The sequence below is a fragment of the Asticcacaulis sp. P2_B1 genome (genome assembly GCF_056404915.1).
This window is the reverse complement of record NZ_JBFUDD010000010.1, coordinates 1-114,791: the sequence shown is the minus strand read 5'-3', so window position 1 is coordinate 114,791 and position 114,791 is coordinate 1. Positions and strand designations below refer to the sequence as shown.

103 protein-coding genes, 2 tRNA genes and 1 pseudogene (1 of these 106 running past the window's edge) are annotated in these 114,791 nt (G+C 60.8%); 62 read left to right on the top strand and 44 right to left on the bottom strand.

The window, feature by feature from the left end; genetic code table 11:
• Positions 1-640, top strand: the 3' portion of a protein-coding gene (gene aqpZ, locus AC1DX3_RS18405) for an aquaporin Z (RefSeq protein ID WP_476990788.1). The gene continues 50 nt to the left of window position 1, outside the view; 640 of the gene's 690 nt are visible here — the last part of the coding sequence; its start codon lies beyond the left edge, outside the window; it ends in the stop codon at positions 638-640.
• Positions 641-756: 116 nt separating this feature from the next.
• Positions 757-831: transfer RNA gene (locus AC1DX3_RS18400), tRNA-Val, on the top strand.
• Here AC1DX3_RS18400 and AC1DX3_RS18395 read toward each other — a convergent pair.
• From AC1DX3_RS18395 to AC1DX3_RS18385, 3 genes are read right to left on the bottom strand one after another with little or no spacing between them, the layout of a single operon-like run.
• Positions 810-1,118 (bottom strand): hypothetical protein, encoded by a 309-nt coding sequence (locus AC1DX3_RS18395; RefSeq protein WP_476990787.1) that lies wholly within the window; start codon positions 1,116-1,118, stop codon positions 810-812. The genes AC1DX3_RS18400 and AC1DX3_RS18395 overlap by 22 nt on opposite strands.
• A complete protein-coding gene (locus AC1DX3_RS18390) occupies positions 1,115-1,300 on the bottom strand; it encodes a hypothetical protein (protein WP_476990786.1) in 186 nt (61 codons plus the stop codon). Before AC1DX3_RS18390 ends, AC1DX3_RS18395 begins: the two co-directional genes overlap by 4 nt.
• Complete coding sequence (locus AC1DX3_RS18385; protein ID WP_476990785.1) at positions 1,297-1,719, bottom strand: NlpC/P60 family protein; 423 nt, start codon at positions 1,717-1,719, stop codon at positions 1,297-1,299. Before AC1DX3_RS18385 ends, AC1DX3_RS18390 begins: the two co-directional genes overlap by 4 nt.
• A gap of 247 nt (positions 1,720-1,966) precedes the next feature.
• Here AC1DX3_RS18385 and AC1DX3_RS18380 point away from each other — a divergent pair, with 247 nt between their 5' ends.
• Positions 1,967-4,216, top strand: coding sequence for a TonB-dependent receptor (locus tag AC1DX3_RS18380; RefSeq protein ID WP_476990784.1), 2,250 nt, complete (start codon positions 1,967-1,969; stop codon positions 4,214-4,216).
• A gap of 82 nt (positions 4,217-4,298) precedes the next feature.
• Here the strand turns inward: AC1DX3_RS18380 and AC1DX3_RS18375 are convergent, their stop codons facing one another.
• Complete coding sequence (locus AC1DX3_RS18375) at positions 4,299-5,225, bottom strand: alpha/beta hydrolase family protein (RefSeq protein WP_476990783.1); 927 nt, start codon at positions 5,223-5,225, stop codon at positions 4,299-4,301.
• Positions 5,226-5,366: 141 nt separating this feature from the next.
• On the opposite strand from AC1DX3_RS18375, the gene AC1DX3_RS18370 reads away from it, so the two are divergent.
• Positions 5,367-5,990 carry a glutathione S-transferase family protein gene (locus AC1DX3_RS18370; RefSeq protein WP_476990782.1) on the top strand — a complete coding sequence of 208 codons (624 nt, stop codon included), beginning with the start codon at positions 5,367-5,369 and terminating at the stop codon, positions 5,988-5,990.
• A 24-nt stretch (positions 5,991-6,014) separates the two neighbouring features.
• Here AC1DX3_RS18370 and egtB read toward each other — a convergent pair.
• Positions 6,015-8,102, bottom strand: a pseudogene (egtB, locus tag AC1DX3_RS18365) (ergothioneine biosynthesis protein EgtB); the annotation flags it as partial.
• Between the two features lie 8 nt (positions 8,103-8,110).
• Positions 8,111-8,632 carry a DUF427 domain-containing protein gene (locus AC1DX3_RS18360; protein ID WP_476990781.1) on the bottom strand — a complete coding sequence of 174 codons (522 nt, stop codon included), beginning with the start codon at positions 8,630-8,632 and terminating at the stop codon, positions 8,111-8,113.
• 165 nt (positions 8,633-8,797) lie between these two features.
• On the opposite strand from AC1DX3_RS18360, the gene AC1DX3_RS18355 reads away from it, so the two are divergent.
• The 3 genes from AC1DX3_RS18355 (at position 8,798) to AC1DX3_RS18345 (ending at position 11,934) form a co-directional block, all read left to right on the top strand.
• On the top strand, positions 8,798-10,150 hold the full coding sequence (locus AC1DX3_RS18355; RefSeq protein WP_476990780.1) for an FAD-containing oxidoreductase: 1,353 nt from the start codon (positions 8,798-8,800) through the stop codon (positions 10,148-10,150).
• Positions 10,147-11,541, top strand: a complete 1,395-nt coding sequence (locus AC1DX3_RS18350) for an MFS transporter (protein WP_476990779.1) — start codon at positions 10,147-10,149, stop codon at positions 11,539-11,541. The genes AC1DX3_RS18355 and AC1DX3_RS18350 overlap by 4 nt, the downstream gene beginning before the upstream one ends.
• Positions 11,542-11,637: 96 nt before the next feature.
• Entirely contained in the window at positions 11,638-11,934 is a 297-nt protein-coding gene (locus AC1DX3_RS18345) for a hypothetical protein (protein ID WP_476990778.1), read from the top strand.
• A gap of 401 nt (positions 11,935-12,335) precedes the next feature.
• Here AC1DX3_RS18345 and AC1DX3_RS18340 read toward each other — a convergent pair whose 3' ends face one another.
• Positions 12,336-12,794, bottom strand: a complete 459-nt coding sequence (locus AC1DX3_RS18340) for a hypothetical protein (protein WP_476990777.1) — start codon at positions 12,792-12,794, stop codon at positions 12,336-12,338.
• An 84-nt stretch (positions 12,795-12,878) separates the two neighbouring features.
• Positions 12,879-15,776 (bottom strand): beta-galactosidase GalA, encoded by a 2,898-nt coding sequence (gene galA, locus AC1DX3_RS18335; RefSeq protein WP_476990776.1) that lies wholly within the window; start codon positions 15,774-15,776, stop codon positions 12,879-12,881.
• 151 nt (positions 15,777-15,927) lie between these two features.
• Between galA and dusA the strand changes: the two genes are divergently transcribed.
• The gene (gene dusA, locus AC1DX3_RS18330; RefSeq protein WP_476990775.1) at positions 15,928-16,986 is read left to right on the top strand and encodes a tRNA dihydrouridine(20/20a) synthase DusA; all 1,059 of its coding nucleotides are present in this window, start codon (positions 15,928-15,930) and stop codon (positions 16,984-16,986) included.
• Here dusA and AC1DX3_RS18325 read toward each other — a convergent pair.
• Positions 16,970-17,494 (bottom strand): TIGR02281 family clan AA aspartic protease, encoded by a 525-nt coding sequence (locus AC1DX3_RS18325; RefSeq protein ID WP_476990774.1) that lies wholly within the window; start codon positions 17,492-17,494, stop codon positions 16,970-16,972. The two genes, dusA and AC1DX3_RS18325, sit on opposite strands and share 17 nt — an antisense overlap.
• Before the next feature lie 334 nt (positions 17,495-17,828).
• On the opposite strand from AC1DX3_RS18325, the gene AC1DX3_RS18320 reads away from it, so the two are divergent.
• Positions 17,829-17,963 carry a hypothetical protein gene (locus AC1DX3_RS18320; protein WP_476990773.1) on the top strand — a complete coding sequence of 45 codons (135 nt, stop codon included), beginning with the start codon at positions 17,829-17,831 and terminating at the stop codon, positions 17,961-17,963.
• A gap of 113 nt (positions 17,964-18,076) precedes the next feature.
• Here the strand turns inward: AC1DX3_RS18320 and AC1DX3_RS18315 are convergent, their stop codons facing one another.
• From AC1DX3_RS18315 to AC1DX3_RS18300, 4 genes are all read right to left on the bottom strand, one after another.
• Complete coding sequence (locus AC1DX3_RS18315; protein ID WP_476990772.1) at positions 18,077-18,451, bottom strand: hypothetical protein; 375 nt, start codon at positions 18,449-18,451, stop codon at positions 18,077-18,079.
• Between the two features lie 240 nt (positions 18,452-18,691).
• Positions 18,692-19,078, bottom strand: coding sequence for a hypothetical protein (locus AC1DX3_RS18310; RefSeq protein ID WP_476990771.1), 387 nt, complete (start codon positions 19,076-19,078; stop codon positions 18,692-18,694).
• A 255-nt stretch (positions 19,079-19,333) separates the two neighbouring features.
• The gene (locus AC1DX3_RS18305) at positions 19,334-21,058 is read right to left on the bottom strand and encodes a methyl-accepting chemotaxis protein (protein ID WP_476990770.1); all 1,725 of its coding nucleotides are present in this window, start codon (positions 21,056-21,058) and stop codon (positions 19,334-19,336) included.
• Between the two features lie 253 nt (positions 21,059-21,311).
• Positions 21,312-22,484, bottom strand: a complete 1,173-nt coding sequence (locus tag AC1DX3_RS18300; protein WP_476990769.1) for a cell wall hydrolase — start codon at positions 22,482-22,484, stop codon at positions 21,312-21,314.
• 654 nt (positions 22,485-23,138) lie between these two features.
• On the opposite strand from AC1DX3_RS18300, the gene uvrB reads away from it, so the two are divergent.
• The 3 genes from uvrB (at position 23,139) to AC1DX3_RS18285 (ending at position 27,639) form a co-directional block, all read left to right on the top strand.
• Positions 23,139-25,298, top strand: a complete 2,160-nt coding sequence (gene uvrB, locus AC1DX3_RS18295; RefSeq protein ID WP_476990768.1) for an excinuclease ABC subunit UvrB — start codon at positions 23,139-23,141, stop codon at positions 25,296-25,298.
• A 98-nt stretch (positions 25,299-25,396) separates the two neighbouring features.
• Positions 25,397-27,064, top strand: coding sequence for an energy-dependent translational throttle protein EttA (ettA, locus tag AC1DX3_RS18290; protein ID WP_476990767.1), 1,668 nt, complete (start codon positions 25,397-25,399; stop codon positions 27,062-27,064).
• 47 nt (positions 27,065-27,111) lie between these two features.
• A complete protein-coding gene (locus tag AC1DX3_RS18285) occupies positions 27,112-27,639 on the top strand; it encodes a hypothetical protein (protein WP_476990766.1) in 528 nt (175 codons plus the stop codon).
• A 124-nt stretch (positions 27,640-27,763) separates the two neighbouring features.
• On the opposite strand, the gene AC1DX3_RS18280 is transcribed toward AC1DX3_RS18285, so the two are convergent.
• Complete coding sequence (locus tag AC1DX3_RS18280) at positions 27,764-28,084, bottom strand: hypothetical protein (RefSeq protein ID WP_476990765.1); 321 nt, start codon at positions 28,082-28,084, stop codon at positions 27,764-27,766.
• Positions 28,085-28,303: 219 nt separating this feature from the next.
• Here AC1DX3_RS18280 and AC1DX3_RS18275 point away from each other — a divergent pair, with 219 nt between their 5' ends.
• From AC1DX3_RS18275 to AC1DX3_RS18240, 8 genes are all read left to right on the top strand, one after another.
• Positions 28,304-28,990 (top strand): TMEM175 family protein, encoded by a 687-nt coding sequence (locus tag AC1DX3_RS18275; protein WP_476990764.1) that lies wholly within the window; start codon positions 28,304-28,306, stop codon positions 28,988-28,990.
• Positions 28,991-29,093: 103 nt separating this feature from the next.
• The gene (locus AC1DX3_RS18270) at positions 29,094-31,604 is read left to right on the top strand and encodes a cation-translocating P-type ATPase (RefSeq protein ID WP_476990763.1); all 2,511 of its coding nucleotides are present in this window, start codon (positions 29,094-29,096) and stop codon (positions 31,602-31,604) included.
• Positions 31,589-32,896 (top strand): MgtC/SapB family protein, encoded by a 1,308-nt coding sequence (locus tag AC1DX3_RS18265; protein WP_476990762.1) that lies wholly within the window; start codon positions 31,589-31,591, stop codon positions 32,894-32,896. Before AC1DX3_RS18270 ends, AC1DX3_RS18265 begins: the two co-directional genes overlap by 16 nt.
• 71 nt (positions 32,897-32,967) lie before the next feature.
• Positions 32,968-33,318 carry a DMT family protein gene (locus AC1DX3_RS18260; protein ID WP_476990761.1) on the top strand — a complete coding sequence of 117 codons (351 nt, stop codon included), beginning with the start codon at positions 32,968-32,970 and terminating at the stop codon, positions 33,316-33,318.
• Positions 33,319-33,455: 137 nt separating this feature from the next.
• Positions 33,456-33,797, top strand: a complete 342-nt coding sequence (locus tag AC1DX3_RS18255) for a PadR family transcriptional regulator (protein WP_476990760.1) — start codon at positions 33,456-33,458, stop codon at positions 33,795-33,797.
• Between the two features lie 4 nt (positions 33,798-33,801).
• Positions 33,802-34,365 carry a DUF1700 domain-containing protein gene (locus AC1DX3_RS18250; RefSeq protein WP_476990759.1) on the top strand — a complete coding sequence of 188 codons (564 nt, stop codon included), beginning with the start codon at positions 33,802-33,804 and terminating at the stop codon, positions 34,363-34,365.
• A gap of 10 nt (positions 34,366-34,375) precedes the next feature.
• Positions 34,376-35,176 carry a GIN domain-containing protein gene (locus AC1DX3_RS18245; protein ID WP_476990758.1) on the top strand — a complete coding sequence of 267 codons (801 nt, stop codon included), beginning with the start codon at positions 34,376-34,378 and terminating at the stop codon, positions 35,174-35,176.
• A 162-nt stretch (positions 35,177-35,338) separates the two neighbouring features.
• Positions 35,339-36,454 carry an acyltransferase family protein gene (locus AC1DX3_RS18240; protein ID WP_476990757.1) on the top strand — a complete coding sequence of 372 codons (1,116 nt, stop codon included), beginning with the start codon at positions 35,339-35,341 and terminating at the stop codon, positions 36,452-36,454.
• Positions 36,455-36,651: 197 nt separating this feature from the next.
• On the opposite strand, the gene AC1DX3_RS18235 is transcribed toward AC1DX3_RS18240, so the two are convergent.
• Positions 36,652-38,304, bottom strand: a complete 1,653-nt coding sequence (locus AC1DX3_RS18235; protein ID WP_476990756.1) for an Asp23/Gls24 family envelope stress response protein — start codon at positions 38,302-38,304, stop codon at positions 36,652-36,654.
• Positions 38,305-38,490: 186 nt separating this feature from the next.
• On the opposite strand from AC1DX3_RS18235, the gene ruvC reads away from it, so the two are divergent.
• From ruvC to ruvB, 3 genes are all read left to right on the top strand, one after another.
• A complete protein-coding gene (gene ruvC / locus AC1DX3_RS18230; protein ID WP_476990755.1) occupies positions 38,491-39,021 on the top strand; it encodes a crossover junction endodeoxyribonuclease RuvC in 531 nt (176 codons plus the stop codon).
• Positions 39,018-39,635 (top strand): Holliday junction branch migration protein RuvA, encoded by a 618-nt coding sequence (gene ruvA / locus AC1DX3_RS18225; RefSeq protein ID WP_476990754.1) that lies wholly within the window; start codon positions 39,018-39,020, stop codon positions 39,633-39,635. The genes ruvC and ruvA overlap by 4 nt, the downstream gene beginning before the upstream one ends.
• Before the next feature lie 117 nt (positions 39,636-39,752).
• Positions 39,753-40,787, top strand: a complete 1,035-nt coding sequence (ruvB, locus tag AC1DX3_RS18220; protein WP_476990753.1) for a Holliday junction branch migration DNA helicase RuvB — start codon at positions 39,753-39,755, stop codon at positions 40,785-40,787.
• Here ruvB and AC1DX3_RS18215 read toward each other — a convergent pair.
• The 4 genes from AC1DX3_RS18215 to AC1DX3_RS18200 all read right to left on the bottom strand — a co-directional run bounded on the left by AC1DX3_RS18215 (position 40,784) and on the right by AC1DX3_RS18200 (position 43,211).
• Complete coding sequence (locus tag AC1DX3_RS18215) at positions 40,784-41,254, bottom strand: DoxX family protein (protein ID WP_476990752.1); 471 nt, start codon at positions 41,252-41,254, stop codon at positions 40,784-40,786. The two genes, ruvB and AC1DX3_RS18215, sit on opposite strands and share 4 nt — an antisense overlap.
• A complete protein-coding gene (locus tag AC1DX3_RS18210) occupies positions 41,251-42,003 on the bottom strand; it encodes an HvfC/BufC family peptide modification chaperone (protein ID WP_476990751.1) in 753 nt (250 codons plus the stop codon). Before AC1DX3_RS18210 ends, AC1DX3_RS18215 begins: the two co-directional genes overlap by 4 nt.
• Positions 41,993-42,808 (bottom strand): MNIO family bufferin maturase, encoded by an 816-nt coding sequence (gene bufB / locus AC1DX3_RS18205; protein ID WP_476990750.1) that lies wholly within the window; start codon positions 42,806-42,808, stop codon positions 41,993-41,995. The genes AC1DX3_RS18210 and bufB overlap by 11 nt, the downstream gene beginning before the upstream one ends.
• Before the next feature lie 139 nt (positions 42,809-42,947).
• A complete protein-coding gene (locus AC1DX3_RS18200; protein WP_476990749.1) occupies positions 42,948-43,211 on the bottom strand; it encodes a BufA1 family periplasmic bufferin-type metallophore in 264 nt (87 codons plus the stop codon).
• A gap of 200 nt (positions 43,212-43,411) precedes the next feature.
• Here AC1DX3_RS18200 and AC1DX3_RS18195 point away from each other — a divergent pair, with 200 nt between their 5' ends.
• Positions 43,412-43,954: a sigma-70 family RNA polymerase sigma factor gene (locus tag AC1DX3_RS18195; RefSeq protein ID WP_476990748.1), complete on the top strand. Its 543-nt coding sequence runs from the start codon at positions 43,412-43,414 to the stop codon at positions 43,952-43,954.
• Positions 43,947-44,603, top strand: coding sequence for an NrsF family protein (locus AC1DX3_RS18190; RefSeq protein WP_476990747.1), 657 nt, complete (start codon positions 43,947-43,949; stop codon positions 44,601-44,603). The genes AC1DX3_RS18195 and AC1DX3_RS18190 overlap by 8 nt, the downstream gene beginning before the upstream one ends.
• Position 44,604: 1 nt before the next feature.
• Here AC1DX3_RS18190 and AC1DX3_RS18185 read toward each other — a convergent pair whose 3' ends face one another.
• From AC1DX3_RS18185 to AC1DX3_RS18165, 5 genes are all read right to left on the bottom strand, one after another.
• Positions 44,605-45,837, bottom strand: coding sequence for an ROK family transcriptional regulator (locus tag AC1DX3_RS18185; RefSeq protein WP_476990746.1), 1,233 nt, complete (start codon positions 45,835-45,837; stop codon positions 44,605-44,607).
• A 253-nt stretch (positions 45,838-46,090) separates the two neighbouring features.
• Positions 46,091-47,050 (bottom strand): hypothetical protein, encoded by a 960-nt coding sequence (locus AC1DX3_RS18180; RefSeq protein ID WP_476990745.1) that lies wholly within the window; start codon positions 47,048-47,050, stop codon positions 46,091-46,093.
• Between the two features lie 91 nt (positions 47,051-47,141).
• Positions 47,142-48,077 carry an alpha-E domain-containing protein gene (locus tag AC1DX3_RS18175; protein ID WP_476990744.1) on the bottom strand — a complete coding sequence of 312 codons (936 nt, stop codon included), beginning with the start codon at positions 48,075-48,077 and terminating at the stop codon, positions 47,142-47,144.
• Between the two features lie 178 nt (positions 48,078-48,255).
• Complete coding sequence (locus AC1DX3_RS18170) at positions 48,256-49,695, bottom strand: circularly permuted type 2 ATP-grasp protein (protein WP_476990743.1); 1,440 nt, start codon at positions 49,693-49,695, stop codon at positions 48,256-48,258.
• A 74-nt stretch (positions 49,696-49,769) separates the two neighbouring features.
• Positions 49,770-51,680 carry a class II glutamine amidotransferase gene (locus AC1DX3_RS18165; protein WP_476990742.1) on the bottom strand — a complete coding sequence of 637 codons (1,911 nt, stop codon included), beginning with the start codon at positions 51,678-51,680 and terminating at the stop codon, positions 49,770-49,772.
• Between the two features lie 154 nt (positions 51,681-51,834).
• Between AC1DX3_RS18165 and AC1DX3_RS18160 the strand changes: the two genes are divergently transcribed.
• From AC1DX3_RS18160 to AC1DX3_RS18120, 9 genes are all read left to right on the top strand, one after another.
• Positions 51,835-55,131: a transglutaminase family protein gene (locus AC1DX3_RS18160; protein ID WP_476990741.1), complete on the top strand. Its 3,297-nt coding sequence runs from the start codon at positions 51,835-51,837 to the stop codon at positions 55,129-55,131.
• Positions 55,132-55,225: 94 nt separating this feature from the next.
• The gene (locus AC1DX3_RS18155; RefSeq protein ID WP_476990740.1) at positions 55,226-56,383 is read left to right on the top strand and encodes a tetratricopeptide repeat protein; all 1,158 of its coding nucleotides are present in this window, start codon (positions 55,226-55,228) and stop codon (positions 56,381-56,383) included.
• A gap of 355 nt (positions 56,384-56,738) precedes the next feature.
• Positions 56,739-58,328, top strand: coding sequence for a S10 family peptidase (locus tag AC1DX3_RS18150; protein ID WP_476990739.1), 1,590 nt, complete (start codon positions 56,739-56,741; stop codon positions 58,326-58,328).
• A gap of 200 nt (positions 58,329-58,528) precedes the next feature.
• Entirely contained in the window at positions 58,529-60,484 is a 1,956-nt protein-coding gene (locus tag AC1DX3_RS18145) for a DUF2075 domain-containing protein (protein WP_476990738.1), read from the top strand.
• Between the two features lie 84 nt (positions 60,485-60,568).
• The gene (locus tag AC1DX3_RS18140; RefSeq protein WP_476990737.1) at positions 60,569-60,877 is read left to right on the top strand and encodes a hypothetical protein; all 309 of its coding nucleotides are present in this window, start codon (positions 60,569-60,571) and stop codon (positions 60,875-60,877) included.
• Positions 60,878-61,217: 340 nt separating this feature from the next.
• Positions 61,218-61,919, top strand: coding sequence for a response regulator transcription factor CtrA (ctrA, locus tag AC1DX3_RS18135; protein WP_476990736.1), 702 nt, complete (start codon positions 61,218-61,220; stop codon positions 61,917-61,919).
• A gap of 196 nt (positions 61,920-62,115) precedes the next feature.
• On the top strand, positions 62,116-62,637 hold the full coding sequence (locus tag AC1DX3_RS18130; protein WP_476990735.1) for an arsenate reductase/protein-tyrosine-phosphatase family protein: 522 nt from the start codon (positions 62,116-62,118) through the stop codon (positions 62,635-62,637).
• A gap of 387 nt (positions 62,638-63,024) precedes the next feature.
• Positions 63,025-63,393 carry an ArsR/SmtB family transcription factor gene (locus AC1DX3_RS18125; protein WP_476990734.1) on the top strand — a complete coding sequence of 123 codons (369 nt, stop codon included), beginning with the start codon at positions 63,025-63,027 and terminating at the stop codon, positions 63,391-63,393.
• Between the two features lie 210 nt (positions 63,394-63,603).
• Complete coding sequence (locus AC1DX3_RS18120) at positions 63,604-64,266, top strand: DUF4142 domain-containing protein (RefSeq protein WP_476990733.1); 663 nt, start codon at positions 63,604-63,606, stop codon at positions 64,264-64,266.
• Positions 64,267-64,362: 96 nt separating this feature from the next.
• On the opposite strand, the gene AC1DX3_RS18115 is transcribed toward AC1DX3_RS18120, so the two are convergent.
• Positions 64,363-65,343 (bottom strand): aldo/keto reductase, encoded by a 981-nt coding sequence (locus tag AC1DX3_RS18115; protein WP_476990732.1) that lies wholly within the window; start codon positions 65,341-65,343, stop codon positions 64,363-64,365.
• Positions 65,344-65,432: 89 nt separating this feature from the next.
• A complete protein-coding gene (locus AC1DX3_RS18110) occupies positions 65,433-65,915 on the bottom strand; it encodes a lipocalin-like domain-containing protein (RefSeq protein WP_476990731.1) in 483 nt (160 codons plus the stop codon).
• Positions 65,916-66,012: 97 nt separating this feature from the next.
• On the opposite strand from AC1DX3_RS18110, the gene AC1DX3_RS18105 reads away from it, so the two are divergent.
• A complete protein-coding gene (locus AC1DX3_RS18105; RefSeq protein ID WP_476990730.1) occupies positions 66,013-66,870 on the top strand; it encodes a LysR substrate-binding domain-containing protein in 858 nt (285 codons plus the stop codon).
• On the opposite strand, the gene AC1DX3_RS18100 is transcribed toward AC1DX3_RS18105, so the two are convergent.
• The 7 genes from AC1DX3_RS18100 to chpT form a co-directional block, all read right to left on the bottom strand.
• Positions 66,854-68,161: an MGH1-like glycoside hydrolase domain-containing protein gene (locus AC1DX3_RS18100; RefSeq protein WP_476990729.1), complete on the bottom strand. Its 1,308-nt coding sequence runs from the start codon at positions 68,159-68,161 to the stop codon at positions 66,854-66,856. The two genes, AC1DX3_RS18105 and AC1DX3_RS18100, sit on opposite strands and share 17 nt — an antisense overlap.
• 140 nt (positions 68,162-68,301) lie before the next feature.
• Positions 68,302-69,147: a CheR family methyltransferase gene (locus tag AC1DX3_RS18095; protein ID WP_476990728.1), complete on the bottom strand. Its 846-nt coding sequence runs from the start codon at positions 69,145-69,147 to the stop codon at positions 68,302-68,304.
• Positions 69,144-70,418 carry a protein-glutamate methylesterase/protein-glutamine glutaminase gene (locus AC1DX3_RS18090; protein ID WP_476990727.1) on the bottom strand — a complete coding sequence of 425 codons (1,275 nt, stop codon included), beginning with the start codon at positions 70,416-70,418 and terminating at the stop codon, positions 69,144-69,146. The genes AC1DX3_RS18095 and AC1DX3_RS18090 overlap by 4 nt, the downstream gene beginning before the upstream one ends.
• A 93-nt stretch (positions 70,419-70,511) precedes the next feature.
• The gene (locus AC1DX3_RS18085) at positions 70,512-70,877 is read right to left on the bottom strand and encodes a response regulator (RefSeq protein ID WP_476990726.1); all 366 of its coding nucleotides are present in this window, start codon (positions 70,875-70,877) and stop codon (positions 70,512-70,514) included.
• Positions 70,878-70,905: 28 nt separating this feature from the next.
• A complete protein-coding gene (locus AC1DX3_RS18080; protein WP_476990725.1) occupies positions 70,906-71,349 on the bottom strand; it encodes a chemotaxis protein CheW in 444 nt (147 codons plus the stop codon).
• Positions 71,346-73,763: a chemotaxis protein CheA gene (locus AC1DX3_RS18075; RefSeq protein ID WP_476990724.1), complete on the bottom strand. Its 2,418-nt coding sequence runs from the start codon at positions 73,761-73,763 to the stop codon at positions 71,346-71,348. Before AC1DX3_RS18075 ends, AC1DX3_RS18080 begins: the two co-directional genes overlap by 4 nt.
• 328 nt (positions 73,764-74,091) lie before the next feature.
• Positions 74,092-74,799, bottom strand: a complete 708-nt coding sequence (gene chpT, locus AC1DX3_RS18070) for a histidine phosphotransferase ChpT (RefSeq protein ID WP_476990723.1) — start codon at positions 74,797-74,799, stop codon at positions 74,092-74,094.
• Between the two features lie 210 nt (positions 74,800-75,009).
• On the opposite strand from chpT, the gene cysK reads away from it, so the two are divergent.
• The 5 genes from cysK to AC1DX3_RS18045 all read left to right on the top strand — a co-directional run bounded on the left by cysK (position 75,010) and on the right by AC1DX3_RS18045 (position 81,737).
• On the top strand, positions 75,010-76,002 hold the full coding sequence (gene cysK / locus AC1DX3_RS18065) for a cysteine synthase A (protein WP_476990722.1): 993 nt from the start codon (positions 75,010-75,012) through the stop codon (positions 76,000-76,002).
• A 187-nt stretch (positions 76,003-76,189) separates the two neighbouring features.
• The gene (locus AC1DX3_RS18060) at positions 76,190-77,524 is read left to right on the top strand and encodes a DUF2336 domain-containing protein (RefSeq protein ID WP_476990721.1); all 1,335 of its coding nucleotides are present in this window, start codon (positions 76,190-76,192) and stop codon (positions 77,522-77,524) included.
• Positions 77,525-77,726: 202 nt separating this feature from the next.
• On the top strand, positions 77,727-78,158 hold the full coding sequence (locus AC1DX3_RS18055; protein WP_476990720.1) for a Ros/MucR family transcriptional regulator: 432 nt from the start codon (positions 77,727-77,729) through the stop codon (positions 78,156-78,158).
• A gap of 387 nt (positions 78,159-78,545) precedes the next feature.
• Positions 78,546-79,052: a motility/cell cycle regulatory protein MopJ gene (gene mopJ, locus AC1DX3_RS18050; RefSeq protein ID WP_476990719.1), complete on the top strand. Its 507-nt coding sequence runs from the start codon at positions 78,546-78,548 to the stop codon at positions 79,050-79,052.
• 183 nt (positions 79,053-79,235) lie between these two features.
• The gene (locus AC1DX3_RS18045; RefSeq protein WP_476990718.1) at positions 79,236-81,737 is read left to right on the top strand and encodes a glycoside hydrolase family 9 protein; all 2,502 of its coding nucleotides are present in this window, start codon (positions 79,236-79,238) and stop codon (positions 81,735-81,737) included.
• Positions 81,738-81,743: 6 nt separating this feature from the next.
• Here the strand turns inward: AC1DX3_RS18045 and AC1DX3_RS18040 are convergent, their stop codons facing one another.
• Both AC1DX3_RS18040 and AC1DX3_RS18035 read right to left on the bottom strand, forming a co-directional pair.
• A complete protein-coding gene (locus AC1DX3_RS18040) occupies positions 81,744-82,157 on the bottom strand; it encodes a SufE family protein (protein ID WP_476990717.1) in 414 nt (137 codons plus the stop codon).
• 18 nt (positions 82,158-82,175) lie between these two features.
• On the bottom strand, positions 82,176-83,003 hold the full coding sequence (locus AC1DX3_RS18035) for a sensor histidine kinase (protein ID WP_476990716.1): 828 nt from the start codon (positions 83,001-83,003) through the stop codon (positions 82,176-82,178).
• A 273-nt stretch (positions 83,004-83,276) separates the two neighbouring features.
• Between AC1DX3_RS18035 and AC1DX3_RS18030 the strand changes: the two genes are divergently transcribed.
• Complete coding sequence (locus AC1DX3_RS18030) at positions 83,277-85,061, top strand: sensor histidine kinase (protein ID WP_476990715.1); 1,785 nt, start codon at positions 83,277-83,279, stop codon at positions 85,059-85,061.
• Between the two features lie 83 nt (positions 85,062-85,144).
• On the opposite strand, the gene AC1DX3_RS18025 is transcribed toward AC1DX3_RS18030, so the two are convergent.
• Positions 85,145-86,104 carry a hypothetical protein gene (locus AC1DX3_RS18025; RefSeq protein WP_476990714.1) on the bottom strand — a complete coding sequence of 320 codons (960 nt, stop codon included), beginning with the start codon at positions 86,102-86,104 and terminating at the stop codon, positions 85,145-85,147.
• Positions 86,105-86,187: 83 nt separating this feature from the next.
• On the opposite strand from AC1DX3_RS18025, the gene AC1DX3_RS18020 reads away from it, so the two are divergent.
• The 5 genes from AC1DX3_RS18020 to trhA all read left to right on the top strand — a co-directional run bounded on the left by AC1DX3_RS18020 (position 86,188) and on the right by trhA (position 90,688).
• Positions 86,188-86,517 (top strand): DUF1491 family protein, encoded by a 330-nt coding sequence (locus AC1DX3_RS18020; protein ID WP_476990713.1) that lies wholly within the window; start codon positions 86,188-86,190, stop codon positions 86,515-86,517.
• A 120-nt stretch (positions 86,518-86,637) separates the two neighbouring features.
• Complete coding sequence (locus AC1DX3_RS18015) at positions 86,638-88,125, top strand: catalase (RefSeq protein ID WP_476990712.1); 1,488 nt, start codon at positions 86,638-86,640, stop codon at positions 88,123-88,125.
• 146 nt (positions 88,126-88,271) lie between these two features.
• Entirely contained in the window at positions 88,272-88,640 is a 369-nt protein-coding gene (locus AC1DX3_RS18010; RefSeq protein WP_476990711.1) for a hypothetical protein, read from the top strand.
• Positions 88,641-88,916: 276 nt separating this feature from the next.
• Positions 88,917-89,927: a cation diffusion facilitator family transporter gene (locus AC1DX3_RS18005; RefSeq protein WP_476990710.1), complete on the top strand. Its 1,011-nt coding sequence runs from the start codon at positions 88,917-88,919 to the stop codon at positions 89,925-89,927.
• Positions 89,928-90,007: 80 nt separating this feature from the next.
• Positions 90,008-90,688, top strand: coding sequence for a PAQR family membrane homeostasis protein TrhA (trhA, locus tag AC1DX3_RS18000; RefSeq protein WP_476990709.1), 681 nt, complete (start codon positions 90,008-90,010; stop codon positions 90,686-90,688).
• A 4-nt stretch (positions 90,689-90,692) separates the two neighbouring features.
• Here the strand turns inward: trhA and AC1DX3_RS17995 are convergent, their stop codons facing one another.
• Entirely contained in the window at positions 90,693-91,559 is an 867-nt protein-coding gene (locus AC1DX3_RS17995; RefSeq protein WP_476990708.1) for a LysR substrate-binding domain-containing protein, read from the bottom strand.
• Positions 91,560-91,633: 74 nt separating this feature from the next.
• On the opposite strand from AC1DX3_RS17995, the gene AC1DX3_RS17990 reads away from it, so the two are divergent.
• From AC1DX3_RS17990 to AC1DX3_RS17975, 4 genes are all read left to right on the top strand, one after another.
• On the top strand, positions 91,634-92,977 hold the full coding sequence (locus AC1DX3_RS17990) for a pyridoxal phosphate-dependent decarboxylase family protein (RefSeq protein ID WP_476990707.1): 1,344 nt from the start codon (positions 91,634-91,636) through the stop codon (positions 92,975-92,977).
• A 31-nt stretch (positions 92,978-93,008) separates the two neighbouring features.
• A complete protein-coding gene (locus AC1DX3_RS17985; protein ID WP_476990706.1) occupies positions 93,009-94,613 on the top strand; it encodes a peptide chain release factor 3 in 1,605 nt (534 codons plus the stop codon).
• A 279-nt stretch (positions 94,614-94,892) separates the two neighbouring features.
• Positions 94,893-94,980, top strand: a tRNA-Ser gene (locus AC1DX3_RS17980).
• A gap of 4 nt (positions 94,981-94,984) precedes the next feature.
• Complete coding sequence (locus AC1DX3_RS17975) at positions 94,985-95,554, top strand: RNA ligase 1 family protein (RefSeq protein WP_476990705.1); 570 nt, start codon at positions 94,985-94,987, stop codon at positions 95,552-95,554.
• Positions 95,555-95,645: 91 nt separating this feature from the next.
• Here AC1DX3_RS17975 and AC1DX3_RS17970 read toward each other — a convergent pair whose 3' ends face one another.
• Positions 95,646-95,954, bottom strand: a complete 309-nt coding sequence (locus AC1DX3_RS17970) for a DUF8200 family protein (RefSeq protein WP_476990704.1) — start codon at positions 95,952-95,954, stop codon at positions 95,646-95,648.
• 79 nt (positions 95,955-96,033) lie between these two features.
• Here AC1DX3_RS17970 and AC1DX3_RS17965 point away from each other — a divergent pair, with 79 nt between their 5' ends.
• The 4 genes from AC1DX3_RS17965 to AC1DX3_RS17950 all read left to right on the top strand — a co-directional run bounded on the left by AC1DX3_RS17965 (position 96,034) and on the right by AC1DX3_RS17950 (position 100,278).
• Positions 96,034-96,657, top strand: coding sequence for a TetR/AcrR family transcriptional regulator (locus AC1DX3_RS17965; RefSeq protein ID WP_476990703.1), 624 nt, complete (start codon positions 96,034-96,036; stop codon positions 96,655-96,657).
• A gap of 44 nt (positions 96,658-96,701) precedes the next feature.
• Positions 96,702-97,559, top strand: a complete 858-nt coding sequence (locus AC1DX3_RS17960) for an aldo/keto reductase (protein WP_476990702.1) — start codon at positions 96,702-96,704, stop codon at positions 97,557-97,559.
• Between the two features lie 73 nt (positions 97,560-97,632).
• Entirely contained in the window at positions 97,633-98,298 is a 666-nt protein-coding gene (locus AC1DX3_RS17955) for a DsbA family oxidoreductase (RefSeq protein ID WP_476990701.1), read from the top strand.
• Between the two features lie 102 nt (positions 98,299-98,400).
• A complete protein-coding gene (locus AC1DX3_RS17950) occupies positions 98,401-100,278 on the top strand; it encodes an ABCB family ABC transporter ATP-binding protein/permease (RefSeq protein WP_476990700.1) in 1,878 nt (625 codons plus the stop codon).
• Positions 100,279-100,381: 103 nt separating this feature from the next.
• Here the strand turns inward: AC1DX3_RS17950 and AC1DX3_RS17945 are convergent, their stop codons facing one another.
• From AC1DX3_RS17945 to AC1DX3_RS17930, 4 genes are all read right to left on the bottom strand, one after another.
• Positions 100,382-100,588: a hypothetical protein gene (locus tag AC1DX3_RS17945; protein ID WP_476990699.1), complete on the bottom strand. Its 207-nt coding sequence runs from the start codon at positions 100,586-100,588 to the stop codon at positions 100,382-100,384.
• Positions 100,589-100,693: 105 nt separating this feature from the next.
• Entirely contained in the window at positions 100,694-101,482 is a 789-nt protein-coding gene (locus AC1DX3_RS17940; protein ID WP_476990698.1) for a 3-hydroxybutyrate dehydrogenase, read from the bottom strand.
• A gap of 133 nt (positions 101,483-101,615) precedes the next feature.
• Entirely contained in the window at positions 101,616-101,966 is a 351-nt protein-coding gene (locus AC1DX3_RS17935; protein WP_476990697.1) for a phasin, read from the bottom strand.
• Positions 101,967-102,094: 128 nt separating this feature from the next.
• Positions 102,095-102,517: a Tat pathway signal protein gene (locus tag AC1DX3_RS17930; RefSeq protein ID WP_476990696.1), complete on the bottom strand. Its 423-nt coding sequence runs from the start codon at positions 102,515-102,517 to the stop codon at positions 102,095-102,097.
• 156 nt (positions 102,518-102,673) lie between these two features.
• On the opposite strand from AC1DX3_RS17930, the gene AC1DX3_RS17925 reads away from it, so the two are divergent.
• From AC1DX3_RS17925 to AC1DX3_RS17915, 3 genes are all read left to right on the top strand, one after another.
• A complete protein-coding gene (locus tag AC1DX3_RS17925) occupies positions 102,674-103,588 on the top strand; it encodes a response regulator (RefSeq protein ID WP_476990695.1) in 915 nt (304 codons plus the stop codon).
• Positions 103,589-103,599: 11 nt separating this feature from the next.
• Positions 103,600-104,748 carry a hypothetical protein gene (locus AC1DX3_RS17920; protein ID WP_476990694.1) on the top strand — a complete coding sequence of 383 codons (1,149 nt, stop codon included), beginning with the start codon at positions 103,600-103,602 and terminating at the stop codon, positions 104,746-104,748.
• A gap of 86 nt (positions 104,749-104,834) precedes the next feature.
• Positions 104,835-106,010, top strand: coding sequence for a hypothetical protein (locus tag AC1DX3_RS17915; protein ID WP_476990693.1), 1,176 nt, complete (start codon positions 104,835-104,837; stop codon positions 106,008-106,010).
• A gap of 34 nt (positions 106,011-106,044) precedes the next feature.
• On the opposite strand, the gene AC1DX3_RS17910 is transcribed toward AC1DX3_RS17915, so the two are convergent.
• A complete protein-coding gene (locus tag AC1DX3_RS17910; RefSeq protein WP_476990692.1) occupies positions 106,045-108,141 on the bottom strand; it encodes a prolyl oligopeptidase family serine peptidase in 2,097 nt (698 codons plus the stop codon).
• 365 nt (positions 108,142-108,506) lie between these two features.
• On the opposite strand from AC1DX3_RS17910, the gene AC1DX3_RS17905 reads away from it, so the two are divergent.
• From AC1DX3_RS17905 to AC1DX3_RS17885, 5 genes are all read left to right on the top strand, one after another.
• Entirely contained in the window at positions 108,507-109,097 is a 591-nt protein-coding gene (locus AC1DX3_RS17905; protein WP_476990691.1) for a hypothetical protein, read from the top strand.
• Between the two features lie 38 nt (positions 109,098-109,135).
• The gene (locus AC1DX3_RS17900) at positions 109,136-109,735 is read left to right on the top strand and encodes a hypothetical protein (RefSeq protein ID WP_476990690.1); all 600 of its coding nucleotides are present in this window, start codon (positions 109,136-109,138) and stop codon (positions 109,733-109,735) included.
• Positions 109,736-109,739: 4 nt separating this feature from the next.
• Positions 109,740-110,054 carry a winged helix-turn-helix domain-containing protein gene (locus AC1DX3_RS17895; protein WP_476990689.1) on the top strand — a complete coding sequence of 105 codons (315 nt, stop codon included), beginning with the start codon at positions 109,740-109,742 and terminating at the stop codon, positions 110,052-110,054.
• A gap of 155 nt (positions 110,055-110,209) precedes the next feature.
• Positions 110,210-111,097, top strand: coding sequence for a phenylalanine 4-monooxygenase (gene phhA / locus AC1DX3_RS17890; RefSeq protein WP_476990688.1), 888 nt, complete (start codon positions 110,210-110,212; stop codon positions 111,095-111,097).
• A gap of 48 nt (positions 111,098-111,145) precedes the next feature.
• Positions 111,146-111,958, top strand: a complete 813-nt coding sequence (locus AC1DX3_RS17885; protein WP_476990687.1) for a sugar phosphate isomerase/epimerase family protein — start codon at positions 111,146-111,148, stop codon at positions 111,956-111,958.
• A 220-nt stretch (positions 111,959-112,178) separates the two neighbouring features.
• Here AC1DX3_RS17885 and AC1DX3_RS17880 read toward each other — a convergent pair.
• The coding region (locus AC1DX3_RS17880; RefSeq protein WP_476990686.1) for a TonB-dependent receptor domain-containing protein at positions 112,179-114,791 on the bottom strand (2,613 nt) is incomplete at its 5' end.

Here is a 114,791-nt window from a genome sequence, read left to right as displayed (position 1 = left end):
CGGCTGTGGCGCGGCGGTATTCGCCGGCGATCAATCGGGTATGCTGCCGCTCGGCATCGCCTTCGCTTTCGGCCTGGCTATTGTCGCCATGGCCTACGGCATTGGCCCGGTGTCGGGCTGTCATGTCAATCCGGCAGTGTCGCTGGGGGCGCTGATCGCCGGCCGTATGGAACTGAAGGACTTCGTCACCTATGTCATCGCCCAGGTCATTGGCGCCATCCTGGGCGCGGCGGTCCTTTATGCCATCCTCTCGGGCAAGCTCGGCGGCTATGACGTCCATACAGCAGGCCTCGGGCAAAATGGCTGGGGCGAGGGCTATCAGGGCGGGTACGGTCTGGTGTCGGCCTTCGTCTTCGAAGTCGTCGCCACCTTCATCTTCCTGGTCGTCATCCTGGGTTCGACGCACAAGCTGGCGCCGGCCGGGTTCGCCGGCCTCGCCATCGGCCTGACCCTGACCGTCATCCATATCGTCGGCATCCGCATCACCGGCGTTTCGGTCAATCCGGCGCGTAGCCTGGCGCCCGCCCTGTTCGTCGGCGGCCAGGCCCTGGCCCAGCTCTGGCTGTTTATCGTGGCGCCCTTTATCGGCGCAGCGGCGGCGGGCACGCTGTTCCGCCTGGGCATACTGGAAGGCAAGTGAGCTTCGATGCCGGGCCGTCGCGGCGGCAAGCACCTGCAATTTTCCAAGAAAAGTTGTTGCCGGTGCTTGCTAAGCCGCGATGGCTTGGCTATACACCCGCTCTCTTCGGCACAGATGGGCGCTTAGCTCAGCGGGAGAGCACTACCTTGACATGGTAGGGGTCACAGGTTCAATCCCTGTAGCGCCCACCATCTGTGCCAGAAAAAGAGCGTCCGGTCCCGCCGGGCGCTCTTTTTTTGCCCGTATGGCAGGCCGCTATCCGCGCCTCCATCAAGGCGAACATCTGATTGAGGCAGGCCTTGGCCAAGGCACGCCTGCCGTCTCCCGCATAGGTCTTGGCGCGGCGTTCCAGCCCTTGCATCACCTTCACACAAGCCTCGCCATCCAGCGTTTTCAGCCCGAATCCGGTCGCTTCGACGACCTCGCCGTCGACGACGCCGAAACGTTGGGTGCCAGGAAAGGGAAGTATGACGGTCACGACGGCCTCCGGATAGCATCGCGGACCAGGTTCATGGCGCGGGCGCGGCTGAGAAAATAGCCATGGCGGTCGATCGCGTCCCGCCGGGCCTCGAGACTGGCCGCCCGGGCAGCGGCGTGACGATAAAAGGCGGCGTTGCGCAGATGGGCAATAGCCGACGGATCGGTCAGGCCCGGCCTCATGCCGTTGCCATGCGATAGGCGCCGGTGACATAGGGCCGCCAGCCGCGCAGCCAGCAGGTCGCGGTGGCATGGCCGAACCAGGGTCCGAAAACCTGGGCACAAGGATCGTCGACACCTTCGCCGCGGGTCAGGATGGCGACATGATGCGGGTTTTGCGGCCACGGCATGCAAAAGGTCACCAGATCGCCCGGCCGGGCGTCCGGCGGATCGATGACGTCGAACGGCAGCCGCCCGCCATCCCGCATCCAGTTTTCCGGCACATCGGCGCCGCTCAGCATGTTGATCAACGCCACGCAGTCGAAACATTTTCCGCGATCCGGCGCTGCCACATAGGGATGACGGTCGAAGCGTTTGGCTGTGGCCACGATCGCCGGACCGCGGGCCACAGGGTCGGTTTGAAAGCGGGTATGGGCGTTCATGGCGTTTCTCCGGAGCACGAAAACACCATATTACGAACAGTCGTAATTATCAAGTTTAATTATGAAAAAACATAATTCATCGATATTTCGTCAAATTTGCAACAGCCGATCCATATCGCCGCCATATGCTTGTCGCCATGTCACAAATCTGACATTCAATCCCCCAGGCGTTGAGTCTCCGATGACGGGAGACCTGCCCATCGGGGAAGTTGCGTTAGGGAATTGTCCGCTCAAAAAGGAATTCCGCATGGCTTCATATCGACTTACCCGGGCCCGCAAGACGCTTGTTCTGCTGGCGGGCGCTTCCACCCTCGCATGTGCCTGCGCCGGCGCCGCGTTCGCTGCCGACGAGACCGTTGCCTCACCGCCGCCCGACACGTCAACGACTGAAGTCATCATCACCGCCACCCGCCGCGCCGAACGCAACCGCGACGTCCCGGTGTCGGATTCGACCATTTCCGGCCAGAAACTCGATATCCTCAACTCCTCCGGTCAAGACATCCGCTTCCTGTCGGCGCGCGTGCCGGGCTTGCTGATCGAATCGAGTTTCGGCCGCACCTATCCGCGCTTCTATATTCGCGGTCTCGGCAATACCGATTTCGACGTTAATGCCGCCCAGCCGGTCTCGGTCGTCTATGACGATGTCGCCCTGGAAAACCCGATGCTGAAGTCGTTTCCGGTTTTCGACCTGGCCAATGTCGAAGTCCTGCGCGGTCCTCAGGGCACCTTGTTCGGCCGTAATACGCCGTCGGGTGTCGTCAAGCTCGATTCGGCCAAACCATCTGATACCTTCGGCGGTTACGGCAGCGTATCGTGGGGCACGTTCAACACCGTCAATGCCGAAGCGGCCATTACCGGCCCGATCGGCGACGGCTTCGCCTTCCGTCTGTCGGCGCTCAATCAACGCCGAGACGACTGGGTGACCAATACCAACACCACCGGCCTCGCCAAGCACAAGCTGGAAGGCTATGATGACAAGGCTGTGCGCTTCCAGTTGTCTTACACCCACGACAAGTTCGGTGCCTTGTTTAACATCCACGGCCGCACCCTTGACGGCACGCCGCGCGTCTTCCGCGCCGGCCTGTTCAAGACCGGTTCCAACGACTTTTCCGACGGCTTCGACATCGAGAAGGTCGCGCTGGATGGCGTGACCTCGCAATCCCTGTCCGAAAGCGGCGCCAGCGTCCGTCTCAACTACGATTTCGACTTCGGCACCCTCTATTCGACGACGGCCTATGAGCACGCCAAGGTCGAAAGCTCCGGCGACATCGACGGCGGCGACGTCTATACCTTCCCGCCGACCGGCCTGAACCAGGCCCTGTTCTTCAGCAGCACCGGCGGCACGACGACGCCCAACGAATTCAGCCAGGAACTGCGCTTCGAAACCAAGGCCTACAACAATATCCGCGGGCAATTCGGCCTCTACTATTTCAAGCAGACCCTCGACTATGCGGAACGCGACTTCACCCCGGCCGGTGTTGTCGATGCCGAGCTGTTCCATCACAATCACGCGACTAATTTCGGCGCCTTTGCTTCCGGCGAATGGAAGCCGACCGACGCCCTGACCATCCGCGGCGGCCTACGCTATTCTTCCGATAAAAAGACCGACAAGGTGAACGGCACGCCGGTCGCGACCTCGATCGTCCTCCCGGCGCAGTTGTCGGTGAAGGGCAGCAATATCTCGGGCGATCTTAGCGCCACCTATGTCGTGACGCCGAACCTCAACTGGTATGCGCGCTACGCCACCGGCTATCTTGGGCCCGCCATCCAGGACCGCGTCAATTTCGTCTTCGACAAGTCGGGCTTGAGCTCGGCCAAGGCCCAGACCACGGCGTCGATCGAAACCGGCGTCAAAGGCGCCTATTTCGCGCACAAACTGGCCTTCGACGCGGATGTCTACTCCTATACGACGCGCAACATGCAACTGACCGCGGTCGGCGGTACAGCCAATTCGGCCCACCTGATCAACGCCAAGAAGGCGATCGGTTATGGCGCAGAATTCGACCTGACCGCCCATCCGGTTCAGCCTCTGCTGATCACCGTCGGCGGCAGCTACAACTTCACCGAAATCAAGGATCCGACCATCGCCGTCGGACCTTGCGGCGCGCTGTGCACCATGATCGACGCGCTCGACAGCGACGGCAATGCCATTATCAACGGCAATCCCTTGCCCCAGGCGCCGAAATGGGTCGGCAACTTCACCGCCAAATACAGCTGGCCGCTGGCCAATGGCAGTCAGATCTATGTCTATACCGACTGGGCCTATCGCTCGAAGATCGACTATTTCCTCTACCAGGCCAAGGAGTTCATCGGCAAGCCCGAGACCATCGGTGGCCTGCGCGTCGGCTATCAGACGCCGAACGGCCTGGAAGTCGCGGTCTTCGTGCGCAACATTACCAACGAGATCCGTGCCGAAAGCGCCATCGACTTCAACAACCTGACAGGCATGGTCAACGATCCGCGCACCTACGGCATCGCTATCCGCAAGGCGTTCTGATCATTGTGAACAACCCTACGAAAAAGCGGTCCGGAGTCTCTCCGGGCCGCTTTTTCGTGGCCGTGCCCTACAGCAAGAATCTTCACCGCAAATAGGTGCTGAACCAGTCCAAGATTGCGGCGTCGCGCCGGTCGGCGGCGTTGTGCAACATGTGGTCGCCACCGGGTACCACGATCAATTTATGCGGCCGGCCGAGCGCCGACAAACGCGCATCCAGCGCTATCGCCTCCGCTACAGGTACACGCTTGTCGGCGTCACCCTGCAGGATCAGGAGCGGGGCATGCAAGTCTTCCGCCCAGGCGATCGCCGAGCGGTCGCGATAGGAGTCGGGACGACCGGACGGCGTGCCGCCGACCAGATTCGATATCTTGTGTTGTGTCGGCAGGTCGAGCTTCGACCAGGCGTCGCCGAGATCGGCCGGGCCGCTGACCACGACCGCGGCTTTCAGCGCCAGGCCACTGTGCATGGCGACATAGGTTTCCAGTCCGCCGCGGGAAAAACCCAGCATGGCGACACGTTCGGGATCGGCCATTTTTAGCCGCCGCGCGATGGGCAGGAGGTTGGCGATGTCGTCGACATCGGCGCCGCCGTATTCGTCCTTGTCACGATAGTCGCTGGCCAGGATGACGACCTGCCCGCGCTCGGCCAGGGACGCCAGATAGGTCAGAACCGGCCCACCGATGCGGTCGCCCTTGCCGGCGCCGCCATGGGCGAACAGAACCACGGGCATTGGCCCGGCCGCGCCGGCGGGTATGACGGCGTAGCCGGTAACGGCGAACCGGTCGGTGCGGTAAGACAACCGATAGAGGTCGGCCTCGGTCCCAGCCGGCTTGGCCAGGGCCGTCACGGCGATGATGGCGCCGTCTTCCCGGGTGTCGGTATCCACCGTCAGGGGCAGGTGGCTTTGGTCCGGACTCACGGCGGGATCGCCATGGGCATGGCATGCCGATAACGGCGCAATACCCGCTGCCAGGGCACACACCATTGCGATAGTTTTCGTCCGGATCATGACAGGGCTTCCGATAATAAGCCTGTTGGCATCGCATCGCTGCGACATGAGGTCAATAAAAGCTTGATCACATCGGGCGGGAGCGTTTACGCCGTCACAGCGGTAATATGAAGCAGACCCACCAAGAAGGCAGGCAAGCCGATGTTGCGGATATTGGGTAAATCATCCTCGATCAATGTGCGCAAGGTCTTGTGGACCTGCGCCGAACTAGCGATCGACGCCGCCCGGGAGGACTGGGGTTCCGGCTTTCGCGCCACGGACACACCGGAATTCCTCGCTCTCAATCCGAACGCCATGGTACCGGTCCTGATCGACGGCGATTTCGTATTGTGGGAATCCCATGCCATCATACGATACCTGTGCGCGGCCTACGGCGGCGGCGCACTCTATACGGCGGCGCCGCGGGATCGAGCGCGAATCGATCAATGGATGGACTGGCAGGCCACCGAGTTGAACACGGCGTGGCGTTATGCCTTCATGGCCCTGGTGCGCCAATCGCCGGCGCACCAGGACGCCGCTCAGATGGCCGTCGGTTGCGACGGCTGGAACCGGCATATGGCGATCGTCGACCGGCAACTTTCCGCAACCGGCGGCTACATAGCTGGCAGCGACTTTTCCCTGGCCGATATTTCGGTTGGCCTGTCGGTGCACCGCTGGCTGATGACGCCGATGACCCGTCCGAACCTTCCGGCCGTGCTCGCCTATTATGATCGCCTGAGCGAGCGTCCCGGGTTCATGCGTTTCGGGCGCAACGGCGTGCCCTAAATCGGCTTGGCAGCCCGGTCGCGCTTAGGCCGTCAGGCTGAAAATGCCGAATTCAGGCGCGGGGCTGATCCATTGCGCGTCGATGCGCCAGCCGGACTCCGCCGTCAGCCGGCCAAGCGACGCTAGGGTGAACTTGTGCGAATTTTCGGTATGGAAACGCTCGCCCGCCTTGAGGGCGAAGGCGTGGCCGGCGGCCTTGACGATCTGATCGCTCTTCGACACCAGGTGCATTTCCATGCGCTCATGGTCGGAATTCCAAACGGCCAGGTGATCGAAGGCATTGACGTCGAAATTGCCGCCCAGCTCGCGGTTGATGCGGACCAGCAGGTTCTTGTTGAAGCGCGCCGTCACGCCCGCGGCATCGTCATAGGCGGCCACCAGGGTCGCCTCGTCCTTGACCATGTCGGCGCCCAGGATCAGCCGCGCCCCGGCGCCCAGCATTTTCCGCACGGTGCGCAGGAAGGCCGTCGCCTCGGTGTGAGTGAAATTGCCGATGGTTGAGCCCGGGAAGAAGCCGACCAAAGGCCGGCCCCTCAGGGTGGTCGGTAGCTCGACCTCGGCGCTGAAATCGCCGACAACCGGCGTCACCGACAGCTTGGGATAGGCGGCCTTCAGGCGCAAGGTGGCGTGACGCAGGGCGTCCTCGCTGATGTCGATCGGCACATAAGCCGCGATCTGCGGGGCGGCATCGAGCAGGAGGCGCGTCTTGTCGCTGGCGCCACTCCCGAATTCGACCAGGACCGCGTCGGCCGGAATATCGCCGGTCAGGTCGGCCGCGATCCGCGTCAGAAGCGCGGTTTCGGTCCGCGTCGGGTAATATTCCGGCAGCCGGCATATGTCTTCGAACAGGTCGGACCCGGCGCCATCGTAGAAATATTTCGGCGACAGGGTCTTTTGCCGCGCCGACAGGCCCTTGACAACATCGGCGGCGAAGGCGGGGTCCGAGCCGTCGATCTCATGGCGGCCGGCGGCGATGTCACGCGCCAGGCGAACGCCGGACCTCATCCAGCGCTGGTCCGGTTTGAAGAAGTTGCGGTAGGTCGGGCGCGTATGGCCGGGCGGCGTGAAACTGGCGCCGCCGCGCAGCACCATCTGGCCGCTCATGAACTTGCCGTTATATTCACCGACCGCGCCGGCGCCGGGGTGAAATCCGGGATAGGGCAGGTAGGCGCTGTTGGTCCACTGCCAGGCGACATTATCGACCTGATCAAGCACGCCGTCATGGGCGGCGGCTTCCCACTCGGCTTCCGTCGCCAGTCGCGCCCCAGCCCAGCGGGCAAAGGCATCGGCCTCGTAGAAACTGACATGGGTGACCGGCGCGTCGGCAACAACGGAGTTCAGCCCGCGCAGGCTCATTTCCCGCCATGTGTCGCCATCTCTCTCCCAATAGGAGGGGGCGTCCCAACCCTGGGCCTGGACCTGGGCCCAGCCGTCCGATAGCCACAGGTCCGGCCGGCTGTAACCGTCGTCGGCCATAAAGGCCAGCCATTCGCCATTGGTCACCAGGCGGTCGCTGATTTCGAACGGTTGCAACCATGTGCGATGGCGTGGACTTTCATTGTCGAAGGCAAAGCCTTCACCCATATGCCCGGTCTCGACCAGGCCGCCGGGACGCAGCAGGAAGCGCCCCGTTCTGCCGCCACTATCGGCCGGCAAGGCCTCGTCATAGGCGGGTTTGAGCGGGCTTTGCGCCAGCAAATGCAGGACATCCATCAGAATCAATTCCTGATGTTGCTCTTCGTGGGCAATGCCGAGCCGGACCAGATCTTCGGTTTCTAGCGCCAGACCTCCGTCGAGCAGGCGTTCCATATGGCTGTCGACATGGGCGCGATAGGCCAGGACGGCATCAAGCGACGGGCGAGTCAGCAGGCCGCGCTGTGCCCGCGGCTGACGCGGCCCCAGGGCTTCATAATAGGAGTTGAACAGATAGGCGAAGCTGGGATCGAAGACGGTATAGCCGTCGCGGCCGCTCAACAAAAAGGTTTCGAAAAACCACGTGGTGTGGGCCAGGTGCCATTTGACCGGGCTGGCGTCGGGCATGGACTGGACGACCATGTCTTCCTGGCTCAACGAAGCGATCAGACTCTCGGTGTGCCGACGCATTGCCTTGTAACTACAGACTAATGTCCAGGGCTTGTCGGGGGTCCAGGTGTCGGAGTTAACGCCCGTTTTCGGGTAGTGAACGCTGTCCATGACTTTTGCCTTCCCTTTAAGGACGCCATTCCGGCAGGAAAATCGTAAAGTTTAAATGTGAGACGCCTACAGAACGTCGATGGAATCGACGCGATTGGGTAAAAGGCCAGGTAATCCTTGATGGCCGCCATACTGTCATAAGGCGCTTCGTAGGACCAGACGGCATTGACCGAGCGACCGCCGCCGATCGGTATGGAGTAGTAGGAACAGTCGCCCTTATAGGGGCAGTAGGTGACATTGTCGGTGCGCGTAAGCAAGGACGTGTCAGCATGCTGACGCGGGACATAAAGAACCGCGGGGTATGAGGCTTCCTGCAGGGACAGGGCTTCGGTGGTGTCGACAACGGTCTTGCCACCGGCCTTGACGACGACCCGGCCGGTTACCGGCGTGATCGCAATAGGATGGTCGGGGCCTGGACTCTTGACAGGCTTGTCGGTCATGACGGTCATGGCGTGCACTCCTCGGCTGCGGATGGACATTAGATGGGACGCCGATCGGGACGTGCCACCCACAATACCGTCACTGCTGACAGAATCTGGTTCATCCGCGCATCCCCGGCTGTATTTTTATGCCGGCGGGCGTAAAGCTGCGGAACCACGCAAGGGAGCCAAATCATGCAAACCTTTGACGCCATTATTGTCGGAGCCGGGCAGGCGGGACCGCCCCTGGCCGAGCGCCTGACCCAGGCCGGCCAGTCGGTCTGCATCATCGAACGTCACCTGTTCGGCGGCACCTGCGTCAATACCGGCTGCATGCCGACCAAGGCCCTGGTGGCTAGCGCCTATGCCGCTCATCTGGCGCGGCGTGGCAGCGATTTCGGTGTTGTCACCGGCGATATCTCCGTCGACATGAAGACGGTCGCCAAGCGTTCACACACCGTCACCCTGAACGCCCGGTCGGGCATCGAAAAGTGGCTGCAAAGCCTTAACAATTGCACCATCATGACCGGCCACGCGCGCTTCGACAGCGCCCATGTCCTGACGATCAACGGCGAGCAGATCACGGCGCCGAAGATTTTCCTCAATGTCGGCGGCCGGGCGTCGATCCCCGACATGCCGGGTATCGCGGACGTGCCTTATCTGACCAATAACAGCATGGTCATGCTCGATCGCCTGCCCGAACATCTTGTCATTATCGGCGGCAGCTATATCGCGCTCGAATTCGCCCAGATGTACCGCCGCTTCGGCGCCCGGGTTACCGTCATCGAGAAGGGCGAGAAGCTGATCGCCCGCGAAGACGTGGATATCTGTGATGCCGTGCGCGACATCCTCGAAGCCGAGGGCGTTGTGGTCCACACCGGCGTGGCCGATATCCGCCTGACGAGGCACGAGCAAGGCGTCAAGGTCACAATCGGCGATGAGGACATCATCGGCTCGGACCTTCTGGTCGCCACCGGCCGCAAGCCCAATACCGATGATCTCGGCCTGGACGCCGCGGGAGTAGAGCTCGATGCCCGCGGCTATGTCAAGGTCGGCGACGACCTTCAGACCAACGTGCCGGGTATCTGGGCCATGGGCGACTGCAACGGCCGCGGCGCCTTTACCCACACGGCCTTCAACGATTTCGAGATCATTGCCGCCAATCTGCTCGACGGCGACCACCGCAAGGTCAGCGACCGGATCCTCGGCTATGCGCTTTATATCGATCCGCCGCTCGGCCGCGTCGGCATGGGTGAAGCTGAAGCCAGGAAGGCGGGCCACAAGGTCCTGGTCAGCAAACGCCCGATGACGCGTGTCGGCCGCGCCGTCGAAAAAGGCGAGACGCAGGGCTTTATCAAGATCGTCGCCGATGCCAAAACACACAAGATCCTGGGCGCTGCCATCCTCGGCACCGGCGGCGACGAAGCCATTCACGGCGTGCTCGACATGATGAATGCCGGCGTCACTTACGATGTGCTGCAATGGGCGGTGCCGATCCATCCGACGGTTTCGGAACTGTTGCCGACGGTTCTGAAAGGCCTGAAATGACGGCTAAGACGCCCCACGCGCCATGGATATTGACAGCTACTATCCTGGCCTCCAGCCTGTCCTTTATCGACGGTTCGGTGGTCAATGTCGGCCTGCCGGCGATCGGCGCCGATCTCAAAGCCTCAACCGCCGACCTGCAGTGGCTGATCAATGCCTATCTGTTGCCCTTGGGGTCACTCCTTCTGCTCGGCGGAGCGGCCGGCGACCGCTATGGCCGCCGGCTTTTGCTGGTTGTCGGCACAGGCCTGTTCGCGGTGGCGTCTTTGGGCTGCGCGTGTGCGCCGAACCTAGTGTGGCTACTGGCGTCACGGGCTCTGCAAGGCGTCGGCGCGGCCATTCTCTTACCCAACAGCCTGGCGATTTTGGGCGCCTCGTTCAGCGGCGAGGCCAAGGGCCGGGCGGTCGGCATATGGGCCGCGGCGGGCGCCGTCATGGGCGCCATAGGCCCAGTGCTCGGCGGCTGGCTGATCGACACGATCGGCTGGCGCTCTATCTTCCTGATCAACCTGCCGCCGGCCCTTGGGGCCATTGCCCTGGCCGTGGTCTTCATCAAGGACGTCGCTGCCAAGCCGGATGCCCCGCCGCTCGATTGGCTGGGCGGCGTGCTGGCGACGGCGGGCCTCGGCGCCATCACCTGGGGGCTGACTCTCGGCACGGGACCGGGCGGCTGGACCACCACGGCGATTATTGCGGTGGTCATGGGGGCCATGTTGAGCGCCGCTTTCCTGTGGGTTGAACACCGGCGCGGTGACAAGGCGATGATGCCGCTGGCCATGTTCGGCTCGCGCACCTTTGCCGGCCTGACCCTGCTGACCCTTTTGCTCTATGGCGCGCTTGGCGCCCTGATGGTGCTGGTGCCCTATGTCTTGATCACGGCCGCCGGCTATTCCGGCACCGGCGCCGGTGCGGCCCTGTTGCCGTTTGCCGTCATCCTGGCTTTGGCATCGCCGCTCATGGGCGGTATCGCCGAAAAGATAGGGCCGCGCCTGCCGCTGACGATTGGTCCTTTGATCGTCGCCGGCGGCTTCGCCCTGCTACTCAGGATCGATGGCCACGCCACTTACTGGACCGAGGTTTTTCCCGGCATCTTCGTCCTGGCCACTGGCATGGCGGTGGCCGTGGCGCCCCTGACCACGGCCGTCCTGTCCTCGGTCGACGACAGCCATACCGGCTCGGCCTCAGGTCTCAACAGCGCCGTGGCCCGCACCGCCGGCATGATCGCCACCGCGCTTTTGGGGGGCGTGCTGGGCACCGCCGGGCAAGAGCTGATCGCCGGCTTTCATGGGGCACTCATTCTGTGTGCCATCGCCTGTGTTGCCGCTTCGGCCAGCGCCTTTTTCCTGATCTCGAAAACGTCCGCCGGCAACGCCGGTAAAATTAAACAGGGTTAATCCAACGGCAAATTTTGTTAACCATCTGATTCAAATAGATAATTTACAACTCTTACGTTAGAGTCTATACTCGTTGCGGAAGATAGGAGAGCGGAAATGCAGAATATTCGTGAACGTATCGATCATGCGGTCGAAGTTTTCCGTCAGACCGGCCGGCATGACATCATGATAGGCCTTACGCACGCCGATTGGGATAAGCTTTGCGCTATCCTGATCAAGGTGGCGAATTCGACCCACGAAGATCCACTTCTGACCAAGAACAGCTATCGCGGCGTGCCGATTATCGGTTTGCACGACGGCGAGAAGAGCTTTGTCGGGCATGACCACGCCAGCGGACATGAACGCCGGTTCCCCCTTGACGCGCTCCAGCCGCTGGAATTAGAGCCCGCCTGAGGCAGCGGTTCACAGCCTTTTCGGCACACGCCCTGGCGCTGCCCAAAGATCTGTGTCCAGCACCAAACGGTCGGGAATTAAAAATATTATCTCTCTCTATATATATATCAATAGAGTAGCTCTATTTTAGCACAATATCCCCCCATGCTGGCTAAACGCATTCTAGGAAGCTGATAAAAACATGTCAGGCTTGCCCTGCTATGTCAGTAAGAAAGTACGATAAATAGTAAAATTATTTCATGTATCGCAATCTGCGCGGTATAATATTATTTTCCGACCACGCACTCCATAGATCGAAAATCTCAATCTTTTCTCTGCCAACCCATTTTACAGTCCCCTCGGCCACTCTATATCTCCTATCGGTGGGAACCCAAACCGGGCGATCAAAATGAACCAAGCGGTCAAATGACGCTGATGGCGCCTTCGTCGGCGCGGGGCGGTCCAAGCTTTCCAAGACCGGCCAGGAAACCGCCACGGTCGGCCGACAGGACCCATCCCACGGCTTCGTGGTAATCGCTGAAAAAGCAGATCGTCTCGTTCGGAAACTGCGGGGAAATCTCCGGCAGCCGGAGTTTCTCGAAGGCATGCCGGGGCAGGACCGCAACGTGCGAATGATAGCTTATGCCGGCGGTCCATTCCGCCCATCGCCGGGCCAGTTCAGCCAAATGGACGTCTTCCAGATAGCCTTCGTACCGGCGGAAGTCGTTGACACGGTTATAGGTCCAGGGCGCGGTCAAATGGCTGTAAGCATTGATCAACAGATCGACAAGCACGGCGCCGGGAATGTCGCCGATAGGTCTGACGATGATGATCCTGTCATCATCGTTCACTATGAAATTGAACCGGTACCGAATGGCCATATCGCTATCCCCAGGCCTTCAGCCTACCTCCAAATAGTTTGAAAATTACTACTCAGCTTTCGGCCGCATTCGCCCGCGCACGCCCTAATCGATATCCAACCTGACAGCCGCACTTTTCAGCCCGCCGGTCGTGGCGGTTACGGTCGCGACGCCCGTCTCACCGGTCGATTGGACGATAAGCTGAGCCCAGCCATTGAAGGCGCTGCGCTGCCACGGTTCCGCCGGCGTGGTGACCCGCAGCGTTCCCCACTTGGTCATGCCGACCGAGCGGTCAAACATACCCTGGACGCCGCCTTGCGGTGTCGGCAGGACATAGGTCACGCTGTTGTCGTCCTTTATCAGGGCCGGATCCAGTTCGACAACCAGGGCGCCATCGATCACCTTGGGGGAGACCAGCTCGCCGTTGATATAGACCTTTTGCGTGGCATCCAGCGCTTCGACAAACAGAGCGACCTTATCGCCCCCCTTTGTGGCCGGTCGCGCAAACTGGCCGCGCAGAACCAGTCCCTTGGTCACTGGCGGCTGGGCTTCCGGCGGCAACCACTGAGAAGGATCGCGCCAAGCCGAGGTATCCACAGACACGCCCGTCGCGGCGCCGCCGTCGAGACTGTCGATCGCCAATGTCCGCCAGCCGGAAACGGACGAAAACGCATAGCGTTCGGCCGGCTTGTCGGCTTCATGTGAGGCTGGATCGCCGTTACCGACGCCGATAATGCGGACCGGGCCGCTGGTTTCGAAATGGACCAGGTTATCGGCCGTCGGCACAATCCGGCCGGCCTTGTCGACGATATTGACCCAGATGACCGATATATCGCTGCCATTGGCCCGCAACGCCTTGGTGTCCGGCACAAGCTGTACGGCGGCCGCATCACCCGTGGTCACGACCTCGGTCGACACCACCAATTTTCCGTCGCGATAGGCCTTGGCGCTCAGCTTGCCCGCCTTATAGGGTACGCTCCAGGCCAGATGGGAGTCCTTGACCATGGCCTGCCGGCCCAGCGACTTTCCGTTGAGGAACAACTCGACGGCATCGCCATTGCTATAGACGCGGACATCGATCGCCTGGCCTTCGCGTCCCTGCCAATTCCAATGCGGCAGGATGTGGACCATGGGTTCCGTCATCCACACGGACTTGAGATAATAGGCCGTGTCCTTGAGCACGCCTGTCGTATCAAGCATACCGAACTGTGACGAAATCGCCGGCCAGCCGAACGGTGTCGTCTCGCCGCGGTAATCGAAACCGGTCCATACGAACATGCCTGACATCCACGGCCGCGCCTGCACCCGGCGCCAGCCTTCCTCGATGCTCAGGCTGTTGCCGGGCCGCCCCTGGCGATCATAGGCGTTCAGGTGCGAATGGGCGGTGTCGTCGAAGTAGATACCGCGCGTCGTCAGGGTCGAACCCTCCTCGGTCATGATGGCCGGCTTTTCGGGATGGGCGGCGTGAAAGGCGTCGACATCGTGCTGGGCGCCGTAATTGAAGCCGATGACATCCGCGCCAAGCGACACCCCGCCGCCCGAGCCGCTGGCCGCAAGTGTCGTGCGCCGTGTCGGATCCAGGCGTTTGACATGGTCCTGCATTTCGATCGCCAGATGGGTGCCCAGATCGCTCCATTCCAGGGCCCATTCCTCGTTGCCGACGGACCAGATCATGACGCTGGGGTGATTGCGGTCACGGCGGATCATCCTGTCCAGCTGGCCCTCGATCTCCGGCGTCGTGCCCATCGTACGGTTCTCGTCAATGACCAGCATGCCCAGCCGGTCGGCCTCGTCCAGCAGTTCCGGCGTCGCCGGATGGTGGGAAACGCGGTAAGCATTGACGCCGAACGACTTCAACTGTTCCAGACGCCAGGTTTGCAGCCCGTCGGGCAGGGCGACGCCGACGCCGGCATGATCCTGGTGGTTATTGGTGCCTTGCAGCTTTACGTTCTTGCCGTTGAGAAAGAAGCCCTTGTCGGGATCGAAAACGACGGTGCGGATGCCGAAAGGCGTGTCATAGCTGTCGACGACATGATCCCCACGCACAATCGTCGTTCGCAGCCGGTACAGGTTGGGCGTTTCCAGGGACCATAGCTGCGCCTGGTCCACCGTTAGAGCTGAGCTGACATCAGCGGTCGTCTTGGCGCCGGCCGTCAGGCTTGCCGACTCGGCGGTCGCGACCTGGCGGCCATCGGGACCGAACAGTTCCTGCCGGAGCGAAAAGGTCTCGTCGCTCTTGGCGTCGTTCTGCACCTCGACATCGATATCGACTGTTGCGTTGTCGCCATCGACGGTCGACCGCACGAAGGTACCCCACTGGGCGACGTGCAGGGTATCCGTCTTGGTCAGCCAGACATGGCGGTAAATGCCCGCGCCCTCATAAAACCAGCCTTCCTCCACGGTGGCGTCAGCGCGCACCACGATGACATTGCGGCCACCATAATTGACGTAATCGGTAATGTCGTAGCGGAACCCGCTATAGCCGCTGGGTTCGGTGCCCATATAATGGCCGTTCACCCAAACGACGCTGTCGCGATAGACGCCGTCGAACTCCAGCGAAATCCGCCGCCCCTTGTCCGAAGCCGGGATGTCGATCACCTTGCGGTACCAGCCGACACTATTCTCCGGAAAAGCCTGGCCGATGGCTTTCGACCCGTGATTGGTGTTGCCCTTTGCATCGAAAGGCAGTTCGACCGCCCAGTCATGCGGCAGGTCGAGCTTGCGCCACGCGCTGTCGTCAAAATTCACATCGGCCGGTCCGTCGCCATAACCCGCCTTGGCAAAGAAGAAGGGACGCTGTCCGTATTGAAAGTCCTGCTTGGGGTCTTTGGCGTTGCCGAAGGCGAAACGCCAGTCCTTGTCGATATTGATGCGATCGCGCACGCTTGCCGCCTGAACCTGGGAAGCCGGCTCCGCGGCGCCAGTGCCAGATACCGGGACAACGACCGGGGCCATCAATATCAGGGCGAGCATGACCATCCCCGCGCGCAGACCTAAACCCATCGGTATCTCCCATTTGTCTATTTGCCCAATAAGTATGACAAATGGATCGACTGTTCAATATTATCTTGAACTCAGGCGGCCGGGGTCGGTGCGAATCCTTGACGGTCTTCGAAGCCTTGCCTCATCAACGGCCTTGCGGCATAAGGCGGCCATGACCGATACCCTGGCAAAACCTGCTTATGACAAGGCGTTCCGCTTTTCCGTAGCGCCGATGATGGACTGGACCGACCGCCACTGCCGGGCGTTCCATCGTACCCTGACGCGCCGTGCGCTGCTCTATACCGAGATGGTGACGACCAAGGCCGTCATCCACGGCGATCGCGAGCGCCTGCTGGGCTACAGCGACGTCGAACACCCCGTCGCCCTGCAATTAGGCGGTTCGGAGCCGAATGAACTGGCGGCCTGCGCCAAGATTGCGGAAGAGTTCGGCTATGACGAGGTCAATCTCAACTGTGGTTGCCCGTCGGACCGCGTCCAGTCCGGCGCCTTCGGCGCCTGTCTGATGCGCGACCCGCAATTGGTGGCCGATGGCATGCAAGCGATGATCGAAGCGACCCGCCTGCCGGCGACGGTCAAATGCCGCATAGGTGTCGACGATCAGGATCCGCGCGACAGTCTGTTTACTCTGGTTGAGGCCTGTCAGAAGGCCGGCATCACAACCTTCGCCGTCCATGCCCGAAAGGCGTGGCTGAAAGGCCTGTCGCCCAAAGAAAACCGCGATGTGCCACCACTGGATTATGAGCTGGTCTATGAATTAAAGCGTGCCCATCCGGAGCTGACCATTGCCATCAATGGCGGCATTGGCTCGCTGGACGAGGCGAGGGCGCACCTCGCCCATGTCGATGGCGTTATGTTGGGCCGCGTCGCCTATCATGAGCCGGCGATCCTGGGCCGGGTCGACGGCCTGTTTTTCGGTGAAGGCGCTGATGTCGGCCCGTTCGAAGCCTTGGAGGCCTACCGGCCCTATATGGCGGCGCAACTGGCGGCGGGAAGGCCCCTGTCGCACATGACGCGGCATATGCTGGGTGTCATGCACGGTCTGCCGGGCGCCCGGGCTTTCCGGCGCATCATGACGGTGGACAGTATTGCTCTTGGGGCAGGGCTGGAGGTCATGGATCGCGCGATAGACGCCGTGCGCGACACCATCGAGGCGGCGCGCCTGCGCGGTATCGCCCATGCCGCAGAATTGGCGGCTACGGATGCAGGATAAGGCTCGACGGGGTCGCTTCGAAGCGGCTGAGCCGGCCGAGATAGCTCATCCCCAGCAGCGACGTGGTCAGCCCGTCCTTGACCACCAATGCCTCGACATTGTGGATCGTACTGGTGCCGACGCCGACCGAGCTTAAGGTGACGCCGGCGGCGTAGGACGGCCCGTTGGCGGTAATGACCTTATGGTCGAAGGTAAGGCCTTGCGCGTCGAAACCGAGACGCTGAGCGTCGGCCGGGGTCAAAACCACGACCGTGGCGCCTGTATCGACCAGGAAACGCACAGCCTTCTGATTGACGACGGCATTGGCCCAGAAGTGGCCGTCGCCGGCCTTGGGGATGGCGGTGACATGGCTGTCCTGGTGGATGTCATTGCTGTCGGGGGACAGGGTCGCGCTGGCGGCGATCGCCGGCTGGGCCGGGGCGTCATGCGTGTCGAGCGCCAGAACGCCCATGCCGGTCAGAACGGCGCAGAAGACGGCGCTGCCTAAAACAATGACGGACTTCAACATGCGGCTACTCCGGCGACCTGACGCGTCTCGAGCTCGTTTTGAGCCTTGATCGAGCATATCCGAAGAGGGTTGATGGCCGATGAATCGCCGAAAAATGCTTCTGTCGTGCAAAAATGATATTGAAATCATTTCTTAATCAAAATTAATATCAATAAAAACATATGATTATAAATTTTTGCCAAAATAATATGCTCCGTATTCGGATTAGTTCTTGCGTCTGGGGAATTTTGTGGCACACTAAATATCGACGCGACGACGACTGAGAGGGTGAAAACCCCTGCGAGACGCGACGCGTCTTCTGGTCCACAGCATTGGAAAAGGAGGCGCAAGCACTATGCAAGACCAAGACAAGAAATCCCACGCCATGACATCCTTCGCGTTGTTCGGCGGTTTGTTCGGCAGCCCCCGTTCGCAAGAACAGCGCGCGGTCAGCCGGCCCCAGGACTACAAGCCGGTTAACCGTAAGTAGGAACGGTCTCTCGTTTGTCATCAACAGACGAAAAAGCCCCTCGTGAGTGATCACGAGGGGCTTTTTTACGCTGTTACCCTGAGGTTACAAGGGTTTGAAGCTTGCCGGTTGAATTAGTTCGACGCCAGCTTGACGCCGGCCTTGGCTTCGGCGGCGGCCATGTTGGGGCTCGACTTGGTCACCTTGACGGTTGCGCCGGAGCCATCGGCACCGAACTTCGCCGAGATTTCGACCCAGTACAGGCCGTCAGCAGCCAGGAAGTTGTACTTGTAGTCGACCGCATAACCGCCGGCGCGGAATTCGCAGCTTTCGACATTGACCATTTGCTTGCCGGTGACGGCAACGACCTTGGACACGGCATCCTTGCCGACGCCCGCGGCCAGCATGCCGGCTGTGGATTCCTGGTCGTCCGAGCAGGGGGAGGCGAAGGCCGGAGCCGCGCACATGGCGGCGATGGCGATGGCCGAAACGATAAGGGTATTTTTCATCTGGTTCTCTCCTTGAGGTTCTTCAGGGTGAGGTCAGACTAATATAAATTGAAAAATATTCGGTAAATCCGCTCTTAAACAGTTACTTAAGCTTGCTTAACGGCTTTTGCGGAAAATCGTTACAGGTCAAGGCTACAAACCTTAACGCCACGGAACGACGGCGGCAGTGGCCAAAAAAAATGCGGAAAGGTTTGCACCTTTCCGCATTTTGTCTGCGTTTTTCCGAGACTTATTCGGCTGTTAGTTCGAGGCCAGCTTGATGCCCGACTTGGCCGAAGCGGCGGCCAGGTTGGGGCTGAGCGAGCCGAACTTCAGATCCGCCACCTTGCCGCCGGCCACCTTGGCCGTGCCGGTGACCCAATAGAGGCCGTCCGTGCCGATGACGTTGAACTTGAACTCGGCAACCATGTTCCCGCCGGCGGTGTCGCAAGTTTCCAGGTTGATCATCTGCTTGCTTTGAGTGGCCACGACCGGGGCGATCTTGGCGCTGGCGGCGGCGGCGATCGCCTTGCCGACTACGTTTTCCTGGTCTTCGTCACATTCCGCCAGGGCGGCCGAAGCGAAAACGGTGGCCGAGAGGGCGAGGGCGCTGGCGACAAACCAGGCGCGGGTTGCGGGTTTCTGCATTTTGCAAACTTTCCTATAAAGGTGACACAAATTGAGTTGATGGACCGGCGCGGGGGAGCGCATTGCTATGGGTCGCCCCTTTTTTACCGGCGAATCCTTACCGATCGCTGAATCATGCTGCATTGCGGCAAAATTGTTTCGTCTCTGACAATTAAGAGCGGCGGCGCCTGGAGCGCGCGCCAAAAAAAGGCGGCGGCATCAAAAGATACCGCCGCTTCATTTTCAGGACCCTGCAGGGCCGTGCAGGGAGGAGGCTTAGGCCGCCGTCAGTTCCGACAGGAAGCGACGGATGTTTTCGCTCATGGCTTCGGTGCGTTGCGTCAGCTGGTTGGCGGCGCCCAGCATTTCCGTCGAAGCCTTTTCGGTGTCGGCGGCGGAAGCGGAAAGCTGCGAGACCGACGACGATGCCATCGAGGTACCGTCTGAAGCTTCGTTGACGTTGCGGGCGATTTCGTTGGTGGCGTCGCCCTGTTGATGGACGCTGTCGGCGATGGACGAAGCGATTTCGTTCATATGCTTGATCGTTTCGCCGATGCCGCGGATGGCGTTGACGCCGTTGGCGGCCGCGCCTTGGATATCCTTGATGCGTTCGCGGATTTCGTCGGTAGCCTTGGCCGTTTGCTGGGCCAGCGACTTGACTTCCGAGGCGACAACCGCGAAGCCCTTGCCGGCTTCACCCGCACGGGCGGATTCGATCGTGGCGTTCAGCGCCAGCAGGTTGGTTTGCTGGGCGATGGCGTTGATGAGGTCGACGACTTCGCCGATCTGGTCGGCGGCGCGGCTGAGCTCGGCCATCGAGGCATTGGTGCGATCGGCTTCCGAAACGGCTTCGGCGGCGATTTCGACCGAGCGGACGGCCTGGTCGCCGATGACGCCGATCGAGGCCGACAGTTCAGTGGTCGCCGAGGCGACGTTCTGGACGTTGTCGGCCGAGTTGCGGATCGACGACACGGCGGATTGCGAGCGGCGCTCGTTTTCCTGGGCGATCGTCAAAAGCGTGCGGCCGTTGGCATCGAGATCCGAAGCGGCGGAACCGAGTGCGTCGAGCATGTCCTGGGCTTCGTGGCGGAAGCGTTCGGCAAGGGCCGACATCTGACGGGCGCGTTCTTCGCGGGTCTTGTTGGTGGCGGCTTCCATGTCGGACAGGCGCTGCTTTTCTTCGGCGTTCGACTTGAAGACATTCAGACTGTCGACGACCGACTTCAGCTCGTCGCGACGGGCCAGGGCGGAGATATCGACATTGAGGTTGCCGTTGGCCAGTTCTTCGGTCGTCTTGGCGATGCGGTTAATACCGGTCACCGTGGCGCGCGAGAACAGGAAGGCGATACCGCCCGAGATACAGGCCATCAGGATGGCGAAACCGGTCAGCATGGTGACGCCGGTCGCCTGGGCGGCCTTGGCGTCGGTCGCTGCCTGCTTGGCCGAGGCGACGCTGCCGGCGATGACCTTGTCCGACAGGTCGGACATCTTGGCGTAGCCGTCGTCGAATTGCGACATCATAGGACCAACCGAAGCGAAGTCGACATCCATAACGGAGCCGGCGAACTCGACGGCTTCCTTATAGGTCTTGGCTTCCTTGGCGAGGTCACCGAGCAGCTTTTTCTGAGTCGGGTCTGTCGCCTTGTCGGCATCGGCCTTGACGCGGGTGGCGATCTTGCCGAGATCCTCGGCAACACCGTTAACCTTGGCCGACGCGTTGGCGGTCGGATCGGTGGCCTTTTCAGTCAGGGCGCGGAACAGGTTGCCGTTGGCGTCCTTGATCGAGGCCTTGATGTCGCCGAATTCGACGGCTTCAGGCAGCGCAATATTGTTGATGCGGTCGATGGTGCGTGCCTGACCCTGCATGATGTAGATCGCGCCGAAGGTCAGCACGGCCATCAGGGCTGTGGCGACGGCGGCCGGCGCCATGAATTTAAAGGTGAACGGCCAGTTGGATATTTTGAATCCGCCGGCGGAACTGTTGGAACTCGTTTTCGTCATTTTGGCCCCTGACAAACGTGAAAGGTTGGGTGTTGGTGAGGGCTTGCCGACCATGGGACGCAAAACGACTCATGGTTAAGACAGGCTTTCGGGCCAAAGTGTCAGATTAAGGTTGTTGAAATCCTAACAGAAAAGGAAAAGACGTCCGTTACGGGCATCTGGAGTTTATGCGCCCCAAAAAGGCATAAAAAAACGCCCGCCAACTTTATGAGAAAGGTTGACCGGGCGTTTTTCTGGTGGAGGTCTCTTGAGCTTAGGGCTTGACGAGGGCCGGCGCGTCGTTCGATGCCAGCGAGGTCTTGGTCGGCGCGGGCGCCTGTACCGTATTTTGCTCGGAATTTTGAGGCGGTAGGCTGACCTCGGCAATGATGTCCCGGGCCGACTTGCCAGTGACCTGAGCCGCAACCGTCACCGGCTTGGGCAGGGCCTGGGCACGCGACACTGCGTTCAGCATTTGCGTGGTGGCGGTGTCGGCGTCGGGCGCCGTGGTGTCGCCGTCGACAGCCGGCGTATCGGCCTGGATCTGGGTTGCACCCGGCATGCTGTCGGACGGCATGACGCCATCGGCGCCGCCGATGCGCGAACCGCGTCCGCGGAACTGATAGAAGATATGCGAACCGACCTGGGTGACGCGATCCATGGTGCCGGACCAGCCGGGTTTGACGCCAGTGGTGTGGAAGCTGGTCGCTGTACCCACCGAACTCATCACATAACCGCCGAGTGCAGCATCCGCCACCGATTTGGCGCGACGCCAGGCCCAGGTTTCGAGGGGGCCGTTCATGGCGCCGTTACAGACGAAGCTGAACTGGCACGACACGCGTTGCGTGGCGCCCTGATAGACGACACCGCAAATGGTCTTGGGGTATGCGGGATGGCGGACGCGGTTCAGGATGACCTGGGCGACGGCACGCATGCCGTCTGTGCCTTCACCGCGTGCTTCATAATAGATGGCCTGGGTGAGGCAATCGGAATCGTTTTGGCTGTGGGCTTTGAAGACCATGGCCGCGGCGGCGCGGATCGGGTGATCGGCGATGACCTGGGCGGCGCTGCTGGTGATGTCGAGGCCGGCGCGTACGATCTGCGCCGGCTCCAGACCGCGCATCGAGCGAATATCGTCCGCCGTGCGCATGGCCGACAGGCTTTGCGCCATCATCATGTTCTGGCTGCCGCCGTCGCCATTGACGCCGGCATAGTTGGAAAAGCGCATGGCGATATCCATCGCCGTGGGGCTGACGACGTGGCCGGCGTCCGCGGCTTCAAGCATGCGGACGGACGACTCGTCGATCTTGCCGTCCTTGCTGACGGAAGCCAGTTGCATCAGGCGGCCGGCGACGTGCCGGGCGCTGTTGTCGTGCGCCAGACGGCCGCCGAGATAGGCGGAGCCGACTGAGGCGCCGATAAGGATACCAATAGAACTTGCCGCCATCAGTGCACGCATTTTGTAGCGTGCTGTTGTTGCTAAACCCAAGGGTTTCGAGTCCTCTGTGACAAGGGCGGTGCGTGCCCTCCTTAGGTGCGCCAGGTCGCGACAAATCTCTTCATCAAAACCGGCGACAGGTGCCGACAAGCCACTTCCGGGCTCATCAAGCGAGGCGTTCTCTAAGGGCCAAATGTGGCGTAAATGTGTTAAATAGTGATTAACAGCCCGTTAGCGATAGTTGTTCACCCGTCGGAAAGGAGGATTAACAAGCAGATAACGTCCTATACAGACAGTTGATCATATTTATATTGACAGGAAAAAGTGAGTATTCGATACATAGATTATACATGGGGCCGAGCCTTTATTATTTCCCTCTTCTTTATAGTCAAAAATTTATTCAGATAAGCTTAACTTAACAAAACCTTAAGTGAGCAGTTTGCGAAAGTTTTTACCGGCCTTCCGTGCACGGCAAGCCGGAGGCCCGAATTAACCGGCTGGATTCAAAAGGCAAATTTTTACATACCGCCGGGTCCGCTGACAAGATTTGGTGTTGCAGTGCGTCAGAATCACCCGCGATCACAAAAAGGTGCCGGCCGTCGCGCGATCAAAGTTTTTTTATGCCGCCCTTTCAATTTTTCCACCCGAGCTTATGTTGTGTTCATGACCCGTTCCCCGCAAAATCCTGGCTTTTCCGACAATTCCGGCGCGTTTGTGGCCGATTTTGTCCTGACCCAGGCTCCCTGGGTGCCGCACAAGCCGCAGCGCCCGGACAAGTCCGAGGGCGGCAAGCGCTTCCGCCTCGCCGCGCCTTATGAGCCCGCCGGGGATCAGCCGACGGCGATTGCCGACCTGCTGGAAGGCATAGCCGCCCGCGAACACGACCAGGTCCTGCTCGGCGTCACCGGCTCGGGCAAGACCTTCACCATGGCCAAGATCATCGAGCAGACCCAGCGTCCGGCCCTGATCCTGGCTCACAACAAGACCCTGGCCGCCCAACTCTATTCCGAGTTCAAGGCCTTCTTCCCCGACAATGCGGTGGAATATTTCGTCTCCTACTACGACTATTACCAACCCGAAGCCTATGTCCCGCGTACCGACACCTTTATCGAGAAGGATTCGTCGATTAACGAACAGATCGATCGTATGCGCCACTCGGCGACGCGGGCGATCCTCGAACGCGACGACGTCATCATCGTCGCCTCGGTGTCATGTATCTACGGTATCGGCTCGGTCGAAACCTACACGGCCATGACGCTTGAGCTGAAGGTCGGCGATACCATCGACGAAGCGCAACTGCGTAACGACCTGGTCGCCTTGCAATATAAGCGCAACGACCAGGCCTTTGAGCGCGGCATGTTCCGCCGCCGTGGCGATGTCATCGAAATCTACCCCGCCCACTATGAAGACAGAGCGTGGCGCATCAATATGTTCGGCGATGAGATCGAGTCGATCCAGGAATTCGATCCCCTGACCGGCAAGAAGATCGTGGATCTGCGCGACATCAAGGTCTATGCCGCCAGCCACTATGTCACGCCGCGGCCGACCTTGCGCCAGGCCGTCGATCGCATCAAGATCGAGCTCAAGCAGCGCCTCGAACAGCTCCATAGCGAAGGCAAGCTGCTCGAAGCCCAGCGCCTCGAGCAGCGCACCACCTTCGACATCGAGATGATGGAGGCGACAGGAGCCTGCGCAGGTATTGAAAACTATTCGCGCTACCTGACCGGCCGCGGCCCGGGCGAGCCGCCGCCGACCTTCTTCGAATACCTGCCGGAAAATGCGCTGCTCTTCGTCGACGAAAGCCACGTCTCGGTGCCGCAGATCGGCGGCATGTACCGCGGCGACTTCGCGCGCAAATCGGTCCTGGCCGAATACGGCTTCCGCTTGCCGTCTTGCATGGACAATCGCCCGCTCAAGTTCGAAGAGTGGGACGCCATGCGGCCCCAATCGGTCTATGTCTCCGCCACGCCCGGCAAGTGGGAGATGGAACGCACCGCCGGCGTCTTTGCCGAACAGGTCATCCGCCCGACCGGCCTGATCGACCCGCCGGTCGAGATCCGCCCGGTCCACAAGGACGGGTTCAACCAGGTCGACGACGTCATCGCCGAGGTCCGCGAGGTCGCCAAGCACGGCTATCGCTCGCTCGTCACCGTCCTGACCAAGAAGATGGCCGAAAACCTCACCGACTATATGCATGAGCAGGGTATCCGCGTCCGCTATATGCATAGTGACGTCGAAACGCTGGAACGTATCGAAATCATCCGCGACCTGCGCCTTGGAGCCTTCGACGTGCTGATCGGCATCAACCTGCTGCGCGAAGGCCTCGACATACCGGAATGCGGCTTTGTCGCCATCCTCGATGCCGACAAGGAAGGTTTCCTGCGTTCGGAAACCTCGCTGATTCAGACCATTGGCCGGGCGGCACGCAATATCGACGGCCGTGTTATCCTTTATGCCGATCGCATGACGGGATCGATGGAACGCGCCATCAGCGAGACCAACCGCCGCCGCGAAAAACAACTCGCCTATAATGTCGAACATAATATCACACCGGAATCCGTCAAACGCGGCATCAGCGACATTCTCGACTCACCGTTTGAAAAGAGCGGTCGCATCGACATCCCGATGGGCGTGGCGGAAAAGGACACCAAGCCATTCCTCGGGTCCAACTTCCAGGCGACCCTGCGCGATCTCGAGGCCCGCATGCGCGAGGCGGCCAGCAATCTCGAATTCGAAACCGCGGCGCGCATGCGCGACGAGATCAAGCGACTGAAAATGCTCGATCTCGAATTTGCCAAGGACATGATGGACGGCAACGGTTGACGGCAGCGCTCGCATTAAAATCTTGAGGTTTTACGCCTGAGACGCTAAACGGGCGGCCACTCCGTACAACCCAGTTTTCGAAAAGGGTGCCGTCTCCCATGGCGCAACAATATATTTTCCAAATGCAGGGCCTCAGCAAGGCCTATCCCGGCGGCAAGAAGGTCTTCGAAAACATCTGGCTGAGCTTCTATTCCGACGCCAAGATCGGTGTTGTCGGCGTCAACGGTTCGGGTAAGTCGACCCTGCTCAAGATCATGGCTGGCATCGACAAGGAATTCTCCGGCGAAGCCAAGGCCGCCGACGGCACCAAGATGGGTTATCTCGAACAGGAACCCCACCTCGACGACAATCTCAATGTCTGGGAAAACGTCATCGCCTGGTGCGACGAAAAGAAGACCTTCGACCGCTTCAACAAGGTCGCCGAGTTGATGGGCGAAGAATATACCGACGAGCTCATGGATGAGATGAACGCTCTCCAGGAAAAGATCGACGCCGGCGACCTGTGGGATATCGACTCGCGCATCGAAATGGCCATGGACGCCCTGCGTTGCCCGCCCAACGATTCCGGTGTCACCAAGCTGTCCGGCGGTGAAAAGCGCCGCGTCGCCCTGGCCCGCCTGCTGCTCAGCAAGCCCGACATGCTGCTGCTGGATGAGCCGACCAACCACCTCGACGCCGAATCCGTCGCCTGGCTGCAGCACCACCTGGAAAACTTCCCCGGCTGCGTCATCCTCGTCACCCACGATCGTTATTTCCTCGATCAAGTGACCAAGTGGACGCTCGAACTCGACCGCGGCAAGGGCGTTCCCTACGAAGGCAACTATTCCGGCTGGCTTGAACAAAAGACCAAGCGCGTCGTCCAGGAGCAATCGGAATCCGAAGCCCGCCAACGCGCCCTCACCAAGGAACTGGAATGGGTACGTTCCGGCGCCAAGGCCCGCCAGGCCAAGTCGAAGGCCCGTCTCGCCGCCTATGACGATATGGTGCGCGAACAGGAAAATTCGCGCCAGGCGCAGAACTTCGCCACTATCCAGATCCCGCCCGGGCCGCGCCTCGGCAATCTGGTGCTCGAAGTCACCGGCCTGGAAAAGGAATATGGCGACAAGCTCCTGTTCAAGGACCTGTCGTTCAAACTGCCGCCCAACGGTATCGTCGGTGTCATCGGCCCGAACGGCGCCGGTAAATCGACCCTGTTCAAGCTGATCACCGGCGTCGAACAGCCCGATGCCGGGACGCTTCGCCTCGGCGAGACGGTGAAACTGGCCTATGTCGACCAGTCGCGCGACGATCTCGACCCCAGCCATACCGTGTGGCAGGCGATTTCCGGCGGCACCGACGTCATGCTGGTCGGCAAGCGCGAAATCAATTCGCGCGCCTATGTCGGCGGCTTCAACTTCAAGGGCGGCGATCAGCAGAAGAAGGTCGGCCTGTTGTCCGGCGGTGAGCGCAACCGCGTCCACCTCGCCAAAACCCTGGCGTCCGGCGGCAATGTCATCCTGCTCGACGAACCGACCAACGACCTCGACATCGAAACCTTGCAGGCGTTGGAAGAGGCTCTGGAAGATTTCGCAGGCTGCGCCGTGGTCATCTCCCACGACCGTTGGTTCCTCGACCGCCTGGCCACCCACATCCTGGCCTTCGAAGGCGACAGCCATGTCGAATGGTTCGAAGGTAACTTCGAAATGTACGAAGAGGACAAGAAGCGCCGCCTCGGCACAGATTCACTGATCCCCCACCGGATCAAGTTCCAGAAATTTAGCCGCTAAAATCAAAGCGTCGGTCGCAAGACCGGCGCTTTTTTCATGGAGCCGTCATGAGCCTGTTTATTGTCGATATCGAAGCCGACGGTCCGGCGCCCGGATTGTTCTCCATGGTCTCGCTTGGCTGCGTCCGCGTCGATCGTACGCTCGCCACGACTTTCAAGGCGACCTTCGCCCCGATCTCGCATCGCTGGGTTCCGGAAGCTCTGGCCATCTCGCAAATTACGCGCGAAGAGCATCTAACCTATCCGGATCCCGCCATCGGCATGAACGCCTTCCGCGCTTTTCTGAAGGAAAGCTCTAAGAGCCGGCCAATCTTCGTTTCCGATAATCCGGCCTTCGACTGGTCGTTCGCCAACTACTATTTCCATGCCTATGGCGCCGATAACCCATTCGGTTTTTCCGCCCGCCGCATCGGCGACTTCCATGCGGGTCTGAAACGCGACTTCGGTGCCGCCTCGCAATGGAAAAGCCTGCGCCGGACCGCCCATACCCACGATCCGGTCGACGACGCCATCGGCAATGCCGAGGCTTTGATCGCCTTTGCCGATGAATATGGTGTCAAATTGCCGGGCATCTGATCCTCCTGCCCGGTGATCAGGAAAATCGCGATCTCGGCCGGGGCGCAGCGATCAAAACCTGGCTGCCACGCAAAAAAGCGCCGATCTGACGACCGGCGCTTTCTTCTTCATCGCGGTTTATAGTTTATTGCGGCGTAGTGCTATCGGCCGGAGCCGGTGTAGCGGCCGGTTGCTCGGCCGGCGTCGTAGTCGTGGTGGTCGTGGTGGAATTATCCGGAGTCACGGCCTGAGTGGTCGGCGCCGGGGCTGGCGTGGGAGCGGGAACCTGCTGAATGCGATCAACCGTACGGTCGACCGTGGTCGTATTGGTGGCTGTGCTCATCGGTGCGTAGTTCATGAAGTAAACGGCGCCGATAACGATGGCGGCGAGGACGACGAGCGCCAGGATGATAATCGCCGTGTTGTTGCTGCGCTCAGGAACGGGGTCGGTGGTATAGGTAACCATGGTGGAGTTCTCCGGTAAATGTGATCGACCACCGGAGCATAGGCATGCGGCTGCAAGGTTGCGCCATGGAAGGCGGGCCCTGACATAAGGTACTCGTCAGGCGATACGGTTACCGGATCGGCACATGCGAGTCGGTAATAGTCATTGCATCCTTATGCCGCGAATTGACAAACGCCAGGCCGTCTGTAGCATCCCCGCGATCATCCAGGGGAGAGCAGCATGTCGCATCACGAAAGCCAGGCACGCGGGCCCGACGCTCGCATGGTTGACCGCATGCTATTCTTTTCCGATGCGGTCTTCGCCATCGTCCTGACCATCATGGTGCTGGAACTGCACGCGCCGATCGTTCCGAAAGGCATAGAGGGGCCGGAATCGGCCAGGCTTCTGTGGGAAGGTTTGACCAGCGAGGAGACACTTCGCACCCTGTTCGCCTATCTGATCAGCTTTATGCTGGTGGGGCTGTGGTGGTCGATCCATATGCGCGTGACGCGATTGCTGCATCAATTCGATTGGCCGACCGCCATTGCCAACCTGTTCTTCCTGCTCACCGTCACATTGGTGCCCTTCGCCGCCTCGGTCCTGGGGGTAGGTCCCAGCAATGCTGTCGGCTGGGAAATCTACTGGGGCGTCAGCGCCCTGGCGTCCTTCGGCATGACGGTGCTGATGTTCATTGCGTCGCGCGATGGCGGCAGGCTGCTGGGCGGGATGACCGGGCGCGAACGGCTGGCGCGGCTGGTACAATCAATCGGGCCGGGCATCGGTTTCAGTATCGGTGTGTGGCTGGCGGCCATAGGTGAGGTGGGCTTGTCGCGCATGTGCTGGCTGGCCATCCTGCCCTTCATGCTCCTGGCCCGGGTGATCCACAAGACGGCGAAGAAAGATGTGGCGGCGGAAGAGGCGCCATAAGCGGCATCCGGCAATTGATCCTTGTCAAGCGCAGGCTGGCCACGGCCGTGCATAGTCCTGTGCCTTCCCGGCGATGTCCCGGCTGGGAACGCGATTGGATGCCATGCCCCAAAACGAGTCACGAACTTCCAAAGGCCTGAGTGCGGCCGAAGCCCAAAGACGGCTTGAAACGGAGGGTTTCAACGAGCTCCCGGCACCGAACCGGCGCTCGCCGTTACGCATCATTCTTGAGGTGCTGCGCGAACCCATGCTGGCCCTGCTGCTGATCGGCGGCGTCATCTACCTGTTGATCGGCGACCTCAAGGACGCCCTTGTCCTGATTGCCTTTGCCGCCCTGTCGGTGGTCATTACCGCGGTGCAGGAGACGCGTACCGAAAAGGTGCTGGAAGCCTTGCGCGACCTGACCGGTCCGCGCGCCTTGGTCGTCCGTGACGGGGCCCGTATCCGCATCGCCGGGCGCGACGTTGCACGCGGCGATCTGATCGTTCTGGAAGAAGGCGATCGCGTGCCGGCCGATGCGACCCTGCTGCAGGCTCACGACCTGCAGATCGATGAATCCCTGCTGACTGGCGAATCCGTGCCGGTGCGGAAATCCCTGGCCCAGGACGCGGCGGACAGCCGAGCGGTCTTTTCCGGCACCCTGGTCGTGCGCGGTACGGGCACGTCCGAGGTTGCGGCAACCGGCGTCCGGAGCCGGATCGGTCAGATCGGTCATTCGCTGAACAGCCTGACGACCGAAGTCCCGCGGTTGCAGACCCAGACCCGCCAACTCGTGCTGATGTTTGCCACAGTGGGGGCGGTCGTCTGCATGATCGTTGTGCTTTTGTATGGTCTCCTGCGCGGCGGCTGGTTGCAGGCCGTCCTCGCGGGTATCGCGCTCGGCATGTCCATGCTGCCGGAAGAGTTTCCGGTCGTCCTGGCGGTTTTCATGGCCATGGGCGCCTGGCGGATATCGCGCGCCCGGGTGCTGACGCGCCGGGCCTCGGCGATCGAAACCCTGGGCTCCGCGACGGTCCTGTGCACCGACAAGACCGGCACCCTGACCGAAAACAGGATGTCCCTGGCGGAATTCCGGACAAGCGACGGTGCGGTGCGGCTCGCCGGCGAAGCCTTGCCGCAAGCCTTTCTCGATCTGGCGGAGGTCGGGCGCCTGGCCTCCGAACCCAATCCTTTCGATCCCATGGAGAAAGCCTTCCACGCGTTCAAGGGGATGGGCGATCCGCACGCCGCAACGCGCAAATTGGTGAAATCCTACGGTCTGCGGCCCGATTTCCTCGCCATGTCGCAGGTGTGGCAGTCGGCGGGCGGCGAGCTGGTCGTGGCCGCCAAGGGGGCGCCAGAAGCCATTGCCAATCTTTGCCGTCTCGATCCGGAAGCGATGGCCGGCCTGAAAGCTTCGGTCGAGGCCATGGCCGCCCAGGGCCTGAGGGTGCTCGGCATAGCCCGCGCCTCTCACACGGGGCCTGACTTTCCCAAGTCGCAGCGCGACTTCACTTTCGACTATCTCGGTCTGGTCGGTCTGGCCGATCCCTTGCGCGCCAGCGTGCCGGCGGCGATCCAAGAATGTCGGGCCGCGGGCATTCGCGTCATCATGATCACCGGCGACTATCCGGTGACCGCCCAGGCCATAGCGCGTCAAGCCGGCCTGTTTGCCGGCGGCGCGTGCGAAAACATTGTCGGCGGCGACGAGTTGGCCGCGATGAGCGATCCGGTCCTCGCCGAAAAACTCAAGACGGTTACCGTCTTCGCCCGCATTCAACCGGCGCAGAAACTGCGTCTGGTCGAGGCCTTGAAGGCCAATGGCGAGATTGTCGCCATGACCGGTGATGGCGTCAATGACGCGCCATCGCTGAAGGCGGCCCATATCGGTATCGCCATGGGCGGCCGCGGTACCGACGTGGCGCGCGAAGCCGCCGCCCTGGTCCTGCTCGACGACGATTTCGGCGCTATCGTCACCGCCATAAGGTTAGGCCGGCGCATCTACGACAATCTGCGCAAGGCCATGGCCTTCATCTTTGCCGTCCACGTTCCGATCGCCGGCCTGGCCTTGCTGCCGCTGGTCTTCGGCCTGCCGATCCTGTTCGGGCCGATGCATATCGCCTTCCTCGAAATGATCATCGATCCCGTATGCTCCCTGGTCTTTGAAGCCGAGAGCGAAGAGGACAATGTCATGCGCCGGCCGCCGCGGGCACCGGACGAGCCGCTGTTTTCGCGTCAGCTCATCGTCTGGAGCGTGCTGCAAGGGCTGTTCGTCTTTGCCGTCGTCGCCCTCATCTTCGTCCTGGCCCTGCATTCGGGCATGGCCGAAAACGAAGTCCGCGCCCTGGCCTTCGTCTCGCTGGTCATGGCCTTCGCGGCTCTGATCCTGGTCAACCGCTCGTACAGCGCTTCCCTGTTGACGGCCTTCCGGCGACCGAGCCCCGCGCTTGTCTATGTCCTGTCGGCCGTCGCCGTCATGCTGGCCGTCACCCTGGTGTGGCCGGTCGCCAGCCGCCTGTTCCATTTCGGTCCCTTGCACGGGGACGATCTCCTGTTAAGCTTGGGCGCCGGCGTCCTGACCCTGGTTATCCTGGAAACGGTCAAGCCGCTGTGGCGCAAATGGCTGAGGGAGTAATGGAAGTCTTCTTCGCTGCTTTTGAACCGCTGAGCGGCGTCCTGCTGGCCCTGGCGCTCGGCCTGCTGATCGGCGTTGAGCGCGGCTGGTCGCATCGCGATGACGCCAAAGGTACGCGCGTGGCGGGGATCCGCACCTTCGGCCTTCTCGGGCTTGCCGGCGGTCTGGCCGCGCAGGTGGGGCGCGCGGTGTCGCCCTGGCTAACTGTCCTGATCGTCGCCGGCGCCGCTATCGCCGTGCTGATCGGCTATCTGCGCGAATCGAAAAAGGCGGATCGCCTGAGCGCCACGACCACCATCGTCGCCATGATTACCCTCGGCATCGGCTTGTTGGCGGCCGCCGGTCAGGGCGTCCTCGCCTCGGTCGCCGCCGCCCTCACCACGCTCGTCCTGGCGTCGCGGCGCCAGCTCCACGGCCTGATCGGGCAGATGAGCGAAGGCGAGGTTCAGGCAGTGGCCCGCTTTGCCCTCATATCGCTCGCCATCCTGCCGCTTTTGCCCGACCATGCCTATGGGCCCTACGAAGCATGGAACCCGCGCCAGCTGTGGATGGTCGTCGTACTGGTGTCCGGCATCTCCCTTGCCGGCTATATCGCGACGCGTTGGCTTGGTCCTTCGCGTGGAACGATCGCCACGGCCGCAGCAGGCGCTGTCGTATCCTCGACAGCGGTGACGGCGTCCTTGGCCAACCGCCTGCGCAAGGGCGAGGAGTCCGAACCCATCCTGATCGCAGGGATTGCGGTGGCGACGGCCGTCATGGTCATGCGCGTCCTGATCCTGGTCGCCATCCTGGCGCACTTCGCTCTGCCGTCCCTGGCTATCCTGGTCGCACCGGCCGCCGTCTTCAATCTGGCTTACACCGGCTGGCTGCTGTGGCGCGCCAAGGGGGCGACAGTGCCGGCCGGAGCAATGGCCGTACGCAATCCGTTCGATATCGTACCGGCACTGCTGCTGGCCGGCCTGGTCATGATCCTGTCGGTCATTGCCCGCTGGATGCTGCATCAATTCGGCGATGGCGGCCTGGCCACCGCCCTGGCGATTTCGGGCATGGTTGACGTCGATTCCGCCATCATCACCATGAGCGGCCTGCCGCCAGGTACGGTGGCAGGCGATGTGGCAGGGGTGATCCTGGCGGCGCCGGTATTGCTCAACAACCTGGTCAAGGCGTGCATTGCCATCGGTATCGGCGGTCGCACCGCCGGTTGGCGGGCCGCAGTGCCGCTGCTGTTGACGGTCGTTATCGGCCTGCTCGGCCTGCCCTTTATCGATTGGGAGATATTCCAGAAGTTATGAGGTTGCGGGTGTCTTGCTTGCCGGCCAGTCTCCTTCTATGACGCGGCCATGTCTCCATCCGGAAGCCCGCCATGCTGAAAATACCGCCCGCGTTTTTGACCGTCGGCCTGCTTGTCTGCTCGAACCTGTTCATGACCCTGGCCTGGTACGGCCATCTTAAATTCAAGATGGAGAAGCTGTGGGTCGTTATTCTCGTCAGCTGGGGTATCGCCTTTTTCGAATATTGCTTCCAGGTGCCGGCCAACCGCATCGGCTATGGCACGTTCTCCGCGGCGCAGTTGAAGACCATCCAAGAGGTGATTACGCTTTTGGTCTTTGTCGTTTTCTCAGCGGTGTATCTGGGCGAGCCGCTGAAATGGCAGACGGCGGTCGGGTTTACGTTGATCGCCTGCGGGGCCGGCTTCGTCTTCTACAAGCCGTAGATATGGCGTGCGGTCTGGCAATAACGTGCTACCGCGTTTTCGAACCTTACTACTATTTAATGATATATACCTTGCATGGATAGGTAGCTTGCCATAATCTCTCCCTACGGCCCAATCGAGCCGTGAGGACCCGCAAAATGCCTGAAACCATTGATATCCAACTGAAAAAAGGCGTGCTCAGCCTGTGTGTGCTGGCGGTTCTCGCTCGCCACGAAAGCTATGCCTATGAGATCGCCAGCAACCTGTCCACCGCGATCGGCATGGGGGAGGGCACCATCTATCCCCTGATGCGCCGCATGCAGGGCGATGGCCTGGTCGCCACCTATCTGGTCGAATCCTCGACCGGCCCGTCGCGTAAATATTACAAGCTGACCCCCGCCGGCCAGGCGGCCCTGGCCGCGCAACGCAGCGAATGGCAGGGTTTCGCCCGCGCTGTCGATGCCCTTCTCGAACCCATTCCTACACCTCAAGAGGCCTGATCCCATGACTCGCACCGAATTTCTCGACAGGCTGAAAAAGGGCCTCAGCGGCGTGCCCGCCGCCACCGCCCAGGACTGGCTCGACGACTATGCCGCCTATTTCGATGACGCCGCCGCCGCCGGCCGCAGCGATGTCGACGTCGCCAATGCACTCGGCGATCCCGACCGCCTGGCTCGCGAATTGAAGGCCGAGGCCGGCGTCAAGAGCTGGGATACCGCCAAGACGCCGTCTTCGGCCGTCGGCGCCATCATCGGCATTTTGGGCCTCGGCGCGCTCGACATCCTGGTCCTGCTGCCGATCCTCGGCACCATAGGCGGGGTCCTGGTCGGTGTCTTTACCGGCGCGATCGGCGCCTTTATCGGCGGCGGTGTCGCCTTCGCGGCCGGTCCCTTTATGGGCCTGCCCGGCGGCATTGCCGCCGCCATGCTGGGCGGTTTCGGCATTATGGCCGGCGCGGCCGCTGTCGCTGCCGTAACGCTTGCCCTGACCATCTGGCTGGTCAACGGCCTGGTTTGGTTTGCCCGCCTGCACTATCGCGTGGTCAAGCCCGCGCTCGACAACGCTTAAGGACACGTCCATGATCCGCAAACTGTTTCTTTTCGCCGGCGTCTCCTTCGTCATTTCGATAGGCTGTATTGCCGCCTCAGCCGCCCTGATCAGCCAGGACGTCAATACCCACGGCTGGAATATGAGCGTCCTCGAAGACGGCGACCATGTTCGCTTCAAGAAGGGCGATTTCGCCAAGGCCGATCTGCCGGTGACCAAGACCCTGGCCTGGACCGGCGGCGACAGCCTCTCGGTCGATGTCCCGGCCGACGTCGTCTATACCCAAGGGCCGACCGCCGGCATTACGCTCACCGGCCCGCAAGCCCTGCTTGATCGCCTGCAGTTCAACGACGGCAAGCTGACCTATACCGACGGTCCGGAACGCCAGCACATCGTCACCCTGCATTGGGGCCAGGACGGTTTCGACGCCCGCGACAGCGATGACAATCTTAAGATCGTCGTCACGGCGCCGAACGTCAAAACCTTCGCCCTGGCCGGCAATGGCGATCTCAGCCTGCATGGTTACGATCAGAAGAGCTTGGATGTCACCTTGTCCGGCAATGGCTCGATCAATGCCACCGGCCACACCGACGCCCTGAAGCTGACCATCTCCGGCGATGGTGACGCTGATCTCGAAGGCCTGGCCATCAAGGATGCCGACATCACCATTAACGGCTCAGGCGACGCTACCCTGGCGGCCACCGGCAAGGCCCAGGTGAATATTGCCGGCAGCGGCGATGTCGACCTGACCATCAAGCCCACCAGCCTGGTCAGCCATATCAGCGGCTCAGGTTCGGTTAATCAAGACGGTGACGACGACGACAACGACTAAACCGGGGTATCGAAACCTGGACCCGAAACCTCCCGTGCGAAAGCATGGGAGGTTTTTTTGTACCGGCACGGCGCGCGAATAGGTATTCACGCGGCGTGAAATCGTATTCTTGCCGATAGTCTGTTCACCCGTGATAGCCCTGCGACAAAACAGGGGGTTATCGTGAACCAGGTCAAATATATCGACTCATTGACACCGTTGCGCGGTCTGGCGGCCTTATGGGTTATGGTCTTCCATATCGACGTCAGTCTTTTCTATCGCGATATGGGCGCGCTCGTCTCGCGCGACGCCACCGGCATTATTTCCCACGGCTATCTCTGGGTCGATTTCTTCTTCCTGCTCAGCGGCTTCATCATGGCCCACGTCTTCGGCGACCGCCTGACGTCGGGCGGCAAGGTCGTCGACTATCTGTGGGCGCGGCTGGCGCGGATCTATCCGCTGCACCTATTCTGTCTCGCCCTGGTCGTCATCATCGCCGTGACCTATCCGCTGTTCGTTCCCGGTGTGAAGGACGGTAGCTGGGAGACCTTCATGGCGTGGCGAGCCATCCCGTCCAATTTGTTGCTGACCCACGCCATGAACCAGCACGTCTATCTGTCATGGGATATCGTCTCGTGGTCGATCGGGGCGGAATGGTGGACCTATGTCGCGACCTTTTTGCTGATCATCGGCCTGCGCAAGGCTCCGGCCTGGCTGAGCATCCTCGCCATGCTGATCGGCTTCGGTTTGCTGGCGGGGCTGGTCTACGGCCTGAAAGACCACAATCTCGACATCACCTATAATTGGGGCTTCTTTCGCTGCCTGTTCGAGTTCGTTATCGGTCTGGGCGTTTATCGCATCTATCGCGAAAACTGGCTGACCTGGACGCGGCATGATGTGGTCGCGCTGGCGCTGCTGGCCGGGGTGGCGGCGGTTTTCCACTTCAAGCTTAACGACCTGATGGTCGTGCCGTTGTTCTGTCTGCTGATCCTGGCCGTCAGCCGCAATGCCGGACTGTTCCATCGCCTGCTGCAAACCGGCCCGCTGCAATATCTCGGGCGGATTTCCTATTCGCTGTACCTGGTCCACGGTGTGGTGTTCAGCGCCCTGTGGTTCCTGCTGCCCTGGGTCAAGGCGACCTATGGCGTGTTCAACACCTGGGAACGTCTGGCCTATGCCGCCGTTTTCACCGTGCTGGTCATCGGGCTGTCGTCCCTGACCTACCGCTTCGTCGAGCGCCCGGCGCGCTTGTGGCTGCTGTCCCTGCGCCGATCGACGGCCGACGGGCGGCACGTTTAGAAGAGAAGGGGATCCACAGATTACGCAGATTTCGCAGATTTTTTAGAGCACACGCGTTCACTCCGGCGTAGGTGGCAAATCCGCCCGATCGCGAAGCGATCTTTAAGCGTCGGTCCAACGACCGGTGCTTGCCAAATGCGCACAGAAAAATCTGCGAAATCTGTGTAATCTGTGGACCGACTTCTTGCCTAATGACGTCAGCCGCCAAAACGGCCGGCGTCCTTCATGGCATTGTCGGCCATGGCGCGCAGGCCGGGGTGGTCAGGCTTCATCGCCGACAGATCGGCGAACACCTGATGCGCCTTTTTGTACAGCGGTCCGGCCAAGTCATAGGCGCCCTGCATTTCCCGGGCCTGAGCGAGGCGTGCGACCGTGATGCCATAGGCCGAGCGGGCCGCGACATCGTCGGGTTTGAGATACGCCGTCGTTTCATTGAGGCGGCTCAGTTCCTCGAAGGCGTCGCCGGCGGCCTTGGCGTCACCGGCCTTCATCTTCAGGTCGGCATAGGGCGCCAGCAGTTCGGCGCGGATGGCTGGATCGCTGATAACGGCCAGGGCGCGAGCCAGGACGGCCGGCTGTTTGACCGTGTCGCCGGCCATTTGGTAACGCCGGGCGAGATAGAGGTGGATATTGGCATCGGCCGGGTCGAGCGCTGAGACCTTTTCATAGGCCGCCATGGCCTTGGCGTCATCGCGGCCCATGGCCAGGGCGCCCGAGATGCGCCATAGCTCGGCGGCCAGGGCAGGCTTTCCGGCTTCCACCAGAGAATCGGCCTGACTTTGCAGGGCATTGGCGCCGGCATTGAGGTCGCCGTGCGCAATCAGGTGGAAGGCGCGGGCGCTTTCCGGCGTCTTGTCGTAATAGAGGTGCGCCATACGCACGCTGAGCTCGTCGGCAGCGATCGATCGCGTCGAATCCGGCCATACCGACAAGGCGACGGCGACGGCTTGGCGGATCTCGTTGGCGTCATCGACCTGCGGCGTCTCGACAACCAGAGTTTCGGCAACAGGCGCCGCGACCGGTTCGGTCACAACTTCATGTACCGGTTCCGGCGCTGTTTCGATAAACTTCATGGCCGAGCTGATGACCGCGCTCATATCGCTCTGCGGCGCCGGACGCGGCGCGGCAGAGGTGTCGGCCAGCAGGGCGGCTTCGACCGGATCGTGGCTGGGAATGGTAATGTCGGGGCGGATCGGGATCACCTGCGCGCCGGCATTGATGTGCAGGCCGTGGGTGTCGGCCAGGACATCCGTTGATTGGAAGGGAGAGGGCGCGGACGGCGCGGACACGGATTGCGAGACCACGGGATTCTGACTCAGAAAACTGTCCGAGGCGTTGTCGTGGAAAATCGCCGGCTCAAGCGACTGGACCTCAGGCTCCGCGAAGAGGGGATGGGTCTCCTCAGTGTGAGCGGCGGGAATTTCCACTTTTTGCGCTTCGAACTTCAGGCTGCCGCGCGGATCGGGACGGGCGACGGTTTCGCTGGCCGGAACATTGAGATGGCTGTCGTCCTGAGCAAACGCGACCGCGGGCGATACCGGGGCCGGCGCGGCGCGCTTGGCGACCTTGACCGGCTTGGGTTGAGGCGAGCCCGAAAAAACGCGCAACAGGGTGCCGACGATACCGATAAAGGCAATAACCAGGGCGACGGCGAAGATGCCGCCCCACATTTTTTCGGCCCGGACCCAATTGATCCAGTCTTCGACATGGGGGTCGATAACCGGAGCAGTGCCCATGACAGCGGCCACCGCGCACAGGATAAGTGCCAGAACAATAAGGACAATAAAGACAATCGGCCCGCGCTTCGGCGCCTGGCCGTAGCCCTCCAAGGTCGAATTGGTACTGCTCATGGCCTACCCCCAAACGCATTCTTCATAAAAGCTTAACCCCGCAATGACCTCTATGGCAATCTTAACTTATTCAGACTGTGCCAAAAGTACGAAATGACGTGTCTTTTGCGGCAGTTATGCAACTTTCTCGCCATGCCCCTTTCCGGCTCTTGCATGGCCTCCTGATCGCGTCTAAAACTTGAACATATGAAGAACATGATTCGTATCCTCGGGCTCGATCCCGGCCTGCGGCGGCTCGGTTGGGGGCTGATCGACGCCGAAGGGGCGCGGCTGAGCTGGGTCGCCCACGGCGTCATCGAACCTCTTGTCGACCAGGAGCTGTCGGTCAGATTGCTCAATCTTTTCGATGGCTTGACCGAGGTGATCGCCCAATGGTCGCCCAATGAAGCCGCCATCGAAGAGACCTTCGTGAACATGAATCCGTCCTCGACCTTGAAACTCGGCCATGCCCGCGCCGCCGCCATGCTGGCCCCGGCCAAGGCAGGGCTTCTGGTGGCCGAATATGCTGCGCTCGATATCAAAAAATCGGTGGTCGGCGCCGGCCGCGCCGACAAGGATCAGATCCTGTTCATGGTCAAACGCCTGTTGCCCATGGCTGGAAAAGCCGAGGGTGGCCTTAAGGCGGATGCCGCCGATGCCCTGGCCTGTGCCATCACCCATGCCCACAAGCGCAAGATGGCCAGCTTGACCCGAGCCATTCAGCGAGGCGCGGCATGATCGGCAGGTTAAGAGGCGCGCTGCTCGAAATCGGCGACGAAGAGGTCATCGTTGAATGCGGTGGCGTCGGTTATGTCGTGCGCTGCGGCGTGCGCACTCTTGCCGCCTTGCCGTCGCTCGACAGCGAAGTCATTCTGCATATCGAAAGCGCCACTCGCGAAGACGGCACGCGCCTCTACGGCTTCCTGACCAAGGACGAGCGCAAGGCCTATGTCGTCTTGCAAGGCGTCCAGGGCGTCGGTCCCAAGGCAGCCCTGTCCGTGCTCGATATCCTGACCCCGCACGAACTGGCCCAGGCCGTGGCTCACGAGGACAAGGCCAGCGTCGGGCGCGCCAATGGCGTCGGACCGAAATTGGCCCAGCGCATCGTCATCGAGCTAAAGGGCAAGGCCTTGTCCGACGCGGTGTTCGAGGTCGGTGTTTCAGCCGGCGCCTACAAGGGACCGGCGCCCGCCGCACCGAGCTTGACCGGCGAGAGCGTCGCCGCCCTGATCGGGCTCGGCATACCGGAACAGTCGGCGCGCTTGGCGGTCGATACGGCAATAAAGACGCTCGGCCCCGACGCCGAGCTGCCGGCCATGATCCGCGCCTCGTTGAAGGCCCTGGGACGCTAACATGACAAAAACTCCGCGCAAAGCGCGTCAACATTGCCAGCGCCCGACGGGGCGCCGCGCACGTTTGCGCGCCCCATCGGAGCGGTGTGCGCAGCACACCAAGCGTGAGATATAATAATGGCCAGGCTTATTTCCGGCGAGTCCGAGGACAATTACGATGAACGTGCCCAGGATCGCGCCATGCGGCCGCAGAGTTTCGACGATTTCGTCGGTCAGGCGCCGCTGAAGGCTAATCTGAAAGTCTTCGTCCAGGCGGCGTCGAAACGCTCGGAAGCGCTCGATCACGTGTTGTTTTATGGCCCGCCGGGTCTCGGCAAGACGACGCTGGCGCAGATCGTGGCCCGCGAATTGGGTGTCGGTTTTCGCGCCACGTCGGGACCCGTTCTTGCCAAGGCCGGCGATCTGGCGGCCATCCTGTCGAACCTCGAACCCAATGATGTCCTGTTTATCGACGAAATCCATCGGCTGAACCCGGTGGTCGAGGAAATCCTCTACCCGGCCATGGAAGACTATGTGCTGGATCTGATCATCGGCGATGGTCCGGCGGCGCGCACTGTGCGCATCGACCTGGCGCCCTTTACCCTGGTCGGCGCCACGACGCGTGCGGGTTTGCTGTCGACGCCGTTGCGCGATCGCTTCGGTATCCCATTGCGGCTGGAATTCTATACGCCCGACGAGTTGGTGCGCGTGGTGTTAGGGGCGGCACGCAAGATGGGCGCGACCTTAAGCGAGGACGGCGCCATGGAGATCGCGTCGCGATCGCGCGGCACGCCGCGGGTCGCCGGCCGGTTACTCAGGCGGGTGCGCGACTTCGCTCATGCCGACGGCACGGACGTTATCGACAAGCGCGCGGCGGCCAAGGCTTTGGCGCGGCTGGAGGTCGATTCCGTCGGCTTGGATCACTCCGACCGGCGCTATCTGCGCGCCCTGATCGAGAACTATGGCGGCGGGCCGGTGGGCCTGGAAACCCTGTCGGCCGCGATCGCCGAAGCCCGTGACGCCGTCGAGGATATGATCGAGCCCTATCTGTTGCAACAGGGCTTTATCCAGCGCACCCAGCGCGGCCGCACCGCCTGCGCACGGGCCTATCTGCATCTTGGCCTGACACCGCCGGCACAACCGACCAGTACGCCGGACCTGTTCGAGGGTTAGCTCTTCTTCGCCAGCCAGTAATCGGCGCCGAAAAAACCCGATCCATTGGCGATGATAGCGCCGGACAGCAGCATGATGAAATAGTTCTCGGCCGTCCCGGGATATACGAACAGCTCGATGACTAGGGTCATGCAGAACAGGCCGAGCGCGGCAAAGCGGCTGAACAGGCCGGCGACGAGCAGGACGGGCAGGCTGAGTTCGGCGGTGGCCGACAGCAAGGCGGCCAGCTCCGGCGGCAGGATGGGCACGTGGTATTCGTCCTGAAACAGGGCGATAGTTGTTGCCCAGCTCTTGATCTTGGTCAGGCCGGAGAAAAAGAAAAACTGCGCCAGGTATAGCCGGATCGCCAGCAGTGACAGGCCCTTCAGCCAACCGAGCTTTGCCAGGCGCGTTTCGAACCTGCCATAGGCGCGGATCAGCAGCCTGAGGGGATTGGTGGCGGGGAGTGTTTCGATGGCGGGGGTCATTGTGGCGTTTCCATTGTGGTTTGGCATGAGATGAGCAGGCCGTTCTGAACCAGCTTGGCCAGGAGGGTCTGCAGGACAGTCATGTCGTCTTCCGTCGGCGCTAGGGCGTCCAGACTAACGAACAGGGACCGGGTTTGGCTAAGCAGGTCGAGAAAGCGGACTTCGATAGCGACCAAGCTGAGCCAGATGACTTCATCGGCTTGGGTGCGGCCGATTAATAGATGGCAGGTCAACGGGCGCACGATCAGCGGTTCAGCAGACCGGGTGTAAAGGCTTCTGACGTCGCAGGCGGTGGTCAGGATCCGGGCCGACGGGTGCAGGGTCGCACCGCTATTCGGATCGAGCAGGGATTCGAAACCACAGGCTTCGGCATCTTCGGCATTGTAGGCGCGGTGGATGGCGAATTCGAAACGCGCCAGATCGGGCAGCCAGGCCAGATCGCCCAGTTGCGGATGGTCCGCCAGGAAATCGCCAAAGGTGGCGCCGTAGAAATTGCGGTCGCTGCAGCTCAAGGGGTAAGCGCGAACATAGTCGCGGGCGAAGGCCTTGAAGGCATTCTCCCCCAGCATCTCCGCCGTCTTTTCATGGACGGCGAGCAGAACGTCGATCAGGCCGTGCAGATGGTTGGCGCGGTAGACGGACATGGCCGCCGAAGTGTCGGCGGGATCGGCTGTGGTGATGCGGACGAGGAAATCGTGCTGAAAGGCGGCGAGATCGCCTGTGTCAAAGCGCCCATTTTTAAAGCACATAGGCGGCCTCGCGATAGCGATCGGCGGTGGCGGCTTCGGCCAGCAGCACGTCAAGCGCCGGGATGTCACTGTCCCATTCGATCAGGGTTGCTTGGTCGCCGAAACGGCCGAGCGCCTCTTCGTACAATGCCCAGACTTCGGCGCAGACGCGGGCGCCGTGGGTATCGATGAGCAGGTCGCCGGAGGCAGCGTGGCCGGCCAGGTGATATTGTCGCACGCTGCCCTTGGCGCGCAGGCCTTTGAAATAGGCGAGCGGATCACGGCCGAGATTGTGGGCGCTGACATAGATGTTGTTGATGTCCAAAAGGACGCCGCAGCCGGTCATTTCGGCCAGGCGCGACAGGAATTCGGGCTCGTCATAGTCGCAGCCGTCGAAAGCAAGATAGCTGGACGGGTTTTCGATCAGGATCGGCCGGCCGATCGCATCCTGGAATTGTTCGATATGACGGGCGGTCGTGGCCAGCGCTTCAGCGGTGAAGGGCAGGGGCAGGAGATCCGGCACCCCGGTGTGGCCGAATGCGCTCCAGCTCAGATGTTCGGAGACGTGGAAAGGCTCGAAACGATCAACCAGGGCGGCGATCTGGCGCAAATGGTCTTGGTCCAGGCCATCGGCGCGGCCAAGCGACAGGCCGACGCCGTGAAACGATAGGGGATAGGTGGCGCGCAGGTTTTCGAGCTGCTTCAACTTGGCGCCGCCGCCGAAATAGTTCTCGGTGTGGACTTCGAGAAAGCCGAGCGCCGGCCGGTTCGCCAGAACTTCGGCAATATGGGGCGCGCGCAGGCCGATGCCTGTGGACGTGATCATGATGATACCGGATAAAAGGGGAAAGGGACGTCCTGGTGTGGTACTCCCGTAGGCGCGGGAAACAAGACGCCCCTTCCGTCAGCGACGACACGCGTCGCGCCATGTCCCTCCTGCGGGGGAAGGAAGGACAAGAGCTTAATTAGCTGACGACCTTGCCGCCGACGATCTTGGCGCAGGTGCCGGTCGGGACGTACAGCCACTCGCTGGCATCGCCGTCCTTGGCCGCCTGGCCGGCGCAGGTGTGAACGCCGTTGTGGCAGTCGTTCTGATGTGCCTTGGCGATGCCGGCGCACTTTTCAAAGCCGTCCTTGGCGGAGGCGGTATTGGCGACGAGCGCGGCGCCGCCGACAAGGGCAGCCAGGGCGGCGGTGACTTGCAGGACGCGGACGGTGGACTTGTTCATGGGGAATCCTCAGAGTGTGTTGTCGTGGTGCGCCTCATTGCGTCACCTGATAGGCAATACGGCGGTCTGTCGCCGCGGGTTACAGCTATGCCAAATTATTTGTGATTTTTTGCCGGGCATGTCTTAATGGCAGCAACGATTCAGGTCCGATCAAGCCCAAGATCTTCGGCCAAGCCTTCCAGGATGTAACCTTTCGCGCCATGGCGACGTATAATTCAGATGACTGGCAGACCTGGATGCGTGCCGCCCAAAATGGCGATGTGCAAGCCTATCGCACCCTGCTCGGTGCGTTGCGGCCGTGGCTTGTTTCCTATTTCAGACGCCGGCTGCGCGGCAGCGATGGCGAAGATCTTGTACAAATGACCCTGTTGAGTTTACACGAAAAGCGCCACACCTACGATCCGGCTTCGCCCTTCATGCCATGGATCAGCGCGGTGGCGCGCCATAAGTTGATCGATTATGTCCGCAAAACCGGCCGTCACGTCCATGTCGAGCTCAATGAGGACCTGGGTCTGGAAGACGGGCTTGAGCCGGAACTGGCCGCGCGAGATGTGGCCGTCCTGTTGAGCCAATTACCCAAGGATCAGGCGCAGGTCATCCGTCTGCACAAGCTGAACGAACTGAGCGTCGAGGAAACCGCCGCGGCGACCGGCAAGAGCACATCTTCGGTCAAGGTCATCGTTCACCGCGGACTGAAGAAGCTCCAGGCCCTCGTCGGCGTGAAAGGAGCTGTCGATGAGTGACGCGCTTCTCGACGACCTGAGCAAGGATTTGAAGCCGGTCAAGCCATTGCGCATGTGGCCGTTGTGGATTGGCGCCGGCATCGGTCTGGTCCTGGCCGGCCTCTATATCTGGTTCATCTATCATCCACGTGCAGAACTCCATAATCTGGTCATGCATGGAACCTGGCCGGCCAGCCCGGTGGCGATCGCCAAGCCTTTGCTGTTTTTGGCCCTGGGTGTCAGTGGCCTGTGGGCGGTGTCGGGCCTGGCGCGGCCGCAAGGGCGGATGAAGCTGCGTTATCTGCTGCCGGTTTTGGTGCTCGGCGGCATTACGTTCGGCAATCTGATTTCCGAGATCATGGTCTTCGGTTGGGAAGATATCGGCAATCGCCTGAACGGTGGTGTGACGGTGTGTTTCACGACGATCCTGTGCGGTGGCATGGCCGGACTGATCGTGTTGTGGCGATTGTGGTTGCGCAAGACGGCGACGTCGCATCCCGTGACACTGGGTGCCATGAGCGGGCTTACGACGGCGTCGCTGATGGCGGCGGCCTATGCCCTGCACTGTAACATGGACGCGCCGGTCTACATCGTCGCAGTCTATGGGCTGGCGGTGGCTGTATTTACCGGTTTCGCGGCGCTTGTGGGCGGCAAGCTGCTGAAGTGGTAGCCTAATTCGTTTTCATCAAGGCTTCGCGGATCGGCAGGAAGCGATCGTTGAACGGCAGGATTCCCGCCCCCCGCGCCGCCGCATCGACGGCCAGGTCGGCGCGTTTAACCAGGGCAATCTTCTTGATGCGGTCGCCGAACGGTTCCATCTTCTTGTTCAGCCGGGTGCACAACTGCTCGATAAACGCCGCCGGCAACCGGCCGCCGATGAAATGGGCTTCCGGATTGATGGCGCAACTCATGACCAGGAACGGTTCGAACAGGTGATCGGCGGCACGGTCGAGCCAGGCGTCGACACGCGCCAGACCGGCTTCGCTCAACGATTCCAGGTCCTCGGGCGTCGATACTTCAAAGCCTGCCTTACGCAGGTAATCATAGAGCGCATATAGCGACACCATGTCTTCAAGGGTCTGGGCCTGGCCGCTTTCGTCCTTGACCGGCAAGAAGCCGATTTCACCGGACCGGCCGTCGGCGCCGCGGTAATAGTGGCCGTCGATGACCAGCCCGCCGCCCAGGCCGGCGCTGATGATGGTATAGATAAAACTGCGATTTTGCAGGCCGTGGCCGAATTGCATTTCACCGATCGAGGCCGCGGCTGCGTCGTTTTCGACATAGACCGGCACGGGCAGTACCTCGGCAAACAAGCTGGCGACATCGATATGCGACCAGATTGTGTAGGCTTCCGGGCGGTTGGCGACCGGCACACGGCCGAGGTCGTCGGGGATGGCGATGCCGATGCCGCACAGGCGTTCGAGGTTGATCGTCTTGTCGGCGACGATCTTGTCGACCTGCGCCTTGAAAAAGGCGACGACATCTTCGGGCATGGCAAAGTGAATTTCGCGGCAGACCCGGGCACGGACATTGCCGATGAAGTCGAGCGCGACGATGGCGATGTGGTCGCGGTCGATGTTCAGCCCAATGGAAAAGGCGCCATCGGGGTTGACGACCAGCTTGGTCGCCGGTTGGCCGCGGCCGCCCAATTGTCGGCCGGCCTTCAGGATCATGCCTTCATTGAGCAGGCGCTTGGTAATATTGGCGATCGCCGGCGCCGTCAGCCCGGTCAGGTCGGCGATGTCGGCACGGGTGATGGGAGAGCCAGCGGCGCGCACAGCCTGCAAGGTGACGCGTTGATTATGGTCGCCGGCGCGCTCGAGATTGGTCCCGGACAGCGAGTCACCGAGCGCATGTACGCGGGGTTCCGACCGGGTTCCGGTCATACGTTCATCAGCAGCCATTCATACCCCTCCGGGGTCAGTCGTCAGCGTCGGCCCGTCGTACGCCACGCGGGCTTTTATTATCGTTGAATCAGTCCGGTCTCCCTCCGGCCTGCGTCGACCCCGTTTATGCTAAGCCATTGGCATGTTCAAGGTGCGCCGTTTCAACGCTGAACATATAGGACTGAATTCTATAAAATGTAACAAGTATTATGATAGGCGCCTTGCCGGACTTCAAGACGTCGGTCCGACGCGACGTGTTATCCGGATCACCTTATTCTGAAACTAGAGCTTCGCTCAAACCGTAGGTTTCGGTGGTGATCTGGCTTTGGCCCATGGTTGATACGCCGGCCTTGACGGTGCAGTCGGCCTTTTTGACCAGGCCGGTTTGCGTATCGGCGAGGTAGTGGCATGACGTGCTTTTCTCGATCGTCATCTGCGCCACCATGGCCCGGATGGTGCCGTCGTCGGTGACCCCGCCGGCCTTGAGCACGGCGGGCATGGCCGATTGCAGATAGTCGTGCAGCGAGGCGGCTTCCGGCGCACTATTATAGTCGAGCTCGGCTTCGTGGGCCGCATCGTCCCAACGCGTCAGGGTCAGGGTGGTGACGAACTTCAAGGTGCCGCCGCCCAGCGGTGCGGCCTGTTCGCTGTTGGTGGTGATGGGTTGGTTGAGCGTCAGGCCGGTATTGTGCGGAATGGCGAGAAAGACGTCTTCCTTCATGAAGGCGCCGGCGGCAGTCTGGGCGTCGAACAGGCCATAGATGCCGTTGAAGACGGTTTCGCTTTGCGGCCCCAATGCGGTGCTCAGCGCGGCGGAGGCCTTCGCCTTGACCTGATCCCAGTTTTTGATCTCGAGCGGCGACAAGGAGCCGTCGGCGGCGAAAGACACCTCGCCGATCGTCGCGGCCTTGGCGATAACGGTGCTGAGGCGATCCTGGTCGGACTGCGGGGCGGCTTCGGCGCCGCCGACCGTGATGGCAAAGGCGGTTTGCTTCTTGACGACATCATAGCCGCTCATGGTGGGCTCAACCGTGTTGAGATAGGTGCTGGTCACTGTGCTCGACTGGACGACGCCGTTCTTGTCGACCGATGTGGTCTTGCGGAACGCCTGGCTCATCTGCGCGCCGTCGGGCAGGTTGAGGATGAGCTCGTGATAGTCGGCGGCATGCGGGTCGGCTTGGACGGTTGTGGCGGCGAGGGCAAGAATTGCCGTCAGTGCGAGGGCGCGCATGATCGTCTCCGGTTTGCAGCTTTGTCGGCCGTTGGCGAACCGGTGTCAAAGAGGTTTTGCCGGCTTACGGAATTTGTAACCCGCGGCGAAGTCAAACCTTGAAAAACGACTCATAGATCGCATCGTCGACCAGGTTGAGATTGGCCTGGAAGATATCGATGAACTCATGCAGGCCCGCCGAGATGATATGGCTGGCGTCCGAGCCGTGAATCGACTTGCATAGGGTCGCCATTTCTTTCGACGCCAGGTCCGGCCGGTCGACATCCACGGTGATCGACTTCAATGCCGCCGCGGCGTCTTCGAGGCAGAACACGACACTACGCGGGAAGGCCTTCGAAAACAGCAGGAACTGGGTCACATCCTTGTAATTGATGGTGTGAAACTGCTGGCGGTACATTTCCAGCGCATTGACCGATTTGAGCACGGCGCCCCATTGCACGGCGTCGTACGCCGAATCGAGTTCGTCGCCGCGCGGCAGCAAGAGGAAATATTTGACGTCGAGCAGGCGCGCCGTCTTGTCGGCGCGTTCCAGCATCTGGCCGAGATGGGCGAACTGCCAGCCCTGGTAGCGGCTCATCGTGTTGTGCATCAGGCCGGTAAACAGATGGCCCGACTGGCGGACTTCCTTGTAATAGTCCTGGAGATCGGCGACCGAGCGCTTGCGGCTCTGGCTGAGCGTCAGGTGATAGAGTTCGTTGATCTTTTCCCACATTTCAACGGGAATGACTTCACGCACTGTACGGGCGTTTTCGCGGGCGCGGAAGATACATTGCAGAATCGAATTGGGGTTGGACGGGTCGAAGGTCATGAATTTGACCACGGCGCGTTCGTCGGCAACCTTGTAGCGCTTGGTGAATTGCTCGTCGTCGCCGGAGGTAGCGACCAGTGGGTACCATTGCGCCGAATACTGATCCAGCGACAGGTCGAGCATCAGATGGGTATTGACGTCGATAAAGCGTGCGACGCAATCGGCGCGTTCGAGGTAACGGGCCATCCAGTAGATGGAGTTGGCGACACGGCTCAGCATGGGGAAGCACCGCAGATTGCGTTGTAATTAGGCCCCCTCTCCCCTTTCAAGGGGAGAGGGTTGGGGTGAGGGGTAAAAGCCGCGATAAGAAGACCCCTCACCCGGCGCGTTGCGCCACCTTCTCCCCTTGAAAGGGGAGAAGGGGAAGACGTTTGACAATGCTCCGGACTCTGCGAACTCACGCTTCGTCCTCCAGCACCCAGGTATCCTTCGAGCCGCCACCCTGGGACGAGTTGACGACCAGCGAACCCTTTTTGATGGCGACGCGTGTCAGCCCGCCCGGCAGGGTGAATATCTCTTCGCCGTACAGCGAATAAGGGCGGAAATCGACGTGGCGGCCCTCAATCCCGTTGCCGATCAGAGTCGGACAACGCGACAGCGAAAGTGTCGGCTGAGCGATATATTCACGCGGTTTCGCCTTGATCAGGGCGGCGAATTCCTTCTGCTCGGCTTTTGTGCTCTTGGGGCCAATAAGCATACCATAACCGCCCGACAGGTTGACTGCCTTGACCACCAGCTTGTCGAGATTGTCGAGGACGTATCCGCGTTCCTTGTCATCCTCGCAGATATAGGTCGGCACATTGTGGGAGATCGCTTCTTCGCCGAGATAGTATTTGATGATCTTCGGCACATAGGCATAGATCGCCTTGTCGTCGGCGATACCCGTACCCGGCGCATTGGCCAGGGCGACATTGCCCTTGCGATAGGCGGTCATGATGCCCGGCACACCCAGCAACGACTCTTTGCGGAAAATCTGCGGATCGATGAATTCGTCGTCGATGCGGCGATAGATGACGTCGACCAGCTTCAACCCTTGCGTCGTACGCATATAAACCTTGTCGTCCTCGACGATCAGGTCCGAGCCCTGCGCCAAGGGAACGCCCATTTGCTGCGCCAGATAGGCATGCTCGAAATAGGCCGAATTATAGATGCCCGGGGTCAGGACGATGATGTTCGGATCTTCTTTGCCGTGCGGGGCGATGTGCTTCAGCGTCTTGTAGAGATGATCGCCATAGTCCGACACCGGGCGGACCTTCATGGTGTGGAAGACCGCCGGCAGGATGCGTTTCAGCACGGCGCGGTTTTCCAGCACGTAGGAAATGCCGGACGGGCAGCGCAGATTGTCTTCGAGGACGTAGAACTCGCCGTCGCCGTCGCGGACGAAATCGGTGCCGGAGATATGTGTCCACACGCCCTTGGGCGGCGACAGGCCTTCGCATGGTTTGAGATAGCACGACGACGAGAAGATCAGCTCGGACGGGATGATCTTGTCCTTGAGGATTTTCTGGTCGTTATAGATGTCTTGAATGAACAGGTTGAGCGCCGTGATGCGCTGCTTTATCCCGCGTTCCAGCTTGTCCCAATCGGCCGCCGAAACCATGCGCGGAATAATGTCGAAGGGCAAGATCTTCTCGGTGCCCTTCTTATCGCCATAGACGTTGAAGGTATTGCCCGACTGATAGAGTATCTCCTCGGCCAGCTTTTGCCGCCGGCGCAGTTCCGGCCGGCTCAGCGTATCGAGCTGGTCGACCAGGGGCAGGGCAGAAGGATGCGGCACGCCGTTGTCGGCGAACAGCTCGTCGTAAAAGCCGTCGGTCTTGTAGGTTTCGAGACTCAAATCCTTTATCCTTCAAACATCATCATCGGGCCGTGAAAAGAACGCTTAGGCGAAGCCGAAGGACTTTTCCACGATCAATGAAAGACCTCGTTCATGGTGACCTGAACCCGCAACGTTTCCTTACCGCCGCCCCTGTAGATCGTACCTGACGTGGGCGTTGCGTCGAGGTAATTGCGGCCGCAGGCGACACGGACATGGTCCTGGGTCACCACAATGCCGTTGGTCGGATCGAAACCGCGCCAGCCGAGATAGGGGATGTAGATCTCGACCCAGGCGTGGGAGGCGTCGGACTGCATCTTGTTCTCGTACTTGGCGCCTGTATAGACATAGCCCATGCGATAGCGCGCCGGCACGCCCAGAAGGCGCGCCAGGCAGATGAACAGGTTGGCGAAGTCCTGGCACACGCCTTCGCGCGAGGCATAGACCTCGAACGGGGTGGTGCGCAGGGACGTCGAGCCGGGTACATAACGGTAATCGCGATAGATGGTCTGGTTGATGTCGTTCAGCGTGTCGAGAAGATGCCTACCGTTGCGTTCGGCAAAGCTCATGGCATAGATCATCAGTTCGTTGATCTGGGTTTCCGGCAGTTCCGGTGGCAGCAGGTAAGGCTCCATCATGGTCCGCTGCCACGGCATCATGCTGAGCGGAATAAAGCTTTGCCGGCGATCGGGCGCCAGGTCGTCGGGCGCCCGGCCGTAGATCTTGACCATCGAGCGGCACGACACGGTCAGTTTTTTGTACGGCCGGATGATGCTGTAATGGATGATCGAATTGCCGAACACGTCTTCCGATCGCATGTCTTCGCCTTCGGACGATAGCGATAAGGTGGCGTTGGTCACCTCTTGCGCAGCGTCTTCCAACGGCATGAGGCGGAAGATGTGGGTCGAATGCTCGACCTCGCTCTCATAGCTGTATTCGGTCGAGTGGGTGACGTCATAAAGCCGGAAAGTCAGCGGCGTGCCGTCGGGCGCATGGGTCAGCGAGCGCACATTGAGGATATTGTGCTGGACGTTCTTCATCTGCTGCAAGGATTGCACGATGCTGAGTTGCTGGGCCTGGGCCTGCTGGTCGGCGAAGGGGCGCGGCTTGACGGCGGTGCGCGGCGCGACCACCCCCTGGAGATGACCGTCCTGTTCGTGCAGGGGCTGCTGGGCCTGGAGCGGCTGCTTGTCGTCGTCGCGTTTATTGGTCCAGATGATATTGCCGCGTCGGGCAATGACCAACTGGCCCTTGTGCATGGCCTTCCAGTCGCCCTGCTTGAAAGGGGCGGAGCAGAAGACGAGCGCCGTGCGGAAGGTGTCGCGCGGATTGTTGAGAGCGAACGACGCCGATTCGGAATGGAAGCCGTGTTCGCCGTGCGGCGGCTTCAGCCGGCTGTAGAACAGCTTGGATTCAGACTGGGTGCCATAAAAAGCGGCGACGGTGATGCCGTCGGAAATAACCATGTCGGCGGAACCGAGATCGTCCAGTTGCAGGAACCAGCTCAGCAGGACCTGATGGTCGATGTCGGACAGGGCGCGGGCGCCATAGTCCTGGACCTTACCGAGCAGGAAGCAGAAGGCCAACTCGGAATCTGTGCGGCCCAACGGTTCGAGGAAGATCGACTTGTTGAAATGGAGCTTCGCCATGGCCGTCTTGTCGAGGTTGCCATTATGCATGAAAACCCAGTCCTGGCCGGCAAAGGAGCGGCTGAACGGTTGGGTTTCCAGGTGGGTGTAACCCGACGCCGCGCCGCGCACCTTGCACATGAAGACGGTCGAACGGAACGAATCCCAGTCGTGCATGGCGCCATGCAGGGTTTGGGTATCGCGGGCGGACGGGTCCTTGGCGACGATGGCCGCCTTGGTATCGCCGGGATACCAGGTCAGGCCCCAGCCCAGGGTATGGTCGCCCTTTTGCGGCCCCTTGCGGAACTTCAGATCGATCGACGGCGAACTCAAACCGTCGAAGCTGAAAGCCAGGATGTCGCTCGATATGGCACTCAACAAACTTATCCCCATGTTGCATTGCAACTAGACTTTGTTACAAAGCGGTTGTCTAGTCTCTTGTTAACCGCAGATGACACTTTTTTAGCGATTCCGTAAAGATTTTATAGCTTGGGCACGCCGCGCCTGGGGCGAAGCCTTACAGAGGACTGCAATGACGATATTGGCTGCGCTGCATCATGTGTCCGACTACCGCTACGACAAGGCGGTGGGCATGGGACCGCAGATCATCCGGTTACGGCCGGCGCCGCATACCCGCGCTCAGGTACAATCCTATGCGTTGAAGGTCGAGCCGGCCAACCACTTCATCAACTGGCAGCAGGACCCGTTCGGCAATTGGCTGGCCCGTGTCGTCTTCCCGGAAAAGACCAGCCAGTTCAAGGTCACGGTCGATCTCGTGCTGGAAATCCGCGTCTTCAATCCCTTCGACTTCTTCCTCGAAGCGACAGCGGAAAAGTTTCCCTTCACCTATAGCGCCGCACTACAGGAAGAGCTGGCGCCCTATCTCGAGATCAAGGAAAACGACCAGCCCCTGCTCGACTATGTCGCCTCGATCCCGGACGAGCCCAAACCGACTGTCGATTTCCTCGTCGCCTTCAATCAAAAGCTCAACAGCGATCTCGGCTATACCCTGCGCATGGAGCCGGGCATCCAGACCTCGGCCCAGACGCTCAACCTGCTTCAGGGGTCATGCCGCGACATGGCCTGGCTGGCCTGTCAGGTCCTACGCCATAAGGGTTTGGCGACGCGCTTCGTCTCCGGCTATTCGATCCAGTTGAAGGCCGATCTCGAGTCGCTCGATGGCCCGTCGGGTGTTTCCGAAGACGTCACCGACCTGCACGCCTGGTATGAGGTCTATCTCCCGGGCGCCGGCTGGATCGGGCTCGACCCGACATCCGGCATGTTTACCGGCGAAGGTCACATCCCGCTGTGCTGCGCCCCGAATCCGACCTCGGCGGCGCCGATCACCGGGGCGCACGAGCCAGCCTCATCGACCTTCGAGCACGAAATGGGCGTGACGCGCATCTATGAATCGCGCCGCGTCACCAAACCCTATAGCGACGCCGAGTGGAAGGCGATCGATGCGCTGGGCAGCAAGGTCGATCAGCGCCTGGTCGCCCAGGACGTCCGCCTGACCATGGGTGGCGAGCCGACCTTCGTCTCGCTCGACGACCGGCTGGGTGACGAATGGCATTTCACGGCGCTATCCGACGCCAAGAAGAAGCTCGGTTTCGACCTGTTCCAGCGCCTGGCGACGCGCTTTGCCAACAAGCCTTTGGCGCAACACGCGCAAGGGAAATGGTATCCCGGCGAAATCCTGCCGCGCTGGGCGATGAACATGTTCTGGCGCGTCGACGGCCAACCGGTGTGGTTGGATCAAAGCCTGCTGGCCGACCCGGAAGGCCCCGAGGCCAAAACAAAAGCTAAGATGAAGGCCGATGTCGCCGGAACCTTCCTGGGCGCACTCGCCGACACGTTGGGGGTCGGCAAGGCCTTCGTCCTGCCGGCTTATGAGGACCTGCCCTACCTCCTATGGAAGGAGCAACGCATCCCCAATGAGGGCGAGATGCTGGAGGCCGATCTCTATGAGGCGACCGAGCGCAAGCGCCTGCAGGCCAAGCTCGACGCCAATGTCGGCAAGCCGACCGGCTATGTCCTGCCGCTCACCTTCTCCGCCAAGAACGATGCCTGGCTGTCGAATGCCTGGAAATTCCGCACGGATAAAATGATGCTGATCCCGGGTGACTCTCCGGTCGGTTTGCGTTTGCCGCTCGGTGCCCTGCCGGTGGTCGATGCGAAGCTGGTGGCCGAACATGTCTTCCCGCCGCGCTCGCCGTTTGCTGAAACCGACGTCCTGCCGGACACGGCCGCGGTGGTGGCTGCCTATGGCAAGCCGAAGCCCGCGCCCAAGGCTTTAAAGGCCAAGGACAATCCGAACGGCCTGGTCCGCTCGGCCATCTGCGCCGAGGTCCGCCACGGCAAGCTGTTCCTGTTCCTGCCGCCGCTGGCCTATGCCGAGCACTATTTCGACCTGATTAACGCGATCCAGGCAGTGGCCGCGACGCAAGCCACCCCGGTCGTTATCGAAGGCTATGCTCCGCCGCGCGATCATCGTATCGAGTCGATGTCGGTCACGCCCGACCCCGGCGTCATCGAGGTCAATATCCAGCCGGCCAAGTCGTGGGACGAACTGAAAACCATCATCACCACCGTCTATGACGAGGCGACGCAAAGCCGCCTGGTCGCCGACAAGTTCATGATCGACGGCAAGCGCATCGGCACCGGCGGCGGCAACCATATCGTCATGGGCGCCAGCAAGCCGGCCGACTCGCCCTTCCTCAGGCGCCCCGACGTGCTGGGCTCGATGATCACCTTCTGGCAAAACCATCCGTCACTGAGCTACCTGTTCTCCGGTCTCTATATCGGGCCAACCTCCCAGGCGCCGCGCATCGACGAAGCCCGCCACGAAGCCCTATACGAGCTCGAAATCGCGCTGCGTAACCTGCCGGACGGCGAGGACGAAAAGGCGCCGTGGCTGGTCGACCGCCTGTTGCGCAACCTGCTGGTCGACCTCAGCGGCAACACCCACCGCGCCGAATTCTGCATCGACAAGCTCTATTCGCCCGACAGCGACCGCGGACGTTTGGGCCTGCTCGAAATGCGCGGCTATGAGATGAGCCCGCATCCGCAGATGAACCTGATCCAGGCCCTGCTGATCCGCGCCCTGGTCGCCGCCTTCTGGAAGAAGCCCTATAAGGCGCCGCTGGTGCGCTGGGGCACGCAACTGCACGACCGCTTCATGCTGGGCCATTTTGTCCGCGAAGACCTGAACGAGGTTCTGACCTATCTGGCACATAGCGGCTTCAAATTTAGTCCCGACTGGTTCATTCCCTTCTTCGATTTCCGCTTCCCGACGGTCGGCACGGTCCAGATCGGCGATGTCACTCTGGAGCTGAAAAACGCCCTGGAACCGTGGCCGGTCATGGGCGAGGAGCCATCGGCTGGTGGCACGTCGCGTGGCGTCGACAGCTCGGTCGAACGCATGGAGGTCCTTCTCAAAGGCGCCGTGGCGTCGCAGCATGTCGTCACCTGTAACGGCCGGCGTTTGCCGCTGTCGCCTACCCGTGATGGCAATGTCCAGGTCGCCGGCGTGCGGTACAAGGCGTGGAATCCGTGGTCGAGCCTGCATCCCAATCTGCCGATCAATACGCCGCTGATCTTCGACGTCGTCGACACAAGGCTGGAGCGTTCCCTGGGCGGTTGCCGCTACCATGTCATGCATCCGGGCGGGCGTAATTACGAGACCCTGCCGCTCAACGCCAATGAAGCGGAAGGCCGGCGTTTGTCGCGCTTCGAAGCCCCGACCCATACGCCCGGAAGGATCAAGGTCCCAGCGGCTGAGAGCAATCCGGATTACCCGCATACCCTCGATCTGCGCTGGAAATCGTAACCTACGCGCAACATGACGGATCTTGTAACACTACCTGACCGCGGAACGGTGTTACAAAATCTCCGGCGAAATTTCGCGCCGGGGAGCTTCCGCCATGTCCATCCATTTTAAATCCATTTTTGCAGCCTGCCTGATGACATCCATCAGCGCCATCGCCGTCGCGGCCCATGCCCAGAGTAATCCCTATGCCGCTGCTACGCAGGCGCGGGAACACGACCAATATATCCAGGCGCAATCCGACGGCATCTACAACTCGATGATCCAGGATATGCACAATCGCCAGGACGAGGCGACGAGAAGCGCCTGGTGGAACCAGTCCACCCCCACCGACAACTCGCCGCCTGCGCCGCCTTCTGTCGTCGCCAGCTATACCTACATTATCTATCAGCATCAGGATCCGATCCCGGTCTTCACCGAGCGCGCCAATAATGGCGATGCTGAAGCGGCCCGCGGTCTCGGAGAGATGTATGCCACCGGTACAGGCGTTGCGCAGGACGCTGCGCAATCCGCCTTCTGGTTCGGCAAGGGCGCCGACGAAGGCGACACCGAATGCCAGGCCGTTTATGGCATGCTGTTGATGACCGGCAACGGTGTGGCGCGCGATCCCGTCGCCGGCGTCGTCTACCTGAAGCAGGCGTCAGACAAAGGCGACATCGTCGCCACCGCCAATCTCGGGCTCAGCTACGAAATCGGCGACGGCGTCCCGCAAGATGCTGTCGAAGCCGCCCGCCTTTATCGCATCGCCGCCGACGCTGGCAATGCTGCCGGGGAAACCGGTCTCGGCCGATATGAAATTCTGGGTGAAGGCGTGCCGGCGGATCCTGAAAGCGGTATCCAACTGATGAAGGCTGCCTCCGAAAAGGGCAATATCTACGCCACGATGGCCTACGCCACGGCGCTCGGTGTCGGCAAGTACGGCCTGACCGCCGACCCGGATGAAGCCTTCCGCCTTCTTACCATCGCCGCCAACGCCGGCAATACGGCCGCCATGGGCCAACTCGGCGACTATTACAATTCCGGCCGGGGGACGACGGCCGACACGGCGACGGCTGTTTATTGGTGGGAAAAAGCGGGTGCCGGCAACGAGATCGATGCCTTGGCCAACCTCGCTATAACCTATTATAACGGCGCCGACGGTGTCCCGCAGGACCTGAACAAGGCCTATGGCTATGCCAGCCGGGCCGCTCAACTCGGCGATGACCAGATGGCAGGTATGGCCCAGGACCTGGCCAACCGCGGCTATGGCAATTAGTCAATCGGAGTGGCTGTGGCCGTATGCAACGAAAAATCGACACTCCGAATGAAAAAGCGATGGACTGTCGGCGGTAAAATAATACCACTTCGGGATCGTTTTGAGTTAGCACCGTTCCGTGACGGTCTTGTCTGCCAAAAGGCGGCTGCGCCCCATTCGGAGTGCCGGTTTTCGTGGAAATGCCTACGGCTACTCCGAATCGCACCAGCCGCCAATTCGCTGGCCGCTTGTCCATGGGTATGGTCCGTCACATTACCGAAAATTAAGAAACCGTCCGTGTACAGCGCTTGACTCGGGCGCGTGCTCAGGCATGACTGTTGTTTCTGTTACAACATACCTTTTCGGGGGGCTTCCTGTGCGCCTAAGCAAAACCGTTTCCGCTCTGGCCTTGGCCGTAGCCGCCCTGGGCGTGATGCCGCACCACAGCTTCGCCGCCGACAAGACCAAGGTGACCACCGAAGTCAAAAGCGACGACGACAAGGACGACAAGGACTCGATCGCCGATCAGATTACCAAGGCGACGGCCACCGCGCCTGTGACCGAAAAGAGCAAGGCCACCGACCATAGCGTCACCATTAAGGGCGAGAAGATCGCTTACAAGGCGACCGCCGGTACATTGACCATCCGCGACGATGACGGCAAGCCGGTCGCGAGCGTCTTCTATGTCGCCTATACCGCAAAGCCCGGCACCCACCGCCCCGTCACATTCCTCTATAATGGCGGGCCGGGTTCGGCGTCGCTGTGGCTGCATATGGGCTCGTTCGGTCCGGTGCGCGTCACCACCAGCAGCCCCGACGCCACGGGGCCTGCGCCCTATACCTACGGCCCCAATGACGAAAGCCTGCTCGACAAGACCGATCTGGTCTTTATCGATGCCATCGGCACCGGTTATTCGCGACCGCTGGGTACCACCAAGGGCGACAAATTTTGGGGCGTCGATCAGGATGCCGACGCCTTTGCCCGCGCCATCAAACGTTATGTGACACTCAATGACCGCTGGAACAGTCCGAAATTCCTCTTCGGCGAAAGCTACGGCACGACGCGTTCGGCCAATCTGGTCAATGTGCTGCAAGGCCAGGGCATGGACTTCAATGGCGTCATCCTGCTGTCGTCCATCCTCAACTACGGCATCGAACAGCCTGGCTACGACATCGGCTATGTTGCCTATCTGCCCAGCTTCGCCGCCACGGCCTGGTACCACAACAAGCTGGCCAACAAGCCGGCCGACCTCGGCGCCTTTGTCGATGAGGTGCGCAATTTCGCCGCCGGGCCCTATGCCGCGGCCCTGGCCAAGGGCCACAATATCAGCGACGAAGAACGCAATGCCGTGGCGCAAAAGATCAGCCAATATACGGGCTTAAGCGTCGATTTCATCATCCGCTGCAATCTGCGCATCGATCTCGACCGCTTCCAGAAGGAATTGCTGCGCGACCAGCATGAAACGGTCGGCCGCTTCGACTCGCGGTTTATGGGCGTCGACAGCGATGACGGCGGCGCCGAGCCCGACTATGACGCGTCGGACGTCGGTATCAACAGCGTTTTTGTCTCGTCTTTGCGCAACTATCTCAGCACCGATCTCGGCTACAAGACCGATATGGATTACCGGCTGGGCGCCTATGATGACAAGGCGTTCAAGTGGGATTGGACGCATAACCCGGCTCAGGGCTGGGAACAACAGCAGCCCGATGTGGCGGTCGATTTGGGCGCCGCCATGCGGCAGAATCCGCATCTGAAACTGCTGTCGGTCAATGGCTATTACGATATGGCGACGCCGTTTTTCGCCACGGAATACGACATCGCCCATATCCCGATGAACAAGGCGACCGTGGCCAATATCAGCTTCAAATATTATCCGTCGGGCCACATGATCTATCTCAACCCGGAAGCCTTAACGTCGCTCGTCAAGGATCTCGACGTGTTCTACGATCAGGCGGCGCCGCAATAGTCTAAGCTCGCCCTGATGGTCTGCAAATCGTCATCTGCCATCAATGCGTTTTACGCATTGTTTTCACAATGCTCGGGCGCCCTAGCTCGTGTACAAGCGTACACGTCGCGTCGGGTGCTCGACAGCTAACGATTTTCGCCGCATCATGCCGGCTTAGTCGCCGTCGGAGACAGATTCCACAAACGACGGCCGGGGGATTTATGCGCGCCTATTACACCGCCGACCGCGCGAAGTTTCGTGGGGATACGGACGACCATATCCTTGGTGAATTGGCGCGGCGGCATAATTTCGCGCTCGATATCGAACAAAAGGGCGCTTGGCTGCGGCAAATCCTGATTATGCGCGATGCCTTGGCCGCGCAGCCGGATTTCACCGTCTATTTCGAGTTCGCCATTCCGCGTATGGGTAAGCGCGCCGATGTCGTGGTGGTTATCGGCGACTGTATCTTCGTCATCGAGTTCAAGGTCGGTTCCGAGCAGTTTGACCGCCATGCCGTCGAGCAGGTCGAGGATTATGCGCTCGACCTGAAGAACTTCCATGCTGGCAGCCACCATCTGTCGATCGTGCCAATCTTGATCGCTACCCACGTCGCGGCGTCCCGGGATGTCCAGCTGGAACTGGCGTTGGATCAGGTCGCCAAGCCGCTGCAATTGGCGACCCACGATCTCGGTCCGGTCATTGCCATGATCGCGCGTCACCATCAGGCCGCATTCTTCGATGCCGTCGCCTGGGCCGCCAGCGGTTATCGGCCGACACCGACCATCGTCGAAGCGGCGAGGGCACTTTATGCCCGGCACGGCGTCGAGGATATTACGCGCTCCGATGCCGACGCCATCAATCTCGGCAAGACCCAGGATGTTATCGCCGGCGTTATCGAAGACGCCAAGGCGCACGGCAGCAAGGCTATCTGTTTCGTCACCGGTGTGCCGGGCGCCGGCAAAACCCTGGCTGGGTTGAATATCGCCACCCAGCGTAGCGAAGCCCATCAGGATGAGCACGCCGTCTTCCTGTCCGGCAACGGTCCTTTGGTCGATGTCCTGCGCGAGGCCCTGACACGTGACCAGCACAAACGTCTTGGCGGCAGCAAGCAGAACGTCGAACGCAAGGTTCGCGCCTTTATCCAGAATATCCATGTCTTTCGCGATGAATATGTCCGCACGCATGATGCACCGGTCGAACACGTCGTCGTCTTCGACGAGGCCCAGCGCGCCTGGACGCGTGCCCAGGCGTCGAAATTCATGCAGTCCAAGCGCAGCATCGAAGATTTCGACATGTCCGAGCCGGAATTTCTGCTCAGTGTCATGGACCGGCATGACGATTGGTGCACGGTCATCTGCCTGATCGGCGGCGGCCAGGAAATCAATACCGGCGAGGCAGGACTGTCGGAATGGATGGCGGCGATTAGGCAGCGCTTTCCGCATTGGCATGTCCACGCTTCAGCCCAGATCCAGCAGCCGGATTACGATCTCAACCACGACGCCAAGAGCTTTATCGCCACCGAACAGGTGACCCTGCATGAAGATCTGCATCTTGGGGTGTCGATGCGTTCGTTCCGCGCAGAGACCCTGTCGGATTTCATTTCCCACCTGTTGAACGGCGATGCCGAAAGCGCCCGCGATGCACACGGAAGGCTGTCGGCCTATCCGCTCTTGTTGACGCGCGATTTGGCCCGGGCGCGATCCTGGCTGCGCGAAAAGGCACGCGGCACTGAGCGGTACGGCCTGGTGGCGTCGTCCGGCGCCATGCGGTTACGGCCGGAGGGGCTGCACGTCAAGGCCGGCATCGATCCGCCCAACTGGTTCCTCAATGACCGCAGCGATGTGCGCTCATCCTATTATCTCGAAGACGTCGCCAGCGAATTCGACGTCCAGGGCCTGGAGCTCGATTGGACCGGCGTGTGCTGGGATGCTGATCTGCGTTATGTCCACGGCGATTGGTGCAGCTATAATTTCAAGGGCACCAAATGGCAGTCGGTCAAGGACCGCTTTCGCCGGCTTTACCTTAAGAACGCCTATCGCGTCATCCTGACTCGCGCGCGCCAGGGCATGGTCATTTTCGTGCCGAAAGGTGATGATGCAGATGCGACGAAGCCCCGGTCCTATTATGACGGGACCTATGACTATCTCCTGGCCTGCGGCCTTATGCCCCTGACGTAACACGCACATTTGCGGTCGCATCGGATATTCGGCGGCGCCGAAGCGTGCTATAAAGTACCTCCACCGCCCCTGGAGGATTGCCACATGTTCTTCAACAAAAAAGACTCGGATCAACAAGGTCTCGATATCAATATCGGCCGCGTGCTGGAAATGTTTCGCACCAACGTCCTCGACGCCAACCAGGCGCGCGAAGCCTTGGCGAAATTCTTCGGTGGCGAGGCGCAGAAAGATTTGCCCGCGCTGAACAGCCACCTGACCACCGTCCTGGCGGGTATCGATTCGGGCACGCTCGACCTGACCAAGGCGCGCGCCGGTCTGGTCAATGCCGCGGCCGCCTCGGAAAGGCACGATCCGCACTACGCGGCCTTGCTGCACACCATCGTGCCGGGCTAAGCCAGGTCGCACATCATGGGTCATCGGAGGAGGTGGGCCATGGTCATGCGTCTGTCCGATGCCCTGCGTCACGGCAGATGGGTGTGCTCTTTTGGTCGGGTGTGTGATTCAAATGACTCACCCGAAAAAAAGCATCGTCATTTTCCTGTGAATAAAGAGAATCATTGACTCTCGACTCTTGCTTGCGATTCGCAAATCACCTTAGGCCCGTAGACTCAAGTTTTTGGATTGAGTTGTTAAGCTTAACGAATCTTAAGGGATTTCCTGTTTAGCATGAAGGTTAACGGGCGGAGCATGTCGCTTCCGCGCCTTCGTTACCCACAAGCCGGGAGGGGCTTATATGCGCGTACTATTGATTGAAGACGACAGCGCGACCGCTCAGAGCATCGAACTGATGCTCAAGTCGGAAGGCTTTAATGTCTATACGACCGATCTCGGTGAAGAGGGCGTCGACCTGGGCAAGATCTATGATTACGATCTGATCCTGCTCGACCTCAGCTTGCCCGACATGTCCGGCCTGGAAGTCCTGCGCCAACTGCGCGTCGGCAAGGTCAACACGCCCGTCATGATCCTCTCCGGGACGTCGGAAATCGACACCAAGGTCAAGACGCTCGGCGGCGGCGCCGACGATTATATGACCAAGCCCTTCCACAAGGACGAACTGATCGCGCGCATCCATGCCGTTGTCCGCCGTTCCAAGGGCCACGCCCAATCGGTCATCAAGACCGGCGACATCATCGTCAATCTCGACGCCAAGACCGTCGAAGTTGCCGGCAGCCGCGTTCACCTGACCGGCAAGGAATACGAAATGCTGGAGCTGTTGTCGCTCCGCAAGGGTACGACGCTTACCAAGGAAATGTTCCTTAACCACCTCTATGGCGGCATGGACGAGCCCGAACTGAAGATCATCGACGTCTTTATCTGCAAGCTGCGCAAGAAGCTGGCCGTCGCCGCCGATGGCAACCACTATATCGAAACCGTCTGGGGCCGTGGCTACGTGCTGCGCGATCCGCACGAACAAGGCTCGATTGTCGCCGCTTAATTGCCGACGATTTGAACTATCGAAAAGCCCGCCGACCTCTCTCGGCGGGCTTTTTGTTGCCTCAGGTCTTATGCTCGCAATTGCAGCGAACGTTGTTACTTTATTCACCTAGTTCATAAAGTCTCGAATAAACTATTAGTGGTAGGATGGTCCCATAACGAGGCGATGCACGTCTCGGCTTAGGGGCGTAAACTAAATGACCACAGGGTTTCGGACGTTCAATGTACTGTTTCTGTGCGCGCACAATTCGGCGCGTTCCATCCTGGCGGAAGCCTTGCTGAACCGGCTGGGCGCCGGGCGCTTCGAAGCCTTTTCCGCGGGTTTCGATCCGGTGCCGGCGATCAGTCCCTATGCCATGGCTCTCCTGCACAAGATCAATTACAACGTCGATAAACTGTCGACCAAGCCGATGACGACCGTTCTTGGCGACAATGACCCGGGTTTCGATTTTATCATCCGTCTATCGCCCGATCGCCGTGGCGGCAACCGCCCGTCCCAGTTCAAGGGCCGTCCGGTCGTGGTCGATTGGCACCTGCCTGATCCGTGCGACGTCATGGGATCGTCGGGCACCATCGCTGCCGCCTATGCCGATGTCTTCAGCCTGTTGGCCGGCCGTCTTGACGCCCTGGCCAACCTGTCGGTCGCGGCGCTCGAAAGCGGCAATATCGGTGTCCGCCTCGATCGCATGGGCGAGGAACCCTTGCGCCTGGCATCTTGATTCCGCTCAAGCGCCGCTAGGCTCGCCGCACTGGCGGCGGCGGGCAGTCGCCCTTGCCAGGTCACAAGTGACTTGGAGGTTGATTCCGCCCAAACGCCGCCGGGCTCCCGCACCGTGCTCAAGCAGCGAAGCGGTAGCACGCTTCTGCCGGCGGCGGGCGGTCGCCCTTGCCAAGCCATGACTGGCTTGGAGGCATGTTTTGCTCAAGCGACGCACCCTAAAACCTCAGCGTGTTTCGTGTCGGCGACGAAACACGCGACATTTCATGGCGCGCTGCAAAATTTGATGGGGATATTTGCAGGATCGCCCCTGGCACGCCTTTATGTTTCCATAGTTTTGCATTATCAGGAAGTGACGATTAAGAGTTAGTTCCGGTAAGGCTGAAACATGACGAGCGATGATGCGGTGGTTAATCTGTTTGCTCTGGCGCACCCGGGGCGGTTGAACGTTTTCCGCACAATCGTCAAGGCTGGACCCGACGGCATGGCGGCCGGCAAGATTGCAGAGAGCAACGCCATCCCCGCTAACACAGCGTCGACTCACCTTAGCATCCTGACCGGCGCCGGCCTATTGTCGGCCTATCGCGACGGCCGCTCGATCATCTATCGCGCCAATTTTTCACATTTTTCCGAACTGATCGGCTTCATGTTGGAAGACTGCACCGAAAATCATCCCGACGCCGCGACGTCCCTGCGTGACTATTTCAAGGGCCATCCGGCTGCCGACGTGCCGGTGCGTGCCGCCAAGGCGAAATAGTTACGGCCTTATTGACTCCCCATCTTCAACACTTTCGCGACAAATTGCGCCATTTTATCCCTCCTGACCCATAGGTTCTTTATTATTTCAGCTTAGTTTTTGTCTCCCATTTATTTTTTCCTCCATTTTGATGACATGACTGTCACCTATTCTGCCTCCTCGTTGATCGCACACATTTTATTACGTGCTTAAACTGAAGAGGACTTTGTTATGAAAACCTATCTGCCTTATAAGATTACGACTGTACTCGTTGCCATTGCCGCTGCCGCTGCGATGAGCGCTTCGGCCCAGGATGCGACGCAAACCGCAACGCCGGATGCCGCCAAGCCCGTTGTGGCACCGCCGGCCGAGACAGTGCCGGCTAACCCCGATCCATCGGCTGCCCTCCCAGCTCAGGCCGCGCCGGCACCGGCGGCAGCCGCATCGGTCGCCGCGGGTCCCGACGCCAAGGAATTTATCCGTCAGGCCTATCTGGCCAATGAGTTCGGTATCGCCGCCAGCCAAGTCGCCTTGGGCAATGCCCAGGATCAGACGGCCAAGGATGCGGCCCAACAGATCCTCAATGACGGTATGAAAACCCGTCAGGCTCTGATCGCCGCCATCCAGGGCGCGACCACTGACATGCACTTCGACCAGGCGTGGACCGACGATTACAAGAACAAGCTGGCCGATCTGAAATCGACCGCGGCGGCTGATTTCGACGCCAAGTACCTGGCGACCCAGGGTGACGTCACCAACCAGACGACCGATCTGTTCAGCGCCTATGCGGCCAACGGTACGGATGAAAGCGTCAAGACCTTTGCCGCCAACACCTTGCCGACCTTGAAGGCCGAGGGCGACAAGCTGGAATCGGTAAGCATGGGCGGCCAATAGGCCCCTTTGAGCGCAACAAAAAGAGCCTCCGCCAGTCTTTTGGCGGGGGCTCTTTTGTTATGGGTCGAGGGTCTTTGACCCTCGCCGCCGGAGGCCCTATCCGTTGACCATGGCCAGGCCGGCTTCCGGGTATCTTTCCCCTGCGAAGCCATGCTCAGCAATGGTATCCTCGATATCTCTGACGTCACTTGCCGACAAACTGACTTCCGCCGAGGCAATATTCTCTTTCAAGCGATCGAGATGGCGTGTTCCGGGAATCGGTACGATCCACGGTTTTTGCGCCAGCAGCCAGGCCAGGGCCAATTGCGCGGAGGTGACGCCCTTGCTTTTGGCCAGGGCGTTGAGGGCGTCGACGGCGCGGATATTCTGCGCCTTGGCATCGCCGGTGAAACGCGGGAGGTTTGCGCGGAAATCGTCGGCCGGTACGTCGGCCACCTGACCCGCCAGGAAACCGCGACCGAGCGGCGAATAGGGCACAAAGCCGATGCCGAGCTCTTCGAGCACAGGCAGGATGTCTTTTTCAGGATCACGGGTCCACAGCGAATATTCGCTCTGCAGGGCCGTGACCTTTTGGACGGCGTGGGCCTTGCGGATGGTCGCCGCGCCGGCTTCGGACAGGCCGAAATGCTTGACCTTGCCGGCCTGGATGAGATCGCCGACGGTACCCGCGACGTCCTCGATCGGCACGTCGGGATCGACGCGGTGCTGATACAATAGGTCGATTTCGTCCAGTTTCAGGCGCTTCAACGAGGCATCGACCACCTCGCGAATATGTTTTGGGCGGCTGTTGGTGCCGCGTTGGAACGGTTGTGCCGGATCGATATCGAAACCGAACTTGGTGGCGATGACGACCTGGTCGCGGACAGGCTTCAGGGCTTCGCCGACCAGCTCTTCATTGGTGAAGGGGCCGTAAACCTCGGCGGTATCGAAGAAGGTGACGCCGAGATCGACGGCGTCACGCAGCAGTTTTAGGCACTGCGCGCGGTCGGACGGGCCATAGGCCCAGCTCATGCCCATGCAGCCGAGGCCGAGGGCGGACACTTCGAGGCCGCTGGTGCCGAGTTGACGTTTTTTCATTGGGGGGCTCCTCTCACAGAACCGCCCGCATGTGGTACCTCAGTGCTCGCTGTGAAAGGCCATAGGCGCAAGAAAGTGGCAATCTCACGTCACTGTGAAACGCGCCGCCACACCGAAACCGGGATGCTGCCGTCTGGGCGTGGCGGGATACGATAACTCAGCGTATCGCCGTTCAACTCATAGGTCCGCACCTGCTGGCTGCCTTCCTGATTGGGATAGCTGGAACGGATCATATGCAGGGTGAGGGTATGCGCCGCCGGATCGACGTCGATCGTACCGTAATGGATACTGGCGCCCATGATGGCGGCCTCGTATTCGGCTGGCGTGCCGCTGGCCTTGTCGCCCGAAGCGAAGCGCGGCCGGCTAGTGTCGTAGATCTGCAATTCATAGCGGCCGTCGGCGGTGATCATCAGCAGGCCGTCGGGCGCGTCGCCATAATCATGGGCGCGCGTGCCGTCGGGTTTGATGATATCCGCCGCCACTAGGGTCCACGTCCCAGCCAGGGGACTGGTGCCAGCCAATACTGGCGTCGCCGTCATCAGCAAGGCGGCGGCAAGTTTTACGAAGGTCATGTCGGGCTCCATCGGGGTTGACGATGGCGACTGTATTAGTGAATAATAATCACTACAATTTGAAATAATTTACTCAAAAGATGAGATCTGTAAAACAGTGAACCTCGACCTCGATAGTTTGCGCATGTTGGTGACGGCCGTCGATCTTGGCGGCTATGGTCAGGCTGGTGCGCGGCTGGGCCGCACCCCATCGGCGGTCAGCCTGCAGATGAAGCGCCTGCAAACCGCGGTCGGCGCCCCCCTGTTCCGCAAATCCGGCCGTGGAGTCGCACTGACCGAGGCTGGTGAGATCGTCCTGCGTTATGCCCGGCGTATGCTGGCGATGAATGACGAACTGCTCGATACGGTGCGCGGCGCTGCCCTCTCCGGCGCGATTAGGCTGGGCTGTTCGCAGGACTTCGCCGAGAGCATTTTGCCCGCCGTTCTGTCACGCTTCAGCGAGCTCTACCCGCTGGTGCTGGTCGAGCTGCGCATCGAAGGCAATGCCGTCATGGCCGAGGCGGTCGCAAAAGGCGAACTCGATATCGCCTTGGCAGTGGGGCAGGCAGACCATCCGTTGGCGGAATGTGTGGGTGAGCTGGACTTGGTCTGGATCGCCGGCAAGGCATTCGCGCCGCGCCCGGATCAGCCCCTGCCGCTGGTCCTGCTGGGACAGCAATGCGCCTTTCGCAAGACGGCTATCGCCGCCCTCGACCGGCGCGACGTGCCGTGGCGGTTGGCGGCACTCAGCCCCAGCCTGGCCGGGTTGTGGGCGTCGGCCCTGGGCGGGTTGGGCATCACGGCGCGCAGCCGCATGAACCTGCCTGCGGGACTGGTTCAGGGAGAAAGCCTGTTCGGATTGCCGGCCTTGGGGCATTTTCCGATTACCCTGCATATGCGCCCCGATAGCGGCAAGGCAGTGACGCGTTCGCGCGACTTTATCGTCGAGGCAATTGCCTCTATGCCGTCTGAATGAACTCGTGCCATAGCGCGATCGGCACCAAGGCGGTCCAGCCGCAGAAATCGCCCTGTGACTGGCTGCCGCGCGCCAGGGAATCCGGCGCATAGTTTTCCCAGAAGGTGCCGGTCGCTTCGAAGACCTGAGCCACGCACCAATAATATTGCCGCGCCAACTTGTCCGCCAAGTCGGGGCGTCCGACGCGCAACAGGCCGCGAATAATCATATAGTTGGTCGGCGCCCAGACACTACCCAACCAATATTCGCCGGCGGGATTGAAACCGGCCTGATCTGCCGGGAAGCTGGCGATCGGGAAGCGTCGCCAGAATTGGTTCGGATCGGTCAGGTGACCCAGGACGCGTTCCAGCCGGTCGGCCGGAACCACGCCGGCGATCAGCACCCAGAACATGCCGATATGTTTGCGCCGGATGGACTTGCCATAGCCGAGATCGTAATAGAAGCCGTCTTCTTCGTGCCAGCAGAGATCATTTAGGGCTTTCGCGGTCTCGACGTGGAAATCATCAAGGGCAGCCATATCGTCCGTCTTGCCGATGAGCTCGGCCATGACCTTCAGATTGAGAGCGAAATGCGCCATCTGAGCCGTCATGTCGACGCTGCGCCCCTGGCGGTTCCAGTGCGAGCTCAGCCAGTCATAGCGGAAATTCTCGGGGTAGGGCTGGACACAGGCGATGCCTTGGCCATCGTCCTTCCAGCCGTCGGGAAAGCGTGGAATATTGTCCATGCCGGAGCCCAGCCCGTCGCTGATAAACAGGCCGTCGGGCATGGCAAACTGAGCAACCAGCCAGTCGAAATGGCGCTTCAAATTGGGGTAGACGGCTTTTAGCCGGTCGTGGTCGCCCGATTTCGCGAACAGCTCCAACTCGGCGAAAGCCAACAGCGGGGGATTGGTGCCGACGGGATGCGCCTTGGGCCAGAACGCCTTACCGTCCTTGGTATATTCACGACAGATAAAGCCATCGTCATCCTGGAAGCGATAAAAGTTGTCGAGCGCATTGGCGATCGGCAGCGTATCCTGATGATATTTGGCGTAGGTCGCGATGAAACAGGTATCCCAGTAGAAGATATTGCTGTTGAAGGCGGCATCGAGGAACGGCTTGGGGAAAGCCGGATCATAATCACCGCCGCGCACCTTTTTCAGGGCGATCGCCATGGCGGAATCGTACATGCGCTTTTGCAGGTCCGCCGGCACAGCAAATCCGTCTTCGGCCGCCCGCGCCATCGCCGGCGGCGTGAAAGCGGCGAGGGCACTTATGCCCGCCAGAAAATCGCGTTTGGATAGGCTGGTCATGTGTCATCCCTGTTTGGGGACACAGTAGGATGGCGCTTCTATTCAGTCAAACCTCCAAGCGCCTGTGGCGCCTGGCAAGGGCGACGCCCGCGGCCGCCGTTGCGGCGTATCTCTTATGAAAGATGCGTAGCAAGCCGCGTTTAAGCGGTCTTGCGCAGCGGTGCCGAGGTCTTGGCGGCGGTGTTCTTGATATAGAGGCCGCGCATGCCGGGCATGGGCTTGAAGGTATCGGTGATGCCCAGCACGGTTTCCGCTGCGCCGAGGAACAGATAGCCATCGTCGCTCAGCAAATTGGCGATCTGCTCCAGAACCTTTTTCTTGGTCTCGAGGTCGAAATAGATCAGCACATTGCGGCAATAGATAACGTCCATGCGGCCGACGACGCGCAGGTCGTCGAGCAGATTCAGCTTCTTGAAGCGGATCGATTGACGCAGCTTGGGCGAAATCCGCCACATCTCGTCGACCTTCTCGAAATTGCGCACCATCATCTGGATCGGCAGGCCGCGCTGGACTTCGAATTGCGTGTAGAGACCGGCCTGCGCCTTTTCCAGGCAGCGATCGGAGATGTCGGTGGCCAGAATATCGAGATTGACGCGCGGATACAGCATCCGCGATTCTTCCATCAACATGGCCAGGGAGTAGGGCTCCTGGCCGGTCGAACAGGCGGCGCACCAGATCTTGATGTCGCCATTGATACGGGCGCGGGCAAGCGCCGGCAGGATATYGCTCTTGAACTGATCGAACGGCAGCTTGTCGCGGAAGAAGAAGGTCTCGTTCGTCGTCATGGCGTCGGTGACGGCGGCCATCAGCTTTTCGTCGCGTTTGGTGCGCAAGGCGTTGAGCAGGGCGGACACCGTGGCGAAACCTTCGCGGCGGGCGACAGGCGACAGGCGGCTTTCGATCAGATAGGTCTTGTCCGAACCCAAGATCAGGCCGGAGCGGTTTTTGAGCGTGAGGGCGAGGTGCTCGATATCTTCGGGTGTCATGGTCGTTCCCCACGGGTAAAGGCTTTACAGGCTAAGGATAAGCCTTCAATCGGTTTAATAATTTCGGCCAGGCCGGCTTCGGCGATGGCGCCGGGCATGCCCCACACCACGCTGGTCGCTTCGTCCTGAACCATGACGCTGCCATTGGCGGCGACCAGGGCGGCCGCGCCGTCACGGCCGTCGTGGCCCATACCGGTCAAGACGACGGCGAGAGCGTGATTGCCATAGAGGCTGGCGGCGGATTGGAACAAGGGGTCGACGGCCGGGCGGCACCAGTTGACCTGCGGGCCCTGGTCGAGCTTGATCGTCGGTAACCCTAACGGCCCTTTGACCGTCATATGGAAGTCGCCGGGCGCGATATAGACGTGGCGCGATTCGACCGGCATGCCGTCTTTCGCTTCCAGCACCTTCATCGGTAACGCCTTGTCGAGGTGTTCGGCCAGGATGGTGGTGAAGGTCGCCGGCATGTGCTGGACGACGAAAACAGGCAGCTTCCAGTCAGGGCCTAGGCCCAGCAGGAAGGCGCGCAGGGCCGGCGGACCGCCGGTCGAGGCGCCGACGAACAGGGCGTCGATGCGCTTCGGGCCGGTGCTGCGCGGGCGCAGGTTCGGCGTGATCGGCACGACCACTGAGCGTTGTTGGGCGGGCGTCGGCGAGGCGGCCGGGGGCGAAAAGGGCGCGTGACCGTGAGCAGTCGGTGCGTGGGGCGTGTAGGGCGCGGGCACCGGCGCGGCGACAGGGCCACCGCTGACGAAAGGCTGGGGACTTGGGCTTTGTCCCGCTGAAGGCGGGCCACTCTGGTTTTGTCCCGCTGAAGGCGGGACGGGCCACGATCGGGTGCGGCCGCACAGGGCGCGGATCTTGGTTAGCAATTCGCTGCGGAAGCCGTCGGCGCCGCCGATGCGGGTCGAATCGGGCTTCGGAATAAAGTCGGCGGCGCCCAATTCGAGTGCGCGGATGGTGACGTTGGCGCCGCGCGTCGTCAGGGTCGACGCCATCAGCACTTTCAGGCCCGGCTTGGCGGCGAGCAGTTTCGGCAGGGCTTCGAGCCCGCCCATATTCGGCATTTCGATGTCGAGGATCAGCACGTCCGGCTGGATCTCGCGGACTTTTTCAATGCCCTTGGCGCCATCGATGGCCAGACCGGCCAGGACCATGTCGGGTTCCTGCTCCAGCCAGCGCGAGATGAGCCCCCGCACAACCGCCGAATCGTCGACGATCATGATTTTCAGGGGCCGCAGCGACGCCGCGGTATGAGGGTTAAGTGACATGGACGAGATTTGCGCTTTTACATCAATGGATTATTTAAATTTCCGGAAAAGAGATTTTTGCGTCGGCAAAAAGCGCTTTACGCTGAACCCGGCCTAGATAAGGCCGACTTCGGAGAACTTGGCTTCGAGGATCTCACCGTCAAACGGCTTCATGATGTACTCCGACGCGCCCTCGGTCAGGGCTTCGGTAATGTGGGCGAGATCGTTTTCGGTGGTGCAGAACACGACGACCGGATCCTTGCCGCCGTCTTCCTTGCGCAGCTGGCGCAGGAAGGTGATGCCATCCATGACGGGCATATTCCAGTCGAGCAGGATACAGGAGGGCATCTTGTCCTTACAGGCCGTCAGGGCTTCGAGGCCGTCATTGGCTTCGACGACTTCGAACTGCAGGTTTTCCAGGATGCGTCTGGCGACCTTGCGGATAACGCGGCTATCATCGACGACGAGACAGGTTTTCATCCTGTGATTCCTTAAGACTAATAAAGGTTTAAGCCGCTTTCAGGTGGGCGGCATCCAAAAGTGTGTGTGGATCCAACACTATCAGAAGTTCCTTTTCCAATTGATAAACGCCGACAATTATTTCCRCCCAGCGCGGCGGCAGATTGCCCGGCGCGGCGTGAAATTTCTCGTCGTCCAGCTTCAGGACCTCGTCGACCGAGTCGATAACCAGGCCATAGCTATCGCCGTGCACTTCCAGGCCGATGGCCAGGGGTTCGGGCGCATTGTCGGGACGCGGCGGCAGGCCGAGGCGGCGGCGGGCGCAGACGGCGGTGACGATGCGGCCGCGTAGGTTCAGCACGCCGGCGATTTCGGCGCGCGACAGCGGCACGGGGGTCAGGCCGCGCGGATGGAAGACGTCGTGGACACGGGCGGCGTCGACGCCGAAGAGCTGGCCGCCAACACGGAGAGTTACGTAATCGCGGAGGCTCATGCGACAGCCCTTTCATTGGAGGTGTTGGCTTCGGAAGTATTGCCGGAGGTGTGGGCGCGACGCTGGTGTTCGGCCAGGCCGCGCAGATGATAATAGTCGACGTCGAGGATTTCGCAGGCCTTGCCGGCGACGATAGCCGTGCCACGGACGCCCGGGCGATCGGCCGACAGTTCGATATTGAGGCGGTCCTCGACGACATCGACGATCTCGTCGACGGCCAGGGCCATGGCGTAACCCTCGCCGGTGAAAACCAGCAGGGGCTGGATATGGCTTTCGCTACGCTGCGACGATAACAGGCCGCTGAAGTCGCTGTTGACGGTGAGGATCGGCATCAGCTTGCCACGATATTGCAGGGCGGCGCGACCTTCCATCAACTCGATCTTTTCGGATTCGATGTGTTCCAGGCGCGTGATGTGCGCCAGTTCGACGGCCTTCGGCGCACCGGAGCCCGCCTTGAACAACAGCATGGCGACGCGATTGTTGTCGCCCAGATCGGTGGTTTCTTCGCTGTCCTCAACCGCCTTTTCTTCCAACATATTGCCGGCGCGTTCGGACATGGCGTTGGGATCGAGGATCAGGACGACCGAGCCGTCGCCGAGGATAGTAGCGCCCGAGAACACGTCGACATCGCGCAGGATGCTGGCCAGCGGCTTAACGACGATTTCTTCGGTATCGAGGACGTCATTGACGACCAGGCCGTAGCGGCGCTCGCCGACCTGGATGACCATGACGAAGGTCGCGTCCTCGTCCTTGGCGGCCTCAAGCTGCAGGGTGGGCCCGAGCTGGACCAGCGGCAGCAGCTTGTTGCGCAGGCGCAGGACCAAGGCCTGGTCGATCTTCTCGATCTTGTGTTCGGCGTTGGCGCCGGTGCGGACCAGTTCCATGACCGAGGTCTGCGGCACGGCGAACTTTTGCTTGCCGGCGCCGACGATCAGGGCCGAAACGATGGCCAGGGTCAGCGGGATCTTGATGGTAAAGGTGGTGCCGGCGCCGGCGACCGAAGTCAGGTCGATCTGACCGCCGATCTGTTCGATATTGGTGCGCACCACGTCCATGCCGACGCCGCGGCCGGACAGGTTGGTGACCTTGGCGGCGGTCGAGAAGCCGGGTGCGAAGATATAGCGATGAACCTGCTGATCGCTCAGGCCGTCGACTTCGTTACGCGAGGCCAGGCCTTTTTCGATGATCTTTTCGCGGATACGCGCGGTGTTCAGGCCGCGGCCGTTGTCGGCGATGCGGATGACGATATAGCCGCCTTCGTGGAAGGCCGCCAGTTTGATGGTACCAGTCGCCGGCTTGCCGAGATCGATCCGTTCCTGGGTCGGTTCCAGGCCGTGATCGGCCGAGTTGCGCACCATGTGGGTCAGCGGGTCGCGGATCAGCTCCAGAACCTGGCGATCCAGTTCGGTGCCTTCACCGTCCATAACCAGGTCGATCTTCTTGCCCAGTTCGTAGGAAAGGTCGCGTACCAGACGCGGCAGCTTCTTCCACGCGGCGCCGATCGGCTGCATACGCGTCTTCATGACGCTGTCCTGCAATTCCCCGGTCAGGGTCGACAGGCGTTGCAGCGGTGTGGCAAAGGCCGAATCTTCACGGGTGCGGCTGATCTGCAGCAACTGATTGCGCGTCAGAACCATTTCCGACACCAGGGTCATCAGGCCTTCCAGCACATCGACCGAGACGCGGATGGATTGGGTGGTGGCGATACCTTGAATGTCTTCGCCGCCCAGGCCGGCCATCGGCTCCGGCGCGGGCTTCTTAGGTTCAGGCGCCTTTTGGGCAACGGGCTCGGGAGCTTTGACCGGCTCGGGCGCCTTGGCTTCGACCACCGCACTGGGCGTGTCCGGCTCGTTCATCCAGTCCGGTGCTTCGGCGGCGGCGAAAGCGGCTTCCAGCTCGGCTTCGGACACCTCACCGGGACGCAGGGTGCGTTCCGGCGCTTTTTCGATAACTTGCGGCAGTTCGACGGCCTCGACTTCGGAGCCGATGCCGCGGACCGGCACTTCGACGGTCTGGACGGCGGCCAGGTCGACCTCGTGACCTTGCGCCATGGCTTCCAATTGTTCGATCAGGTCGTTGTCGTCGCCGTCGGGCTCGCTGCCGGTGGCTTCAAGGCCGGCCAGGATGACCTTGATCCGGTCGATCGAGTGCAGGACCAGGGTCACGGCAATGGGCGTGACCTCAAGCTTGCCGTCGCGGAAGCGGCCGAGCAGGGTCTCGCCGGCATGGGCCACGGCTTCGAGGCGCGGCAGGCCGAGGAACCCGCAGGTACCCTTGACCGTGTGGACGAGGCGAAAAATATTGTCGAGCGTCTTCCGTTCCGTCGGATTGGCTTCGAACTTGACAAGTTCGCTATCGACCACTTCGAGGCTCTCGGCGGTCTCGGTCAGGAATTCGGCAATTAGGTCGTCCACAAGCTTACCCCGTTTGGATATTGTCCGGCACCCTGCGAAGGGAATCGTGGCGCGGACCTGTCCAGGCGATTGTGAACAGCTTTAGTTAAGAGAGGGTTGGCAAAACCTTTACGAAGTCTGAATTGCTCGATTTTTCGTATTTTACCGCTAATTTTCTGCAATCGGTTGCGTTCAGCCGTTGGCTGCCGGACGGGCTTTGAGCCGGCCCAACACATAAAACGGCGTTCGGCTGAGCCAAAACGCCGCAAGCGGAAAATTGCGCCGTTCCGTTAATCACGCCGACCTATGGCCGGGGCCAACTTACGGTCTAAAGGGGGCGATGACGCCCTCAGGCACCGGCCGGCAGGGTAATGGTGATCGACAGCAGATCGGGCTCGCCGGTAAAACTCAGCTCGCCGCCGGCTTCGTGAACGACACTATAGAGCCAGTGCGGCTGGATCCACTGGCCGTTGAGACCGTCGCCCAGGGCCTTGCCCGACAGGCCTTCGATGGCCTCCTGCTTGAGGCGGGCGCGCGGACCGCTCGAGGTCGAGGACAGGGTCAGGGTGTCTTCGGTCTTGATAACCTCGAGACGCGCCTTGCCGCCGACGGGGAGAGCATTACCGGCGATCAGGCCGAGATTGAGCAGGGCACGGGCGGCCGGCTTGCTGAAATGCATGTCTGGATCGATGTCGAAATTGAGTTCGGCCCGCATGGTCGAAAACATATCGCCCAAAATCTTGTTGAGTTCCTTGCCCGAAAAGGCCTCCGAGGTCGTGGCGGCACCGAAGGCGACACGAGCGAAGTGGACCAGGGTCACCATCTTCTTCGCCGAAGCTGAGATCAGATTGAGCGCTTCCTGCTTCATGTCCTGGGCCGACGGGTCTTCCAACAGGTCGAGACCCGACATGATGGCGCCGGCGGGACTGATGAAGTCGTGGCACAGCTTGGCGACCAGTTGCGTCGCCAGGTCATGCCGGCTTAGTTCGAAAGCGGGTGTTTCCGGTGCTTCAACGTCGTCGTGAAGCTCCGCGGTGCTTAAGGTAGAAGCCGACATATCGTCCATCATGCTGTCTCGTTTGTTTGGCTCGGTTTAGTTTCACTCACAGGAAATGTGAGGTGATTTGGCTTATCAGGAAAGCCAAGACGTAATAATATGTTTTAACATGACCTTAATAAGGGATTTATAAGAGCGCACGTGCGCAGCAAAATCCCTTCGCGTCCCGCGTAACTCCCACACTTCAAACGACATTTACGGAAAATCCCCATGCCTTCAGCAGACAGCCCCAAAGCCGGCCAAATCCCTCGTTTCGCCCGCGCGGGCCGCGGCAAGATTTTTGATTCGATTCTCGACACCATGGGCGACACCCCGCTGATTCGCTTGCCACGCCTGTCCGAGGCGCTCGGTTCCAAGGCGACCGTCCTGGCCAAGCTCGAATTCTTCAATCCGATGGCGTCGGTCAAGGACCGTATCGGCATTTCTATGATCGAATGGCTGGAAGAAAAAGGCAAGCTGAAGCCCGGCGGCACCATCATCGAAGCGACCAGCGGCAATACCGGCATTGCGCTCGCCTTCGTTGGCGCGGCCAAGGGCTACAAGGTCGTGCTGGTCATGCCGGAATCGATGTCGATCGAGCGCCGCAAGATGCTGTTGCTGCTGGGCGCCAAGCTGGAGCTGACGCCGGCCGAAAAGGGCATGCGCGGCGCCGTCAACCGCGCCGAGGAATTGCTGGCCGAAACACCCGACGCCGTCATTCCGCATCAGTTCGACAACGAGGCCAATCCCTATATCCATCGCATTTCGACGGCCCAGGAAATCTGGAACGATACCGAAGGCGCCGTTGACGTCGTCGTCTCAGGCGTCGGCACGGGCGGCACGATCAGCGGGGTCGGCGAAGCCTTGAAAGCCAAGAAGCCCGGCGTGAAGATGATCGCCATCGAGCCGGAAGCCTCGCCGATCCTGTCGGGCGGCGAGCCCGGTCCGCACAAGATCCAGGGTATCGGCGCCGGCTTCGTGCCGTCCATCCTCGATCGCAGCGTCATCGACGGCGTCGAAACCGTCTCCAACGACGCGGCCTTCGCCATGGCACGTAAATCGGCGCAACTGGAAGGCCTGCCTGTCGGCATTTCTTCGGGCGCTGCGCTCGAAGTCGCCTTCCGCCTGGCCAGCCGCGACGAATATGCCGGCAAGACCATCGTGGCGATTATTCCGAGCTTCGCTGAGAGGTACCTCAGCACAGCCCTCTTCGACGGCCTCTAGGCGGCGATCCTAGGTCGCCTAATACGCAGTCTGCGCTTGCAGGTATGAAGTATACCTGCGGCGCTTGCCGGCTATTATTCGACTCAAGGCTCTTGCCTAGAGGTCTGTATTAAAGGCGGAGGGCCCGTAAATCCCAGGCTTAACCGGTCTATACAAAAGATTAACGGATCGAGTCCAAGATGGCGATATGTTGAGCAACGCCTTGTCTTCGTCGATCGAAAACGATTTCTCCGTGGATGCGGAGGCCGTGCCGGCTTCTGAACCTGCCGTCGGGTCGGCGCAGGCGATCGAATCGGCCAGTCCTCTGGACGCTTTGGCGGAGGACCTGACCGAGTTGCCGCCGGAGCCGAAATTCCAGGCCCGCCACGTCCTGATGCGGCGCCTGGCCGACGTCGTCTGTCTGCCGGAAAGCCGGATCAACGCCTTTGAGCGCGCTGTTACCGCCGACCTGCTGGTCGAAATGCTGCGCGAAGCTGCCACCGCCGACCGCGCCAGGGTGTCGCGCCGCCTCAGCGTTCTGGCCGAAGTCCCCAATTCACTGATTCGCCTGCTGATCATCGACGACATCAATGTCGCCGGGCCGATGATCGAGGATTGCGAAGCGCTCAACGATTCCGATCTGTTCTTCTGCGCCCGTCACGGCAAGTTCCAGCACCGCCTTCTGCTGGCAGGACGCAAGAACCTTCCGGCCATCATCGGGGAAACCCTAATCAACAGCGGAAGCCAGCAGGTTGTCGAAGCCCTGCTGCGCAATGCCAAATCGTCCCTGTCGCAAACCGCCATCGAAACCGTCGTGGCGATGAGTCAGAACGAGCCCGGCCTGGTGCCGTTGATCATGAAGCGCCCCGAACTGCGGCCGTCCTCGGCCTATGTCCTGTTCTGGTGGGCGGAATCGGACATTCGACGCCAGATTCTGACGCGCTTCGGCGTCAATCGCGAAATCCTCCAGGATATGGCGTCCGACGTTTTCGCCCTGGCCGCGCTGGAAAAGTGGCAAGACCCGATGTCACGCAAGGCGTTGCAGTTCATCGAACGGCGTCAGCGCAACCGTGAAGCCTTGAAGAAAAGCCCCTATAAATCATTGGAAGCCGCCATTGCCGACGCCGCCCAGGCCGGCATGACGCGGAAAATGGCCGAGGAAATCGCCTATCTTTCCGGTATCAAGCCGTCGACCGGCGCTAAATTGCTGCGTGACCGCGGCGGCGAGGGGCTGGCCGTGTTGTGCAAGGCGACGGGCTTGAGCAAACGCGCCCTACGCGCCTTGTGGAAGGCGCTGCGCCGGCCGATGCGCGGTCCGGACGGCTTCACCCACCCGCATCTCGCCGAAGTCATCCTGACCTACGACATCCTGGCCGTCGATCGGGCGCAAACCGTCCTGCGTTACTGGAACTGGTCGCTGTCGTCGGCCCTGACCCATGTCATGCTGCGCGCCCTCAGCAGCGGCGAAGAAATTGAGCTCGACGGGCTGAGTGTTCCGCAGCGCGCCGCCATGCTGGCCTTCGCCCAGGACCTGAAATCCTGACCTGAAATTCTGATCGGGTCGATATCAACAACGTCTAATTGTCCTTAGCCAAGACTTTGGCCTTTTTCTCGCCACCTCTGTAGCGGCCAAAGCAAGTAAATGCCGTGGTTCATCTGTCGAGGCGTTAATTTTTTTTCCTTTAGGCTTGAATATTCCCCGACCTTGGCTTAGGTAAAGCGCATTGTTCAGACGGGATAGTATAATGGAAACCAAGACTGATACCTTAGACATGACGGCGGATATCGTTTCTGCCTTTGTCGGTAATAATTCTGTGCCGGCCAGTGAATTGCCTTCGCTAATCCAGAGCGTCTACGCTGCGCTCAACTCGATTTCGACCGGCGAAGAAACCAAGGTCGAAGCCCCCAAGGAACCTGCCGTCTCGGTCAAGAAGTCGATTTCGAATGACTTTATTGTCTGCCTCGAAGATGGTCGCAAGTTCAAGTCGCTGAAGCGTCACCTGCGCACCAAGTACGGCATGAGCCCGGAAGACTATCGCGCCAAGTGGAACCTGCCGAAGGATTACCCGATGGTCGCCCCGAACTATGCCAAGGCGCGTTCGGACCTCGCCAAGCAGATGGGCCTGGGTCAAGGCGGTCGTCAAGTGCCGCGCAAAACGACCCGCGCCAAGGCGTAAGCTATTACGCTCACTGAGTTCGAAAAGCCCCGGTCTCGCGACCGGGGCTTTTTTCTTGTCTGTTGTCTTAAGCTCAAACGGCGCATGGGCAGCGCCGGAGCGCGCCCGCCCTTGCCAAACACATTGCGTTTGGTGGCACGCTACCCGGCAAAAAATTCCTGTGGCCAATTTGACTCGTCAAGTTAGCGTTAACCCTTTTTCGCTTGCCAAGGATTCACCAGTTAAGAGAAGGTGAATTCAGGTGATTCGCGGGCACGGACGCCAATATTGCAGATTTTATTTAAGTGTTCGCGACTTGTTCTCGTTTTTTTGGTAACATGCAAGCCGCCCTCCGCTGGATAACCAGTTTAGACGCGTTTTGCAAAAGGGGCTGGTGCACTTTTACTTATGGCTGGTTTAGCTTCCGAAATGTTGGCGGCCCTGCGCTCGCATGAGGATATCTTTCGTTACTGGAAGAGTTTGCGCCGGCGCGGGAAATTGCCATCCCGCCAGGATCTCGACCCTGCCGCCATCAAGCGCCGCCTGCCCACGATCAGTCTGATCGACGTTCTCAAGCCTCACCCCGACAACGATGCCGAATCCTTCCGTCAGCGCCTGGCCGGGACGGAACTGTTTACCGCCTATGGCGAGGAAATTACCGGCAAGACGCTCAACACCATCTATACGGCTTCGGAAGCGCAATACTGGGCTGAACATCTGACCTTCGTCGTCGAAAACGCCAAGCCCAATGTCGGTCTTCACTCGATGGCGTGGCGCGGGGCGCAGGGCTTGAGCTTGTTCTGGCTGCGTCTGCCCCTGGCGTCGGATGGCGTCAATGTCGATATGATTCTCGGCCACGATGCCCTTATCGGCAAGATCGACCTGCTGCAGTCAGGCATCCGCTCCGCGTCCTGAATTCCAGGCAAGTCACCCAACACCTGAACCTCACATCGCGACCCATGCGATCTTGCAAGTCCGGCCGCCGCCGACGCGGCGAGCTCTACGGCGGCCGAGTAGAAAAAGTTAGCGCTAACATTTCTCTGGTCTGACCTATCCGCCGGTGTTATGCCTGTAAAAAAATGTCAGGGAGATATCGTCATGCCTATCCGTAGCCTGATCGGCGCTTGCGTCAGCCTGCTGGCGCTTACGGCGGGCATCGCCGCCGCCGAACCCCTGCATATCAACGACAAGGGCTATTATACGGGCAGGGGTGTCAATGTCCTGGTCTTCAGCAATTGGTATGACGGCCTGTTCAGTGACTCCAAGATCAGTGGTGTAGAGCTGATCCATCATGGTATCCGCACCGCCACCAATGGTGATGTACGCATGAGCCCGACTCCTGGCCAATGGGACCTGATTGGTCTGATGACGGATCGCAAGGTCGACGCCGCCAACGGCGTCATCGAAACGACGCTCAAATACGCCGACTATGACTTCAGCTACAAGATCCGCACCGAGGCCCACGGCGACGGCGTCACGGTCAGCGTCATTCTCGACACGCCGGTGCCTGACGCCTTGGCCGGTCGCGCCGGTTTCAATCTCGAATTCGTACCGTCGGCCTATGCTCACAAGAGTTATCTCGTCGACGGCACGGCGGGCAGTTTCCCGCTCTATCCCTCGGGGCCTATGGCGACCGAGAGCGACACCCGATTCGCCCCCCAAACCGGACCCGAAACCACAGCCTTGCCATTGGCCACCGGCAAGAGCTTCGTCCTAGCGCCTGAGGACGACATGCAGCGCGTCACGATCACCTCGACCGATGGGGACATCAGTCTGTTCGACGGCCGGAACCAGGCACAAAACGGCTGGTACGTCCTGCGCACTGTCCTGCCAGCCGGCAAGACCGGAACCGTCATGCAGTGGCAGGTCACTGCCAGCTCGATACCGAACTGGGTGCGCACGCCCAATATCGCGCATTCGCAGCTAGGTTACGTCCCGGCGCAAAACAAGGTGGCGGTCATCGAGCTAGATACCAACGACACCCCGGCTGCAACGGCCCGATTGCTCGAAGTTGCTGCTGACGGCACGACTCGCGATGCTTTCGACGCTGTCGTCAAGCCGTGGGGCCAATATCTGCGTTACAATTACCTGACCTTCGATTTCAGTTCGGTGGTCAAGCCGGGCCTCTACGAGATCGAATATAACGGTCAACGCACGGCCACCTTCCGCATCGCCGGCGACATCTATGCCAACGCCTGGCATGCCACCAACGACGTCTATTTTCCGGTCGCCATGGACCATATGTACGTCAAGGAAGGCTACCGCGTCTGGCACGGCGACAGCCACCGTGACGACGCCTTGCAGGCCCCACCCAATAACGAACATCTCGACCTTTATGGTTCCAACAGTGGGACCGATACGCAATTCAAGGCCCTGGAACATATTCCGGGCCTCAATGTCGGCGGCTGGTTCGACGCCGGCGACTTCGACATCCGCACCCAAAGCCAGTATGCCGTCGTCCAGCAGTTGGCCGATAGTTGGGACAAGTATCATCTCGACCGCGACGAAACCGCGATCGACGAAATCCACCGCTCGGTCGCCATGCATGTCCCGGACGGCAAGCCCGACGTCCTGCAACAGATCGAGCACGGTACGATCCAGTTGGTGGCGCAATTTCGCGCCGTCGGCCACGCCATCAACGGAATTGTCGAGCCCGACCTGACACAATATCCGCACCTTGGCGATGCCGTCACCAAGACCGACGGCATGATCTATGATCCTGCGCTCAAATGGGATGAGACAAAAGACGGCCGCAGCGGTTTGAAAGACGATCGTTGGGCGTTCACCAATAAATCCTCGGCCCTCAACTATGGTTCGATCGCCGGCCTGGCCGCCGCGGCGCGGACCTTGCGCGGCTATAACGACCGCCTGGCCGACGAGTCTCTGAGCATCGCCCAAAAGGTCTGGGCTGAAGAGCACAGCCACGCGCCCGACCTGTTCCGCCATGGCAATGTCACCGGGGGCGACCTGACGACCGAGGAATTGTCGGCGGCCGTGGAACTGTTGATCACCACGAAGGACCCTGTCTACGCCGCTCGCATCGACGCCCTGTGGCCCCAGGTGTTACAGAAATTCGCGCCCAATGCGCAATGGATCGCTCGCGCCATCCCCTACATGCCGAAATCTTTCAAGGCCAAGGTACGCCCGGCGGTGGTCGCCTATAAGGCCGAAGCTGACAGGATGGCGACAGCCAATCCATTCGGTGTGCCGATAACCGAAGGAGGGTGGGCCGGCGACGGCACGATCATGACCTATGCCCTGACCGCGGCGGCCCTGAACAAGGTATTTCCGGATGTGATCGGCACGGACGCCGTCTATCGCGGGCTCGACTACATTTACGGTACGCATCCGGGCTCAAACCTGTCCTTCGTTTCCGGAGTCGGCACTCAGTCGAAAGAGGTGGCTTACGGCAACAACCGGGCCGATTTTACCTTTATCGCCGGCGGCGTGGTGCCGGGCGTATTGATCATCAAACCCGACTATCCCGAAAACCGCGAGGACTACCCCTTCTTCTGGGGCGAAAACGAATATGTCATCCCCGAAGGCTCGATCTATATTCAACTGGTCAATGCGGCGAACGCGCTCAGCCAGGCAAAGTAGGGCGGATCAGGCCGTTGCCTTCTTTAGCCGTTCAACCATCGACATCAGGCCGTTGGTGCGCTGCGACGACAGGGCTTCATTGAGACCCAGCTGGTTCAGCGTGTCGCGGATCGAGAAGTCCTGGATATCGGCATAGGATAGATCGTTGAGCAGGCGGATCAGGATGGCGATCAGGCCCTTGACGATAAAGGCGTCGGAATCTCCGCGAAAGCGCAATATGCCTTCCGCCGCCGGATCGATCACCAGCCACACCTGCGACGCGCAGCCCAAAACCTTGGTGGCGTCCGTCTTTTCTTCGGCCTTCAGTGGCGCCAAATCCTTGCCGAGATCGATGATATAGCGATAACGGTCTTCCCAGTCGTCGAACAGTTCGAACTCTTCGAGAAGATCATTGAGGCGGGCTTGGAAGGGCGCTGACATGCGGGGCTTATAAGCCCACTAACCCGCCCCGTTCAAGCGCAGAATAGCCTTCAGCGCCTCGCCCTTGCGGCTGGCGACGGCGAAATTCCCACCCATGGCCTGACAGTTGAGCTTGACGATGGCCCAGCCGAGGCCGGCGCCTTCACGCGTGCGGCTGTGGGCGGTTGCGCCCTGTTCGAATGGCCGCATCAGGCGGTCGATATCGGCCGGATCCGGGGCGTCGCCGCGGTTGAAGACGCTGATATCGACCATATCGTGGTTGAAGTCCCGCCGGCGGCGGGCGTCGAGCTCGATCGTGTCGCCGGTAGCCGTGAAGTCGATGGCGTTGTGCAGCAACTGATCGAGGCACGAGGCCAGACCGCGCGGATCGAAGATGGCTGACAACTCGTCATCGATCAGCCGGATATTGATCAGGACGCCGCGGGCAGCGGCGACATTGCGCACCTTAGCGACGGCGTATTCCAGTTGCGGCAGGACGGGCTCGAGCGTCGGCTTCAGGTCGCCGCCACCCTCCAGCCGGACAATTTCGAGAAAGTTGTTAAACAGGGCCAGCAGCTTGGTGCCGCTGTCGCGGATAATGCCGGCATATTCGACATATTGCGGCGAGCCGAGCGGACCGTAGAGTTGCTGGCTGAGAATTTCCGAAAAGCCGATAATGCTGTTGAGCGGGGTCCTGAGTTCGTGGCTGACCATGCGCAGGAAGGCGCGCTTGGCCAGGTCCTTGTCGCTGCTTTGCAGGGCTTCCAGTTTCCAGTTCGGCGTTTCCGCCGGATTGACGGGCGCACCGTCCGGCGGGCTGGTGGGCTGGCTGGTAAGCGGGCCGGATTGAGGCTGGGCGAGGGACATGGCACACACTGGAGACGGCTCGGAATCGTCACTGTACCGCTTGGAGATTAAGCTTCGGTTACGTATCCGAAGCGGGTGAATCATGGCAGGGTAGCGGCGGGATAGCGGAGCTCTGCCATGGCGACCAGTTCGCTTGTGGCGCGAGACGTTTCGTAATTCCGGTGGGACAGACTAAAATCATTGGATTCTGAGGCACGGGACTTGCTTGTCGTCGTGTTTCCGGTCCTGTGTGATCCCAATCAGGCCAATGTGTAACAAGGATTCTGTGACAGCGTGCCGCTGAAAGCCTATTTCCAGGATGCCAACCCCGCCGGCGAACAGCCGAGCCGGGGCCTGAAGCTGAGCGTGCTGGTCTGGCACCTGGCTTGGGCAGCCTTTACACTGGCCGGCTTGCTGGGGCTGTTGTTTTTGCCGATTTCGCTGCTGCCCGGTGCCGCCCTGGTCGCCATGACCGTACCGGGGGCCAGCGCCATCGTGCTGCTCAGCCGCGACGACGCGGTCGCGCGCCAGGGCATGGTGTGGCTGTGGAGTTTCTGCGTCCTGATCGCCGTCTCCCTGACCGGCGGGATTGCCGGGCCTGGGTCATTCTGGATCATCATGCCGTTGGTCGCGGGCATTGTACTGAATCAACGCGTGCTGATTACATTGGGGGCGACCCTGTCCTTTGTCGTCTGCCTGCTGGCCATCGTCATCAGCGTTTGGCAGAATGTGCGCGTTCCCGATGAGCAGGAAGGCTTCTGGCTGTCGGTTATTTCCGGCTTCTCGGTCGTGGTCGGGCTGGGTGTCGCCCTGCTGCCGGTCCTGCGGGCGCGGACGGCGCGCGCCGACGATGCCGAGGAGGCCCGGGCGCGGCTGCTAAAAATGCTGACCGAGCAGCCGCAATTGATCCTGTGCTTCGACGATACCGGCAAGGTCGTCTCCGCCTATGGCGAGGCGCCGACCGGCCTCGATCTCAAACAGATGATGGCCCTGGGGCTGGTGGCCGCGGCCCATGTCCCGGATCGCCCGGCGCTCAAGGCGGCGCTTGAAACGGCGGTGGCGCAGGGCCGGGCGAATGTCGGCTTTACGCCGCACACGGCCATGGACCAATATGTCCTGCTCAGCCTGCGCCGCGGCGCCGACAACCGGCTTTACGGCGTGCTCGGTGACGGATCGTTGCAGCATGCCCGCGAAACGGCGCTGGAGGCGGCGCGTGCCGAGGCCGAATCGCTGAACCAGGGCAAGACGCAGTTCCTTGCCAATATGAGCCACGAATTGCGCACGCCGCTGAACGCCGTGATCGGTTTTTCCGACATCATGCGCCAGCGTCTGTTTGGTGAGCTTTCGCCCAAGTATACCGAGTATGCCCAACTGATCTGGGAGTCGGGGCAGCACGTTCTCGACATGATCAATGACGTGCTCGACATGTCGAAAATCGAGGCGCAGAAATACGAACTGACCCTGGAAAGCTTCGATATCCGCGAGCCCGTATCGGCGGCCCTGCGGCTGATCCGCGCCGGCGCTCATGAAAAGGCTATCGAAATCGTCAGTCAGATGCCGGCCCAAGCCGTGACGGTGACGGCCGACAAACGCGCCATCAAGCAGATTTGCCTCAACCTGCTGGCCAATGCCGTCAAGTTCACCCCGAGGGGCGGCGACGTCATGCTGACCCTCGAACAAACGGGAGATGAGGTCGAGATCACCATTACCGATACCGGCATTGGCATCGCGCCCGACGATCTCAGCCGCATCGGCCAGCCTTACGAGCAGTCGGGCACGCCCGAGCAGAAGGCCATGGGCACGGGACTGGGCCTGTCCTTGGTCAAGGCCATGGCGCACCTGCACGGCGGCCGCATGAGCTTGAGCAGCCGGCTGGGCGAGGGCACGACGGTGCGCGTGACCTTGCCCCTGGGGCGGTCGTCACTGCCCGAAGCCGCCAATGACGTGGTGCCGGCGGAAGGTGGGGCATCGTTGGAAGCCCAGGCGCGGGCGGCGATCAATCCGCTCGAGGACTATACCTATACGCCGGAAACCATGAGCAGCTTCGGCGATTTCGTCATCCGCCCGCCGAAGAGTTAGGTCACGGACTTCCAAGTCTTAAAGACTTGGCAAGGGCAAGTGCCCGCCGCCGCCGAGGCGGCGAGCCTAGCGGCGTTTGAGCGTTAAGAATATGGCGATGGGAGGGCCACATAGCTCAGGCCCGTAATGAAATCGCCGACTTCGAATCGGGCATAGCGCGTGCCGTCCTGGAAGTCGAACGCCACCACGATATCCTCACGCGGGTCGAGCACGGCAATGGCGCGGTAGGACGCCGTCGGGAAATCGAAGCGAAACGCATCCTCCGGTCCCTGGGCACCGACATAGTCGCCGGTCAGGCTAAAGCCGGCGCCATTGGTCTTGACCGTGGGCCGTAACTCGGCCTGCTGTTCGCTGCTCGCGCGGGCAATGAAGCTCAAACTGTTGTCGAAGCCCAGCGGCAAGGTGTCACTTAAGGCATAGGCGGCGGGATTGATCAGGCCGCTGCCCATGACGTGCGGATCGCGGACCAGCAGGCGGGCGCTGTAGGGTTTTTCGCCGTTGGCAAAATGGGCCATGACGGCGAAATGGTTGCCGCTGAGGGTGCCGTAAAGGCCAAGCGCCATGTTGGCGGAGGGCGTATCCTGATATTGCACCAGACGCCACTGTGACTTGGTGGCAAACGAACGGTCGGCCGTCCAGCCGGCGCGGCCGGCGGTGAGGTCGAGACGCGGCATGGCGCGGTAGGTGCCGACGGCGCTGTTGGCGGTGGCGATCTCCGCGGACAATTGCGGCGAGGCGCAGTCGGTACGGTCGGCGACGGCGCGGACGCGGTCGAGATAGGGCCCGAGCACGCTCATGTCCTTGCCGTTGCGGATGGCGGTGTTGCGCGCTTGCAGAAAGCCGGCCTTGAGGGCCAGCGAGGTCGTGGCGTCGAGCAAGTGACAGCGCGCATCGACCTGCATCAAGTAATAGCGTTTGAGGACAGTCGCGGTTAGGCCATCGACTTCTTCGGCGGCAGACAGGCTGCTCAAACCGACCAGGGCCGCCACGGCGACGAATGCGGCCTTAAACGGCGCGTATCGGCGGACGGGGGAGAAGATCATGGTTTTTCGCTTTTGCCGGAGATGTCTTTCAGGCACTGTACGCCATAGCGCTTTAGATGGCGTTGCCAGTCAGGGTTAACCAATTGATACTATCGGCGGACATCTGGGTCGGCGCGCTGCTGCGCCGGGTCGAGCAGGCGGGCAGTTTCGCCTATATCGCGCGGCGCGGCGAACGCAATTTCGGCTCGGTCCTGATCAAGGTTGTCAATATGCGAACGCGCGAAGCCTATGTGCTGCGGGAGGCGCAAAAGGGCGAGGAAACCGTGTGGATGCGGCCTAACGATACCGTGATCGAAAGCGACCTCGACGCCTGGATCGCGCGCCAGGTCAAGTACGACAGCGATCTGTGGGTGGTCGAGATCGAGGACCGAGAAGGCCGCCACTTCCTGACTGAAAAGGTTGAGGTTTCGTGAACTATGTCATCAGGGATTGGTCGAGTTGCGATAAATTAAATTTATACTAAAAACAATTATAATCGATTTTAGTTATTTTGTCGGACGTGTGACAGTGACGGGGCACCCAAGGAGCCCACCATGTCCGAAGCCAAATGCCCTTTCCACCATACCACGACCGCCGGCGCGCCGATCGCCGATAACCAGAACAGCCTGACCGCCGGTCCGCGCGGCCCGGTCCTGTTGCAGGACTATCAGCTGATCGAAAAGCTGGCCCACCAGAACCGCGAGCGCATCCCCGAACGCGTTGTCCACGCCAAGGGTTGGGGCGCCCACGGTACCTTCACCGTCACCCACGATATTACGCCCTATACTCGCGCCAAGATCTTCGCCGAGGTCGGCAAGACGACGCCTTTGATCACGCGCTTCTCGACGGTTGCCGGTGAGTTAGGCGCCGCCGACGCCGAACGCGACGTGCGCGGTTTCAGCGTTAAATTCTATACCGAGGAAGGCAATTGGGACCTGGTCGGCAACAATACGCCGGTCTTCTTCATCCGCGATCCGTACAAGTTCCCCGACTTCATCCATACGCAGAAACGCCACCCGAAGACGCATCTGCGCTCGGCGACTGCCATGTGGGATTACTGGTCGCTAAGCCCCGAGGCCCTGCACCAAGTCACCATCCTGATGTCCGACCGCGGCATTCCGGTGTCGCCGATGCATATGAACGGCTACGGTTCGCACACCTACAGCTTCATCAATGCGGACAATGAACGTTTCTGGGTCAAGTTTCACTTCAAGACGCGTCAGGGCAAGGTCAACTATACCAACACAGAGGCCGCCGACGTCATCGGCCAAAGCCGCGAAACCTATCAGGAGGCCCTGTTCGGCGCCATCGAAGCCGGCCAGTATCCGAAGTGGGACCTGTTCGTGCAGATCATGCCGGAACTGGAAGCCGATACCACGCCCTATAACCCGTTCGACCTGACCAAGGTATGGCCGCACGGCGATTATCCCTTGATCCCGGTCGGGGTTATGGAGCTGAACCGCAATCCCGATAACTATTTCAATGAGATCGAGCAGGCTGCCTATTCGCCGTCCAATATCGTGCCGGGCATCGGCTTCTCGCCCGACAAGGTTTTGCAGGCCCGTATCTTCTCCTATGCCGACGCCCACCGCTATCGTTTGGGGACGCATTATGAGGCCCTGCCGGTCAATGCGCCGAAGTGCCCGGTCAACCATTACCACGCCGATGGCAGCATGCGCTTCTTCGACAACTTCAAGAATCCCGACGCCTATTACGAACCCAACAGCTTCGGCGGGCCGGCCCAGGCGCCGGACTATCGCGAACCGCCGCTGAAGATATCCGGTGATGCCGACCGCTACGATCACCGCGAGGGCAATGACGACTACACCCAGGCCGGCAATTTGTTCCGCCTCTTCGATGCGGGCGAACGGCAAAGGACGTGCGAAAGCATTGCCGGGTCGATGAAGGGTGTGCCGGCCTTCATTATCGAACGCGCCCTGGTCCATTTCGACCGCATCGATCCAGCCTATGGCGCCGGTATCCGTAAGGCGCTCGGCCATGGTGGCGACGCCGAGGTGCAGGCAACGCGCGATCTGGATTAAGTCTTTTTCGACCTGCGTACATTGCGTGCGCAGGTCGAAAACATGCCTTCGACGCGGTTAACCTTCTTCCTCAACGGGATCGCAAAACCTTTGCAGTAGTGTGGCTGTCTCAGTCATGTAGCGCGAGGCGTATTTTGTATTTTCTGTTGAACGACCTTATCCTCGATATCGACGCCGCGCGCATGATGCACCCTTTAGACGCCGAACGCTTTTCCGCGCTCAGCATCGACTATATCGCGCAGCTGGGTAAGGAAATGTTCGCGGAAGACTCCCAGTGCCACCGCAAGAACAGCGAGCGGGCGCGGCGCCTGGCCTATCTCATCCATCTGAAGATGCCGCGCGTCAATGCCGCCCAGTTCTTCGTCATGGTGCCGAACGGCCAGCCGGAATCGGTCGATGCCAGCTTCAAGTCGTTGAACGACATGGCCATGGGCATGATGTACGAGCAGCAGATGCGCGGACAGCTGGACGCCAACAAGGTCGACAACGCCGTCTGGCACCGCATGGCGGCTTAACTGAGATTGGCTTTAGCCAATATCAGTTAAGCTTTTTTCATAAGAGATTCCGCGCAAACGTGCGCGGCGGGCGTCGCCCTTGCCGGCTATAGGAGCCGGAAATCTTGGGTCATTGCGACGAGAGATACCGCGCAACGGCGCGACCGCGCTCACCACAGGTTGTGACGTTATACTGTCCGTAAGCTTTTGTTTTCAGGGTTTTATTTTCAAGCGCCTCTGGTTCTGTCCCTGGAATGGGCCTAAAGTTTGCTGCATTGCAGCTTGCCGGACCGCGCCATGCCCCACGATCATAACGACCACCCTCATGATCACGACCACAGCGGCCATAACCATAACCATAATCATGACCATCATGATCATGGCCACGGTCATCATCACGGCCACAGCCATGGTCACGCCCATGCGCATGCGCCGACCAATTTCGGCACGCGCTTTCTCATCGCCGCCGCGCTCAATACGGTCTTTATCGCCGCCGAGGTGATTTATGGCTTCAAGGCCAATTCCCTGGCCTTGCTGGCCGACGCCGGCCATAATTTCAGCGACGTCATCGGCCTGTTGCTGGCCTGGGGCGCATGGTGGCTGGCCAAGAAGAAGCCCCAGCCCAATTTCACCTACGGTTTTCGCGGCGCCTCCATCGTGGCGGCCTTCCTGAACGCCATCCTGTTGCTGGTCGCGGTCGGCGGCATCGTTTTCGAGGCTGTTGAGCGGCTGATAGCGCAACAGCCCGTCGAAGGCACAATCGTCATGGCGGTGGCGGGCCTCGGCATCGTTATCAACGGCGTCACGGCCTGGCTGTTCAGCCAGGGCCAGTCGGACCTCAATATCAAGGCGGCCTTCGCACATCTGGCCGCCGATGCCGTGGTGTCAGCGGCCGTCGTCGTCAGCGGCGGCATCATGTTGCTGACCCATTGGGTCTGGCTCGATCCGGTGCTCAGCCTGGCGGTTTCTGCCGTTATTGTCTGGGGCACCTGGGGCCTGCTGAGCGATTCCGCCCGTCTGGCGGTCCAGGGCGTGCCCAGCCATATCGACTATAAGAAGGTCATGGCCTATCTCAGCGGTTTGCCGGGAGTTGCCGGTGTCCACGACCTGCATATCTGGGGCATGAGTACGACCGAGGTCGCCCTGACGGCGCATTTGATGATGCCGGCCGGCCATCCCGGCGACGCCTTCCTGCACGATCTGGCGGCCGGGCTTCAGGACCAGCACAAGATCGTTCACGTAACTGTGCAGATCGAAATGGGCGACGAAGCCCATAGCTGCGTATTGGCACCCGAAGACGTGGTATAAACGCCTCAGGTTGCGCAGACTGAGCGCCGCGGGCTTTACATATTGAACCCTAACGCTTACGTTAAGGTCAAGAGGATGCCATGACCGACCAGCAAAATTTTCCGATGCACTACCCCACGCCCTGGGCGCGCCATGCCGATCTGATCGTGCATATTGTCGGTCTGTCCCTGGCCCTGTTCGGCGGTGGGGTTGCGCTCGGCCTTGCCGTCAGCCACGGCCTGCTGGGCAAGGTGGCGGCAATTACCATCTATGCCCTGGGCATGATCGCCATGCTGTCCTTTTCCACCGCCTATAATTTCGCCAAACCAAGATGGCAGCCCTTTCTGCGCCGGCTCGACCACGCCGGCATCTTCCTGATGATCGCCGCCAGCTACACGCCCTTCACCACCCAGGCGCTGACCGGCGGCTGGGCGTTGTGGATGAGCGTGTCGGTATGGAGCCTGGCGGCCTGCGGCATCCTCGCCAAGCTTTTGCTGCCCGGCCATATCTCGCATTCCGGTTGGGGCAAGGTGTTCTGGGTCGGCCTGTATCTCGTGCTTGGCTGGCTGGTTGTGATCGCCATCCGGCCGATGATCCGCGAAGTCCCCATGCCGGCCATGATCCTGCTGGCCCTGGGCGGCGTCGCCTATTCGGTCGGCACCATTTTTTACGCCATGAAGCGGTTGAAGTTCCGCCGCGCCATCTGGCACGGTCACGTGCTGACGGGCGCCAGTCTCCACTATGTTGCAGTTCTGGTCGGCGTGATATTGGCTGTGAAATAAGCCGCTAGGCCTCCAATATCGGCAACAGCCAGTCGCGAAACGCCGCCACGGCGGGGTGTTCGGATAGTTCGCTGCGATAGGCCAGGCTATAGGATCGGCCAGCCGTAATCTCGCTGCCGGGCACGACCGTCAACCGTCCCTCGGCTAGATCCTGCGCCGCCAGCCGGCGCCGTGTCCACGCCACCCCCAGTTCCGCCCGCGCCGCTGCCAGAACGAGAGCAGCATCATTGCATTCCATACCCTCCGCCGCTTTCAGGCGCGCCCCGCGGCCGATGCGCTCAGGCCAAGGCGTATCGCTGTGGCGCAACCTCTCTTGCGCCGGCCAAGCTTGCGGATCCTTGCCGTAGCGCGCCAGCCAGGCCGGCGCCGCCACGGCCAGATGGCTTTCCTCCGGTGAACGATGGCAGGTCAGGCCGGCCGGATCGAAAGCGCCATAGCGTACGGCGACGACCGCCAAGACGGGCGGCAGGCTCATCATCTGATATTGGGTCAACAGTGACAGACGAATATGCGGATGCAGCGTCCGGAACGCCGCCAGGTTCGGCAACAGCAGGCTGGTCGCGATCGATGGCAGGGTGAAGATATGCAGGCTTTGCGCGGCCGCGGGACCGCCGGGCGACATCAGGGCGTCATGCAAGGCCTGCAGCGGTTCGGCCAGGCTTTGCCGCAGGGCCTTGCCGGCCTCGGTCAGGGTAATGTGCGGGCCATTGCGCGCGAATAGGGGCTCACCGCACCAATGCTCCAGGGTCTGGATATGCCGGCTGATGGCGCCGGGCGTGACATGGCGCTCGGCAGCAGCGCGGCTGAAGGCGCCCAATCGGGCGGCGGCTTCGAAGGCTTGCAGGACGGGCAGGGGCGGCAGGGTTTTCATATTGCGATGTACTCACGATAATTCTACCAAATTATCGTTTTAGATTGCATTATTGGCAAGATATATTGCTGGCCATGACATATGAAACCGACCTGATGCAGCGTACCGACGCCTGCGCCCTGACCTATATTGTCGGCGTCGCCAGCCAGCGCGTCACGCCGTCACCCCAGAGCCTTGCCCTGCTGTCAGCGTTCGACGAGCCCTTGCCCCAGGCCGGTTGCGACGGCGGCGAGGTGATCGATCTCCTGCATGCCATGGGCTCGCCCAATACTGTCGTGTCCAATGGACCCAACTATTACGGTTTCGTCCTGGGGGCCGCCTTGCCGGTCGCCGCCGCGGCCGACCGTCTCGCCCTGGCCTGGGATCAGTGCGCCTCGTCGCCGGATTCGTCGCCGGTCGCCGGTGTGCTGGAGGCGATAGCCGCGCGCTGGCTGTTGGATATCCTCGACCTGCCGCGCGCCAGCGCTGTCGGTTTCGGTACCAGCGCAACGGCCTGCGCCATCACCTGCCTGACGGCGGCGCGGCGCGAGCTGTTGAAGCGCAAGGGCTGGGACTTCGACGGCGACGGCCTGGACGGCGCGCCGCCCGTCCGTATCGTCATGCCGCAGACCGCCCATATCACCATGAAGAAGGCAGCACGGGTTCTGGGTTTCGGCCTTAACCGCGTCGTCTTCGCGCCCTGCGACGAGCATGGCCGCGTCGATCCCGCGCAATTGCCGCCGCTCGACGATATGACCATTCTTTGTTTGCAAGCCGGCGAGGTCAATACCGGCGAGTTCGATCGTTTCACCGACATCGTGCCGGTCGCCAATCGCGCCGGCGCATGGGTCCATGTCGATGGCGCTTTCGGGCTGTGGGCGAGGGCCGGTTCCAACCCCGAACTGACCGCAGGCATAGATGGCGCCGACAGCTGGACGACGGACGGCCACAAATGGCTAAACACGCCCTATGACGGCGCCATGGCGATCTGCCGCCACGCCGGCGCCCTGGCCGAGGCGATGAATTCCGACGCCGCCTATTCGCAGGCGGCCTGGGATGCGCAAAAGAACCTGACCCTGGAGTTTTCCCGGCGGCCGCGCGGCATCGCCATCTGGGCGGCGTTGAAAGGCCTGGGGCGCGATGGTGTGCGCGATATGGTCGACCGTCACTGCCGCCTGGCCGGCAAGGTTGCCGACGGCCTGCGCGAGGCCGGTTATGAGGTGTTGAACCGTGTCGTGCTGAACCAGGTCTTGGCGCGCGCCGGTAACGATGCCCAGACCCAGGCCATCATGCAGGCCGTCCAGGACTCCGGCGAAGCCTGGTTCGGACCAGCCATATGGCGGGATCGCCCTGCCTTTCGCATCAGCCTGTCGTCGTGGCGCACGGAAGACAGCCATGTCGACAAGCTGATAGACCTTATGCAGAGGTTCTGGCTTTGACTTTTCATGCGCTAGCGGCTAACGCCTGCGCATGTCCCAGACCCCTGCCACCGAAGCGCCCCGGCGCCGTACCTTCGCCATCATCTCGCACCCCGACGCCGGGAAAACCACCCTGACCGAGCACCTGCTGCTGGCCGGCGGGTCGATCCGCGCCGCCGGTCAGGTCCGCGCCCGCGGCGAAAACCGCCGCACGCGCTCCGATTGGATGAAGATCGAACGCGAACGCGGCATTTCGGTGTCGTCCTCGGTCATGACGTTCGAACATGACGGCCTGCTGTTCAACCTGCTCGACACGCCGGGCCACGAAGACTTTTCCGAAGACACCTACCGGACACTGACGGCCGCCGACGCCGCGGTGATGGTGCTCGACGCCGCCAAGGGCATCGAGCCCCAGACCCTGAAACTGTTCGAGGTCTGCCGTCTGCGCGACATCCCGATCATCACCTTCATCAACAAGATGGACCGCGAAGCCGAGGACTCGCTCGCCCTGCTCGATGAAGTGGCGTCGAAGCTGCAACTCGACCCGTCGCCGCTCTACTGGCCGGCCGGTTCCGGCGGCCGTTTCAAGGGCATGGTCGAGATGGGCACGGGAAAGTTCTTCCCCTATGCCCGCAAGATCCCCGGCGCCGAGGTCGACGAAGGCCATCCGCAGGCCCTGCCGATCACCTCTCCCGTCATCGGCGACTATCTCGACGCCGGCGAATTGCAGGAGCTGAAGGACTCGGCTGAACTGGTCGAGGGCGGTTTCAAACCGTTCGACGTCGAAGCCTTTCTCGAAGGCCATATGACACCGGTCCTGTTCGGTTCTGCCCTGCGCCATTTCGGGGTCGATCAATTGTTGCAGGCGCTGGGCGCCTTTGCCCCAGCGCCGAAGAAGGTCAAGGCCGAAAAGACCGGCGCCGACACCCTGGTCGATCCGGCCGACAAGGAAGTCACCGGCTTCGTCTTCAAGGTCCAGGCCAATATGGACCCCAATCACCGCGACCGCATCGCCATGCTGAAACTGTGCTCGGGAAAGTTCGAACGCGGCATGAAGCTGAAGGTGCAGAACACCGGCAAGCAGATTTCGGTCAATGCGCCGATCATGTTCTTTGCTTCCGACCGGGAGCTAGCCGAGGAAGCCTATGGCGGCGATGTGATCGGCATCCCCAATCATGGCGTCCTGCGCGTCGGCGACAGCCTGTCGGAAAGCGGCGTCATCCGTTTCCAAGGCCTGCCCAACTTCGCCCCGGAAATCCTGCAAAGAGTTCGCGTCAAGGATCCGTTGAAGGCTAAGCATCTGAAAAAGGCGCTGGAATCCTTGGCAGAAGAGGGCGTGACGCAGCTGTTCCGCCCCAGCATCGGCTCGGACTTCATTGTCGGCGCCGTCGGCCAGCTCCAGATCGAAGTCATGGCCGACCGCCTGGCTAACGAATACGGCCTGGAATGCTTGTTCGAAGGATCGCCTTTCTCTGAAGCGCGCTGGCTGGGTGGCACACCGGCGGCGATCGAAGATTTCGCCGGCAAATACCGCAACGCCATGGGCTCGGACATCGACAATTTCCCGGTTTTCCTCGGCAAGTCGGCGTGGGAAATCAACTATGTCTCCGAGCGTTTCCCGGACGTGAAATTCCTCCGTACAAAAGAGCGAGGATAATCTGAGTCTTGTCGTTGTCGACTCGTCTCCCTGAATGTGAACGTTCGGCAAAGCCTATCCACGAGCAGTCTTAGAGGCTTGACTTCATCATTTTGTTGCACTATGCAACAAATATGACCGAAGTGCGCAACACCACATCAAGTCGTCTCTCTTCGCATTAGGCGGGTCGTGCACCCGCGTCCGGTGGGTGGCGAACATGGTGTTCAAACGGTCCCGAAAACCGCGCCAACGTGATGAGCGTTGAGGGTTCGATTCCTTCACCCACCGCCAATTTTGTTTGGACGGTTGGCCGAGTGGCAAGGCAGCGGATTGCTAATCCGTAGAACCCGACTGGGTTCCATGAGTTCGATCCTCATACCGTCCGCCACCCCTTGTCTTCATCACAGAAAGTTATCTCAATGAAAAAAATCCCGACCATTTTCGACCGCGATTGGCAGGGCGACCGCAGCCGTGTCACCCGCGACCCTAACCCCGAGGCCGCCTGGGTCTTTGCCGGCGAAGGTGCGGCGACGAAGAAGATCGATGGAACCTCGTGCGCCATCATCGATGGCAAGTTTTACAAGCGGTTGGAAGTCCGCGCCGGAAAACCGGTACCTGCCGATTTTCTGGTCTCAACCCACGACACTGAAACCAACAAGGTTACGGGCTGGATTCCCGTCGGCCAGGGCCCCGAAGACCAATATCACCGTGAGGCATTCGCAGCTGACCTGGCCGACGGGACCTACGAATTGGTCGGTCCAAAAATTCAGGGCAACCCCGAAAAACTGGGACGTCATGAGTTGATCGACCACGCGTCGCTTGGCCTTGCGGATGATGTGCCGACGGATTTCGATGCTTTGCGCGAATGGTTGTCCGACAAGGATATAGAGGGCGTCGTGTGGCATCATCCAGACGGGCGCATGGCCAAGATCAAGAAGCGTGATTTTGGTCAGGACCGTTAATCAAGGCGCGTCCAGGCGAAAACAAAAAAGCCCGGCAGATCGCTCCGCCGGGCTTGAGTTTTGGTACCGGTAAGGGGCCGGCACCAGCAGATCAGGATTTTGCCCGCGTATTGCAAACAGCGATCTCATCGCTGCTCAAGGCCTTGCCGCGCCAGCTAAACGCCGTTACCGCGCCGGTCGTTGCGACAACGCGCTTACAACTGCGGAAGGCCGGCATGTCGTCGACAAAGCCGGCATGGCAGGTGGTGCCCGAGCACGACCAGGACGCACCGTCGATGATAAAGGATGTCTGGGTTGCCGGCTGGGCCAGGGTGAGGTCGGCGGATTCGACCGCGGACATGCCACCCAAGACCGGGGTGGCGAGCAGGGCCAAGGTAGCAAAGGCATAGCGGATGTTCATAATGTCTTCTCCCGAGAAACAGCTGGTTTTTTTGTACTAAGTCGCATAAATTAAATTCGAGTCAAGGATTATATGCGAAATGGTACAAAAAGAGTTGGAAAAGACGCGTGGCCGGCCGAAAGCCTATGATCGCAACACAGCCCTGAAAGCCATGCGCGAGGTGTTCTGGGCCAAGGGCTATGCCGCCACCTCGCTGGACGACCTGAGCGCGGCGACCGCCATGAATCGGCCGAGCCTTTACAACGCTTTCGGTGAAAAGGCGCAGGTCTTCAAGGCCGTGCTCGACGACTATATCGACGAGATCAAACCCTTGTACGAGAAGGCCTTCAAGACCGGCACGACCCTGAAGGAAGCCTTGACGGCGGTCTATGACACGGCGCTCGACATCTATCTGGTCCATACCCGCGGCCTCGGCTGCTTCATGATCGGCGCCGCCCTGACCGACAGCGTGCGCGACGACGAGGTCGGCGCCATGGTGCTGGCGCGCCTGTACGAAATGGACAAGGGCTTCGGCTGGCTGATGAAATGCGCCCAGGCGCGCGGCGAATTACGTCCCGGCGCCGAGCCCCGAGCCCTGGCTATGCTGGCCTCATCCGTGCACAACACGATTTCGGTGCGCATGCGGGCCGGCGAGACGCTCCCCGAACTGAAAGCCTATATTGCCAGCATGGTCGATTTGATCTGCCTGCAGGCTGTTGCTTAGGGCACAGGCTACCTATCTAGAGGCCTCGTCAAGGAGACCTCCCCATGAGCAACGCAGCAACATCCGGCATATTTAACATCGGCGGCGATATGGCTGTCCATCGCCTGGGCTTTGGCGCCATGCGCGTCACCGGCAAGGGCGTGTGGGGCCCGCCCGAAGACCACGATGAAGCCGTACGCACCCTGAAACGCCTGCCGGAACTGGGCATCAACTTCATCGATACGGCCGATTCCTATGGCCCGGATGTGTCGGAGCTCTTGATCAAAGAAGCCCTGCATCCCTATGGCGACATCCTGGTCGCCACCAAGGGCGGTTTGACGCGCCCCGGTCCCGATCGCTGGAACGTCAACGGTCGCCCGGATTATTTGCTGGCCCAGGTCCACAAAAGCCTCAAGCAGCTCGGCGTTGAACAGATCGGCCTGTGGCAGCTCCACCGCATCGATCCGCGGGTGCCACGCGACGAACAGTTCGGCGCCATCAAAAGCTTCATTGACCAGGGACTGATCAAGCATGCGGGTTTAAGCGAGGTGTCCGTTGCCGACATCCAGGCGGCGCAGAAGGTCTTCCCGGTGGCGACGGTGCAGAACCAGTATAATCTCGTCCAGCGTCAAAGCGAGGCCGTCCTCGATTATTGCGAGGCCCAGGGCATCGGCTTTATTCCCTGGTATCCGCTGGCCGCCGGCGACCTGGCGCGTCCAGGTAGCGTGCTCGACAAGATCGTCCACAAACACGGCGCCACGCCGGGGCAAATCGCCCTGGCCTGGGTGTTGAAGCGCTCACCGGTCATGCTCCCCATCCCGGGTACGTCCAAGGTCAGGCATTTGGAAGAAAATGTCGCCGCCGCCGATATCGAGCTGTCGGACGAAGATTTCGCGGCACTGGATCGGGCGGGACGGCGGTGAGATTGCGGCGTCTCAGGCCTTGCAACGAACTGTAACTCGATTACATACAGTACTTCCCACCTGGAGTGCCGTCATGAAAATCGAAGTCTGGTCCGATGTCGTTTGCCCGTTTTGCTATATCGGCAAGGCGTCGCTGGAACAGGCCCTGGCGGAGTCCGGCGTCGAGGCCGAGGTCATCCATCGGTCGTTCCGTTTGCAACCCGGTCAGACCCCGGTGCCGGTTTCCGACATGCTGGCCCAGAAATACGGCCTGACGGGCGCTGCGGCGGAAGCCTCGCAAAAGCGCGTGACCGATATGGCGGCCTCTTTCGGTCTCGACTTCCACCTCGCCGGCACGGTGATCGGTGATACGCTGGATGCCCACAAATTGCTGGCCCTGGCGAGTGAGAAGGGTGTCCAGCAGGCCGTACTCGATCGCCTGTACCGCGCCTACTTCATCGAAAGCCAGGCGATTTTCGATCGTGAAACCTTGCTGGCCCTGGCTGAGGAAGCGGGTCTCAAACGCAATGATATGGAAGCCGCCCTGGCTTCCCAAACCTATGAGGGCCAGGTCGTCGCCGATCAGCAACAGGCCAATGCCTATGGCGTGCGCGGCGTGCCCTTCGCGGTCATCGACGGCAAATATGCCGTTTCCGGTGCGCAACCGCCGCAGGCTTTTCGTCAGGCTTTCGAAGCTGCTGCCAAGGATGCAGCAGAAGCGCCGGTCGGTGAGGTTTGTACGCCCGACGGCTGCGACTAAACCAATCTGCCACAATCGTAACAATATTACCTCGCGCCGATTGGCTTACGGGAAAGGCCCTCCTATATAGGCGGTGAAAACACCTCCCCCGAAAGTCCGCGCATGAGCACAGTACCCGCTTCAGAGCAGCAACAACAACCCATGCCGAAGCCAAAGGCGAAAGCCTCCGAGACCATAGCCTTCCTCAAACCCTATCTCTGGCCCGCCGACCGCCCCGATCTCAGGCTTCAGGTGGCGTGGGCGCTGTTTGCCATGCTGGCCGGCAAGATACTGACGGTCCTCATTCCTTTCACCTATAAGTGGGCGACCAATGCCCTGACGCCCCAAACGGCCGCGCCCCAGCCGACATGGTGGGGATTGCTGCTGTTTTCGCCGATCATCATGGTGGCGGCCTACGGTGTTGCGCGGCTGTTGTCGCAGGTCCTGAACAATGTCCGCGACGCCTTATTCGCCGGCGTCGGCCAACATGCTGTCCGCGGGCTGGCCAACCGTGCCTTCGTCCATCTGCATAACCTCAGCCTGCGTTTTCACCTGCAACGCCGCACCGGCGGCCTGTCGCGTGTCATCGAGCGCGGCAAGAGCGGGATCGAAACCATTATCCGCCTGAGCATGATGGTCGGTATACCGACCGTTATCGAATTCGTCCTGACCGCCGCCATCCTGATGTTCCAGTTCAGCGGCTGGTACGTGGTCATTATCGCAGTGACCGTCGCCGTCTATGTCTGGTTCTCGATCGTGGCTTCCAATTGGCGGATCGCCATCCGTAAGGACATGAACGACGCGGACACCGATTCGATGTCGAAAGCCGTCGATTCTCTGCTCAATTTCGAGACGGTCAAATACTTCTCGAACGAGAAGATCGAGGCCGAGCGCTACAACCGCGCGACCGGCAAGTACGAGGCTGCGGCGGTCAAGACCTATATTTCCCTGGCATGGCTCAATATCGGCCAGGCGGTGATTTTCACCATCGGCATGACAGGGGTCATGCTGTTGTCGACCTGGGAAGTGGTGCACGGCACCAAGACGGTCGGCCACTTCGTCATGATCAACGCCTTCATGATGCAGTTGTCGATCCCACTGAACTTCATCGGCACGCTGTATCGCGAAATCTCGACCGGTTTGATCGACATGGAAGCCATGTTCAAGCTGCTGGACGAACCGCAGGAAGTCGTCGATTCGGCCGATGCTAAGGACCTGGTCGTCACGGACGGCGCTGTCCGTTTCAAGGACGTGCATTTCTCTTACGATCCGGACCGCCAAATTCTGAAAGGCGTGTCGTTCGACATCCCAGCCGGTAAAACCGTGGCGGTTGTCGGGCCTTCGGGCGCCGGCAAGTCGACCCTGTCGCGCCTGCTGTTCCGCTTCTACGATGTGCAGCAAGGCTCGGTCGAGATCGACGGCCAGGATCTGCGCCATGTCAGCCAGGCGTCTTTGCGCAAAGCCGTCGGCATGGTGCCGCAGGATACCGTCCTGTTCAACGACACCATTGCTTACAATATCGGTTACGGCCGTTACGGCGCCTCGCGCGAGGAGGTCGAGGACGCTGCCGAACGCGCCCAGATCGCGCATTTCATTTCGACCCTGCCCAAGGGCTACGACACCGAGGTCGGCGAACGCGGGCTGAAGCTGTCGGGTGGTGAGAAACAACGCGTGGCGATCGCGCGGACCCTGTTGAAGTCGCCGCCGGTCCTGATCCTCGATGAGGCGACCTCGGCGCTCGACACCCATACCGAGCGCGAGATCCAGGCGTCGCTGGACGACGTCTCGAAGAACCGCACGACCCTGGTCATCGCGCACCGGCTGTCGACCGTCGTCGGGGCCGATGAGATTCTGGTGCTGAAAGACGGCGTTATTGCCGAACGTGGCCGCCACCATCAGCTGATGGCGCACAACGGCCTGTACCACGCTATGTGGGAGCGCCAACGCGCGGCCGATGAAGCCCGCGAAACCCTGGCCAAGGTCGTGGCGGAAGTCGAATAAGCGCATTCCAGAGACAAAAAAACGCCGTGGACGGGGGCCACGGCGTCGGAGGTTCAGGAAGAAAAACAGCAGCCGGGAAGGGGCGTCCCCGGCCGCTCGGGTACTACATTGAGGACGATGTGGTGGTCGTGGTGGTTGAGGTCGTTGTAGCGCTGGCCGAATCGGACATCGCCATGCCGTCGTCCATCGGGACCGGCGAGGTGGTTTCGACCGAGGTTTCGGTCGTCGTGGTCGTGTCGGCCGGCTTCGAGCAGGCAGCGACGGCCAAACAGGCCGCGGCGATAGCAGTGGCAGCTAAGATCTTGCGCATAATGGAGGTTCCTTCTCACCAAATCGTGAGGGGAATGTGACAGGTTGAAAATAGGGAAGCTTTGTGGTTTGGGGCGCGATTTTATAAAGAGGACATAAATGTCCCTTATTCCGCTACCCAACCGCCGTCGATGCTGAGCGGCGCGCCGTTGATCGACTTGCCGCCGTCCGAGCACAAAAAGACGGCGAGCGCCGCGATTTCCTCGACCTTGACGAACTGCTTGGTCGGCTGCGCCGCCAATATGACGTCCTTGATGACCTGTTCCTCGGTCATGTTCCGTGCCTTCATGGTGTCGGGAATCTGCTTCTCGACCAACGGCGTCTTGACGTAGCCCGGGCAGATGGCGTTGCAGGTGATGCCGAATTGGGCGCCCTCCAGGGCGATGGTCTTGGTGAATCCCAACAGGCCGTGCTTGGCGGCGACATAGGCCGATTTGAACGGCGAGGCGACCAGGGCGTGGGCGGAAGCGATATTGATGATACGGCCCCAGTTTTTGGCCTTCATGGCGGCAAAGGTCAGGCGCGTCGTGTGAAAGCTGGAGGTCAGGTTGAGGCCTATAATGGCGTCCCACTTGTCGGGCGGAAAGCTCTCGATCGGCGAGACGTGCTGGATACCGGCATTGTTGACCAGGATATCGACCCCGCCCAGCTTGTCGTCGATGGTCTTGACCAGGCCTTCGATCTCAGTCGGATTGAGCAGGTTGGCCCCGTCGAACAGGACCTCGACGCCGAACTCCTTCGCCATGCCGGCGCGCAGGGCCTCGATCTCGGTCGCGTCGCCCAGGCCGTTCAGCATGATGTGGGCGCCTTCGGCAGCCATGGCGCGGGCAATGGCCAGGCCGATGCCGCTGGTCGAACCGGTGACCAGGGCTGTTTTTCCGGAGAGGGTTGTCATCTGTTAGTCCTTATCAACACACAAAAAAGGTTCTGGAGCGCAATCCAAAAAGTGACTCCCACCTTTTTGGATAAATTGCGCGTTAAAATAAAAAATTAGAGCAAATGACGGGTCTACCTAACGTCATTTTGCTCTAGCCTTCCGTTTCAGGCGGCTTGGCCGCCGGCGTTTTGGCGGCGACATTGAGGGCCTGCAGACCGCAATGCTCGACAAAGGCCATGCTGGCGCGGGTCTGGTTCTGACCGTATTTCAAGCAGGTCTCGGTCCATTGCTTCTGCAACGCGCTCAAAGCCTCGGGATCGCGCGTCGCCGCGGCTTCGTTCATCAGCTTGAGCGCATCCTGGGTAAAGGCGGTCGTGTCCGTAGCCATACGGTGCGAAGTCACGCTGACCATCTCGATCAGGTTGATCAGACTACGCGCCGCCAGCTGCTGCTGCGCTTCCATCAGTCTCAGGCCGCTTTCGAACGGGGACGGGGTGCCCATGGTAACCCTCCGCTGGGTGAAGTGTTCTGGCCCGCGACATTTAAGGCTGCGCGGATTTAAAATCATACAATCGTTCGAATTATGGCGGCTTTTGCGGTTTGGTGCAATGCGAAAGCTGGTTCATCAACCTAGTTCATCAAGACGGAGCCCAGCAGCACCTTGGCGCCCTTGCGGCCGAGAATCTGATCGGTCACAGTTTGCAGCTGGCCGGAAATATAGTCGATATTGACCAGGGACCGGGCGTTGAGATTGGCAGCATAGGCCTGAAGTTTGGTGATATAGGCGTCCTGCAGGCGCGGCCGGTACAGCTTGATCTGGTCGCTGAGCTTAGGATCGTCGGCATAGAGCCCCATGTCGACGCTCATCGTGCCATGGCGGTTGCTGGCGACCTGGGTGAAGACGGTCAGCATTGGAAACTGGGTGAAGCCGATGCCGCCGCCCTTCTTCTTGGCTTCGTTGGCGACCGCCTGGCTTGTTACCAAGGGACTGGCGGCAAGTGTGCCGGCGGCGAAGGTGGCGGACAGGGCGGTAAGGAACTGGCGACGGATCATGAGCTCAGTATAGAGTCCCTTTGTTAAGACTGCGTTGAAGGCCGAATAAGAAAAAATTAACTATAAAAATCAGTAGTTTGATCAACGCGAAATTAAGGCGTTGTGTGTAGCCTCGGACGGTGACGGGTTATTTTTGCGATCGGCCGATTAAGACATATGAGCACGCTTCACTCCCAGACCCTGCGGCTGCTGCGCAAAGTCAACTGCGCCGCCGTCAATCTTCTGGTGGTCGAAGACAACGACTCGTCGCGCCGCCTGGTGCTGGAACTGCTGCGCGGCGCTGGTTTCAGCAACCTGACCGTGGCGCGTGACGCCGAGGAAGCTATACACCAGATGCAGGCCGCGCCGCCCGACCTGATACTGCTCGACTGGGGCCTGCCTGGCATGTCCGGCATCGAGCTGACCGAGATGATCCGCGCGGCTGCCCTGAAGCCCGACAACCGCTTTCCCAATCCGGAGGTGCCGATCGTCATGCTGACGGCTCGTCAGCGCGCCCGCGACGTCACCCATGCGCGCAATGCCGGGATCAATGAATTCGTCATCAAGCCGTTCTCGACCGCCTCCCTGCTGAAGGCCATTTCGTGGGCGCTGGTCAAGAAGCGCCGCTTTGTCGCCAGCGACGCCTTCGTCGGCCCCGACCGCCGGCGGCGCCGGGCCGCCACCTTTCCCGGCCTGTTGCGTCGCAACGAGGATCATCAGCTGGCGCCGACGCCGCAGGAACAGCTCAACGAGTCCCTGGCCAATGAGGTCGACACCCTGCGCCGGTTGATGCAGGGCGGCCAGACCGTCAACAGCCGCACGATCGATGCCACCATGACGCGCCTTCTGGAGGTCCAGACGCGCGCCCACGACTTCCGCATGCAATTGATCGAACAGGCAACACAATCTTTAAACGACTATGTGCGATACTTCGGCCGGGCGGCGGAAAGTGAAGTTCTCGACGTCCATCTCGACGCCCTAATCAAGTTGAATGACGTACCCTATGCCCATCACGAAGAGGCCATGACGATCGTGACCCATTTGAAGACTCTGGTCAGCAAGCGCCGCAACGGTCGCAAGGTGGCGTCATGAGCGCATTGAACATGCTTGACTCCCGAAACAGCACGGTCACGGCCAACAATAACCGCGATGTCCGCAACCTCGCCAATCTCGGCGAGACGGCGTCGACCAGCCGCGTTCTTAATTTGTCGCAAATCTATCTGACGGCGTCGAAGGAAAAAGAATACCAGCTCAAGCCGTTCTTCCGCGATTCGCAGATGAACAAGTGCATCCTGGTCAAACATACCCTGCGCGCCAATGAACGCGACCTGTTCGCACGCAACCGTCGTACCGCCACCAAGATCATCCTGCCGTTCGACCCGCTCGATCTCAAACTGGGCGGCCGTTCCATCCTGGTCAACCAAATCGGTTTCGACAGCTTCTGCCGGGCCTATTTCCACACTGACGACATCAGTGGCAATAACGACGTCCAGGTGCTGCGCCTGCTCGACAATCTGCCATCGCTCGATCCGTTCCTGGTGCGCGAGCATTTGTCGCGCAATGGCTATCGCCCCGGCGCCTGCTATCTCAAAATCTCGCCTTTCGACGTCCAACGCATGATCGGCTTCGCCAACGAAGAGATTGAGCGCCTGGTCAGCACGGCCTTCGGTAGCGCCATGAGCGGCGGGGCCGCCATCAAGCTGGCCGGCAAGATCCTGGCCAACGAACTCGACAAAGAGCTGTGGCCGCTGAAAAAGACCCTGCGCATGTCGGACGAAGAATTTTCCGACGGCATCTTCTCATGGCGCGGTTTCCTCTATTTCAAATGGCGCCATCTCGAACTTCAGGAAGAGATGCGCAAGGTCCTCGAAGGCCTGGCCAGCTATCAGCCGATCGGCTCCAGCGACGAAGGCCTGCGCGAATACCTCAAAGAGGTCCGCCCACGGCTGGCGCGCAAGATCGTCAACGCCATCGCCAATGTCGGCCGCACGCTCAATGTTTACGACCAGGCCTATCACGCCCTGGTCGAAGGCGAGAATCCGGGGCCCTTCCGCCGCTTCCTGCTCGACGGCCCCGGCCTTTTCTTCGAGCTGGGCGAGAATATCGGCATCCTCAGCCATATCGGCTCGTTCTGGTCCTATCGCATGAGCCAGCAGATGATGACCCAACGCCTGACGCCGCTCGAATACGGCGACATCCTGATGGACTTCGAAGATTCGTTGTCGGTCGTTTCGCGATACAACGAAGAATAAGCGCATTCCCAAAGGTGGCGTGAAACGTTGGTTGCTCCCGCACCGGCGCTCCGGCTTTGGGATAAAATGCGCGCCAAGGAGAATGTATGGCTGTCCTTCGCGTTTCCGGCGTTGTCGGTGAGAGCCAATTCACGGCCGCCCGGGAAATCCGCAACCTGGCGCACCTGAACCGCACGGCGTCGTCGGCGCGGGTGCTCAATCTCGCCAAGCTCTATGTCCACTTCCGCGAGGAGGAGGCCTACAAAGAGATGCCGCTGTTCGAAAACAGCGGGCTCAACCGCGCTATCATCCTGAAACACACCCTGCGCGTCGACGAACGCCATCTGTTCAACGACAGCCGCCAGACCGTGACCAAGATCATTCTGCCCTACGACCCCTACGACCTGCGCCTGGGCGGGCGTTCGATCTTTTATCGCCAGGTCGGTTTCGATGCCCTGATGCGCAGCTATCTCGGCATCGACAACATGGCGAAAAATCGCGACGTTGCGATCCTGCACTGCCTCGACGCCCTGCCGTCGCTCGATCCGTTTTTGGTGCGTGAGCATCTCGGCCGCATCGGCATTCGTCCCTCCGGCCTGTATTTCCAGATTTCACGCGCCGATCTCGATGGCATGGTCGCCTTTACCGCCGAAAAGGTCGAAGACCTGGTCAATGCCGCGCTCGGCACCACACGTAAGGGCGGCGCCGCCAAGCTGGGCAACAAGATTCTGTCGGACAAGCTGGATCAGGAGTTATTGCCGCTGAAGGATGCGCTCGGCATGAATGCCGAGGCCTTTTTCGAAGGCGTCATGTGCTGGCGCGGCTTCCTCTATTACAAATGGTGCTATACCGAACTGCAGACCGGCGTGCGCGAGCTGCTATCCGGCCTGGCGCATTACAAGCCGACGACCACCCACGATGAGATATTGCGCCTCTATATCCGCCGGGCGCGGCCGCGCATCGCCAAGGCCGTCGTCAAGACCCTGCGCGAAATCGGTCAAAGCCTGGAAAGCTACGACGATGTCTACAAAGGTCTGGCTGTTGACCGTAATCCCGAACCCTTCCGCAACTTCCTGCAACACGGCTCGCACCTGTTCCTGAGGTTGGGCCACAGTATCGGCCTGCTCAATCATATGGTGTCGTTCTGGCGCTTCCGTATGGGCAAGGTGATCGAGAACAATTCCCGGCCGCTGGAAAGCATCGAGTTCGCCGATATCCTGATCGATTTCGAAGCCGGCCTGTTCGGCGCCCTGCAGAATGAGCAGGCAAGGCCGGCGGCTTAAGGCCAAAGTCGAGGGGCCACAGGCCCCTCGACCCCTATTTGTCCATCAGCTTCTGCGTCATATAGGTGTACTCGATCGCGTAGCGGCGGGCAATCTCCGGCAGGTTGGCGGCGGCGGCATGGCCGCCTTCGATGTTTTCATAATAGAGGAAGGGCAGGCCCATATCCTCGAACAAGGCCGCCATCTTGCGCGCATGGACCGGACCGACGCGGTCGTCCTTGGTTGAGGTCTCGAACAAGGGCTCGGGATAGGCGACGCCGGCCTTGACGTTATGATAGGGCGAAATCGAACGCAGGAAAGCGCCTTCGACCGGATCGTCAGGGTTGCCGTATTCGCCTTGCCAAGAGGCGCCGGCCGACATGTGGGTGAAGTTGACCATGTCGAGCAACGGCACCTGAACATCGACGGCGTTCCACAAGTCGGGCCGCTCGGTCAGTTGCACACCCATCAACAGTCCGCCGTTCGAACCGCCCATGATACCGAGACGGCGCGGCGTGGTGATCTTCTTGGCGATGATATCCTGGGCCACTGCCTGGAAGTCGTCATAGATGCGCTGGCGGTTGGTCTTCAGCCCGGCCTCGTGCCACTTCGGCCCGAACTCGCCGCCACCCCGGATATTGGCCAGGACATAGGCGCCGCCCTTTTCCAGCCACAGCTTGCCGAGGCTGGACGAATAGCTGGGCAGCATGGAGACCTCGAAGCCGCCATAGGCGTATTCAATGGTCGGCGTCGTACCGTCGAGCGGTATGTCTTTTCTGGCGACCAGGAAATAGGGCACCTGGGTGCCGTCCTTCGACGTCGCCCAATATTGTTTGACCTGCAAACCCTCGGCATTGAAGCGTTCCGGCGACGACTTGATCTTGTCGACCTGACCGGTGGTGGCGTCGAGGCGGTAGAGGGTCGACGGTTCCAGGAATCCCGTCGCATAGGCGAAGACGCTGTCGCTCCGGTCGTCGGTCGATTGGACGCTGAGACTGGAGTTTTCCGGCAGGGCCAGCTTGGTCATGGTCCATTGGCCGTTGCTGAAATCGACACTGTCAATCTCGCCGGTGACATTAGACAGCAATGAGAAGATCAGGCGATTCTTGGTCTGGGAAATGCCTTCGACCGATTGGTGGTCATTGGGCATGAAGACCAGGACCGGCTCGACATTCGCCGGATCCTTCAAGGCTGCCGCGAGATCGAAAGCGACGACAGCGCCGCTCTTGAAAACCGTCCCCTTGGCCGAAGTCCAGTCTTCCTTCAACGAGAACACCGCCTGGCCCTTGTAGTAGGCGCTGAAATCCGAGGTCTGCGGCAGGGGCAGGGTGACAGCCGTCGCGCCATCGGGATAGAAGGTCTGCTGCGTATGGAAAAAGTCGATGCCGCGATAGGCGGTGTCCATGACACAGGCGCCGTCGATATCGCGCAACACGCCGCGGCCGGCCGAGACGTCGTCCTTGGTGCCGCGATAGACTTCGACCGCCTGATCCAGCGTCTGGCCGCGCGTCAGTTTCTTGGTGATATAGGCGTAGCTGGATGTCGTCAGGTCGCCCGGCGCCCATTCGCGCGTGACGTAAAGCGTATCCTTGTCGACCCAGGTGGCGCTTTGTTTGCCGGCCGGCAGGTCGAAGCCGCCAGGTACGAAAGCCTTCTTGGAGACATCGAATTCGCGGATGGTTTCGGCGTCGAGACCGCCGTCGGACAGGCTGATCAGACAGATATTGTTGTCAGGCGGCAGGCAGTCGGCGCCCTTATAGACCCAGTTCTTGCCCTCGGCCTTGGACAGGGCGTCGAAATCGATGATCGTGTCCCACTGCGGATTGGCCGTCTGGTACGACTCCCAAGTCGTGCGCCGCCAGATGCCCTGGACGTGGTCGCCGTCCTGCCAGAAATTGTCGATCATGCCGTTACGGGCGAAATCGGGCGCCGGTATGCGGTCGGTCGCCTGCAGGATTTTCAGCATCTCGGCCTGGTACTGAGCAAAACGTGGGTCTTTGTTCAACCGGGCGAGGGTCGAGTCGTTATGCGCCTTGACCCAGGCCATGGCCTGGGCGCCTTCGATATCGTCCATATAGGCGCGCGGATCGGCGGCGCCAGGGGCAGCGATATTGGGATTGGACGGGACTTGTTTGGCTACGGTGGTGGTCATTTGCGCCCAAAGTGAGGAAGGGGAGGCGGCAGCCATAGCACCCAGTGCCGTCGCCACCATCAAGGATTTCAAGGAAAGTCGCGCCATCTGCATCACCTTCTTATCGTGTTATAAAATCGCAGTTGAAACTAACTCAGAAATGCAGCTTGGCAAGATTACAAAAGGGTAATGAGTGGGCGTTGCGAAAGTACTTTACAAAATAAAGTTCTTCACGTATTTCATAATCATCGCTTCAAACGATCACTCCGTCTCCTTCTCGTTCCTCCCCCGCTTTGGCTGCCGCCGAGGCCCGGGGAGGGGGACCGCGCCCGCAGGGCGTGGTAGTGGGGTCCTTGTCGCCCTACCACACTCATCCGGAGCCCATCATGTCCACTGCCGCCTACGCCATCCCCACCGATACCGCCGAATCGTCCGGCATTGCTCTCGACGGCGGCATGCAGTTCTGGGCGGGCTTGAGCTACGGCTCGGCCAGCCTGGTCAACTATCTCGTCCTGTCGGGGCGGCTGCACCTGCCGCACCCGGCTATGATCGGCCTGGTGTGGATGGCGGCATCCGTCGCCTTCGTCCTGTTCGGCGTTGTCCTCAAGGTCGGCAGCGATCCGCTGCTGCGCCAGGATCCCGGCCATCGCCGTTTCCGCGCCATCTGGCTGAGTTTGATCCTGGGCGGCGGCGCGGTGATCGCGGCGCTCGCCATCGTGCTCTCTAAATTGACGCCCGGCTTCAATATCAGCCTCCTGACCGCGCCTATCACCCTGTCGGTCTATGCCGTCGGCTGGCGGGTCGCCGGTATCATGACCGGTCAACGCTGGCCGCGCCTGCTGTCGCTCGGTTGTTTCGCCGGCGCCATCGGCCTGGCCTGGCTCGCCGGTCTGGCGGAACAGTCCCTGGTCTATACCCTTTGTCTCGTCGTCTTTGCCGTCATTCCCGGCCTGCTGCTGATGCTGCGCCGCATCTGAAATCCGATCTCCTGAATCTCGCTACATAGGAAACCACCATGTCCAACCTGCAATCCGATATCGACTATATGAAATCCATGGCCGAAGCCGGCGGCCGCGGTCCGGTGAAGAACGGCGCCACCCTGTTCTGGGCCGGCCTGCTCTACGGCACCGCCTCGCTCGGCCAATATGCCCTGATCATGGGGTGGTTACCGCGCAACCAGGCCGTCGCCATGTTTCTGTGGTTTGGCGCCAGTATTGCCTTCGGTATCATCGCCTTCATCTTCGGCCGCGGCCGCAATCGTATCAAGGGCCCCGCCAGCGATCGCGCCGTCAACTCCGTCTGGTCCGCCGTCGGCATCGGCATCATCATGTTCATCATCTGCACGGCGATCGTCGCCAATCTGACCCATACGTTCGAGCCCATCTCCTACCTGATGGCGCCGGCGGTGCTGTTGATGTACGGCATGGGCTGGTGGGTCAGCGGCCAGATGTCGGACACCGGCTGGGTGAAACTGGTCAGCGTCGGCTGTTTCCTCGGCGCCCCCGCCCTGGCCTTGTTGGGCAACCGGCCCGAACAGATGCTGGCCTATGCCGCCTGCCTGTTCCTGTTCGCCATGGTGCCCGGTATCGTGCTGATGCGCGCCGAAAAGGCCTAAGGCCATGGGAGACGATTTTAATATCGACGCCATCGACGACGTCATCCATGGCCGGCTGCGCCTCGGCATCATGGCTTTTTTGTCGACGGCCGGCTCAGCGGATTTCACCCTGCTGAAAAACAGGCTCCAGGCGACGGACGGCAATCTATCGGTCCAGCTGCGCAAGCTCGAGGAGGCCGAATATGTCACCATCGACAAGGCCTTTGTCGGCAAGAAACCCCAGACGACGGTGACCCTCAGCCCCAAGGGCCGCATCGCCTATATCGGTTATCTCGACGCCATGCGTAAGCTGATCGACGAGACCACCAACCCCGCCTGAGCCTATCCCCCCTCAGGCCCAGCCTGGACCCTGCCGAGCACAGGGTCCAGGCTGTTTTTTGTGCTACGGTCTTGTCCGGGTGGCACTTCACGAGTGATTTATTTGCAAATGAAACCAGTTCCGCTTAAATTGACACCTTCAGGATGGAGTTTGCCATGGATGCGGCCCTAGAGATCAACAGCGACAAGCACGGCATCGTCGGCGGCTATGTTCCCGAACGCGCCGACTGGACGATCGACCAGAACTGGCACGACTACACCGCCGAGGAACACGGCACGTGGAAGACGCTGTACGAGCGCCAGATGAAGCTCATCCCCGGCCGCGCCTCGCAGCACTATATGGACGGCCTGAAGGACCTGCCGATTACGGCCGACGGCATTCCCGATTTCGAGCGCCTGTCCGACGCCCTGGAAAAGCGCACCGGCTGGCGCGTCGTCGCTGTGCCCGGCATGGTGCCCAACGATGTCTTCTTCAATCACATGGCCAATCGCCGTTTCCCGGCCGGCCAATTCATCCGCAAGGCGCATCAACTCGACTATTTGCAGGAGCCCGACGTCTTCCACGACATCTTCGGCCACGTGCCGATGATGGTGAACCCGGTCATGGCCGACTTCATGCAGGCCTATGGCGAAGGGGGGCTGCGAGCCGAGCGCCTGGGCGTCCTCGACTACCTGGCACGGCTCTATTGGTACACGGTCGAATTCGGTCTGATCGAAGAAAACAACGACATTCGTATCTTCGGCGGCGGCATCCTGTCGTCCTTTACCGAAACGCGTTTCGCCCTGGAAGATCCGTCGCCCAATCGTATCGGCTTCGACCTGGAAAGGGTCATGCGCACAAACTACCGCATCGACGAATTCCAGGAGACCTATTTCGTCATGCCGTCGATCGATACCCTGTTCGACATGGCGCAGACCGATTTCGCCCCGATCTATGAGCGCTTGAAGTCGGAGAGCGACTATGGCCTGGCCGATGTCCTGGCGACCGACCGCGTCTTCAACCGCGGCACCGGCGCCTATCACAAGGCTCTGCTGTCCGTTTGACAGCTGCCGCGGCGCGTGGCCAAATGTCTCCATAACAGGAGACGGCCCATGCATGCCCACCGCAGACAGTTTCTCGCCGGTCTTTCAGCCTTGGCCATGGCCGGTGCGGCTGGGCGCGCCGCCGCAACCCAACCCTACCAAAAGCTCGGCGTCCAGCTCTATACTGTGCGCGCCGCCTTCGATGCCGATCCGCTCGGCACCTTGAAGAAGGTCAAGGCGATCGGCTACGACCAGGTCGAACCCATCGGCTTCGGCGGCATGACCGCCGCAGCCTTTGCCCAGACGCTCAATTCGGTCGATCTCGAAGCGCCATCCATTCACATCGGCCTCGGCGACTGGCAGACCCGCCCGCAAGCGGCCCTGGACGATGCGGCGGCCATCGGCGCCGACTATGCCGTTCTGCCGTGGTTGCCTGAGGATCAGCGAAAAGATTGGAAGACTCTGGCGGCCCAAATGAATGCCTGGGCTGGCTGGGCCGCCGAGCGCGACCTGGGTTTTGCCTATCATAATCACAATTTCGAATTTGCCGCCCTGCCCAATGGCGATATTCCCTATCACCTGCTGCTCGACAATACCGATCCCGAACTCGTGGCGTTCGAGCTTGACTGTTATTGGTGCAGCCTGGCCGGCCACGACCCGGTCCATATCCTTAGCGAGCACGGCGACCGCATCAAGCTGCTGCATCTCAAGGATATGACGGCCAAGGGCGATATGGCGCCGGTGGGGGAGGGCACGATCGACTTCCCGGCCGTGCTGGCCAAGGCGCATGATATCGGCGTCGAATATGTCTATGTCGAACACGACAACCCGGCCGATCCGTGGGTCAGCCTCGCGACCAGTTTCAAGAATTTGAAGGGCTGAGACAGCTCCCGGCAGGCACTTGCCCTGCGATGGCTTAATTAGGTAATATAATACTGCTTTCGACCAATCGTTTTCTATTCGGAGTGTCGATTTTCCTCGAAAAAGGCCACAACTACTCCGAATCTCGCCGGCGATGAACCAAACGCCCGCAAAGCTTTGGAAAAAAGCAGCGCAGGTCGTGTTGACCTGCGCTGTTTTCGTTGTGGAGGATCCTCAGGTCCTACATTTTGTAGGTGAACTTGAGGAGTATGGCGCGGCCTAAGGGRTCGTAGGTGCCGGTATAGGTATTGGGGTTGTTGGTGGTKCCGTCGACATGGGTTGACGGCAGGATGGGCGGGGTGAGGTCGAACAGGTTGTTGATCGACAGGTTGACGCTGAGATTGTCGCGCAGCTTCATGGCGGCGGCGAGRTCGATATAGTCGTAGTCGGGCAGCTTGGTGATGACGGTCGAGACGCAGCAGCCGTTATTGCTGACGGCGGGATCGCTGCTGTTGCCCGAGAACATCGTGTGGCCGATATGGCGCCAGTTGAGCGAGATGTCGGCGCTGCGCCACGGTGTCTTCCAGGTGGCGCGCAGATTATGACGCCACTTGGGTTCCGGCGCATAGCAGTTCGGATTGCCGAAATAGCCGGCGCAGTCGGTCATGGGTTGATCCGGTGTCCCTTGCCCGCCGGTGATCGACAGGGCGGTTCCCATGAAGCTGGTGTCGATCTTGCCCCAGCGGCCGATATCGAAGCTGTAGGACGCCTGCAGATCGATGCCGCGGTTATGYAGGCGATAGGTGTTCAAGGTCCCGCCCTCGACATAGCCGGTGCCGTTGAGCGCACCGGTCGAGGCATCGCGGTGGATATATTGGCAATAGAAGTCGAGCCCGGTGTTCAGGCACTTGTTGAAGTTGTCGACGGCATCGAGATAGCCGATGAAGTCGTTGATCAGGATGTCGTAATAGTCGACCGAGATCAGCAGGGTCGGCACGGCCTTGGGCGTATAGACGAAGCCGTAGGTCAGGGTCTTGGCCTCTTCCGGGCGCAGCAAGGGGTTGCCGCCGCCGGCATAGGTGCGGCATTGCGTGTCGCAGTCGGTGATGGTGCCGTACTGGCTGGCGCTGACACCGGTAAAGGCGCACTGGGCCGCGGTCGCCGCCGGCGTGGCGCCGGCGCACTTGTCGACCAGCGAGCCGTTGACGCTGAAATACTTGGCGCCGTAGAGCTCCGAGACATTGGGGGCGCGGGCGGCATTGTTGAAGCTGGCGCGCAGCAGCAGGTCCTTGACCGGCCGGTAAAGCAGCTCGTACTTCGAGGTCGGCAGGCCCTTGTCGATATTGTCGTACTTCGAGATGCGGTAACCGGCATTGAAGATCAGGCTGTTGACGAAGGGCTTGTCCGAGATCAGCGGCACCTGGACTTCGCCATAGGTTTCCACGACGCCGTAATGGCCGCCGACGGTGCTGAGCCAGCCCTCATAATCGCGCGTGGCCTGGTCGGCTTCGTTGCGCAGGGCGTCGCGGCGGTATTCGGCGCCGAGCGCGATCGCCACGCCGTCATTGGCCCACGGGCTCTTGACGCCATAACCGGTCAGGTCGCCGGTGATATTGGCCGTCACATCCTGCTGCGAGGTCACCGAGTGCCACTTGTAGTCGCGATAGGCCCAGGCATAGAAGGCCGGATCGACGCTGTGATAGCTGAAGATGTTGGCCGGCACGCAGGACGGATCGGTGGCGTAGCTGGCGCAGACCACCTTGCCGCCGACGGTGACGGCATTGAGCGACGAGATGAAGCTGGCATCGTCGATCTCGTTGTTGTCGGAGAGCGAAGTATAGACCTGCGACGTCACCACGTTGACGTCGTAATGCCAGACATCGAAAATGTCGCCGCGGACGCCGGCGCTGAAGCGATAGTCGGAGTTGACGGCCTCGTTGGTCAGGGCCGCGCTGCCCGGTCCGTTGAGCTGGTAGGCGACATCGGTGGAGACGGTGGCGGAGGTGCCGGCCGAGGTGCCGCACAAGGTGGTGGCCTGGGCCGACGACATATAGGGGTTGTCGCAATTGATGGCGGCGGTGTCGTAGACCAGGGCCGGATAGAACAGGCTGGAGGTCGTGTCCTTCATATAGAGGTAGCCGGCATAGACCTCGGCTTGGTCGTTGAACTTGTAGTTGGCGAAGAGGCCGCCGGTAAAGCGTTCGTCGGAGCGCAGGAAGGCGAACTTCTCACGGGTGTTGAAGGCATAGTCGCCTCCGGTGACGAAGGTCTGGCTGCCGTCCTTGGCTAGGTGCAGGGTGCTGCCGGCGCTGGCGCCCTCATTGGGCATGAAGGTGCCGTATTCGGAATAGAGGGTGTTGACGACACAGCCGAGTCCCGTGCCGGTATCGGCCAGGCGGCAGGCGGAATAGTCGCGGTCGGACCACAGGACGGGATCCTGTTTGCGGTAGTCGGCGAAGGCGCTGATATTGCCGCGGCCGTCGGCGAAGTTCTTGCCGGCGGCGATATTGATGTCGCTGTGGCCGCCGTCCCAGACGGTCTTATCCGGGACCTTGATATTGGGATATTGCGCCATGGCGGTGCGGATGTCGGAAGCGTCGTTGACGTGTTCGAAGGCGCCGTAGCTGCCGCTGATCTGGAGGCCGTCGAAATGCTTGTCGAGGACGAAGTTGATGACGCCGGCCACGGCGTCGGAGCCGTAGGTCGAGGAGGCGCCGCCGGTCAGGACGTCGACGCGCTTGACCAGGGCCGACGGGATGATGTTCAGGTCGATCGCCTGCACCGGCAACAAACGCTGGCCGTCCAGCAGAACCAGGGTCCGCTGCCAACCCAGATTACGAAGATTGACCTTCGC

Bases quoted from the DNA above. Each gene is read 5' to 3' on its own strand.
- AC1DX3_RS18140 (WP_476990737.1), top strand. From the start codon at position 60,569: ATGTTCTTCAACAAAAAAGACTCGGATCAACAAGGTCTCGATATCAAT.
- AC1DX3_RS17895 (WP_476990689.1), top strand. From the start codon at position 109,740: ATGGGAGACGATTTTAATATCGACGCCATCGACGACGTCATCCATGGC.
- AC1DX3_RS17920 (WP_476990694.1), top strand. From the start codon at position 103,600: ATGCTTGACTCCCGAAACAGCACGGTCACGGCCAACAATAACCGCGAT.
- AC1DX3_RS18130 (WP_476990735.1), top strand. From the start codon at position 62,116: ATGACCACAGGGTTTCGGACGTTCAATGTACTGTTTCTGTGCGCGCAC.
- ettA (WP_476990767.1), top strand. From the start codon at position 25,397: ATGGCGCAACAATATATTTTCCAAATGCAGGGCCTCAGCAAGGCCTAT.
- AC1DX3_RS18015 (WP_476990712.1), top strand. From the start codon at position 86,638: ATGTCCGAAGCCAAATGCCCTTTCCACCATACCACGACCGCCGGCGCG.
- AC1DX3_RS18190 (WP_476990747.1), top strand. From the start codon at position 43,947: ATGAGTGACGCGCTTCTCGACGACCTGAGCAAGGATTTGAAGCCGGTC.
- AC1DX3_RS18375 (WP_476990783.1), bottom strand. From the start codon at position 5,225: ATGATCCGGACGAAAACTATCGCAATGGTGTGTGCCCTGGCAGCGGGT.
- AC1DX3_RS17900 (WP_476990690.1), top strand. From the start codon at position 109,136: ATGTCCAACCTGCAATCCGATATCGACTATATGAAATCCATGGCCGAA.
- AC1DX3_RS18175 (WP_476990744.1), bottom strand. From the start codon at position 48,077: ATGCTGAGCCGTGTCGCCAACTCCATCTACTGGATGGCCCGTTACCTC.
- uvrB (WP_476990768.1), top strand. From the start codon at position 23,139: ATGACCCGTTCCCCGCAAAATCCTGGCTTTTCCGACAATTCCGGCGCG.
- AC1DX3_RS18160 (WP_476990741.1), top strand. From the start codon at position 51,835: ATGACGATATTGGCTGCGCTGCATCATGTGTCCGACTACCGCTACGAC.
- AC1DX3_RS18195 (WP_476990748.1), top strand. From the start codon at position 43,412: ATGGCGACGTATAATTCAGATGACTGGCAGACCTGGATGCGTGCCGCC.
- AC1DX3_RS18115 (WP_476990732.1), bottom strand. From the start codon at position 65,343: ATGAAAAAACGTCAACTCGGCACCAGCGGCCTCGAAGTGTCCGCCCTC.
- AC1DX3_RS18060 (WP_476990721.1), top strand. From the start codon at position 76,190: ATGTTGAGCAACGCCTTGTCTTCGTCGATCGAAAACGATTTCTCCGTG.
- AC1DX3_RS17960 (WP_476990702.1), top strand. From the start codon at position 96,702: ATGAGCAACGCAGCAACATCCGGCATATTTAACATCGGCGGCGATATG.
- ctrA (WP_476990736.1), top strand. From the start codon at position 61,218: ATGCGCGTACTATTGATTGAAGACGACAGCGCGACCGCTCAGAGCATC.
- AC1DX3_RS17970 (WP_476990704.1), bottom strand. From the start codon at position 95,954: ATGAACATCCGCTATGCCTTTGCTACCTTGGCCCTGCTCGCCACCCCG.
- AC1DX3_RS18215 (WP_476990752.1), bottom strand. From the start codon at position 41,254: ATGACCCCCGCCATCGAAACACTCCCCGCCACCAATCCCCTCAGGCTG.
- AC1DX3_RS18280 (WP_476990765.1), bottom strand. From the start codon at position 28,084: ATGGTTACCTATACCACCGACCCCGTTCCTGAGCGCAGCAACAACACG.
- AC1DX3_RS18390 (WP_476990786.1), bottom strand. From the start codon at position 1,300: ATGAGGCCGGGCCTGACCGATCCGTCGGCTATTGCCCATCTGCGCAAC.
- bufB (WP_476990750.1), bottom strand. From the start codon at position 42,808: ATGATCACGTCCACAGGCATCGGCCTGCGCGCGCCCCATATTGCCGAA.
- AC1DX3_RS18305 (WP_476990770.1), bottom strand. From the start codon at position 21,058: ATGACGAAAACGAGTTCCAACAGTTCCGCCGGCGGATTCAAAATATCC.
- trhA (WP_476990709.1), top strand. From the start codon at position 90,008: ATGACCGACCAGCAAAATTTTCCGATGCACTACCCCACGCCCTGGGCG.
- AC1DX3_RS18025 (WP_476990714.1), bottom strand. From the start codon at position 86,104: ATGATCTTCTCCCCCGTCCGCCGATACGCGCCGTTTAAGGCCGCATTC.
- mopJ (WP_476990719.1), top strand. From the start codon at position 78,546: ATGGCTGGTTTAGCTTCCGAAATGTTGGCGGCCCTGCGCTCGCATGAG.
- AC1DX3_RS18325 (WP_476990774.1), bottom strand. From the start codon at position 17,494: ATGTTGAAGTCCGTCATTGTTTTAGGCAGCGCCGTCTTCTGCGCCGTT.
- ruvA (WP_476990754.1), top strand. From the start codon at position 39,018: ATGATCGGCAGGTTAAGAGGCGCGCTGCTCGAAATCGGCGACGAAGAG.
- AC1DX3_RS18300 (WP_476990769.1), bottom strand. From the start codon at position 22,484: ATGGCGGCAAGTTCTATTGGTATCCTTATCGGCGCCTCAGTCGGCTCC.
- ruvB (WP_476990753.1), top strand. From the start codon at position 39,753: ATGGCCAGGCTTATTTCCGGCGAGTCCGAGGACAATTACGATGAACGT.
- AC1DX3_RS17985 (WP_476990706.1), top strand. From the start codon at position 93,009: ATGTCCCAGACCCCTGCCACCGAAGCGCCCCGGCGCCGTACCTTCGCC.
- AC1DX3_RS17995 (WP_476990708.1), bottom strand. From the start codon at position 91,559: ATGAAAACCCTGCCGCCCCTGCCCGTCCTGCAAGCCTTCGAAGCCGCC.
- AC1DX3_RS18260 (WP_476990761.1), top strand. From the start codon at position 32,968: ATGCTGAAAATACCGCCCGCGTTTTTGACCGTCGGCCTGCTTGTCTGC.
- AC1DX3_RS18255 (WP_476990760.1), top strand. From the start codon at position 33,456: ATGCCTGAAACCATTGATATCCAACTGAAAAAAGGCGTGCTCAGCCTG.
- AC1DX3_RS17965 (WP_476990703.1), top strand. From the start codon at position 96,034: ATGGTACAAAAAGAGTTGGAAAAGACGCGTGGCCGGCCGAAAGCCTAT.
- phhA (WP_476990688.1), top strand. From the start codon at position 110,210: ATGGATGCGGCCCTAGAGATCAACAGCGACAAGCACGGCATCGTCGGC.
- cysK (WP_476990722.1), top strand. From the start codon at position 75,010: ATGCCTTCAGCAGACAGCCCCAAAGCCGGCCAAATCCCTCGTTTCGCC.
- AC1DX3_RS18180 (WP_476990745.1), bottom strand. From the start codon at position 47,050: ATGCGCGCCCTCGCACTGACGGCAATTCTTGCCCTCGCCGCCACAACC.
- AC1DX3_RS18340 (WP_476990777.1), bottom strand. From the start codon at position 12,794: ATGGCCATTCGGTACCGGTTCAATTTCATAGTGAACGATGATGACAGG.
- AC1DX3_RS18350 (WP_476990779.1), top strand. From the start codon at position 10,147: ATGACGGCTAAGACGCCCCACGCGCCATGGATATTGACAGCTACTATC.
- AC1DX3_RS18090 (WP_476990727.1), bottom strand. From the start codon at position 70,418: ATGTCACTTAACCCTCATACCGCGGCGTCGCTGCGGCCCCTGAAAATC.
- AC1DX3_RS18185 (WP_476990746.1), bottom strand. From the start codon at position 45,837: ATGGCTGCTGATGAACGTATGACCGGAACCCGGTCGGAACCCCGCGTA.
- AC1DX3_RS18155 (WP_476990740.1), top strand. From the start codon at position 55,226: ATGTCCATCCATTTTAAATCCATTTTTGCAGCCTGCCTGATGACATCC.
- AC1DX3_RS17905 (WP_476990691.1), top strand. From the start codon at position 108,507: ATGTCCACTGCCGCCTACGCCATCCCCACCGATACCGCCGAATCGTCC.
- AC1DX3_RS17930 (WP_476990696.1), bottom strand. From the start codon at position 102,517: ATGATCCGTCGCCAGTTCCTTACCGCCCTGTCCGCCACCTTCGCCGCC.
- AC1DX3_RS18315 (WP_476990772.1), bottom strand. From the start codon at position 18,451: ATGAAAAATACCCTTATCGTTTCGGCCATCGCCATCGCCGCCATGTGC.
- AC1DX3_RS18385 (WP_476990785.1), bottom strand. From the start codon at position 1,719: ATGAACGCCCATACCCGCTTTCAAACCGACCCTGTGGCCCGCGGTCCG.
- AC1DX3_RS17945 (WP_476990699.1), bottom strand. From the start codon at position 100,588: ATGCGCAAGATCTTAGCTGCCACTGCTATCGCCGCGGCCTGTTTGGCC.
- ruvC (WP_476990755.1), top strand. From the start codon at position 38,491: ATGAAGAACATGATTCGTATCCTCGGGCTCGATCCCGGCCTGCGGCGG.
- AC1DX3_RS17885 (WP_476990687.1), top strand. From the start codon at position 111,146: ATGCATGCCCACCGCAGACAGTTTCTCGCCGGTCTTTCAGCCTTGGCC.
- AC1DX3_RS18310 (WP_476990771.1), bottom strand. From the start codon at position 19,078: ATGCAGAAACCCGCAACCCGCGCCTGGTTTGTCGCCAGCGCCCTCGCC.
- AC1DX3_RS18200 (WP_476990749.1), bottom strand. From the start codon at position 43,211: ATGAACAAGTCCACCGTCCGCGTCCTGCAAGTCACCGCCGCCCTGGCT.
- AC1DX3_RS18360 (WP_476990781.1), bottom strand. From the start codon at position 8,632: ATGACCGTCATGACCGACAAGCCTGTCAAGAGTCCAGGCCCCGACCAT.
- AC1DX3_RS18380 (WP_476990784.1), top strand. From the start codon at position 1,967: ATGGCTTCATATCGACTTACCCGGGCCCGCAAGACGCTTGTTCTGCTG.
- AC1DX3_RS18245 (WP_476990758.1), top strand. From the start codon at position 34,376: ATGATCCGCAAACTGTTTCTTTTCGCCGGCGTCTCCTTCGTCATTTCG.
- AC1DX3_RS18005 (WP_476990710.1), top strand. From the start codon at position 88,917: ATGCCCCACGATCATAACGACCACCCTCATGATCACGACCACAGCGGC.
- AC1DX3_RS17910 (WP_476990692.1), bottom strand. From the start codon at position 108,141: ATGACCACCACCGTAGCCAAACAAGTCCCGTCCAATCCCAATATCGCT.
- AC1DX3_RS18040 (WP_476990717.1), bottom strand. From the start codon at position 82,157: ATGTCAGCGCCCTTCCAAGCCCGCCTCAATGATCTTCTCGAAGAGTTC.
- AC1DX3_RS18045 (WP_476990718.1), top strand. From the start codon at position 79,236: ATGCCTATCCGTAGCCTGATCGGCGCTTGCGTCAGCCTGCTGGCGCTT.
- AC1DX3_RS18370 (WP_476990782.1), top strand. From the start codon at position 5,367: ATGTTGCGGATATTGGGTAAATCATCCTCGATCAATGTGCGCAAGGTC.
- AC1DX3_RS18125 (WP_476990734.1), top strand. From the start codon at position 63,025: ATGACGAGCGATGATGCGGTGGTTAATCTGTTTGCTCTGGCGCACCCG.
- AC1DX3_RS18110 (WP_476990731.1), bottom strand. From the start codon at position 65,915: ATGACCTTCGTAAAACTTGCCGCCGCCTTGCTGATGACGGCGACGCCA.
- AC1DX3_RS18250 (WP_476990759.1), top strand. From the start codon at position 33,802: ATGACTCGCACCGAATTTCTCGACAGGCTGAAAAAGGGCCTCAGCGGC.
- AC1DX3_RS18345 (WP_476990778.1), top strand. From the start codon at position 11,638: ATGCAGAATATTCGTGAACGTATCGATCATGCGGTCGAAGTTTTCCGT.
- AC1DX3_RS17955 (WP_476990701.1), top strand. From the start codon at position 97,633: ATGAAAATCGAAGTCTGGTCCGATGTCGTTTGCCCGTTTTGCTATATC.
- AC1DX3_RS17925 (WP_476990695.1), top strand. From the start codon at position 102,674: ATGAGCACGCTTCACTCCCAGACCCTGCGGCTGCTGCGCAAAGTCAAC.
- chpT (WP_476990723.1), bottom strand. From the start codon at position 74,799: ATGTCGGCTTCTACCTTAAGCACCGCGGAGCTTCACGACGACGTTGAA.
- AC1DX3_RS18145 (WP_476990738.1), top strand. From the start codon at position 58,529: ATGCGCGCCTATTACACCGCCGACCGCGCGAAGTTTCGTGGGGATACG.
- AC1DX3_RS17950 (WP_476990700.1), top strand. From the start codon at position 98,401: ATGAGCACAGTACCCGCTTCAGAGCAGCAACAACAACCCATGCCGAAG.
- AC1DX3_RS18120 (WP_476990733.1), top strand. From the start codon at position 63,604: ATGAAAACCTATCTGCCTTATAAGATTACGACTGTACTCGTTGCCATT.
- AC1DX3_RS18085 (WP_476990726.1), bottom strand. From the start codon at position 70,877: ATGAAAACCTGTCTCGTCGTCGATGATAGCCGCGTTATCCGCAAGGTC.
- AC1DX3_RS18235 (WP_476990756.1), bottom strand. From the start codon at position 38,304: ATGAGCAGTACCAATTCGACCTTGGAGGGCTACGGCCAGGCGCCGAAG.
- AC1DX3_RS18035 (WP_476990716.1), bottom strand. From the start codon at position 83,003: ATGTCCCTCGCCCAGCCTCAATCCGGCCCGCTTACCAGCCAGCCCACC.
- AC1DX3_RS17940 (WP_476990698.1), bottom strand. From the start codon at position 101,482: ATGACAACCCTCTCCGGAAAAACAGCCCTGGTCACCGGTTCGACCAGC.
- AC1DX3_RS18210 (WP_476990751.1), bottom strand. From the start codon at position 42,003: ATGTGCTTTAAAAATGGGCGCTTTGACACAGGCGATCTCGCCGCCTTT.
- AC1DX3_RS18275 (WP_476990764.1), top strand. From the start codon at position 28,304: ATGTCGCATCACGAAAGCCAGGCACGCGGGCCCGACGCTCGCATGGTT.
- AC1DX3_RS18270 (WP_476990763.1), top strand. From the start codon at position 29,094: ATGCCCCAAAACGAGTCACGAACTTCCAAAGGCCTGAGTGCGGCCGAA.
- AC1DX3_RS17990 (WP_476990707.1), top strand. From the start codon at position 91,634: ATGACATATGAAACCGACCTGATGCAGCGTACCGACGCCTGCGCCCTG.
- AC1DX3_RS18100 (WP_476990729.1), bottom strand. From the start codon at position 68,161: ATGACCAGCCTATCCAAACGCGATTTTCTGGCGGGCATAAGTGCCCTC.
- AC1DX3_RS18285 (WP_476990766.1), top strand. From the start codon at position 27,112: ATGAGCCTGTTTATTGTCGATATCGAAGCCGACGGTCCGGCGCCCGGA.
- galA (WP_476990776.1), bottom strand. From the start codon at position 15,776: ATGGGTTTAGGTCTGCGCGCGGGGATGGTCATGCTCGCCCTGATATTG.
- AC1DX3_RS18265 (WP_476990762.1), top strand. From the start codon at position 31,589: ATGGCTGAGGGAGTAATGGAAGTCTTCTTCGCTGCTTTTGAACCGCTG.
- AC1DX3_RS18320 (WP_476990773.1), top strand. From the start codon at position 17,829: ATGCAAGACCAAGACAAGAAATCCCACGCCATGACATCCTTCGCGTTG.
- AC1DX3_RS18355 (WP_476990780.1), top strand. From the start codon at position 8,798: ATGCAAACCTTTGACGCCATTATTGTCGGAGCCGGGCAGGCGGGACCG.
- AC1DX3_RS18055 (WP_476990720.1), top strand. From the start codon at position 77,727: ATGGAAACCAAGACTGATACCTTAGACATGACGGCGGATATCGTTTCT.
- AC1DX3_RS17935 (WP_476990697.1), bottom strand. From the start codon at position 101,966: ATGGGCACCCCGTCCCCGTTCGAAAGCGGCCTGAGACTGATGGAAGCG.
- dusA (WP_476990775.1), top strand. From the start codon at position 15,928: ATGACCGATACCCTGGCAAAACCTGCTTATGACAAGGCGTTCCGCTTT.
- AC1DX3_RS17915 (WP_476990693.1), top strand. From the start codon at position 104,835: ATGGCTGTCCTTCGCGTTTCCGGCGTTGTCGGTGAGAGCCAATTCACG.